Raw genomic sequence first — 115343 nt, forward strand, 5'->3', positions numbered from 1 at the left:
GACCACGGGCTCCACCCAGGCCCTGCTACGTCGCCTGGCGACTCTGGAGCAACAGGGGGCCGAGGCCCTGTTCGGAGAGCCGGCCCTGCAACTGGAGGATCTACTGCGCCCGGACCGCGATGGGCGAGGGCGCATCCACTTGCTCGATGCCAGCCGGTTGGTGCATGAGGCGCCGAAGGTCTACGCCACCTTCCTTTTATGGTTGTTGGCCGAGCTGTTCGAACAGTTGCCCGAGCGTGGTGATGCCGACAAACCGGTGTTGGCGTTGTTCTTCGACGAGGCGCATCTGCTGTTCAACGGCACCCCCAAGGCCCTGCAGGATCGCCTCGAGCAAGTGGTTCGACTGATCCGCTCCAAAGGCGTAGGGGTTTATTTCGTGACCCAGTCGCCAGGGGACTTGCCCGATGCCGTGCTGGCGCAGTTGGGGCTGCGTATCCAGCATGGGCTTCGTGCGTTCACCGCCAAGGAGCAGAAGTCGCTCAGGGCCGTGGCCGACGGATTCCGTCCTAACCCGGCATTCGATGCACTCGCCGTGTTGACCGAACTGGGTATCGGTGAGGCATTGGTAGGGACCCTGCAGGAGAAAGGCACGCCGGAAATGGTCCAGCGGGTACTGGTAGCGCCACCGCAGTCGCGTATCGGGCCGTTGACCGAGACCGAGCGCAAAGCGCTGGTTGCAGCCTCGCCACTGGCGGGACGTTATGACAAACCAGTCGACCGTGAATCGGCTTATGAGATGCTGACCGCTCGCAAGGGCGAGCCGGTGGAGCCCGTGCCGCAGCCCAAGGCCGATGAGGAGAGCTTCGCCGACAAGGCTGGAGAGTTTTTGCAGAGTGCTGCGGGGCAGGCGATCAAGTCGGCAGTGCGCCAGGCGGCCAATCAGTTGGGGCGCCAATTGGTGCGTGGCCTGATGGGCTCGCTGCTGGGCGGCAAACGGCGGTAGTGGCCAGTGGCGCCAGCACTCACAGGTGCTAGGCATCGTGAACCCATGAAAAAGGCGCCCGAAGGCGCCTTTTTCATGACAGCGGTATCGATCAGCCGATCGCCTTGGAGGCCAGCCAGAACAGGCCGGCGGCCAGGCCCATCGAAGCCGGCAGGGTCAGGACCCAGGCCAGCAGGATGGTCTTCACGGTGCCGCCTTGCAGGCCGCTCTTGTTGGCGACCATGGTGCCGGCGACACCCGACGACAATACGTGGGTGGTCGAGACCGGCAGGCTGAAAACGTTGGCCAAGCCGATGGCGCAGGCTGCGGTGATCTGCGCCGACATGCCCTGGGCGTAGGTCATGCCTTGCTTGCCGATCTTCTCGCCGACGGTCAGCACCACGCGCTTCCAGCCGACCATGGTGCCCAGGCCCAGGGCCAGGGCGACAGCCACGATCACCCAGAACGGTGCGTATTCGGTGGTGGCGGTCAGGTCTTTGCGCAGCTTCTCGAGGTCGGCCTTTTCACGGCTTTCCAGTCCTGGGAGCTTGCCGACCTTCTTGGCGGTGTCATCCAGGCAGAGCAGATAGCGACGGACTTCGACGCGCTTCTCCGCGCTCAGGTCGCGGTAGTCGGTGACACCGTGCAGCGACGATTGCAGGGCGGCGATGGTCGGTTCGGTCTGCTGCGGATTGCAGCTGAACTGCTCCGGCAGGTCGGTCGACTTGGCCTTGCCCAGTGCCAGGAACTCGCCCAGGGTGGCGGCGTTGCGCTGGTAGAACTGGCTCATGTGCAGGGTGGCGTCGCGGGTACGCTCGATCTGGTAGGTGGTGCTGTTCAGGTCGAGGACGAACTTGGCAGGAACGATACCGATCAGGACCAGCATGATCAGGCCGATGCCTTTCTGGCCGTCGTTGGAGCCGTGCACGAAGCTGACGCCCATCGCGGAAATCACCAGCACCAGGCGATTCCAGAATGGCGGATGCTTCTTGTCGTCCAGCTTGCGGCGTTGTTCCGGTGTCTTGTGCATCTTCGACAGCGGGCGCCACCATTTGAGGCCGATCAATACCAGGGCCGCGACGGCGAAGCCGGCCATGGGCGAGATCACCAGCGACATGGCGATGTCGATCGCTTTCTGCCAGTTGACGCCATCGCCGAGGGGGATGTCGTTGAGCAGGGCATTGGCCAGGCCCACGCCCAGGATCGAGCCGATCAGGGTATGAGAGCTGGATGCGGGGATGCCGAAGTACCAGGTGCCGAGGTTCCAGGTGATGGCCGCGGCCAGCAACGAGAAGACCATGGCCAGCCCGTGTCCGGTGTTCACATTGATCAGCAGTTCGACTGGCAGCAGGTGGACGATGGCATAGGCCACCCCGACGCCGCCGAGCAGAACCCCGAGGAAGTTGAACACACCGGAGAAGAACACGGCCAGGTGCGGTGGCATGGCTTTGGTATAGATGACGGTGGCTACCGCGTTGGCGGTGTCATGAAAGCCATTGATGAACTCGAATGCGAGCACGAAGGTCAGAGCGAGCAGCAAGCTCACCAGCACCCACGCATCCAGTCCGCTGAATAAATCGATCATGAAGGTTGTCTGGCGGTCATAGGGGGGGCGCGATTATGCCAGAAAACCTTGGCAATCGATGCCCCTGCAACCGATCGACGAGATGGGAAGCATCCCAGGGAAGCGGCGATTCGATGCAAGATGGGTGGGGTTTTTCACGACTAAAATCGCTAAAAAACCACAAAAAAGCAGGTAAAACCCGCAATCATGAATATGGTGGTTATTTCAAACGATCGTATGAAATTTGTGTAATTCCATTTCATCATGGCGCATCGATAAAAGGACCGCTGCGCACCACCGCGTTGAAGGCGGTGGTGCGCCGCTTCGCAAGGCACACCGGGTCAGGTGTTCTCGCTGCGCAGTTCCTTTTCCATTTTTTCCAGCTCTTGGGCGAAGACCTGGTCCTGGACAGTGGCGCGCTTGCGCCAAGGTTTGCGCTCTGGTTCCAATTGCGCGGCGTAAGTGGTCACTTCACCACCGTATACTTCCTTGTAACGTTCAGCCTGGCGCTCGAGTTCCGCGCGCAGTTCTTCTTTCGTCACAGTCATACCCGAATAGGTTGAAATTTTGCCTTGGCGTTCATCATGCAAAGTTATGCAGACGGCTACGTCGCCAAGGCGAACATGCTGTCGCAGCGACAGGATCCATGAGGTACATGGCACTTGGATTAACGGGGTAGGCCCTGAGCCCTGCACCTGACTGGCGGCGTCTCCGTGGGAACGTCGACGAATATCGTTCTGAATGAACGATCCGGCCAGCGCATTCGATTATAGCAATCGATAAGTCAATGGCCATCATTCTTTAGCGGCACGTGCCAAACATTCAAAGTTATGTAGTGGGCACAATGGCGATAATCAGACTGGCCGTGAAAGTTTGAGGTGTGCTCGTCCATGAAAGTTCGGGCGAACAACAAGGAAAACAAAAACGGCCTCGTGGGAAACGAGGCCGTTGCCTGGGACTTCTACGGTGGGTACCTGACCAGTCTCTCCAAAGAAGCCACATGTGGCAGGAGAAAGGTATAAGTAAAAGTGTCAGCGGTCAATTGCGATTATCGGCCGTTGGTTCGATAATCGCACAAGCGACCGTTTTTTTTGAGGTTCATCATGAGCGAAGAAACCCAGGACAAGGCTTCCGCCAATCCGGAGCCGGGACGTACCGCAGCGCCTGCACTGGCCCCGCCGATCGTGGCCTCGCCCGCCAAACGTATCCAGGCCTTTACCGGCGACCCGGATTTCATGACTTCGCTGGCCCGTGGGCTGGCGGTCATCCAGGCCTTCCAGGAGCGCAAGCGCCACCTGACCATCGCACAGATCAGCCATCGCACCGAGATTCCCCGGGCGGCGGTGCGCCGCTGTCTGCATACCCTGATCAAACTGGGTTACGCGACCACCGATGGGCGCACCTATTCGTTGTTGCCCAAGGTCCTGACCCTGGGGCATGCGTATCTGTCCTCGACACCTCTTGCGGTCTCCGCGCAGCCTTACCTGGATCGGATCAGCGATCAGTTGCACGAAGCGGCCAACATGGCGACGCTCGAAGGTGACGACATTTTGTATATCGCCCGTTCGGCAACGGTGGAGCGGTTGATCTCGGTCGACCTTTCGGTGGGCGGCCGCTTGCCGGCCTACTGCACCTCGATGGGGCGTATCCTGCTGGCAGCACTGGACGATGCCAGTCTCTGGGAATACCTCGAACGCGCCGACCTCAAAGCCCGCACCAGTCGAACCCTGCACGATCCGGACTCACTGTTCGCCTGCATACAGCAGGTGCGCGCCCAAGGCTGGTGCGTGGTGGACCAGGAGCTGGAACAGGGCCTGCGCTCGATCGCGGTGCCGATCTACGACGCCTCGGGGCAGGTACTGGCCGCGCTCAACGTCAGTACTCACGTGGGTCGGGTGACGCGCAGCGAGTTGGAGCAGCGCTTCCTGCCGATCCTGCTGGCGGCCAGCCGCGACCTCTGCCACCAGCTATTTGGATAGCAATGCCCAGGGCCGCTTCGCGGCCCATTCACGGTCTGCATTTATCCACAGGCCGAACGGCGCCACGCGTTTCTTGTTCGATTAACGCACAGTCTCGTTTTCCATGAATTGCGCACCTGGGATGCGCTGATTAATGTCTTGCGCAACGGTCGGTTTGCCGACCGGACAATAACAACATTCGAGACGCACCCCATGAGCATTGTCCTTTCGCTGTCGCGGCCGCACCCGCCTGCAGCGTCGCCGCTTTCCGGCTGATCCACCGACGCATTCGCTTATCCTGCTCCCTGCACATCCTCCGTGTGCAGTGGCCTGTCTGCGCCTCATTTTCCGGACAACAACAATGAATAAACCGCAAACCGCTGTCGGAAACTGCCTCGACGTCCAGTCCTTCATCAACGACCAGCCACTGTCCCGCTATCAGTGGCGGGTGGTGATCCTGTGTTTTTTGATCGTCTTCCTCGATGGCCTGGATACCGCGGCCATGGGTTTCATCGCGCCGGCCCTGTCCCAGGAGTGGGGCATCGATCGCGCAAGCCTTGGCCCGGTGATGAGCGCTGCGCTGATTGGCATGGTGTTCGGTGCCCTGGGGTCGGGGCCTTTGGCTGACCGCTTCGGGCGCAAGGGCGTGCTGGTCGGGGCGGTGCTGGTGTTCGGCGGCTTCAGCCTGGCCTCGGCCTATGCCACCGACGTCGATCAACTGCTGGTGCTGCGTTTTCTCACTGGCCTGGGGCTGGGCGCTGGTATGCCCAATGCCACCACGCTGCTCTCCGAGTACACCCCCGAGCGGCTCAAGTCATTGCTGGTCACCAGCATGTTCTGTGGCTTCAATCTGGGCATGGCAGGCGGTGGTTTCATTTCCGCCAAGCTGATCCCCGCCTACGGCTGGCATAGCCTGCTGGTGCTCGGTGGCGTGCTGCCGCTGCTGTTGGCGGTGGTGCTGCTGGTGTGGTTGCCGGAGTCCGCGCGGTTTCTGGTGGTGCGCAATCGCGGGATCGACAAGGTTCGCAAGGCCTTGGCTCCGATCGCTCCTGCCAAGGTAGCTGAGGCGGCGAGCTTCAGTGTGCCGGAACAGAAGGCGGTGGCCGCCGGCAACGTGTTCACGGTGATCTTCTCCGGCACCTATGGTCTGGGCACCGTTTTGCTCTGGCTGACCTACTTCATGGGGCTGGTCATCGTCTACCTGCTGACCAGCTGGCTGCCGACCCTGATGCGTGACAGTGGTGCCAGCATGGAGCAGGCCGCGTTCATTGGCGCCTTGTTCCAGTTCGGTGGCGTACTCAGCGCGGTTGGCGTGGGCTGGGCGATGGACCGCTTCAACCCGCACAAGGTCATTGGTCTGTTCTATCTATTGGCGGGTGTGTTCGCCTACGCAGTCGGGCAGAGCCTGGGCAACATGACTCTGCTGGCCACCCTGGTGCTGGTGGCGGGCATGTGCATTAACGGCGCGCAATCGGCCATGCCCTCGTTGGCAGCGCGGTTCTACCCCACTCAAGGGCGTGCCACCGGGGTGTCTTGGATGCTCGGCATCGGCCGGTTCGGCGCGATCCTCGGGGCCTGGAGCGGCGCGACGTTGCTGGGACTTGGCTGGAACTTCGAACAGGTGCTGACCGCGCTGCTGGTGCCAGCGGCGCTGGCCACCGTGGGTGTGGTGGTCAAAGGGCTGGTGAGCCACGCCGACGCGACCTGATCGCTCTGGGTGGAGGAGCGATTTACCCGCAGATGAGAGGGTGCACCTCACCGATGTTTCGCGGTTAAACCCGGCTCCACACAGGTGTGCCCTGCGGTCTGGGATGAATGGATAGCAGAACAACAAATAGTTCGATAATCGCACAAAAGTGCGATTATCGGATTGTAAGCACCCCGGCGTCCTCCTTAATCTGAGCCCATCGCAGCGATGCATCGGCCCGCTGCTCCCTGACCCGACTCGTCCTGACCAGGAGTCTCCAATGGCAGCAATCCTCTCGCTTCATGATGCCGTGAAGCAATTCATCCAGGATGGCGACACCGTCGCCCTCGAAGGTTTCACCCACCTGATCCCGACCGCCGCCGGCCATGAGATCATCCGTCAGAACAAGCGGGACCTGACCTTGGTGCGCATGACCCCGGACCTGATCTACGACCAATTGATCGGTGCCGGTTGCGCGCGCAAGTTGATCTTCTCCTGGGGCGGGAACCCCGGTGTGGGCTCGCTGCACCGCCTGCGCGATGCGGTGGAAAAACACTGGCCTCACGCCATCGAAATCGAAGAGCACAGCCACGCCGACCTGGCCAATGCCTACGTCGCCGGTGCTTCGGGCTTGCCCTTTGCCGTGCTGCGCGCCTACGCAGGTTCCGACCTGCCGAAGGTCAACCCGCTGATCAAGAGCGTGACCTGCCCGTTCACCGGCGAAGTACTCGCCGCCGTGCCTTCGGTGCGCCCGGATGTCACCGTGATCCACGCACAAAAAGCCGACCGCAAGGGCAACGTACTGCTCTGGGGCATCCTGGGCGTGCAGAAGGAAGCGGCCCTGGCGGCCAAGCGCTGCATCGTCACGGTCGAGGAAATCGTCGATGACCTGCAGGCCCCGATGAACGCCTGTGTACTGCCGACCTGGGCGCTCAGCGCCGTATGTCTGGTGCCCGGCGGCGCCCATCCGTCCTACGCCCATGGTTACTACGAGCGCGACAACCGCTTCTACCAAGCCTGGGACCCGATTGCGCGCAACCGTGAGTCGTTCACTGCCTGGATCGACACCTACATCCGTGGCACCGCTGACTTCAATGAATTCAAGGCCAAGCTGGCCAGCACCGCGGAGGCTGCGCAATGAACTATTCCACTTCCGAGATGATGACTGTCGCCGCAGCCCGTCGCCTGCGTAACGGCGCGGTCTGCTTCGTGGGGATCGGCCTGCCGTCCAAGGCCGCCAACCTGGCACGCCTGACGTCCTCCCCGGACGTGGTGCTGATCTACGAATCCGGCCCGATCGGTGCCAAGCCCAGCGTGTTGCCGCTGTCGATCGGCGACGGCGAGCTGGCTGAAACCGCCGATACCGTAGTGCCAACCGCCGAGATCTTCCGCTATTGGCTGCAAGGCGGGCGCATTGACGTGGGCTTCCTTGGCGCTGCCCAGGTCGACCGCTTCGGCAACATCAACACCACCGTTGTCGGTGACTACCACGCGCCCAAGACGCGCCTGCCGGGTGCTGGCGGCGCACCGGAGATCGCCGGTTCCGCCAAGCAGGTGCTGATCATCCTCAAGCAGTCGCCTCGTGCGTTCGTCGAGAAACTGGACTTCATCACCTCGGTCGGTCACGGCGAGGGCGGCGATTCGCGCAAACGCCTGGGCCTGCCGGGCGAGGGCCCGGTCGGGATCATCACCGACCTGTGCATCATGGAACCGGAAGCCGGCACCCATGAGTTCGTGGTCACCTCGATTCATCCAGGCGTGACCCGCGAGCAGATCATTGCCGCCACCGGTTGGCCGATCCGCTTTGCCGACAGCGTGCAGACCACCGATGCCCCCACCGAGGTCGAGCTGGGCGCGCTGCGCGACCTTGAGGCCCGTACCGCCGCCGCCCATGGCCAGACGGCAGGAGAAGCCTGATGCGTGACGTATTCATCTGCGACGCCATCCGCACCCCCATCGGCCGCTTCGGCGGCGCCTTGGCCGGCGTGCGTGCCGATGACCTGGCGGCGGTGCCGCTCAAGGCATTGATCGAGCGCAACCCACAGGTCGACTGGACGCAGCTCGACGAAGTGTTCCTGGGCTGTGCCAACCAGGCCGGCGAGGATAACCGTAACGTGGCGCGCATGGCGCTGCTGCTGGCCGGCCTGCCACAAAGCGTTCCGGGCGTGACCCTCAACCGCCTGTGTGCCTCGGGAATGGATGCTGTCGGCACCGCGTTCCGCGCCATCGCCAGCGGCGAGATGGAGCTGGCCATCGCTGGCGGGGTGGAGTCCATGTCCCGTGCTCCTTTCGTCATGGGCAAGGCCGAGAGCGGCTACTCGCGCAACATGAAGCTTGAGGACACCACCATCGGCTGGCGCTTCATTAACCCGCTGATGAAGGCCCAGTACGGCGTGGATGCCATGCCCGAGACGGCCGACAACGTGGCGGACGACTATCAGGTTTCGCGCGCCGACCAGGACGCTTTCGCCCTGCGCAGCCAGCAGAAGGCTGCGGCAGCCCAGGCGGCTGGGTTCTTCGCCGAAGAGATCGTACCGGTGCGTATCGTTCACAAGAAGGGCGAGACCCTGGTCGAGCAGGACGAGCACCTGCGCCCGGAGACCACCCTGGAGGCTCTGGCCAAGCTCAAACCGGTCAATGGCCCGGACAAGACGGTCACTGCCGGCAACGCTTCGGGCGTCAACGACGGCGCGGCCGCGTTGATCCTGGCGTCGGCTGAAGCGGTGAAAAAGCACGGCCTCACCCCGCGTGCACGGGTGCTGGGCATGGCCAGCGCCGGTGTGGCGCCTCGGGTGATGGGAATCGGTCCGGTGCCTGCGGTGCGCAAGTTGACGGAGCGACTGGGCATTGCGATGACAGATTTCGATGTCATCGAGCTGAACGAAGCCTTCGCCAGCCAGGGCCTGGCCGTACTGCGCGAGCTGGGTGTCGCCGATGACGCCCCTCAGGTCAACCCCAACGGCGGGGCCATTGCCTTGGGCCATCCGCTGGGCATGAGCGGGGCCCGCCTGGTGCTGACCGCACTGCATCAGTTGGAGAAGCGCGGCGGGCGCAAAGGCCTGGCGACCATGTGCGTGGGCGTTGGGCAGGGGCTGGCATTGGCGATCGAGCGCGTTTGATCGGGTGTTTGGACCCTTCGCGCGTAAATCGGAGCGGCGGTTTAGCGCTCCGATTTACCCACGAATAGGGACTGCCGGACCTCGCTCCACGTAAGGTGCAGGCCGGGCTGCGGAACGAGACTGTTACTGGGTGTGTCTAGACTTAGCAATGGCCTTCCAGGAGTAAGCACGTCATGACCTCTAGCTATTACACAGGCGAAGAACGCAGTAAGCGCATCTTCGCGATCGTCGGTGCCTCCTCGGGCAACTTGGTGGAATGGTTCGACTTCTACGTCTATGCCTTCTGCGCGATCTACTTCGCCCCGGCGTTCTTCCCTTCGGACGATCCCACCGTGCAGTTGCTCAATACTGCTGGGGTGTTCGCCGCAGGCTTCCTGATGCGTCCGATCGGAGGTTGGATCTTCGGCCGTCTGGCTGACCGCCATGGGCGCAAGAATTCCCTGATGATCTCGGTGCTGATGATGTGCGGCGGCTCGCTGATCATCGCTTGTCTGCCTACCTATGCGAGCATCGGCACCTGGGCGCCGGCCCTCCTATTGCTGGCGCGGCTGATCCAGGGCCTGTCGGTGGGCGGTGAATACGGCACTACCGCGACCTACATGAGTGAAGTGGCACTGCGCGGGCAGCGCGGCTTCTTTGCCTCTTTCCAGTACGTCACGCTGATCGGTGGGCAGTTGCTGGCGGTGCTGGTGGTGGTGATCCTGCAGCAGTTGCTGACCGAGGATGAGCTGCGTGCCTATGGCTGGCGTATCCCGTTCGTGGTGGGCGCCATCGCCGCGCTGATCTCGCTGATGCTGCGCCGTTCGCTGAAAGAGACCAGCAGCGCCGAAACCCGCCAGGACAAAGAGGCCGGCACCATCAGCGGGCTGTTCCGTAACCACGCCGCGGCGTTCATCACCGTGCTGGGCTATACCGCCGGCGGTTCGCTGATCTTCTACACCTTCACCACGTACATGCAGAAGTTCCTGGTCAACACCGCCGGGATGAACGCCAAGAGCGCCAGCTTCGTGATGACCGGGGCGCTGTTCCTATTCATGATCCTGCAGCCGCTGTTCGGCATGTTGTCCGACCGCATTGGCCGGCGTAACTCGATGATGTTGTTCGGCGCCTTGGGGACGCTGTTCACCGTGCCACTGCTGATGGCGCTCAAGACCGTGACCAGCCCATTGCTGGCCTTCGTCCTGGTGACGCTGGCGCTGTGCATCGTCAGTTTCTACACCTCGATCAGCGGCCTGGTGAAAGCCGAGATGTTCCCCACGCAAGTGCGTGCCTTGGGCGTCGGCCTGGCTTATGCGGTGGCCAACGCGGTATTCGGCGGTTCAGCCGAATACGTGGCCCTGGGCTTGAAAACCCTGGGAATGGAGAACACCTTCTACTGGTACGTGACCGCCATGATGGCGGTGGCCTTCCTGTTCAGTCTGCGCCTGCCGAAGCAGGCTGCGTACCTGCACCATGATCATTAAGGACGTTGCATGACCCACCAGCTCTTCGACGTTTACTTCACAGCGCCCGCCATGCGCGAGATCTTCTGCGATCGCGGTCGCCTGCAGGGCATGCTCGATTTCGAGGCTGCCCTGGCACGCGCCGAAGCGGCCGTCGGGCTGGTACCGCACAGTGCCGTGGCGGCCATCGAGACCGCCTGCCATGCCGAGCGCTATGACATCCGCGCCCTAGCCGAGGCCATCGCCACGGCGGGCAACTCGGCGATCCCCTTGGTGAAGGCCTTGGGCAAAGTGATCGCCAGCGGCGTACCGGAGGCCGAGCGTTACGTTCACCTGGGCGCGACCAGCCAGGACGCGATGGATACCGGTCTGGTGCTGCAACTGCGCGATGCCCTGGCGCTGATCGAGGCCGATCTTGCCAAGCTGGCCGAGACCCTGGCGCGCCAGGCCCTGCTACATGCCGATACCCCTTTGGTAGGGCGCACTTGGTTGCAACACGCCACGCCCGTCACCCTGGGCATGAAGCTGGCCGGTGTGCTGGGCGCGTTGACCCGCCATCGTCAGCGTCTTGCACAACTGCGTCCACGGCTGCTGTGCCTGCAGTTCGGCGGTGCTTCCGGCAGTCTTGCGGCCTTGGGCAGCAAGGCTCTGCCGGTCGCTGAAGGGCTCGCTGCGGACCTGGGCCTGAGCCTGCCCGAGCAACCCTGGCATACCCAGCGCGATAGGCTGGTGGAGTTCGCCTCGGTACTGGGGCTGGTGGCCGGCACGTTGGGCAAATTCGGGCGCGATGTGAGCTTGCTGATGCAGACCGAGGCGGGGGAGGTGTTCGAGCCCTCCGCGCCGGGCAAGGGCGGCTCTTCGACCATGCCGCACAAACGCAACCCGGTAGGCGCCGCGGTGCTGATCGGCGCCGCCACGCGGGTGCCGGGCTTGGTATCGACGATGTACGCCGCCATGCCTCAGGAACACGAGCGTAGCCTGGGCCTGTGGCACGCCGAATGGGAAACCCTGCCGGAAATCTGCTGCCTGGTGTCCGGCGCCCTGCGCCAGGCCCAGGTGATCGCCGACGGCATGGAGGTCGATGCTACGCGCATGCGCCGCAATCTGGATTTGACCCAAGGCCTGGTGCTGGCCGAGGCGGTGAGCATCGTCCTGGCCCAGCGCCTGGGGCGTGATCGCGCCCACCATCTGCTAGAGGACTGTTGCCAACGTGCGGTGGCCGAGCAGCGCCATCTGCGCGCGGTGCTGGGCGAGGACGCGCAAGTCAGCGCCGAGCTGAGCGCCGAAGAACTCGACCGTCTGCTCGACCCTGCCCACTACCTGGGCCAGGCCCGCGTCTGGGTGGCGCGGGCCGTGGCCGAACATCAACGTTTCACTGCCTGAAGGAGACCGCTGTGGCGCAACTGCAACTGGCCGATGGCGTATTGAACTACCAACTCGACGGCCCAGAGCACGCCCCGGTGCTGGTGTTGTCCAACTCGCTGGGTACCGACCTGCACATGTGGGACACCCAGATTCCGGCGTGGTCCGAGCATTTTCGCGTGTTGCGCTACGACACTCGTGGTCATGGCGGCTCGCAGGTCACCGAAGGCCCTTACCGCATCGAACAGCTAGGCCGCGATGTGCTGGCGCTGCTCGATGCGCTGGATATCCCGCAGGCCCACTTCGTCGGCCTGTCCATGGGCGGCCTGATCGGCCAGTGGCTGGGCATCATTGCCGGCCACCGCCTACTCAGCCTGACCCTGTGCAACACTGCGGCCAAGATCGCCAACGACGAAGTGTGGAACACCCGTATCGACACGGTGCTCAAGGGCGGTCAGCAGGCGATGGTCGATTTGCGCGATGCCTCTATCGCGCGCTGGTTCACCCCAGGATTTGCCCAGGCCCAACCCGATCAGGCTCAACGTATCTGCCAGATGCTCGCGCAGACTTCCCCCCAGGGGTACGCGGCCAATTGCGCCGCGGTGCGTGATGCGGATTTTCGTGAGCAACTGGTCAGCGTCAAGGTGCCGACCCTGATCGTCGCGGGTACCGAGGATGTGGTGACCACCCCGGAACACGGTCGCTTCATGCAGGCGCAGATCCAGGGGGCAGCCTATGTGGAGTTTGCTGCGGCGCACCTGTCCAATGTCGAGATCGGCGCACCGTTCACCCGCCGGGTGCTCGATTTTCTGCTGACCTGCTGAGGAATTGGCGATGGATGAGAAACAACGCTACGAGGCAGGCATGCAGGTGCGCCGCGCCGTACTTGGCGATGCCCATGTGGACCGCAGCCTGGAAAAGCTCAACGACTTCAATGGCGAGTTCCAGGAGATGATCACCCGGCATGCCTGGGGCGATATCTGGACGCGCCCGGGTTTGCCCCGGCATACCCGCAGCCTGATCACCATCGCGATGCTGATCGGCATGAACCGCAACGAGGAGCTCAAGCTGCACCTGCGTGCGGCCGCCAATAACGGCGTGACGCGAGAGCAGATCAAGGAAGTGATCATGCAGAGTGCGATCTATTGCGGGATCCCGGCGGCCAATGCCACCTTCCACCTGGCTGAGTCGGTGTGGGATGAGCTGGGGGTCGAGTCGCGGCAGTGAAACCTGGCGGGGTCGCATTGCGGCCCCTCGCAGGTGTGTGACGTCAGGCTGCCGCTTTCTTCTGGCGCACCGCCACCGGACCTGCCTTGGTTTCCACGGCGCGCTTGAGCGCCGGACACAGCCCCAGCATGAACGCCAGCTCCGCCACCACGAACAGCGGCCCGATGATCAGCCCGCTGATATCGTCCACGAACGCCGGCTTGCGGCCTTCGTAATAATGGCCGACGAACTGGATGATCCAGCCCACCACGAAGGCGCCGAGCCCGGCGCTCAGCCACAGCCCGGTGGCCTGTACCGCAAGTGTCTGGCCAACCCACAGGCACCCGCCCAGTAACGCGCCCATCACCAGCCCGAAGCGCACATCCAGACGCAGGTAGAACCACACCGAGGCGGCGGCGACCAGCAGCGCCGGGGAAAGCCACACCCCCAGCATTGAGCCGCCGGGGCGTGACAGCAGGATGGTCACTGCCAGCACGATCAGCGGAATCCCGACGAAATGGGTGGCGATATTGCGTGGGTCACGGTGGTAGCTGGCGTACTGGCTCAGGTGGTCAACGAGGGTTTTCATTGTTGTTACTCCCTGGGGGCCTGATTGGCTGATGCCTGTCCCGGCGTTTTCGCAGGTTTCCCTGCGAAAGGGCTTGTCTGAGCATAGCGCCCGGACATCATGGCCGGAACCTGGTGCAGGTGATGGCCTGTTATCACCGCAGCGAATGGCGTTACCCCAGGCTGCGGGCTGAGGGCTGTGCGGGCGTGTCGAGCCTCACCAGGGTCTCGATCATGGCCCGCGCCGCAGGCGACAGCCGGTAGCCACTGCGGCTGATCACCCCACATCGCACGCTCAGCACCTCCAGCCCTGGCGGCAGGTTGCGCCAGTGCAGCCGAACCAGGCGGCCGGCTGCCAGGTCCTCGGCGATCGCCTCTTCGCTGGCGTTGCCGATGGCGTCGCTGGCCAGCACGACACTGCGCAGCACGGCCAAGTGTTCGGTTTGCAGGTGAGGCGTGAAGTCGCTGCGCCCGCTCAAGTTGGCCAGTCGTTTGCGCACACCGGAAACGAGCAGGGCGCTGGCCAGTGGATAGGCGAACAGGTCGTTGGTCGACAGGCTGTCCTTGGCCAGCAAGGGGTGCCCGGGGCGGCAGAAGAACAGGCCAGGGCGTGGCGTCAGCGGTTCGGTATGAAAGTACGGGTCGGCCTCGAAGGGGCGAATGTCATCGACGAAAAACTCTATTTGCTCACGGCGCAGTGCCTGGCCCAGCTGCTCTGCATTGTTCACTTGCAAGCGGGTGAGGATCCCTGGGTGGGTCTGGATGAAATGGCGCAGAGCCTCGGGCACCAGACGCGCAGCCAGGGCCGGCCCGCTGCCGAAATGCAGCTCGCCGGCGTCGAGCTTGGTCATCTGGAGCACATCGTTGCTCAACTGCGCGGCACCCTGGACCAGTCGCCTGGCATGTTGCAGTACCACCTGCCCTTCAGGGGTGGGCTGCAGCGCCTTGCTGGCGCGGTCGACAAGCGGGCAACCCAAGGTCTGCTCCAGGCCCTGGATGGCGCGGCTGAAGGCCGGCTGGGTAATGCCCATGGCTTCGGCGGCGCGAACGAAACTGCGATATTCGGTCAGGGCAATGAAGTAGCGCAGTTGGCGAAGGTCCATGTTCGGGCTCTGGTGCGGGGATCAGGGCTCGGTTTTAGCGGGTCGTTACATATATCGTCAAAGAATGTTATTTGATTTGATTATTCTTTTTGGCTATTTGCCGGTGATCAGACGATGCGCGGTGTGAACCCGCTCCCACAAAGTCGACGGTGATCTTTGTTGGAGCGGGTTTACCCGCGAAGTGTCCTGGCTAGAGCAGGTTCAGCGGGTAGCTGATGATCAGTCGATTCTCGTCGAACGCGTTGGTGCTGAAATCCCGGCGCATGGTGGAGTTGCGCCATTTAAGCGACAGGTCCTTGAAGGAACCGGCCTGGATCACGTAGGCAAGCTCGGTTTCCCGCGCCCACTCCTTGCCGTCGGTGACGCCGCCGGCCTGCACATTGTCGCCTTTGATGTAGCGGTTCATCAGGGTCAGCCCGGGCACGCCGAGGGCGACGAAGTTGAAGTCGTGTCGCACCTGCCAGGAGCGCTCTTTGGCGTTGTCGAAGCTTGAGTTGTAGCTGTCGTTGGCCAGGGTGCCACCGCTGGTCCCGTTGACCCGCATCCAGGCGTCGTCACCGCTGACCTTCTGCAGGCCCAGGTAGAACGTATGACCTTGGTAGCGTGCCGAGAGCATGGCCGAGGCGGTGCGGTTGTCCAATTTGCCAGCGCGCTCGGCACCGTCCTCGCCGCCGACGAAATAACCGAGGTTGGCGCCCAGGGTCCAGTCGCCCAGAGGCTGGCTGTGCACCACGTTGACGTACTGTTGGCGGTAGATGTCCTTGAGCTGGGCATTCCACAGGCCAACCAGCGTGCGCTTGTCGTTGAAGGTGTATTCGCCGCCGGCGAAGTTGAACCGGTCGGAGGTGAAGGCGGCGCGGCCATTGAGCGACATGTCTTCCATGCTGGCGTCGTTGCGCGGGCTGTTGCCACGGAACTGGCCGGCATACAGGGTCAGCCCGGCGATCTCCTGGGAGGTGAGCTGGCCGCCGCGGAAGGTCTGTGGCAGTGAGCGGCCATCGTCCGAGCGCAGGATCGGTAGCACGGGCATCCATTCACCGACCTTCAGTTCGGTCTGCGACGCCTTGGCTTTGAGCGCGATGCCAAGGCGGCCGAAATCATCGGCGGGGCGGCCGTCGTCGTGCACGGGCAGCAGGTGAGTGCCGGCTGTGCCTTTGCCGCCATCGAGCTTGATCGAATACAGCCCGAGCACGTCCACGCCGAAACCGACGGTGCCTTGGGTGAAGCCGGAGCGGGCATCGAGGATGAAGCTCTGGGTCCATTCCTCGGCTTTGCTCTGGCGATTAGCCGGGTCGACGAAGTTGCGGTTGATGTAGAAGTTGCGCAGGTTGAGGGTGGCCTTGGCGCCTTCCACGAAACCGCTTTCAGCGGCCAGGGAGGGCAGGGCGCAGGACAGGGCCAACAGGCCGGGCAGCAGTTGGCGTGCGGGTTGCAAAGTGCTCATCGGTTGCGGATCTCTTGTTTTTATTCGGGCGAGCCGGTGCGCTGCGGGTGCGGGCCGCAGGGTGTGGCGTCTTTTGTGAGAGCGTGTGCAACGTTGCGTGGGCGATGGTGCGGTGCAAGGTGAGGGCGAGGCAATTCGCCCAATGCGGAACGGGGCGATTATCGAACGGAATGTCGACGTGGTTAATTCGGGGGCGCGGGGGGCTGTCCCATAAAAAAGCCCACCGCGAGGGTGGGCTTGATGCTGCTAGCGGGTCGCTCAGCCTTTCGGTGTTTCCACCGAAGCCTGCTGGTTGGCCTGCCCGGTCTGCTCGTACCAGCCGCCACCGAGGGCCTTGTACAGGTTGACCTCGCTGACCAGCTGCGAGAGCCGGTCGTTGATCAGCGACTGCTGCGAACTGAACAGGTTGCGCTGGGCATCGAGGAAGGTCAGGTTGCTGTCGATCCCGATGCGGTAGCGGCGCTCGGCCAGGCGGTAGTAGTCCTGGTTGGCGGCCACCAGGTCGCGCTGGGCCTGCAGCTGCTCCTCGAAGGTCTTGCGTGCGGCCAGGCCATCGGAGACTTCCTGGAAGGCGGTCTGGATGGTCTTTTCGTACTTGGCGACGTTGATGTCCTTCTGGATCTTCGAGTAGTCCAGGCTCGCTTTCAGGCTGCCGGCGTTGAAGATCGGCAGGTTGATCTGCGGCTGGAACAGCCAAGTGCCCGACCCGCCCTTGAACAGCCCGCCCATGTCCGGGCTCAGGGTGCCGGCGTTGGCGGTCAGGCTGATGCTCGGGAAGAACGCAGCGCGGGCCGCGCCGATATTGGCGTTGGCGGCTTTGAGCAGGTGCTCGGCTTCCTGGATGTCCGGACGCCGTTGCAGCAGATCCGATGGCAGGCCGGCCGGGACCTCGGCCAGTTGATCGGCGTCGAGCTGAAGCGGTGCCGGCAGGTCAGCCGGCACGCCAGTGCCCAGCAGCACGGTCAGGCTGTTCAGGTCCTGGGCGACCAGGCGCTGGTACTGCGCGAGTTTGACCCGCGCGCCTTCAACGGCGGTGCGGGCCTGGCTCACATCGAGCGCTGAGGCAACACCCACCTCATTGCTACGGCGGGTGAGGTTGTAGCTTTCGACGTAGGTCTTGAGGGTCTCTTCGGTCAGCTTGAGCTGCGCTTGGTCGGCCTGCCAGGTGTAGTAGGCATTGGCCACGCTGGCGACCAGGCTGATTTGCGTGGAGCGGCGGGCCTGCTCGCTGGAGAGGTAGGTCTCCAAGGCCTGCTCGGTGAGGCTGCGCACACGGCCGAACAAGTCCAGCTCATAGGCGCTGACACCCAGGGTGGCCGAGTACTGGCTGGTGATGCCCGCTTCGCCGGTCTGCGACATGTTCGCCGGTACCCGCTGGCGGCTGCCGCTGCCATTGGCCGATACCGCCGGGAACAGGTCGGCCCGCTGGATGCGGTACTGGGCCCGGTAGGCATCGATGTTCAGGGCGGCGACGCGCAGGTCGCGGTTGTTGACCAGCGCGGTCTGGATCAGCTGCTGCAGCGCAGGATCATGGAAGAACTGACGCCAGCCCTGCTCGGCCGCGGCTACGTCGGCCGACTGGGTCGGCGAGTACGCAGGGCCTTGCGGCCACTGCGCCGCCACTGGCGACTCAGGGGTCTGGTAGTCAGGGATCAGCGAGCAGCCGCCAAGGATGAAAGCGGTTACCGCCAGGGATAACAAAGACTTGGTCATTGCCCAGCCTCATAACGAGTAGTTTCAGGGGTGGCGTCGGATTCAGGCTTCTTGCTGCCGAACAGCGACGACACTGCAACGAAGAACAGCGGTACCCAGAAGATGGCCAGCACGGTCGCACTGATCATACCGCCGATCACCCCGGTGCCGATGGCGTGCTGGCTGCCCGAGCCTGCGCCGCTGGCGATGGTCAACGGTACCACGCCGAGGATGAACGCCAGCGAGGTCATGATGATTGGGCGCAGACGCATGCGGCAGGCCTCGATGGCTGCGTCATACAGGCTGCGGCCCTGCTCGTGCAGTTCCTTGGCGAATTCGACGATCAGGATCGCGTTCTTCGCCGCCAGGCCGATAGTGGTCAGCAGGCCGACCAGGAAGTACACGTCGTTGGACAACCCGCGCAGGCTGGCGGCGATCAGCGCACCGATGATACCCAGCGGTACGACAAGCACGACGGCGATCGGAATCGACCAGCTTTCGTACAGCGCTGCCAGGCACAGGAACACGAACAGGACCGAGAGGGCGAACAGCGCCGGCATCTGCGAGCCGGAGAGTTTCTCCTCGTAGGACATGCCGGTCCAGGAATAGCCGATGCCAGCTGGCAGTTCGCCCGCGATGCGCTCGACCTCGGCCATGGCTTCGCCGGTACTGTAGCCCGGTGCCGGGGCACCGAGGATTTCGACCGCTTCCACACCGTTGTAGCGCGAGAGCTTCGGCGAGCCATAGCTCCATTCGCCCTTGGCGAAGGAGGAGAACGGCACCATCTCGCCCGCGCCATTGCGCACGTACCACTTCTGCAGGTCTTCCGGGCTCATCCGGGCGCTTGGTTCGCCCTGGATGTACACCTTCTTGACCCGACCGCGGTCGATGAAGTCGTTGACGTAGTTGCCGCCCAGGGCGATCGACAGGGTGGCGTTGATGTCGGCGATGGTCACGCCCAAGGCGCTGGCACGTTCGTCATCGATGATCAGCTGGTACTGCGGCTCGTCGTTCAGGCCGTTCGGACGCACCGCGGTGAGCACCTTGCTCTGGGCGGCCTTGGCCAGGAACTGGTTGCGTGCTTCCATCAGTTTCGCGTGGCCGACACCGGCGCGGTCCTGGAGGAACACGTCGAAGCCGGTGGCGTTACCCAGTTCGAGTACCGCAGGTGGCGCGAAGGCGAACACCATGGCGTCACGGAAGCTGAAGAAGTGCTGCTGGGCGCGGGCCGCGAGGTTGAACACGCTGTTTTCCGCCGAGCGTTCGTCCCATGGCTTGAGCATGATGAAGGCCATGCCCGAGCTCTGGCCGCGGCCAGCGAAGTTGAAGCCGTTCACGGTGAAGACCGAGGAGACGGTGTCAGCTTCGTCCTTGAGCAGGTACTCGCGCATCTGGTCGACGACCACCTGGGTACGTTGGGCACTGGAGCCGGCCGGGGTCTGGACCTGGGCAAACAGCACGCCTTGGTCTTCCTCGGGCAGGAACGCTGTGGGAATGCGCATGAACAGCCAGACCATGCCGACCACGATCAGGGCGTAGGCCAACAGGAACGGGAACTTGTTGCGCAGGATGCCGCCGACGCTGCGCTCATAGCCTTGCACGCTGCGGTCGAAGTTGCGGTTGAACCAGCCGAAGAAGCCGCGCTTGGCCACATGATGCTCGCCCTTTTTCAGGGGTTTGAGCATGGTGGCGCACAGTGCCGGGGTGAAGATCAGCGCCACCAGCACCGACAGGCCCATGGCCGAAACGATGGTGATGGAGAACTGACGGTAGATCACACCGGTGGAGCCGCCGAAGAAAGCCATCGGCAGCAGTACCGCCGACAGCACCAGGGCGATACCCACCAGGGCACCCTGAATCTGTTCCATGGAGCGCTTGGTGGCCTCCTTGGGCGGCAAGCCCTCTTCGGACATGACCCGCTCGACGTTCTCCACCACGACGATGGCGTCGTCCACCAGCAAGCCGATGGCCAGGACCATGGCGAACATGGTCAGGGTGTTGATGCTAAAGCCCGCGGCGGCAAGGATGCCGAAGGTACCCAGCAACACCACCGGTACGGTCATGGTGGTGATGATGGTGGCGCGGAAGTTCTGCAGGAACAGGTACATCACCAGGAACACCAGGACCACCGCCTCGATCAGCGTGTGGATCACGCCGCTGATGGATTCAGTGACCACCGGAGTGGTGTCGTAAGGGAACACGGCCTTCACGCCCGGCGGGAAGAACGGCTCCAGGTCGCTGATGGTCTTGCGCAGCGCCTTGGCGGTATCCAGGGCGTTGGCCCCGGTGGCCAGCTTGATCGCCAGGCCCGAGGCCGGGAAACCGTTGTACTGGGCGCTGATGGCGTAGTTCTCACCGCCCAGGCCGACCTTGGCGACATCGCTCAGGCGCACCTGGGAGCCGTCGCTGTTGACCTTGAGCAGGATCTTTTCGAACTGCTCGGCGGTCTGCAGGCGGGTCTTGCCGATGATGGTGGCGTTGAGCTGGGTACCGGGCATGGCAGGTAGACCGCCGAGCTGACCGGAGGATACCTGCACGTTCTGCGCGCTGACCGCGTTGCGCACGTCGACCGGAGTCAGCTGGAACTTGTTCAGCTTGGCCGGATCGAGCCAGATACGCATGGCGTACTGGGCACCGAACACCTGGAAGTCACCCACGCCGGCAGTCCGCGAGATCGGATCCTGCATGTTGGAGACGATGTAGTTGGACAGGTCGTCCTTGGTCATGCTGCCGTCTTCGGACACCAGGCCGATCACCAACAGGAAGTTCTTCACTGCCTTGGTGACGCGGATACCTTGCTGCTGCACTTCCTGCGGCAGCAGCGGGGTAGCCAGGTTCAGCTTGTTCTGCACCTGGACCTGCGCGGTATCAGGGTTGGTGCCCTGCTCGAAGGTGGCGGTGATGGTCATGCTGCCGTCGGAGTTGCTCTCCGAGGAGACATAACGCAGGTTGTCGATACCGTTGAGCTGCTGCTCGATGACCTGTACCACGGTGTCCTGCACCGTTTGCGCCGAGGCGCCCGGATAGGTCACGGCGATCGCGATGGCCGGCGGTGCGATGCTCGGATACTGGTTGATCGGCAGCTTCAGGATGGAGAGCGCGCCGACGAGCATGATGACCAAGGCGATCACCCAGGCGAAGATCGGGCGATCAATAAAGAACTTCGACATGGTTTACTCCGCTTTGGCGTCTACTTTCGCAGTGCTGGCCTGGTCTGGGCTGCCTGGCTTCTTGACGTTGGTGGCTTCGCTGACCTTGACCTCGACACCAGGGCGCACGAACTGCAGCCCTTCGGTGATGAGGCGGTCGCCTGGGTTCAGGCCTTCCTCGATCAGCCAGTCGCTGCCCAGGGTACGACTGGCCTTGAGCTGGCGCAGTTCGACCTTGTTTTCCTGGTTGACCACCAGCGCGGTGGGGGTGCCCTTCAGGTCACGGGTCACGCCCTGTTGTGGTGCCAGGATGGCGTTGGCATTGACCCCGGCCTTCAGGCGGGCGTGAACGAACATGCCCGGCAGCAGGGTGTGGTCAGGGTTGGGGAAGATGGCGCGCAAGGTCACGGAACCGGTGGTTTCGTCGACCGCGACTTCGGAGAACTCCAGGCGACCTTGCTGTTTGAACAGGCTGCCGTCCTCAAGCACCAGCTGGACGGAGGCGGCGTTCTCGCCGGCCTTCTGCAACTGGCCGCTTTCCAGGTCGCGTCGCAGCTTGAGCAGCTCGGCGGTGGACTGGGTGACATCGACGTAGATCGGGTCGAGCTGCTGGATGGTGGCCAACGCGTTGGCTTGGCCATTGCTCACCAGGGCACCTTCGGTGACGGACGAGCGCCCGACACGACCGCTGATCGGCGCCAGAACCTTGGTGTAGCGCAGGTCGATCTGGGCGCTTTTGAGCGAAGCCTCGGCCTGCAATCGTTTGGCATTGGCGTCGTCGTATTCCTGCTTGGAGACAGCCTGCTCGTCGATCAGTTGCTTGTAGCGCTCGGCCAGCGAACGGGTAGCTTGCAGGTTGGCCTGGGCATTGGCCAGGTTGGCTTCGTAGACGGCCGGGTCGATCTGATACAGCTGCTGACCTTCCTTGACGTCACTGCCTTCCTTGAACAGGCGCTTGAGAATGATGCCATTGACCTGTGGGCGGACCTCGGCGACGCGGAAGGCGGTGGTACGCCCCGGTAGCTCGGACGTCAGGGTATAGGCCTGAGGCTGGAGAGTGACAACGCCGACCAGAGGAGCCTGCGCCGCAGGCGCTGCTTCTTCTTTCTTACAGCCACTTAGCAGGGTTGCCAGGGCGACGGCGGAAACCAGGGCGGTGACGGCTGGCTTGAATTGCATAGGATCCTCGGGTCGCTAGAGCAGGGAGACGCTCAAGAATAATTGAAGTGTTTTCAGAAAAGGTGCTATCCGGTGGATAAATAGCTTACTAACGAATATACTTACATTCATGCTTGTTTGTAAATACCGCAGTCAGCCTTGAACGGGCGCTGCGGATCCGTCGAATACTCCCCGGGAGACGCCCTTAAAGAGGCGACCCCGGCCTGAACCCCGCGCGCCGGTCGAGCCTGCGGGTCGTGATGAGGTTGAGCTGCCATGGTCCGTCGAACCAAAGAGGAAGCCCAGGAAACCCGTGCCCAGATCATCGAGGCAGCGGAAAAGGCCTTCTACAAGCGCGGGGTTGCGCGAACCACCCTGGCCGACATCGCTGAACTGGCGGGTGTGACCCGTGGGGCGATCTATTGGCATTTCAACAACAAGGCCGAGCTGGTGCAGGCGCTGCTGGACAGCCTGCATGAAACCCATGACCACCTGGCCCGCGCCAGCGAGAGCGAGGACGAACTCGACCCGCTTGGCTGCATTCGCACCCTGTTGCTGCAGGTGCTCAATGACCTGGTGCTCGATGCCAGGACCCGACGCATCAATGAAATCCTGCACCACAAATGTGAGTTCACCGACGACATGTGCGAGATCCGCCAGCAGCGCCAAGGCGCTGTGCTGGACTGCCACGAAGGCATCGCCTTGGCCATGGCCAATGCCGTGCGCCGTGGGCAGTTGCCCGAGGATCTGGATGTGCAACGTGCCGCTGTTGCGTTGTTCGCCTATGTCGATGGCCTGATCGGGCGCTGGCTGTTGCTGCCGGACAGCTTCGACCTGCTGCGCGATGTGGAGCGTTGGGTCGACACAGGGTTGGATATGCTGCGCTTGAGCCCTTCCTTGCGCAAATGACACTTTGTGAATGATTGTGATGAAGTGTTTCCCCCTTTCATTAAGGGGGAGTTAATGGTTTGCGCAGCCCAATGCAGTGTGGCAGATGACATCAACGTCCTCGTAGTTGCCGGTCGGGCATGACCAGCGCGGCGGCTAGGCCCAGAAGCGACAGGGCGGCACTGGTCATCAGCAAGTGACGGAAGGTTCGCAACAGCCGCGCTTGGGTCAATGGGGCCGGTTCGCCTGCCTGCAGGCTACCCAGCAGCGGATTGCCCAACGCCTCGAAACCGTCCTGATGCAGCAGCGCCAACAGCAAACTGGACATGCAGGCCACCCCCATGGCGCCGCCCAGGGCGCGGAACAGGTTGGTGGTACTGGTGGCAACGCCGATGTCCTTGTGCTCCACCGCGCTCTGGGTCCCCACCAAGGAGGTCGGGAACTGCAAGCCGCAGGCAATACCGGTCAACAGCATGAACACCGCGCCGAGCAGCGCCGATTGCGGTGGCGTGAGGGCCATGCCGAGGATAGCCAAGGGCATCAGTACGAAACCGATAACGATTTGCGGGCGATAGCGACCTGTGCGACTGGTCAGGCGTCCACCGGTGAAGGCGCCCAGGGGCAGCCCCATCGCCAGCGGCAACAGATAAAGCGCGGCGCTGTCGGCGCCTGCGCCGGTGATGCTCTGGTAGCGCAGAGGCATCAGCATGGTCAGCGAGATCGATTGGAAGCTGGCGAAGAAGATCGCGCACCAGCACAGCATTGCAGTGCGGTTGCCGAACAACTTGAGCGGCAACAGCGGCTCTGGGCAGCGCCGCTCATGGCCGATGAACACCACAAGGCCCAGCAGGGCACCGCCCAGCAGTGCCAGTACCGGCGGCGATAGCCAGGCGTGGCCCTGACCGACCAAGGTGATACCCAGCAGTAGGCTGCCCAGGCCCAGGATCAGCAGCAGCGCACCGAGGTAATCCACCTGGGCCTCTCGGCGCTGTACCGGCATGCCGGCCAGGGCACGGCGGATCGCCCACAGGGCGAACAGACCCAGGGGCAGGTTGATCCAGAACACCCAGCGCCAGGACAGGTATTCGGTCAACCCGCCACCGAGCACCGGTCCGGCGACGCTGGCCAGGGCGTACATGCTGCTGAAATAGCCTTGGTAGCGGCCGCGCTCGCGAGGCGGCACGAAATCGCCAATGATCGCCTGGCTCACCGAAACCATGCCCCCTGCGCCAATCCCCTGGACCACCCGCGCCAGTACCAACTGCTGCATGTCCTGGGCCAGGGCGCAGGCCACCGAAGCCAGGGTGAACAAGGCCGTGCCCGTGAGGATCATGCGCCGCCGGCCATACAGGTCGCCGAGCTTGCCGTAGATCGGCACGGCGATGGTCATGGCTACCATGTAACCGGAGATGACCCAGGCCAGCAGACCGACATCGTTGAATTGGGCGGAAATCGCTGGCATGGACACGGCGACAATGGTCTGGTCCAGCGCACCGAGAAAAATCGCCAGCATCAGGGCGGTGAGGACTGTGCGCAGGACAGTAGGGGGCAGGGCGGCAGTCACGGAAAATACCTTGTCGTGGTCGCTGTCTGGGGGTTGGCCGCGGCTCAGCCAAGCGCGGAGCAAGGCCGCATTGTAGCTGAGTTACGTAGCTTCCTATGTACTATGCGCATCCCCTATGCAAGATCGGCATTGGCGCATCCATCCAGTAGCGCATGGCTGCGTGATATCGTGATCTGACCGCAACGGCTGAAATCCGGGCTTTGCACCAGCATGGTGCAGCCATTTACGTGCGGATTTCATGCTGTTGTACCCCACACCTTCTATTCCTCTGCCTGCATGTCGAGCATGACCGCCCTGATGGCGACGGTTGGAACAGGTCAGGTAGACCCGATTCAAGGGTCAGTAGTCAGCCCGTTCAAATTTCCTGTTATTGCGGAGTGATCATGCCCAAGGCTTCCCACCACGATCTGCGTTTTGCCTTCCGTGAACTGCTTGCGTCCGGTTCGTGCTATCACACCGCATCGGTGTTCGACCCCATGTCGGCCCGCATCGCCGCTGACCTGGGTTTTGAGGTCGGTATCCTCGGTGGTTCGGTTGCCTCGCTGCAGGTACTGGCCGCGCCGGACTTTGCCTTGATCACCCTGAGCGAGTTCGTCGAGCAGGCCACCCGCATTGGCCGTGTCGCACAGTTGCCGGTGATCGCCGACGCCGACCATGGCTATGGCAATGCGCTCAATGTCATGCGCACGGTGATCGAGCTGGAGCGCGCCGGTGTCGCCGCGCTGACCATTGAGGACACCCTGTTGCCGGCCCAGTTCGGTCGCAAATCCACGGACCTGATCTCAGTGCAGGAGGGTGTCGGCAAGATCCGTGCGGCCATCGAGGCGCGGGTCGACTCGGCGCTGTCGATCATCGCCCGGACCAACGCCGGTGTGCTGTCGACCGAGCAAATCATCCATCGCACCCAGAGCTACCAGAAGGCTGGTGCCGACGGTATCTGCATGGTAGGCGTCAAGGATTTCGATCAACTGGAGCAGATCGCCGAGCACCTGACGGTGCCCCTGATGCTGGTGAGCTACGGCAACCCCAACCTGCGTGACGATGCGCGGCTGGCGAGCCTGGGGGTGCGGATCGTGGTCGATGGCCATGCCGCCTATTTCGCCGCCATCAAAGCCACCTATGACTGTCTGCGCCTTCAGCATGGGCAGCAGAACAAATCCGACAACCTCAACGCGACCGAGCTTTCCCACACCTATACCCAACCTGAGGATTACATCCGTTGGGCCAAGGAGTACATGAGCGTCGAGGAGTGACCGGCGACTGACTCGGCGCAGCCGCCTGCAGGTCAGAGGTCTTCATCCCACTGCGGCTCATCGGTGAACCGCTGCGCGAGAAAATCCAGCATGCTGCGCAGGGTTGCCGGCATGTGCTTACGCGAGGTGTACACGGCATTCAGGTTCAGCTCGCGCGGGCGCGCCTCGGGCAGCAGACGGACCAGTTCTCCACTGCGTAGCGCTCCTGCCGCCTGGTAGGTCGGCAGCATGGCGATGCCGGCACCGGCCAGCGCGGCCTTCTGCAAGGTCATGGCCTCGTTGGCGCTGATGTTGCCTTGCACCGGCACGGCCACATGCCGCCCCCCGACTTCGAACTGCCACAGGCTATGCCCGAAGTAGGCGTGGGTCAGGCAATTGTGCTGGCTCAGTTCTTCGACCTGCTGCGGCATGCCATGTTCGGCCAGGTACTTCGGCGCGGCGCATACCACTGAGCGACACACTGTCAGGCGCCGGGCGATCAGGTTCGGGTCCAGGTCGTTGCTGGTGCGGATCGCCAGGTCGATGCGTTCGTCCACCAGGTTGACCGTACGATCGAGCATCTGCAGTTCCACCTTCACTCCCGGGTAACGCCGTACGTAGTCGGCCACCGCATCCACCAACTGGGCCTGGCCGAACGAGGTGCTGACGCTGATGCGCAGCTCGCCGCGTGGCGCGTCGTCCGGCTGGCGTACAGCGGCCTGTAGATCACCGGCCAGCTCCAGCAATTGGCGACAGCGCGGCAGGGTTTGCTGGCCGGCGGCGGTGAGGCTGAGCTTGCGTGTGGTGCGCTGCATCAGACGCGCACCGACCCAGTCCTCCAGTTCCGCCAGATAGCGCGACACCACAGGCCGAGAGAGTTGCAGATGGTCGGCCGCGGCTGACTGGCTGCCCAGGTCGACCACGGTGACGAAGACGCGCATGGCGTTTAGACGGTCCATGATTTGTCCGCTTTCAGAAACAAACTATGTCTGAGCATCGCATTTTTTGTGATGGATTGGGCAACTATGCTGTTGCTCACTCTCCCGTTCACAGGAATGTCCGATGTCGCTCATCTCCACCCTGCGCAGTCTGGTACTGGCCAGCCTCGCCCTGGCCGGCCAGGCTTTGGCCGCCGAACCCCTTCAGCTCGAGGTGTACAACCCAGGCCATGATGCGATCTTCCCGGTCAGCTCGGTGATCGTCAGTGGCAAGCACGATGCCATCCTGGTTGACGCCCAGTTCGGCAAGGCCCAGGCCGAGCAACTGGTACAGCGCCTCAAGGCTGGTGGCAAGCGATTGACCACCATTTATGTCAGCCATGGCGATCCGGACTATTACTTTGGGCTGGACACCCTGACGCGTGCGTTTCCCCAGGCCCGAGTGGTCGCCTCGGCCGCCACTGTGGAGCATATCCGCAAGACCATGGACGCCAAGCTGGACTACTGGGGCCCGCAAATGGGCAGCGACAGGCCCGCGAAACTGGTCGTGCCGCAGGTGCTGGTGGAGGATCGCCTGGCGCTGGAAGGACAGACGCTGGAAGTCGTCGGTCTCGATGGGCCACAGCCAGACCGTAGTTTCGTGTGGATTCCCTCGATCAAGGCTGTGGTCGGTGGCGTGGTCGTGGCCGAGCACATTCATGTCTGGATGGCCGACACCCAGACCGCCCAGTCCCATGCCGATTGGCTTGCCACCCTCGAGCGCATCGAGCGGCTCGCTCCGCGCACAGTGATCCCCGGCCACTACCTCGGGCAGAGCAGCCGCTCGCTGGACGCAGTACGTTTCACCGCCGGTTACATCCGCGCCTTCGACGCCGAAGCAGCCAAGGCCGCCGATGCCGATGCGCTGATCAAGGCGATGGAGCAGCGGTATCCAAAGCTGGGCGACGCCAGTTCGCTGGAACTCAGCGCCAAGGTCGCCAAGGGCGAAATGCAGTGGTAGTTCTTTTCAACTGATGGAGTGTGTCCCCATGAGCAAGATCGCAATCATCGGTGCCACCGGTCGTGCCGGTAGCCAGTTGCTGGAAGAGGCTCTGCGCCGCGGCCATCAGGTCGTGGCCATCGCCCGTGACCCGTCGAAGCTGGACGGGCGTGAAGGCGTTACCGCCAAGGCGCTGGACGCCAAGGACAGTGCAGCCCTGCAGGCCGCCGTGGCCGGGACGGACGCCGTGCTGAGCGCGGCGCATTTCGCGACGATCGAGCCCCAGGCGATCATCGAGCCGGTCAAGCGTGCGGGCGTGGCCCGCTTGCTGGTGGTGGGCGGTGCCGGCAGCCTGCTGCTACCCTCCGGGCAACGGGTCATCGACAGCCCGGACTTCCCCGAGGCCTACAAAGCCGAAGCCAGCGCCGGCGTGCGTTTTCTCGACGCATTGCGTCAGACGTCGGGCCTGGATTGGACCTTCCTCTCGCCCTCGGCGGAGTTCGTCGAAGGTGCGCGAAGCGGGCACTACCGTCTGGGCAAGGATCAGTTGCTGATCGGTGCCGATGGCCGGAGTTGGATCACCTTCGCTGACTACGCTATCGCAATGATCGACGAATTGGAGAAACCAGCCCATTCACGGGAGCGGTTCACGGTGGGGTACTGAGTCGTCTGGTCTGGCCTGTGCCTGGAGCCAGTCCAGCAATTCGACCAACCCCGGCGGCAGGCTCCGGGCAGGGCTGACTAGGTAGTAGCCTTTGCCCGTGAGCACCTTCAGCCCGAACGGCATGCACAGCCTGCCACTGCGCAGGTCATCGCCGACCAATGCCCAATCGCCGATCGCGACTCCCGTACCCTGGGACGCCATGGCCATCGCCATGTCCAGCGTCTCGAAATGCTGGCGCGGCCCATTGAGCTCGATACTGGCGCCTGCAGCCTGCAGCCATAGGCGCCAGTCGTGCTCGTCCCGTGACGGATGCAGCAGCATGTGACGGGACAGGTCTTCGAGCCGCGTTAGCGGCAACTGCCCTTCGAGCAGCGAGGGCGCGCACATCGGCGTCAGTTGCTCATCGAACAGCTTGCGTACTTGCAGTCCCCCGTTGGGCAGTGCGCCATACACCACGGCGGCGTCGAAGCCCTCGCGACGGAAATCCACGCCATGCTGCACCGTGGTGGTCAGCTCCACCGGCACGTCCGGACGCAATGCCTGCCATTCCATCAGCCGCGGCAGCAACCAGCGCATGACACAGGTGGGCGCCTTGAGCTGCAGCGTGGCACTGTGGCGACCGACCTCGCGCACACCCTGTTCGATCAGGGCGAAAATCTGCTGTACCCGCGGCAGCCAGTCCTGACCCTCCCGGGTCAGGCTCAGGCCACGCGCCTGACGCTGGAACAGCGCATAGCCCAGGTGCTCTTCCAGCCCGGCGATCTGCCGGCTGACTGCACCTTGAGTGATGTGCAACTGCTGGGCTGCCCGGGTGAAGTTGCAGTGCTGGGCGGTGATCAGGAAGGTGTGCAGGGCGGGGAGGGGCGGGAGGCGTTTCATCGATGTGAGCCATGATCCTGAGACATGGCTAGTATGTGTTTTTTTGCATTGTGGCGATAGCTGCGCCTTGGTTCCATAAACACAGATTTTCAACAAGAACCAGGGTGAATTCGATGGCAACCTGCGGCGAAGTATTGGTCAATCTCCTCGAAGGCTATGGCGTGGACCATGTCTTCGGGATTCCGGGCGTGCATACCGTGGAGCTCTACCGGGGCCTCGCGGGTTCCTCCATCCGCCACATCACCCCTCGTCATGAACAGGGCGCTGGGTTCATGGCGGACGGCTATGCCCGTACCCGCGGCAAGCCCGGGGTCTGCTTCATCATCACCGGCCCGGGCATGACCAACATCACCACCGCCATGGGTCAGGCCTACGCCGACTCGATTCCGATGCTGGTGATTTCCAGCGTGCAGTCCCGGGACCAGCTTGGTGGTGGTCGCGGCAAACTGCATGAACTGCCCAACCAAGGTGCGTTGGTTGCCGGCGTGGCGGCGTTTTCCCACACCCTGATGAGCGCTGACGACCTGCCGCAAGTGCTGGCGCGCGCCTTCGCGGTGTTCGAGGGCGCACGTCCTCGGCCTGTGCATATCGAGATCCCCCTGGACGTGCTGGTCGAGCCCGCCGACCACCTGTTGCCGGCGCGGCCTGTACGCACCGCTCGTGCGGGGGCAGCGCCCCGGACTGTGGCGCTGATGGCCGAGCGCCTGGCCAAGGCCCAGCGTCCGCTGATCCTGGCCGGTGGCGGTGCGCTGGCGGCAGGCCCTGCACTGGCGGCGCTTGCCGAGCACCTGCAGGCACCGGTGGCCCTGACCATCAATGCCAAGGGCCTGTTGCCGGCCAGCCATCCATTGCAGATCGGCTCGACCCAATCGCTGGTCGCGACGCGCGCGTTGGTGGCGGAGGCCGATGTGGTGCTGGCGATCGGCACCGAGCTGGCCGAAACCGACTATGACGTTACCTTCAAGGGCGGTTTCGAAATCCCGGGTAGTTTGCTGCGCATCGACATCGATCCCGACCAGACCGTGCGCAACTACCTGCCGGAGCTGGCACTCGTCGCTGACGCCGAACAAGCCGCCGAGGCGCTGCTGGCTGCCTTGCAAGCGCTGCCTACACCCGCGCTGAACGCCGCCTGGGGTAGTGCCCGTGCCGCACGCCTGCGCAGGGACCTGGCCAGCACCTGGGACCAGCCGACCCTGAGCCAGACCCGTCTACTCACCGGCATTCTCGAGGCCCTGCCTACGGCAATCCTGGTGGGCGACTCGACCCAACCGGTGTACACCGGCAATCTCACGCTGGACATGTCCCAGCCACGGCGCTGGTTCAACGCCTCGACCGGCTACGGCACCCTGGGCTACGCCTTGCCGGCCGCCATGGGCGCCTGGCTCGGCAGCGCCGAAGACGCAGCGGACCGATCGCCCGCGGTTTGCCTGATCGGCGATGGTGGCTTGCAGTTCACCCTGCCGGAGCTCGCCAGCGCGGTGGAGGCCCAGGTGCCGTTGATCGTGCTGCTGTGGAACAACCAGGGGTACGAGGAAATCAAGAAGTACATGGTCAACCGAGCCATTGAGCCGGTGGGTGTGGACATCCATACCCCTGACTTCATCGGCGTGGCCCAGGCGCTGGGCGCGGCGGCATGCAATGTGGGCGATGTCGCGCAGTTGCAGGCGGCGCTGCACAAAGCGGTCGAGCGCAAGGGACCGACCTTGATCCAGGTCGACCAGACGCAGTGGCAAGCTGCGGTGGCAGGTTGAGGGCGAACACCAGCCCTGAGGTCATGTTCGCGGATAAAGCCGCTTCCACTGGGTCTCCTTAGGCAGGCCTTGCTGGAAGCGGCCTTGCCTCAACTGGCGTTGGCCCGCAGCCGCGCCACGTCCCGAATCGGCGGCGCCCCATACAACCGGCTGTATTCACGGCTGAACTGCGAGGGGCTTTCATACCCCACCCGATAGCCCGCCACGGCGGCTTCCAGTCCGTCATTGAGCATCAGCCGACGGGCTTCCTGCAGGCGCAGCTGTTTCTGGTACTGCAAGGGGCTCATCGAGGTCACGGCCTTGAACCTGTGGTGCAAGGTCGAGGTGCTGAGGTTCACTTCCCGGGCCAGGTCTTCGATGCGCAGCGGCTGCTGATAGTGGCGGTTGAGCCAGGTGATGGCTTGGCAGACGCGGTGGGTCTGGCTGTTGGCCAGGGCGATTTCATACAGGCGATGGCCCTGCGGGCCGCGCAGTAACCGGTAGAGAATCTCGCGGCGAATCAGTGGCGCCAACACCGGGATGTCCCTTGGAGAATCGAGCAACCGGAGCAGGCGCAGCAAGGCGTCGAGCAACTGCGGATCGGTCCTTTCCACATACAGGCCCCGGCCAGACGGTAGGTTGGGCACCATCATCGGGCTGCTTTCGGCGATCAGCTGGCTGATCTGCGCCGGATCGATGTCCATGCGAAGGCCAAGGCTCGGGTTCTCGGGGCTGGCTTCGAGCAGCGCACCGCTGATCGGCAAGGTCACCGACACCACCATGTAATGCAGCGGATCATAGGCGTAGCGCTCATCGCCCAGGAACAAGGTCTTGCTGCCCTGGGCCAGGACGCACAACGCCGGCTGCGCCAGGGCCGGCATCGAGCGCACGCTTTCGCGGTAGCGGACCAGGTACAGATCCTCGATGGCCGATGCCGGACCATAAGGCTCGCCGGCATGGCGGCCAATCAGGTCGGCCAGCTCCTGGCGCTGGGCCTCGAGGGTGGGTTCCAAGGGTGTTGCGGGCATGGCGGTTTCCTCTGCTGACCGACGCAGCATAGGTTTGGGCAATGACAGGCGCTAGTCGAAAGCTGCCGCTCGATTGCCTGATCCTGCCGCGCGGCAGGATCAGGCAATCGAGCGGCAGTAATGACCTAACGTCGCGCGAGGGCGGGGCACTAACCTTGGCAGCCTGGTTTTTCCGTCCGCATGCTTCAAGGAGATCGTTCATGACCCAGCCACATCCGGTCACTCACCTGGCTTTCATCCGTGCCAGCAGCGGTCGTTCGGCGGAACTGGGCGCGCGTCTGCGCGACCTGCTGGAGCCTTCGCTGCGTACCCCGGGTTGCCTGAGTTTTACCGTACAGCGGTCCCAGGCCGACGACGACCTGTGGTTGCTCAGCGGCAGCTGGAGCGATCAGCAAGCCATGAGCGGCTACTTCGCTTCGCCGACCCTCGAGGTGTTTGGCGAGCTGGTGCAGGCCCAGGTGGTGAGCAGCCTGGACCTGCATACGTTTGCCTGATGTGTATGCATGGACTTTTTGCGGGCAAACATGCTCCCACAGAGGCGTGAAACTTCATCCGTGATTGAGGGGTAGAATGACAGCCCTCGTTTTTTGGATGCGGATTTGCAGCATGGCACGTAGAGAGTTTTCCCACTTCGAAGCCGTTTCGGCGATGGTCCCTGTACAAGGCGGTGGTTACAACGCGGCCATCGCCGTAAAAGCCCTGGGTATGGGCGGCGCGCCGCGCTTTCACAAGGTGCTCGATGGCCAGGTGTTTCAGAGTGCAGTGGCGGCCGACGAGGCCGCCTGTACCGAACTCGCACGCCTGCAAGGCGTGGGCGAGGAAGGCGAACTGATTTTCTGATCAGACCTGCGGGCGGGCCATCTTGAACAGATTGCCCAGCTCGAAGTAGTCCGCTGGGCCTCCTCCCCGCAGGATCGGCTCGGCGGCGGCGGTGTCGTAGATGCCATCTTTGAGCAGATGCTCGGCGATGTGCACGGCCACGACTTCCCCCAGGATCAGCCAACTGGGCACCAGCGCCTGGTCGGCCCGCTTGAGCTGCACGATCTGGCTCACCTTGCATTCGAAGGCCACCGGGCTTTCGCCTACTCGAGGTACACCGACGATGCGCGATGCCGTCGGCGTCAGACCGCTCAATTCGAACTCATCGACATCCGCGGCTACCGCCGCGCAGCTTTGGTTCATCGGCTCGGCCAGTGTTCGGGTCGCCAGGTTCCAAACGAATTCGCCGGTCTGCTCGATATTGTTCAGGCTGTCTTTGCGCCCAACGCTGCAGAAACCGATGATCGGTGGAATGTAGTTGAAGGCGTTGAAGAAACTGTAAGGCGCCAAATTGAGGCGGCCTTGCTGGTCCTGGGAAGAGATCCAGCCGATAGGGCGGGGGCCAACGATGGCATTGAACGGGTCGTGGGGCAGGCCATGGCCTTTGGCGGGTTCGTAGTAGTACATCTGCGCAAGGCCCGTAGGCCCTTTCCTTGTTGTGGACGAGGTGCCTAGTGTGCCAAGGCTCCAGCCCGCTGGAAATGATCAAGCCCGGCCGAAGCCGGGCTGGGCGCTCGCATCGGATCAGCTGATGCGGTGGGCATTGGTGCGGTCGAAGCCGTCTTCGGCGAAGCGCTGTGCGCCGGTGCGGTCGTAGCCATCTTCGGCGAAGCGCTGTGCGCCGGTTCGGTTGAAGCCGTCTTCGGCGAAGCGCTGTGCGCCGGTGCGGTTGAAGCCGTCTTCGGCGAAGCGCTGTGCGCCGGTGCGGTCGTAGCCGTCTTCAGCGAAGCGCTGTGCGCCGGTGCGGTCGTAGCCGTCTTCAGCGAAGCGCTGTGCACCGGTGCGGTCGTAGCCATCTTCAGCGAAGCGCTGTGCGCCGGTGCTGTCGTAGCCATCTTCGGCGTAAGTTGCCGATTGGGTCTGGGCGGCGGCGAAGCTGTGGGCGCTGGTACGGTCGAAACCGTCTTCGGCGAATGCACCGGTAGCCAGTGCCGACAGAGCCAGGGTCAGGATCAGTTTGCTTTTCATGGTCGTTGCTCCAGTGAGATTCGCGGGTTGTTTGTTTCTATGGGTTTAATGCTACGCCGATTAATTTGATTAAAAAGCGCAAAAAATCACGCATAAAAATCGATTTAATCGATGTGTTTGGGCGCGCTTTCGTCTTTTAAACCACAGAGGTGCTGCGAGACAGGCGCTTTGCGCCCTCGTCTCTCCACAGTTCAAGGATGCGGGAGGGGAATTAATCCCGAGTTAAATGAAACCTTCGATGAACGAACGCTTTTTTCATGCTCCACCAACCGTTTTTTCAAACCCGCCCGCTCAGCATCGCGCCCACTCAACCCAGGAGCGGCAAACAATGAATAAACTTCCGCAAATCACCTTGGCCTTCTGGGTCATGAAGATCTGCGCCACCACTTTGGGCGAGACGGCGGGCGACCTGCTGTCGATGACCCTCGATATTGGCTATGCCATGAGCTCGCTGCTGTTGATCAGCGTGTTTCTGGTGACATTGCTCACCCAGCTTTACTCTCGTTCATACAATCCCTGGCTCTACTGGCTGGTCATCCTATCCACCAGTACTGCGGGCACCACGATGTCCGATTTCATGGACCGTACCCTGGGCTTGGGCTATGCCGCGGGTTCGGCCATCCTGATCGGCATCTTGCTGCTGACGTTCGCCCTTTGGCGCCTGAGCGGAAATCCGCTGGACGTCACCCGCATCAAGAACCGAGGCGGCGAGCTGTTCTACTGGGTGGCAATCCTGTTTTCCAACACCCTTGGCACCGCGCTGGGCGACTTCCTGGCGGACGACTCAGGCCTCGGTTTCGCCGGTGGCGCACTGCTGATCGGCAGCACCATCGGCCTGGTGGTGCTGGCCCGCTACTGGACCCGTATCCCAGGCGTGGCGCTGTTCTGGATCGCATTCGTCCTGACCCGCCCATTCGGTGCGACTTTGGGTGACTTCCTGACAAAACCGCACGAAAAAGGCGGGATGGACTTCGGTACGGTGGGCTCTTCAGCGGTGCTCGGCGGCATCTTGTTAGTGCTGATTCTGATGGCGTCGTTCTATAACCGCGAAGCGCGTCGGGAGTTGGAAGCTTCCTGACGGCCGTCACTGTCTGGGGCGTAATTGGCTCACTGCTCGTCGAACCATGAAAAAGGGGCGCTCCGTCAGCCGGAGCGCCCCTTTTCGATTACCGCGTGAGCAGGATCAGTCAGTCGTGATCCGCGAATGCTTGGCGGTGTCTTTCATGGTCGCGTAGACCAGCAGCGAGCAAGCGATGCAGCCGGTGACGTACCAGTAGAAGCCGGTTTCCATGCCGTTGCTCTTGAACCACAGGGCCACGTACTCGGCGGTGCCGCCGAAGATCGAGACGGTCAGGGCGTAGGGCAGGCCGACGCCTAGGGCGCGGATCTCGGTGGGGAACAGCTCGGCTTTGACCACGGCGTTAATGGAGGTGTAGCCACTGACGATGATCAGCGCCGCCATGATCAGGAAGAAGGCGCCCCACCAGGTCTGCACGGTGTGCAGGGTGCTGAGGATCGGTACGGTGAACAAGGTTCCGAGCACGCCGAAGGCGATCAGGATCGGACGACGACCGATCTTGTCGGAGAGTCCACCGATCACCGGTTGCAGGCACATGAACAGGAACAAAGTGGCCGCCGAGATGGTGGTCGAGTCGCTGATGCTCATGCCTACGGTGTTCACCAGGTATTTCTGCATGTAGGTGGTGTAGGTGTAGAAGGCCAGGGTGCCGCCCATGGTCAGGCCGACCACGGTGAGCAGTTCCTTGGGATGGCGCAGCAGGGTGCGCATCAGGCTTTCCTTGGACTTTTCCTTCTTGGTGAAGGAGCTGGTCTCCTCCATGCCGCGACGCAGGTACAAGGCGACCACCGCGCACAGCGCGCCGATCACGAAGGGTACGCGCCAGCCCCAGGCATACAGCTGCTCGGTGGTGAGCGTCTGCTGCAGGATGATCAGCACCGCCAGGGCGATCAGCTGACCGGAGATCAGGGTCACGTATTGGAAGCTTGAGAAGAAGCCGCGGCGATCCTTGCTGGCCATCTCGCTGAGGTAGGTGGCCGAGGTGCCGTACTCACCGCCGACCGACAGGCCTTGCATCAGGCGCGCCAGGACCAGCAGGATCGGCGCGGCGACGCCGATGGTCTCGTAGCCAGGGGTCAGGGCGATGACCAGGGAGCCTGCGCACATCAGCAGGACCGAGGCCATCAGCGCGGCCTTGCGGCCCTTGCGGTCGGCATACAGGCCCATCAGCCAGCCACCGATCGGGCGCATCAGAAAGCCCACGGCGAAGATGGCGGCGGTGTTGAGCAGTTGTGCGGTGGTATCGCCGGCCGGGAAGAAGGCCTTGGCGAAGTACAGTGAGAATGCCGCATAGACGTACCAGTCGTACCATTCGACCATGTTGCCGATGGAGCCACTGAAAATCGACTTGAGACGGCTTGCGGTGGTTTTTTCCGCGGCGGGCGCAATGGCCGCCCCGGTGGGCAGGGTGCTGGCGTTATCCATCAGGGGATACCTTCTCGTTGTTTTTGTGGAGCGCGCAGGTCAGCGCTTGAGAAGGGTTTTGCAGAAGCTATGCCAAAGGCGTGCACTGGCGGGCCTGAATGCCCCATCGCGGCGCACGACCATTCCATAACCCGCGAATCCAAAGGCCCTGCAGGCGCAACGTCGCCACGCGATGGGCTGCGTAGCCGCGCCCTTCAATACTTTCGATAAGCGGTTTTTTGCTCATCGGCCACAATGGCTAGGCAAAAAACCGCTCATTCGCGCTCGAGAAAATCGTCCCGCACCAGCCCATGACGCTGCATCTTTTCGTTGAGTGTCCGCCGAGGCAGTTGCAAGGCCTCCATCACGGCCTTGATCTCACCCTTGTACTGTCGCAGCGCGGCGCGCAGGCACTGTGCCTCGAACGCCTCCATCTGGCCGGCGAGCGATTGCCCTGCGGCGCTGGCCTCGACGCTCGGCGCGCCCAGCCCCAGGGCGTGGCGCTCGGCGGCATTGGCCAGCTCGCGCACATTGCCTGGCCAATCATGGGCCAGCAGTTGCGCCAACTGCCCACCGCTCACCGGCGGGGCCGTGCGGCCCAGGCGCTCGGCGGCAGCGCGGGCAAAGTGTTCGAACAACAGGGGGATGTCCTCGCGCCGTTCGCGCAGTGGTGCCAGGCGCAGTTCGGCGACGTTCAGACGGTAAGCCAGGTCTTCGCGAAAGCGTCCGGCGCGGGCTTCTTCGAGCAGGTCCGGTTTGGTGGCGGCGATAATGCGCAGGTCGACACTGATGCTCTGGTTGGCACCCAGGCGCTCCAGCTTCTGCTCCTGAATCACCCGCAGCAGTTTGGCCTGCTGGGCCAGCGGCATGCTCTCGATCTCATCGAGAAACACGGTTCCCCCGTTGGCATATTCCAGCTTGCCGATGCGCTTGCCCTGGGCGCCGGTGAAGGCGCCACTCTCGTGGCCGAACAGCTCGGCCTCGAACAGCGTTTCAGGAATCGCCGCGCAGTTGAGGGCGACGAAGGGCTTGTCGGCGCGCGGACCGAAGTCGTGCAGGCAACGGGCCACACGTTCCTTGCCGCTGCCGGTTTCGCCGCGGATCAACACGTTGACCGGCAGGCTGGCCAGGTCCAGCACCTGCCGGCGCAGGCTCTGCAAGCCTTGGGACATGCCCAGCAGGGTGTTTTCCAGGCGCGCCTTGAGATCGGCCTGCTGGTGCAGGCGACGGTTCTCCAGCACCAACTGGCGTTTCTCCAGGGCGCGGCGCAGGCTGCCGAGCAGGGTCTGCGGCGTAAAGGGTTTTTCCAGAAAGTCATAGGCGCCGTTGCGCATGGCCTCGACGGCCATGGGCACGTCGCCATGGCCGGTGAGCAGGATCACCGGAAGGTCCGGGTCCAGTGCCTGCAGCCGTTCGAGCAGTTGCAGGCCATCGATGCCGGGCATGCGCACATCGCTGACGATCACGCCTGGGAAGTGTTCCGGCAATTGGGCCAGGCACTCTTCGGCGCGGGCGAACAGTTGCACGCTGAAGCCCGAAAGGCTCAGCCACTGCTGCACCGCGGTGCGGATGCTGGCTTCATCATCGACGACGATCACCGAATTCAACATACAGGCTCCAGGTCGCGGGGCAAGGTAAGGCTCAGGCGGGCGCCACCGGGCAGGTTTTCGGCCTGCAACTGGCCGCCGGCCTCATGGACGATGCCATAAGAGATCGCCAGACCCAGGCCGAGCCCTTCGCCGACCGGTTTGGTGGTGAAGAACGGATCGAAGATTCGGGCCAGATCCGCCTGGGGGATACCGCCGCCGGAGTCCAGCACGCTCAGGCGCCACTGACCATCATCGGCTTCGATTCGGATCTCCAGGCGTTTGTAACGCTTGTCGGCCATGGCGTCGAGGGCATTGCGCAACAGGTTGATCAACACTTGCTCGAGGCGGATCGCATCGCCCCTGACCCACGCGGGGCGCGCCAGGTACAGCGCCACTTCGACGCCCTCGCCACGGATGCGGGCATCGAGCAGGTGCAACGCCTGGTCGACCACGGTGGCCAGGTCCAGGCGCTCGCGTAGCCCGCCGGGGCTGTTGCGGGCAAAGGTCTTGAGATGGCCGGTCAGTGCCGCCATGCGCGTGAGCATCTGCTCCAGCGGCTCCAGGGCCTGCCGGGCCTCGTCGTAGCGACCGTGGTCGAGCAGCAGGCGCAGGGTCTCGAGCTGCATGCGCTGGGTGGTCAGGGGCTGGTTGATTTCATGGGCCAGAGCCGCCGACATTTGCCCCAGGGCCGCAAGCTTGGCTGACTGCACCAGGCCCTCTTGGGCGGTGCGCAGTTCGCGGGTGCGCTCTTCGACCAGGCGCTTGAGTTCGTTGCGGCTGCGCTGGCGCAGGCGTGCCAGGCGCAGGCGCTGGCTGACGAACAGTGCGGCGAACACCAGGCTCAGCCAGATCGCCGCCGCAGTCAGGGCGGCGTTGCGTCCGTCGGCGCTGACCTGGGGCTTACGCAGCAGATGCAAGGTCCAGCCTTCTGCCTCCAGCGGCAGGCTTTCCCACAGGTAGTCGACGCTGCCATCCGGGCCTTGCACGCGGCTCAAATGGCTGTTGGCGCCGAAGTCGGTCAGCACCTGATGCTGCAGGGGGACCAAGGGTTGCTTGTCGTACTGGCGGGTCTCGGCAAGCTCGGCGCGGTCGGCGGGGGAAATTGGCTGTAGCTCACGGTAGCGCCAGCCGTCCTGGTTGGCGATGAAGGTGATGCCTCGGGCATCGCTGACCAACAGGATGTCGCTGCCTTGGCGCCATTCGCGCTCAAGTTCGGGGAACTCCAGTTTGACCACCATGGCGCCGAGGAAGCGTCCCTGTTCGTCGGTGACCGCGTTGGCCAGGAAGTAGCCTGGTACGCCACTGGTGACACCGACCGCGTAGAAGCGGCCGCTGCCGTGGCTGCGGGTCTGCTTGAAATAGGGGCGAAAGCCGTAGTTGGAGCCGACATAGGTCGTCGGCAGCCGCCAGTTGCTGGCCGCGATGGCCAAGCCCGTGCGATCGAGCAACTCCAGGGTGGAGGAGTTGGCGGCGCCGTTGATGCGTTCGAGCTTGCGGTTCAGGGCGTCCTGCACCTGTTCGGTGACCGGGCCGCGCAAGGCCGCGATCAGCTCCGGGTCCAGCGCCAGTACGGCGGGCAGGGCACGGTAGCGCTCGATCAGGGTGTGCAGGGCATTGGCGTAGAGGGTCAGTTGCTGGCTGGCCCGACGTGCGTCGGTCTCCATCGACTGGCGCTTGGCCTGGTGCATCGCCCAGCCAGCGCTGAGCGCGGTGCCGATGACAATCACCAGGACGATCAGGGCCAGACGCAAGGTTCGGAAGGAAAATAGCATGCGGCTGATCCTTGGCCTGTGCTGGGTGTGTTTAAGGTTTTTCACGCAGACTGTGGGCGCGGGTAAACCCACGCCCACAGGGCTGTGCTTAGGGCGCAACCCTGCGGGCGGAAGTTGTCACAGCAACTCGAAGCTCTGCTGCTGCACAGCCTCGGAGTCGAGGCCGACCTGGACATTGAACTGCCCCGGCTCTGCGACCCGTTGCAGCTGGCCATTGTAGAACTTCAGATCATCCTCGCTGATGCGGAAGGTCAAGGTGCGCGACTCGCCAGCCTTGAGCATCAGTTTCTGGAAGTTTTTCAGTTCTTTGACCGGGCGGCTCATGGAAGCGCTGACATCCTGAACGTAGAGCTGGACCACGATTTCGCCGTCGCGCTTGCCGGTGTTCTTCACCGTCACCTTGGCCTCCAGCGTGCCGCCACGCTTGAGCTGCTGGCTACCCAACGACAGGCCGGACAGTTCGAAGCTGCTGTAGCTCAGGCCATAGCCGAACGGGTAGAGCGGGCCGTTGGGCTCCTCGAAGTACTGCGAGGTGTAGTTGCCTGGCTTGCCCGGAGTGTATGGCCGGCCGATGCGCATGTGGTTGTAGTACATCGGGATTTGCCCGACCGAACGCGGGAAGGTGATCGCCAGCTTGCCGGACGGGTTGTAGTCGCCGAACAGTACATCGGCGATCGCGTTGCCGCCTTCGGTGCCGCTGAACCAGGTTTCCAGCAATGCGTCGGCCTGCTCACGCTCCCAGGCCAGCGACAGCGGGCGGCCGTTCATCAACACCAGTACCAAAGGCTTGCCGGTAGCCTTCAGCGCCTTGATCAAGTCACGCTGCACTGCCGGGATTTCCAGCGTGGTACGGCTGGAGGATTCGTGGGACATGCCGCGAGACTCGCCGACCACCGCCACCACCACATCCGATTGTTTGGCGGCCTTGACCGCTTCGTCGATCAGCACGGCGGCTGGACGCGGGTCGTCGACGATCTCGGGCGCGGCGAAGTTGAGGAAGTTCAGGTAGTCGAAGATGGCCTTGTCGCCGGTGACGTTCGAGCCTTTGGCGTAAAGCAGCTTGGCCTTGCCCTCCAAGGCGCGGCGCAGGCCTTCGCGCACGGTCACAGAGTGTTCCGGTTTGCCGTCGGCGGCCCAACTGCCCATCATGTCGATTGGTGCATCGGCCAGAGGGCCGACCAAGGCGATGGTGCCGGCCTTCTTCAGAGGCAGGGTCTGGTCGCGGTTTTCCAGCAGGACCAGGCTGCGGCGTGCCACGTCACGGGCGGCTTCGCGGTGCAGGCGGCTTTCAGCGTAGTAATCCTTGACGTCGTTTTCGGCCTTGCCGATGCGCACGTACGGGTCCTTGAACAGGCCCATGTCGTACTTGGCGCCCAGCACTTCGCGCACGGCCTGGTTCAGTTCGGCCTGGGTCACTTCACCGGACTTGAGCAGGCCGGGCAGTTCCTCGCCGTAGAGCGTGTCGTTCATGCTCATGTCGATACCGGCCTTGATGGCCAGCTTGGCGGCTTCGCGACCGTCCTGGGCCACGCCATGGCGGATCAGTTCCTGGATGGCGCCGTGGTCGCTGATGGTCACACCCTTGAAGCCCCACTCCTTGCGCAGCAGGTCGTTCATCAGCCAGGTGTTGGAGGTGGCCGGCACGCCATTGATCGAGTTCAGTGCGACCATCACGCCACCGGCGCCGGCCTCCAGGCTGGCGCGGTAGGGCGGCAGGTAGTCGTTGTACATCTTCGGCAGGCTCATATCGACTGTGTTGTAGTCGCGCCCGCCTTCCACCGCGCCGTACAGGGCGAAGTGCTTGACGATGGCCATGATGCTGTCGGGTTCGGCCGGGCTGGTGCCCTGGAATGCCTTGACCATTACCTGGCCGATTTTCGAAGTGAGATAGGTGTCCTCACCGAAGCCCTCGCTGGTGCGGCCCCAGCGTGGGTCGCGGGCGATATCGACCATCGGGCCGAAGGTCATGTCCAGGGAGTCGGCGGCCGCCTCGATCGCCGAGGTGCGGCCGACCTTGGCAATGGCGTCCATGTCCCAAGTCGCCGCCAGGCCCAGGCCGATCGGGAAAATGGTGCGCTCGCCATGGATGGTGTCGTAGGCGAAGAACATCGGGATCTTCAGGCGGCTGCGCATAGCAGCGTCCTGCATCGGCCGGTTCTCGGGGGCAGTGCGCGAGTTGAAGGTGCCGCCGATGCGTCCGGCCGCGATTTCTTCACGGATCTTCTCGCGGGGCATTTCCGGGCCGATGCTGATCAGGCGCAACTGGCCGATCTTCTCGGCCTCGGTCATCTGGCCGATCAGGTGTTCGATGAACGCCTGCTTGTCCTGCAGCGGCGGTGCGGAGGTGGCGGCCAGGGCCGCCTGACTGGCAAGGCCCATGGCCAGGCCCAGCAAAGACAGTTTCATCATGAATTCCATTGTCGTGGCCCCTTGCCGTATCCAGGGGGATACGTGCACGGCCGGAGTTTTTCTTGGCGGCTATTGTTGTACAGTTCGCCGGGCTTCACTTGGCTGATCGGCCCTGCCTGGTCCAATGCAGCGGCGGATTATGCCTTATATGGCGGGCATCATGAGATACACTTCCCGCCGACCGGCTGTCGGGACAACAACAATAAGAACGATCGAGAGACCCATGGCATGACTGTCTTCAACGAATACGAGCAGCGCCAGATTGCCGAGGCCATCGCTCGGGCCGAGCAACGCACCGATGCGGAACTGGTGACCGTGCTGGCGCGCCGCGCGGACGATTACGCCTACCTGCCCCTGCTATGGGCCGCGCTGCTGGCTCTGGCCATACCGGGCCTGGCGCACATGGCCTTGGGGTGGCCTGATTTGCGCAGCCTGTTGGTGGTCCAGGTAGTGACGTTCGTCGGCCTGTGCCTGCTGCTGCGCAATCCACGTTTGGCCAGCCGCCTGGTCCCGCGCCTGTTGCGTCAGCGCCGCGCCTCGGGCCTGGCGCGGCAACAGTTTCTCGAGCTCAACTTGCAACACACCGCCGGTGCTACCGGGGTGCTGATCTTCGTCAGCGAGGCCGAGCGACATGTGGAGATCCTGGTCGACGAGGGCATTGCCCGGCATCTGCCCGAGCAGCCGTGGGATGCCATCATCGCCCGCTTTACCGAGCAGGTGTGCCAGGGCCAGACCCTGCAGGGCTTCGTCGATTGCATCGAAGCCTGTGGCGAGCTGCTAAGCGAACACGTACCGCCGACCTTCGCGCGCAACGAGCTACCCAACCGCCTGGTGATCCTGGACTGAGCCGCGTCCATCGATTAAAGCTTCGCGCTGGCCGGGCATCGACGTAAAATGCCGGCCATTGCGCGCTGCGCGCCCCCCCCGCGATTCGAGGCACCCACTTTCCATGTCCGCCACTCCCTCCGCTACCACCGCGCCGGATGCGCGTGCCCAGTTCCTGGCTTTGCTGGCCGATGCCTTGCAGGCCGGTACCCTGGTCAAGCTGGTGCTGGCGCGCCATGTCGGCGTTGACCAGACCCTTCAGCGGATCATCGCCAAGCCTTTACAGGTCAAGGGCCAGGACTGCCTGTCGCTGGTCTACCGCCACCAGACCCGTGACATTACCCGCAACCTGCCGCTGGAGCAGGCCCAGACGCTGGTGGCCGAGCTGTTGCCCGAGTGTTTTCGCAATGCCCATCTGTTCACCGCCGAGGGCGAGGTGCAGCTGGGTTTCAGCAAAAAGGGCAAGCCGATGCTCCAGCGCCACATCGCCCAACCTGCCCGTGAAAAGGCTGCCACTACCCATGATCGGGAGAAGAAGCGCTACCTGGAGCTGTCGCGGCCGTTCTTGCGCGATTTAGGAGTGACCGATGCCCAGGGCGCGTTGATTCCGTCCATGTCGCGCAAGTGGAAGCAGATCAACAAGTTCATCGAGGTCTTCGACCACGCCCTGGCCAGCGCACCCCTGACCATGGACCAGCCGCTACGGGTGGCGGATTTCGGTTCGGGCAAGGGCTACCTGACCTTCGCCATGCACGACTACCTGCGCAACAGCCTGGTGCGTGAAGCCCTGGTGACCGGTGTCGAGCTGCGTCAGGACATGGTCGACCTGTGCAACGCCGCTGCCGCGCGGCTGGAGCACCCTGGCCTTGAGTTCCAGTGCGGCGACGTGCGCAGCGTGGTGCCCGAAGCCATCGAGGTGATGATCGCGTTGCACGCCTGCGACATTGCCACCGACTACGCCATCCATACCGGCATCCGTTGCAACGCCGCGATCATCATGTGCTCGCCGTGCTGCCACAAGCAGATCCGCCCGCAACTGCACAGCCCAGGCCTGCTCCAGCCGATGTTGCAGTACGGCCTGCACCTCGGCCAGCAGGCCGAGATGCTCACCGACAGCCTACGCGCCCTTTACCTCGAGGCCTGCGGCTACGAGACCAAGGTGTTCGAGTTCATCTCGCTGGAGCACACCAACAAGAACAAGATGATTCTGGCGGTCAAGCGCCGGCAGGCGGGGGACAACACCGCATTGCTGGCCAAGATCGAGCAGCTGAAGGCGTTCTATGGCGTGAAGGAGCATTGCCTGGAGACGTTGTTGCGTCAGGATGGGTTGCTCGCCGCTTGACCTGTCTTGGGGTGTACAGCAGCCCATGACAGGTGGAGCATTCATCTGGGTCGGGCGTGTTCTGCCGGCCCCACGATTGCCAACGCCGGGTTGCCCAGCGGGTGGCTGGCGGCGTCGAAGAAGTGCACGGCCGTTCCTGGCAGGTCGGCGAAGCGCTGCATGAAATGCTGCTTCTGGTTGATGATCGACGCTTCGCTCAAGGGGCGGATGGCGATCGACAGGTGCGTGGGCCGGGCTTGGCGAATGGCCTCGAGCAGGTGCTGATCGCTGGCGTCCAGGTGCTGGCCGAACAGGCATAGGCCCTCGCGTTCCCCGGACAGTTGGCCCAACCCCCACGACAGGTAGTCCGAGGCGCGGATAGCGCGCAGTTTTTCTTCGCTGCGGCTCTCGTTGACGAACAGCGGCACTTCCCCCGGAATGTTCACGGCAAAGCCTTCGAGCAGCTCGGCGCATTCGGCGCTGCGCTGGCGGGTGGTGCCGTCGGGGAGTTTGAGCAGGTGCAGCCCGCCGTGCAGATGAACGATGCGGATGCCTTCGGTCGCGGTGCGGCGCACATCGAAGAAGCCCTGCTCGTCGAACAGCGTGGCGAAGCCTTCCGGCGCCTGATTGACAGCCCAAGGCAGGAGCAGGTCGTAGTTGCTGGTGTAGACGTTGCGGTAGCTGCGCAGAGCCTGGTTGATCGTCGCCAAGGTGTCGCTCGGCACGCGCGTCCAGGGCAGGTGCACGGCGCGCGTGGCGTGGATCAGGGCTTCCTTGATCGAGTAGTAGCGGTTCAGTGGCGCGGTGGAGTTGATGGCCAGCGCGGCATTGGCGCGTACCGTGGTGTTCAGGGTGCTGAGCACCGGCTCGAACAGCTCGGTACCCAGGGACTTGAACAGCGCTTGGTCGCTCACGCCCAAGGCCTTGTGACGGACCCGCTGGGCCTCCTCGAACAGCGAGAAGTAGCCGAACGGCTTCCACACGGCACGGCTGGCGCCGTTGCCCACCAGCAGGGCAGTGCAGGGATGGCGGTCATTGAGCGCCTGCCAGGAGGGCAGGTGGGCATCGAGAGAAGGCATGGCAGGTCCATTGGGCAAGGCGAGGAACGCGGGGACTTTAGCATGCCGCAGCCTTGATGCGGGACGCGCACCGCGCTTGCCTAGGCCAGGCCTCCCCAGCGCGTGCCTGCTCGTGACCGGGCCACGGACTGCTTACGGTTCGAGTACCGGATGTCGGCGTGTGCGGTTGCGCCACACCCGATACGCCCGAATTCCTGCACGCACCGAGCCGAACAGCAGCTTTTCTTCCATTTCCCGCGCCATGCCTGAGCGCACCAGCATGCGCAGGAAGTTGCCACGGGCGCGGGCGATGGCGAAGTAGATACCTTGGGCGGCGAGGGTGTCGCGCACTTCGCGCAGGGCGGCGACGCCGCTGACGTCGATGCTGGTCACCGCCTCGGCGTCGAACAGTACGGCCTGGGGCTTGCTCTCACCTTGGACGGCATCGAGCAGGCGCATCTTGAAGTAGTCGGCGTTGAAAAACAGGATCGCGTCGTCGAAGCGATACACCACAAGGCCCGGCACCGTCCGCGCTTCGGGGTGATGGCGAACGTCGACCTGGCCCTCGACGCCGGGCAGCCAGCCAAGGACGGCGTCGGTGGGCTGATAGATGCTGTACAGCAGGCGCAGGATCGCCAGGGTCACGGCGAAGATGATCCCAGGCAGCACACCCAGACTGAGGACGCCGGCGGTGGTGAGCAGGCACAGCCAGAATTCGAAGCGGCTGAGCTTGTGGATCTTGCTCAGGGACTTCACATCGATCAGCCCCCAGCCGGCCATCAACAAGACGGCGCCCAGCGCCGCCTGGGGAATCCACGCCATGGGGGCGGTGAAGAACAGCAGAATCAAGGCGATCACCAGCGCGGCGATGATGCCGACCAGTTGGCTCTTGCCTCCGACCATGTCGTTGACCGCCGTGCGCGAGTCGGCGCCGCTGATGGCAAAGCCCTGGGACATCCCCGCCGCCAGGTTGCTCACGCCGAGGGCAACGAACTCGTGGTTGGCATTGATCGCATAGCCGTGGCGGGCGGCGAAGCTGCGAGCGGTGAGCATCGCGCTGCAGAAACTGACGGTGGCGATGCCCAGGGCATCGCGCAACAGGCTTTTGGTTTCCGCCAGGGTGCTTTGCGGCCATGCCAGCTCCGGAATGCCCGCTGGCACCGGGCCGAGAATGGCGACGCCGAAGCGGTCGAGGCCGAACAGGCCGGCCAGCAACGTGAATACCGCCACGGTCACCAGCGCTGCCGGCAAGCGGGGGTAGCGTCGCGGCAGCCAGACCAGCAGGCCCAGGCCGACCAGGCCGATGGCCAGGGTCAGCCAGTGGATCTCGCCCAGGCGCTGGAGAAAGTTGATCAGGCTAAGGATGAAACCGTCGCCTTCGATCTTGAACCCCACCACCTTGCTCATCTGCCCGGCGATCAGACTCAGGCCGATACCGTTGAGATAGCCGATCAGGATGGGACGCGAGAAGAAGCTGGCGATGAAGCCCGCCCGCGCGACGCCGGCGGCGATCAGCATCACGCCGACCAGCACCGTGACGATCACCGAAAGCTCGGCGATGCGGTGCGGATCGCCCATCGCCAGTGGGGCGACGGCGCCGGCGATCATGGCGCAAGTAGCGGCGTCCGGGCCGACCATGAGTTGGCGGGAGCTGCCGACCAGGGCATAGACGATCATCGGCAGCACGCAGGCGTATAGCCCGTACTGGGGTGGCAGGCCGACGATCTGGGCGTAGGCGATGGCAATGGGGATCTGGATCGCGGCCACCGAAAGGCCGGCCTGAAGGTCAGCGTGGAACCACTCGCGGCGGTAGTGCAGCAGATTGGCCAGGCCCGGTAGCCAGCGGGAGAGAAACATGCACGCGTCCTTGGAAATGTTTCGGGGTGCTGATCAGCATAAGTGTCCTGAGGCCGCTTCGCTTGCGAGCCCACGGACAGCATTCAAGCTGATCGGGTCGATGATGGCTATGGGCTAGGTCAAGAACAGCGGAGATTGGGCAGCGAAGGGGAGGTTCACAATCCCGGAAGCTGTCGGAGCCTGCGATGGATAGCGGCCTTTGGATTGTCCAGGACTACGTAGATACGAACAGGCGCGCCTCGCGCTAGGCGATGGGGGCTTGTATTGATTAAGGCTGGATCAGCGCGGGCTGCGCCTGGAGGAAAGTGGAGCGGGTAGAGGGAATCGAACCCTCACCGATAGCTTGGGAAGCTATAGTTGTACCATTCAACTATACCCGCTTCAGAAGCCGACATTTTTACCAGAACACGCCAGTCATGAGAAGCCCGGCCGTGCAAAAAGGCCTGTCGGCGACGTGTAGCCCGGGGCACTACAAGGGCTAGACGTCGCCGAACCACTCAGATAGCCAGTGCATGCTGCCCCTGTACGTAGTGACTGCGTTGACGGGGTTGGCGCAGCGTCGGGTTGAGGAAGCCAAGCATCGCGGCCCGGGTGTCCTCGCACGCGCTCTTGTGCTCGATATCCAGGAAGTGACCGGCATCGCGGATGACGCTGAAATGGCTTTGGACCACGTGCTGGCTGAAATGCCGCGCATCCTCGACGGTGGTGTACTCGTCACGGTCGCCATTGATGAACAGCACCGGGATGTCGATGTTGCGCGCCGATTTCAGGGCTCGCTCCAGATCATGATCCAGCACCTGGTTGATGTGGAAGTGCATTTGCGCGTACTCATGGCTGTCCAGGCTGCTCACATGGCGGTAGTTGAAGCGCTTGAACAGCGACGGCAGGTACTTGCCGATGGTGTCGTTGACCAGGTTGCCCACCTGGTAGCGGTCGCAGGCGGCCAGGTACTGGCAACCGCGCGCCAGGTAGTCGCGCATTGGCTCGTTGATGATCGGCGAGAACGAACTGACCACGGCCTTCTTCACCCGGCTCGGCTGGTGCGCCAGCGCCAGCAGGGCACAGGCACCGCCCCAGGAGAACGACATCACATGGTCGGCCTGGAAGTGCTCGATCAGCTCCAGGAGAATGTGCGCCTCGGTCTCCTTGGTGATCAGCCGTTCCTGATGGTTGTGCGGCTTGGACTTGCCAGCATAGGGCTGGTCGTACAACACAACGTTGAAATGCGGGTGCAGGCTGCGCACCGTCTGGGCGAAAGAGGCCGTTGTGGCCAGCGATCCATTGATCAGGATGATCGTCTTCTCTGCTGCTTCCGCGCGATAGAACTCCGTGTAAACCCGATACTGACCTTGGATATCAAGCACAGCGATTTCTGGCCTCATGTCATCGACTCCTGGCGCAAAAAGGTATTCGCGTGACCTAGGGTGCACGTTGTTTATGACAGGTAGGCATACGCCTGGAAGAGAAACCGGGGGCCCTTGTGTCGATCCATGGCACGGTCGTCGACGGTATTTGTTCTAGGTGGGCGGTTTGCCGTGCCCCAGGGCATCGAGACCCTGGGTGACCGGCAAAAGGCGTCTTGGACTGCAATCGTGACCGATAAGTCACATGCGGACCGACGAGTTTGATTCAAGCAGCAGGGTGGCGATCTCGCAAGTGCCGTTCAGGGGGATGGCACGAGAAAAACAACGGGATGAACCTGTCTATACCGCTCTATGCAGGGGCCCACCTGCGCAGAGGCTTCGAGGTTCAGACCGAGGCGATCTCTTCGGCCGTCAGTTCACGATACTCACCCGGAGCCAAAGCAGGATCCAGGCCAATGCAGCCCATCCGCTCCCGGTGCAGCCCCACCACCTTGTTGTCGAAGTGCCCGAACATGCGCTTTACCTGGTGATAGCGGCCTTCGACGATTGCCAGCCGCGCCTGGCGCGGTCCGAGAATGTCCAGTTGCGCGGGGAGGGTGGTGAGGTCCTCGAAGGCGAAGTAGAAGCCTTCGCGGAACTTGGCCACGTAGTGCTCGCCGATCTCGTCTTCGGTCTGGACGTGATAGATCTTCGGCAGCTTGGTCTTGGGCTGGGTCAGGCGCCGCGACCATTGACCGTCGTTGGTCAGGATCATCAACCCGGTGGTGTTGTAGTCCAGGCGGCCAGCGATGTGCAGGTCTTCACGCAGTTCGGCCGGCAGCAGGTCTAGCACGGTAGGGTGCTGTGGATCCTGGGTGGCGCTGACGCAGCCGCTGGGCTTGTGCAGCATGAGGTAGCGCGCCGGGCGACCGGCTTGGAGTACTTGCTCGTCCACTTCGACCCGGCTGAATTCGCGTACTTCCTGGCGCGGGTCGGTGGCAACCATGCCATCGACGCGCACGCGCTGTTGCACCAGCAGCAGGCGGACCTGCTGGCGGTTGTAGCAGGGCAAGTTGGCGAGAAAACGATCAAGACGCATGGCACTGAGCGGTTCGAAAAAAGGGCTAGCGGTTGGACGCTGATTGCGCCGCCTTGAGCTGGTCATCGACCTCGGCGCATCGAGGACACAGGCAAGCCTTGTTGCGCAATTCGTCGGGCAGCGCCCTGAGCGCGGCCGGATCGATGGTGACGGTGAAACACCAGCAGGGCTGCGTGGCGAGGCGTGGGTCGGCCAGGCTGCACTGATTCAGGGCGCCACAGGCCGGGCAGCGCTGTTTGTCGTTCATGTCGGATCCAGACGTCTAGGTAGCAGGCATTCTACCGGTTATGGCGACAGGGTGTTTCCGGCTGTCGGCAACCTGTTTCAATTCATTGCGAAAATGGCACTGCACCCGGGCGCAACGGTCTTATTCGGTGTCGATGTACGTATTGCCATCGATGCTCGCCAGCGCCGCTGTGCCGGGCACTCCCGCGGTCCAGGAGGCCGCCATGTACCTACGAATTCTGCTGATCGCCTTGTTGGCACTCCTCACCAGCGCCTGCGTCCCTTACTACGAGGACGGAGGTTACTACCGCTCGGGTTACTACCGCTCGGACTACTACTCAAGCGACCGCGACTATTATCCGGGCTATTACCGTCAGGATCGTTACTACATCAGCCAGCCGCGCTACTACCAGAGCGCGCCTCGCTACTATCAACCCGCACCTCGTTATTACCGCCCGGCGCCCACGCCCCACTATCGGCCTTACCCGGGGCATCAGGTGAATCAATGGCATGGCAATCCGCGCAACGACTATGGCAACCGTCATCGCTATGACTATGGGCGGGACCGGGACCGTCATGACTATCGCAACGACAATCGCCGGCCGCAGAACGACCGTTGGCATTCCAATGGTCGAGGCGACAACAATCGTCGTCACGATGGCAGGCACGGGGACGACGGTCGTAACTGGCGGCGTTGATCACCGGGCTTGAGCCCGGTCTGCCTGCCGGAGCGGCGCTCATTCCAGATCAGCCAGGGGATGGCGCCCCTCCCAGACCTTGGTGAAATGCGCCTCGACCACCGCCGCTGGCACCTGGGCGATATCCGGCCAGTGCCAGCGCGGCTGGTTGTCCTTGTCCAGCAAACGGGCACGCACCCCTTCACTGAACTCCGGGTGACGGCAGCAGTTCAGGCTCATGGTGAATTCCATCTGGAACACTTGGGCCAGCGACAGGTATTTGGCCCGGCGGATCTGCTCCCACACCAAGTGCGCGGTCAGCGGACAGCCCTCGTGCAAGCGTCGGCCGGCCTCGGCCAGCAGTGGGTCGGCATGACGGCTCAGGTCGGATAACGCCCGCCAGGCGGCAGCAGGGTCGGCTACGTCGAGCAGCTCGTCGATCAATGCCCGGCGCGGCAACCACTGGGCTTCGGGCAGGTCGGCGCAGGCCCGGTGCTGTTCGGCCTTGAGCAGGCTGTTCAGCTGTAGGGCGGTCTGCTCCTGCCAATTCAGTTGCAGCAGTTCCTCGATCAGGGCTTCTTGCTGATGCTCGCCCAGCAGGCGATCAGCCAGGCCAAGGTCCAGGGCGTCGCGGGCGTTGATCGGCGCGCCAGTCAGCCCAAGGAACAGGCCGAGCTTGCCGGGCAGGCGGGAAAGGAACCAGCTGGCGCCGACGTCCGGATACAGCCCGATGCTGATTTCCGGCATGGCCAGCCGGCTGCTGGGAGTGACGATGCGGATGCCCGCGGCCTGCAGAAGGCCCATCCCCCCGCCGAGCACGTGGCCATGCCCCCAGCACAGCAAGGGCTTGGGATAGGTGTGCAGGCGATAATCGAGCCGGTACTCGGCGGCGAAGAAGGTGGCGGCCAGGGGCGGGACGCTACCGGGGTGGTCGCGGCAGGCCTGGACCAGCGCACGTACATCGCCGCCTGCACAGAACGCCTTGGGCCCGCTGCCGCGCAGCAGCACGCAGACGATGCCCGGATCGTTGGCCCAGGCGCGCAGGCGCTCATCGAGGACCTCGATCATAGGCAGGTTCAGGGCATTGAGCGCCTTGGGCGCATCCAGGGTGGCGATGCCGATGCGCGCGCCATCGGCGCCTGTGAGTACCTCGCATTGAATGGACATGGGCGACCTCGTGTAGTCATCGCACAAGTATGGACCCCACAGACGATCATGGCGGTCGTCGGTCGGATCGATTGACAAGGCCGGGCGGCTTACCTAGTGTCGCGCCATTGTTTACGGATGGCCCCATGACTGACGACGATCGCATCAAACTCGAACCCGGCTGGAAGGCCGCGTTGCGCGCCGAGTTCGACCAACCCTACATGCACAAGCTGCGCGAGTTCCTGCGCGAGGAATATGCGGCGGGCAAGGAGATCTACCCGCCGGGGCCGCTGATCTTCAACGCGCTCAATTCCACGCCGCTGGACAAGGTGAAGGTGGTGATCCTCGGCCAGGACCCTTACCACGGGCCAGGCCAGGCCCATGGCCTGTGCTTCTCGGTGCAGCCTGGCGTGCCGACGCCGCCGTCGCTGGTGAACATCTACAAAGAGCTGCACCGCGACCTCAACTTGCCGATTCCCAACCATGGTTACCTGCAAAGCTGGGCGGAGCAGGGGGTGTTGCTGCTCAACACCACCATGACCGTGCAACGCGGCAACGCGGCCTCCCACGCCAACGCGGGCTGGCAGCCATTCACCGATCGGGTCATCCAGGTGGTCAGCGAGCAGTGCGAAAACGTGGTGTTCCTGCTGTGGGGCTCGCATGCCCAGAGCAAGCAGAAGCTGATCGACGGCACTCGGCACCTGGTACTCAAGTCGGTGCACCCGTCGCCGCTGTCGGCGTATCGGGGCTTCTTCGGATGCGGGCATTTCAGCCGCACCAACAGCTTCCTCGAGCAGCGTGGGCTGGCGCCGATCAACTGGTCGTTGCCGCCGCTCTGAAAAAACGTGTGGCCTTCTTCGCGGGAACGCTCCCACAGGGGCGGCGATAAGCCTTGTGGGAGCGGGTTTACCCGCGAAGAAAACTGCACGCCGTCACGGTCGGTTCGTGTTCCAGCGCCGGAACAACGGCTCGGCCAGAAACAGCACGAACAGCAACCTCATCACCTGCAGTGCCGTCACCAACGGTACCGACAGTTGCAAGGTCTCGGCCGTCAGGCTCATTTCGGCGATACCGCCAGGCATCATTCCCAGGGTCAGCGAGCGCAGGTCCAGTTGGGTCATCACACTCAACACCCAGGCCGCGCTGGCGGCGATCAACATGCACAGGAAGGTCGCCAGCAAGGTCCGCCCCAGGAAGGACGGCGCCCGGCGAAAGAACGCCCGGTTGAAGTGGCAGGCCAGGCCACTGCCGATCAGCCACTGTCCGATCTGGCTGGCGCCGGGCGGCAGGGCGATCTGCAGGTTCCCCGCCAGGCTCACGCAGGCGGCAATCAACAGCGGACCGAACAGCCACGGGTTGGGCTGGCGCAGGCGCTGCCAGATCAACGCGGCCAACACACCAAACGGCGCGATCAGGGTCAGCCAGCCCCAACTGACGCTGCCTGCGTGGGTCAGCGGCACGCCATCGCCGAGCAAGAACTTGAACAGCGCCGGCACGCACAGCACCACTGCCAACACCCGCAGGCTCTGGGCTGCGGCCACCTGGCTGAGCACCGCACCGTTGCGTGCGCCCAGGTTGACCATCTCACCCGAGCCCCCCGGCATGCTGGCGAAGAACGCCGTGGCGCGGTCTTCACCGGTACGCCTGAGCAGCCAGACGCTGATCACTGCTGACAACGTGGTGAACAGTGCCCCGAAGAAGATCAGACCAAAGTGGCTGGCCACTTGCTCGATGACCGCTGGGGTGAAGTGCAGGCCGATACCGATGCCGATGATCCACTGCCCGCACTTGCGGCCATTGGGGATTTCCGACAGCTGCCAGGGTGTCAGGCAGCGCACCAGGATGATTGCCAACAACGAGCCGACCATCCACGGCAAAGGCCAGCCGACCTTGCTGGCGAGAAACCCGCCAGCAAGACCGACCAGCCCGGTAGCCCAGAACGGCGGTGACCGATCAGGCATCGGCCATCGCCCGACGCTGCAGGCTACGTTTACGCCAGCTGCGCAGCAACGGCAGGGTCAGCATGCAGAAGGTCAGCACCCACACCGACATGCTGATCGGGCTCGACCAGAGGATGCCCAGCTCGCCGTTGGAGATCGATAGTGCGCGGCGCAGGTTCTGCTCCATCAGCCCGCCCAGGATGAAGCCGAGCAGAATCGGCGACAGCGGGAAGTCCAGCTTGCGCAGGATGTAGCCCATGATGCCGATGCCGACCATCAGGAACAGATCGAAGGTGGTCGCATGCACGGCGTACACGCCGATCCCGGTGATGATCGCGATCACCGGCACCAGCGCCCAATTCGGCACGGCGAGGATGCGGGTGAAGATGCGGATCATCGGAATGTTCAGGATCACCAGCATGATGTTGGCGATGAACAGCGAGGCGATCAGCCCCCAGACAATGTCAGGTTGCTGTTCGAACAGCAGCGGGCCTGGGGTGATGTTGTACAGGGTCAGTGCACCGATCATCACCGCGGTGGTGCCGGAACCCGGCACGCCCAGGGTCAGCATCGGCACCAGGGCGCCGCAGCAGGAGGCGCCGATGGCGGTTTCCGGAGCGGCCAGGCCGCGCGCGTCGCCCTTGCCGAACTTGCCCTTGTCGCCAGCGATGCGTTTCTCGGTCATGTAGGCCACGGCACTGGCCAGGGTCGCGCCGGCGCCGGGCAGTACGCCCATGACGAAGCCCAGCAGGCCGCAGCGCAGGTTGACGATGAACACCGAAGCGGCTTCCTTGAGGTTGAACAGCATGCGCCCAGTGGCCTTCACCGCTTCGTGGCCATGGTGGGTCTTTTCCAGCAACAGCAAGATCTCGCTGATGGAGAACAGACCCAGTACCAGCACCACGAACTGGATGCCATCGGCCAGGTGCACGCTGTCGCCGGTAAAGCGGTACACGCCGCTGTTGGCGTCGATGCCGACGCTGGACAGGAACAGGCCGATCAGCGCGGCGATGAAAGTCTTAAGTGGTTTGTCGCCGGCCATGCCGCCCAGGGCGACGATGGCGAACACCATCAACACGAAGTATTCGGCGGGCCCGAAGGCGATCGCCCATTTCGCCAGCAGCGGAGCGAATAGCACCATGCCGCAGGTGGCGATGAAGGCGCCGATGAACGAGCTCCACGCCGACAGCGACAGAGCGACGCCGGCCAGGCCTTGGCGGGCCATGGGGTAGCCGTCAAGGGTGGTCATCACGGTGGAGGCTTCGCCGGGAATGTTCAGCAGGATCGAGCTGATCCTTCCGCCATACTCGCAGCCGAGGTAGACCGCGGCCAGCAGGATCAGCGCCGATTCAGGTGGCAGGCCCAGGGCAAAGGCGATGGGGATCAGCAGTGCCACACCATTGATCGGCCCAAGGCCCGGCAGCAGGCCGACCACGGTGCCGATGAGGGTGCCGGTCAGGGCGGTGACCAGGTTGTACGGGCTCAGGGCGACGCCGAAGCCCTGGCCCAGATAGCTCAAGGTATCCATGTGTCAGTTCTCCAGTACATCCAGCAGGCCGAGGGGCAGAGGTACATCCATCACGCGGTCGAACAGCCAGTAGAGCAGCAGGCTCATAGCGCCCACCACGATCAGACTGTGCAGCCAGCGCCCGCCATACAGGCGTGCCATGGGTACGCCGACGAGTACGGCGCTGAGGATGAAACCGAGCGACTCGAAGGTGCTCGCGAAGACGATCAGCAGGCCCACACAGCCGCTGATCTTGACCAGGGTTTCACGGTCCAGTGGCGGTTCGTCGTCCTTGCGCACGATGGGCGTTGGGCGAACGGCCAGGTAGAGCAGAGCCACGCCCATCAGGCCGAGCATCAGCAAGGGATAGGCCCGTGGACCTACAGGCTCGTAGGAAAACGCAGCCTGGTACGGCCAGGCCATCACGGCCAGGGCGGCGCATACCGCCAGCAGAGCCAGGGCAAAAATGCGTTGCAGGATCATGAGGGAATCCTCGGAATTGTTCGGTACGGCGCCGACCCTTTGGGAGCGGGTTTACCTTCGACCCAGGGCGCAGCCCAGGCCACGCGTCGGCGGTGTCCGTTTCGCGGGTAAACCCGCCCCCTAAAGGGGAGCGGCGTTGCAGCTCGATCTACTGGACCAGGCCGAATTCCCGGGCCAGGGCCTTGTAGTCGGCGACCTGCTTCTTCACGTAGGTGTCCAGCTCCTGCCCGGTCATGGCGAACGGGAACAGCTCACGCTGGTCACGCAGCTTGGCGAAGTCCTCGGAGGCCAGCAGCTTGTCGAAGGAGGCTTTCCACCAGGCGTAGTCCTCGTCGCTGACCTTTGGCCCTAGGTAGAAGCCGCGTACTACTGGCCAGACGATGTCGTAGCCTTGTTCCTTGGCGGTGGGGATGTCTTTCATTTCCGGCTCGTCCAGGCGGGTTTCGGAGAACACCGCGAGGATGCGCATGTCACCGCTCTGGATGTGCGGCATGGAGTCCGAGATGTCGGTGGAGCCCACCTGAATATGCCCGCCGAGCAGCGCTGTGGCGATTTCACCGCCGCCTTCCAGGGCCACGTAGCGAAGGTCGCGAGGATTGATGCCGGCGGCCTTGGCGATCAGGGCGGTCTGCATCCAGTCCTGGCTGCCGACGGTGCCGCCGGAGCCGATGACGACTTTGCTCGGGTCTTTCTTCAAGGCCGCGACCAGATCATCGAGGGTCTTGTAGGGCGAGTCGCTCTTCACGGCGATGGCACCATAGCTGGTGCCGACAGCTGCCAGCCATTTCACGGCGTTCTCGTCGAAGCGCCCGAACTTGCCCTGGGCCAGGTTGAGCAGGGAGCCGCTGGACCAGGCCACCAGAGTGCCGGCATCGGCCGGGCGCTGGGCGACCACGGCGTTGTAGGCCACCGCGCCGACGCCGCCGGGCATGTAGGTCACGCGCATGGGCTTGGAGAGGATCTTCTCGTTGACCAAGGCGCTTTGCACCAGTTTGCAGGTCAGGTCGAAGCCGCCACCGGGCGAGGCGGGGGCGATGCATTCGGGGCGTTTCGGTTCAGCGGCCAGGGCGTTGCCAGCCAGCAGCAGGCAACCGGTAGCCAGGACGAGGCGGCGCATTGAAAAGGTCATCGTCTATCTCCGTGAGCGTTGTTGTTATGGGTTACCACAGAGCCACGCTGTAGCTCACCAGCAGCCTGACTTCGTCGGCGTCGCGGGCGAAGTTGGAGCGGAAGGTGGCGTTGCGCAGGCGAACGGCGACGTCCTTCAACGGGCCGCTTTGTACCACGTACTTGAACTCGGTGTTGCGCTCCCACTCCTTGCCCTCGCCACCGTCGGCGCGGCTGACGTTGTCGCCGCTGATATAGCGGGTCATGAAGGTCAGCCCGGGGATGCCCAGGGCAGCGAAGTTGTAGTCGTAGCGTGCTTGCCAGGAGCGCTCGTCGGCGCCGGCGAAGTCGTTGATCTGGACGAAGTTGACCAGGTACGGGTCGGCGCCATCGACGTAGGGGAAGGCGCTGTCGCCCGACAGGTGCTGGTAGGCGGCGCTGACCTTGTGACCGCCAAGGGCATAGCTGAGCATGCCGTTGACGGTGGTGTTGTCGATGTTGCCGGCCTTGGCCTGACCTGCATCGTCGCTCACTGCCAGGCGCAGGTCGGCACCGAAGGTGCCCGGGCCCCAGGGCTGGGTAGCGACCATGCCGATGAAATGCTGACGGTAGATGTCGTCGAGTTCGGCGAAGTGGTAGCTGCCGGTGATGCGATCGGTGAACTGGTAATCCAGCCCGGCCAGGTCGAAGTTGTCGGCGCTGAAAGTGCCGCCGAAACGGCCATTCTTGTTGTTGAGGGCGAGGTCTTCCCAGTTGGTGTCGTTGCGGTCCTTGGCTTTTTCCAGGCGCCCGCCGGTGAACGTCAGGCCCTTGAGCTCCTTGGAGGTGAGCAGGCCGCCCTCGAAGGTCTGCGGCAGGATGCGCCCGTCGTTGGGCTGCAGGGTCGGCAGTTCTGGGATGAGTGTGCCGACCTTGAGCTCGGTGTTGGAGACCTTGATCTTGCCGGTCAGGCCGAGCTTGGAGTATTCGTCGGCGGCCTTACCGTCATCATGGGTCGGCAGCAGGCCTGTGTCGGTGCGGTCTGGGCTGGAGTCGAGCTTGATGCCGAGCATGCCCAGCGCGTCCAGGCCGAACCCTACGGTGCCGTCGGTGTAGCCGGACTCGAAATTGAGCATGAAGCCCTGGGCCCATTCGTCGCGCTTGGATTGCTGGCTGCTGGTGCCATCGCGAAAGTCACGGTTGAAGTACATGTTGCGGGTTTCGAAGGTGGCCGTGCTGTCTTCGAAAAAAGCGGCCTGGCTCAGCGGGGCGACACCGGCTAGCGCAAGGGCGCTGGCGATGGCGGACGGGCGTGCGGACAGGGAACGGGTAGGCGCGAACGCCTGCGGCTGCATGGACAGCATCGTCGGGAGACTCCGTTTATTGTTCTTATCGGGCGCACCTTGCTGGTGCTTTTTTTCGGCGCGCGGGGCGACCGTGGTGCGATGCTAGGTAATGAACCTTTCGCTAACCTTTCAGAGTGAAAGGTTTGCCGGGAGGGCTTCACAGGCCCCCCGACGGCGGTACACTCCGCGCCAAAGCCCCACCCGAGCAGGGAGAATCCGATGCGAGTGTTGCTGGTCGAAGACCACCTGCAACTGGCCGAAAGCGTGGCCCTGGCCCTTAAAAGCCAAGGTCTGACCGTGGATGTGCTGCACGATGGCGTGGCCGCCGACCTGGCCCTGGCCAGCGAGGACTATGCGGTGGCAGTGCTCGATGTCGGCCTGCCGCGCATGGACGGCTTCGAAGTGCTGGCGCGCCTGCGTGGCCGTGGCAAGACGCTGCCGGTGCTGATGCTCACCGCGCGCAGCGATGTCAAGGATCGGGTACATGGCCTGAACCTGGGCGCCGATGACTACCTGGCCAAACCCTTCGAACTCACCGAACTGGAAGCGCGAGTCAAGGCACTGCTGCGCCGTAGCGTGCTCGGTGGCGAGCGTCAGCAGCGCTGCGGGCCGCTGGTCTACGATCTGGATACCCGCCGCTTCACCCTAGGTGAAGAAGCTCTGACCCTGACCCAGCGCGAGCAAAGCGTGCTCGAAGCCCTGATCGCCCGCCCGGGCCGAGTGATGAGCAAGGAGCAACTGGCGGCCCAGGTATTTGGCCTGGACGAAGAGGCCAGCCCCGATGCCATCGAGATCTACATCCATCGGCTACGCAAGAAGCTCGATGGCCATCCAGTGGCTATCGTCACGTTCCGCGGCCTGGGTTATTTGCTCGAGCATCGCGATGCGTGACAACGGCAGCCTGCGTGGGCGTTTGCTGGGCAATTTGGCGCTGCTGTTGGTGGTGCTGATGCTCGCCAGCGGCCTGAGCGCCTACTGGAACGGCCGCGAGGCCGCCGACACCGCTTATGATCGCACGTTGCTGGCTTCGGCACGGACCATCGCCGCAGGCCTGTCGCAGCGCGACGGGACCCTGAGCGCGGATGTGCCCTACGTGGCCCTGGACACCTTTGCCTACGACAGCGCCGGACGTATCTACTACCAAGTGCTGGATATTCATCAGCGGCTGATTTCCGGCTACGAGAACCTCCCGCCGCCGCCGCCGGGCACCCCGCGTACCGACGACTATCCGGCCTTGGCGCGTTTCTACAACGCCACCTACCAGGGCCAGGATGTACGCGTGGTCAGCTTGCTCAAGCCAGTCAGCGAACCGAACATGAACGGCATGGCCGAGATCCGCGTGGCCGAGACCGAGGAGGCACGGGTGCGCATGGCCCGGGGCCTGATGGCCGATACCTTGCTGCGTCTGGGCATGCTGGCGCTGGGGGCGCTCATGATGGTCTGGTTCGCCGTGAGCGCAGCACTGCGGCCGCTGGAGCGGCTGCGTACGGCGGTCGAAGAGCGCCAACCTGATGACTTGCGGTCCTTGCCGGTGGTTCAGGTGCAGCGAGAGCTCGGGCCCTTGGTGCACGCCTTGAACCATTTCACCGAGCGGCTGCGTGGTCAGTTCGAGCGTCAGGCACAATTCATCGCCGACGCCGCCCATGAGTTGCGCACGCCGTTGGCCGCCCTCAAGGCGCGGCTTGAGCTGGGCTTGCGCTCCCAGGAGCCGGAGCAGTGGCGACAAACCCTCGAAGCCGCCACCCAGGGTACTGACCGTCTGACTCACCTGGCCAATCAGTTGTTGTCCCTGGCGCGGGTGGAAAATGGGGCCCGGGCGATTGCCGAAGGGGGTGCCCAGCGTCTGGACTTGTGCCAATTGACGCGTGAGCTCGGCATGGCCATGGCGCCTCTGGCCCATGCCCGGGGCGTGGCCCTGGCGCTGGAAGCCGAGGCGCCGGTATGGCTCAAAGGCGAGCCGACTTTGCTCAATGAGCTGCTCAGCAACCTGGTGGACAATGCCCTGGCCCATACGCCCAAGGGTGGCAACGTGATCCTGCGCGTGATGGCCCCGGCCATTCTGGAAGTGGAGGATGACGGGCCGGGTATTCCCGAGTCTGACCGTGAGCGCGTGTTCGAGCGCTTCTATCGACGCAGCGCCCAAGGCACAGGCCTGGGGCTGGCGATAGTCGGCGAAATCTGCCGCGCGCACCTGGCGCAGATCAGCCTGCATGATGGCGAAAAAGGCGGGTTGCGCGTGCGGGTGAGTTTTATCGCCGATTGAGCGGGCTTCCCAGGGGCTTGGAGAGCAACTGTCCTGGGTTATCTGCGCTGGCCTATTCTCGGGTAAACCCGCTCCCACGGGGTTGGCGGTGATCCTTGTGGAGCGGGTGTCTTGCTTAGCGCAGCATGCTGCGGGCATCGAGCAGGTCGGCGACATCCAACTCGGTCCCGTAAGGGAGTCCGAGATGCTGGTAGGCAGGCAAGGCCGCCAGGGGCCGGCTGCGGGTTCGATGGCTGAGGTGACGGGCGATCTGCACGATGTCGATGTAGTCGATGCTCTCGGTGCGTCGATCCAGGTCCTGCACTTGGCTGGGCAGGTTGACCAACTGCTCGGGAAACTCCCAGGCCTTGAGAATTTTGTCGCCCAGCACCGGCTGGATCTGCTCGATCACATAGTGCAGGCACACAGGGTCCGAAAGCAGCTCGTTGTGCTCCTCGGCGTAGATCAGAACTGGCAGGGCGCCGATTTGGTAGACCAAGCCCCCTAGGGTGGCCTGGTCAGGCTTGAGCTGGGTGTAGCGGCGGCAGAGTTCATAGCTGATACCTGCAACTTCAAGGCTGTTGGCCCAAATATCGCGCAGTTTTTGTTCGACGGCCGGTGAGCGGGCGTGGAAGATCTGCTCGATTACCAGGCCGATCGCCAAGTTGCAGCTGTAGTTGATACCCAGGCGAGTGATGGCGGTGTGCAGGTCGGTGACCTCCACTGCCGCACGCAGCAGCGGGCTGTTGACCACCTTGATCAGGCGCGCCGAGAGGGCGGCGTCGCGGCCGATCACCTTGCTCAAGGCGGCGACGCTGATCTCGCTGTCCTCCGCCGCCTCGCGGATGCTCAAGGCAACCTCCGGAAGGGTCGGCAGGACCAGGTCGTCCTTGTCAATGGCTGCGAGCAATTGTGCTTGAACCGTCTCGGCCAGCTTGTTCATCTAACTTCTCTACCGCAGTGGTGGTGCGACCCCGCAGGGCAGCGGGGCAGGCTGGTCAGCGAAGGATTTCCCGGTCGCGGTCCAGTTCATAGGGCAGGTCCAGCAGTGTCAGGCGCGGGCCTTCGAGGCTAGCCAGGTGCAGGTTGTCGTCTGCCACGGCTTCGGCACTGAGCACGGCGAGCAGTTCGCAGCCGTCACCGGTGCTGGCGGCGATGACCACTTCGCCCACCGACGAACCGTGGGTGGGCGAGAAGATCTCGGCACCAGGGGCGGGCACGTCCCGCTGGGCCAGGGCCAAGCGGTACTGTCGGCGCTTGAGCTTACCCAGGTACTGCATACGCGCGACGATCTCTTGGCCGGTGTAGCAGCCTTTCTTGAAGCTCACCCCATCGACCGCCTGCAGATTGATCATCTGCGGGATGAACAGTTCACGGGTGGGGCCCATGACCTGGCCGATGCCGGCACGGATCTGGCCCAACAGCCAGTCGTTGAGGCTGCCTTCGGTCAGGTGAGTGGCGAGGGTCTGGCGCACGGTGTCTGCTTGCGCGGCGGGCGCCCAGAGCTCCACACGGCCGGTGCTGACGCCAATGGCGATCAGGCCGTCGTGGCGTACCGTGGCGCCAGCTTCGGTCGGCGTGGCCAAGCCCAGCGCGTTTAGCGCGGCATCGCCTTGCGTCAGGCCGAAGCGGACCCACGCGGCGCTCTCATCGGTCAAGGTAGCCTTGGAGAAGACAGCGTACTTCTTGAGGTCGGCCAGTTGCGCGTCGAGCAGCTCGCTGGCCATGGCCAGCAAGTAACCGTTGCCCTCGGGGAGAATGCGGAAGCTCGACTGCATGCGGCCCTTGACCATGCACCGGGCGCCGAGGCTCGCGTGCTCTTGGCTCAGGTAGTTGATGTTGCAGGTCAGCTGGCCTTGCAGGAACTTGCCGGCATCGGAGCCGCGGACTGCGAGGATGCCCTCGTGGGACAGGGGACAGAAGAAAGCGGAATCGGCCATGGGTCATCGCGGTTGCTTGAGACTGGCGGCCATCATAGAACGCCGGTAACAAAATAGGTAGGTGACTAGACCAACGCCTTGTGCCCCCGCGAGCGCCCCGCTGTATACTGGCGACCCATTCGAGGAGGGCCCCATGGTCGAACAAACTGAACTCAACCGGCTTTTCTGGCACAGCCGCCGCGGCATGCTGGAACTGGACGTACTGCTGGTGCCATTCACCCAGGAGGTCTACCCCACCCTGAGCGAAGCGGACCGCGAGCTGTACCGTCGCCTGCTGACCTGCGAAGACCAGGACATGTTCGGCTGGTTCATGGAGCGCACCGAGTCCGACGACCCTGAGCTGCAACGCATGGTTCGCATCATCCTGGACCGTGTCCAGCCCAAGTGAGCATTTCGAGTGCCGCTGGCGAGGCTCGCGCCTGCTGCTGGCGGCCTACCTGACCTGCCAGGTGCTCGCACTCTGGGCCATGGTCCTGAGCGCGCAGCCCTGGTGGTTGAGCGTTCCCCTCGTCCTTGCTTGCCTTGCCCACGCCTGCTGGGCCATCCCCCGTCGTATCTTGCTGACCCATCCCGAGGCCATCACTGGCCTGCGCCGTGATCGAACCGGCTGGCGGCTGTTCAGCCGTGCCAGAGGATGGCAGCAGGTGAGGTTGTGTCGGGATAGCGTGGCGATGCCAGGTCTGGTTGTGCTGCGCTTTGTCAGATCGGGACGCTGGTTTGGCGAGAGCCAGTGCGTACCGCGCGATGCCCTGGATGCGGATCAGCATCGGCGTTTGCGCGTGAGGTTGAAGTTCAGCCGCAGGCGCTGGGCCGAGGTTTCAGTGCAATAACCGCTCCCATAGGGCTCGCAGGGTTCTGTGGGAGCGGGTCGAACCGCGAACGCGTCAGTTCAGACCGGACTGAGGATGGTGTCCTTGGCCTCGGGCAGCATTCCCGGATAGTCCAGTGTGTAATGCAGCCCGCGGCTTTCCTTACGCTGCATGGCTGAGCGGATCATCAGCTCGGCGACCTGGGCCAGGTTACGCAGTTCGATCAGGTCGCGGCTGACCTTGTAGTTGCTGTAGAACTCGTCGATCTCGTCGAGCAGCAGGCGCACCCGATGCTCGGCTCGTTGCAGGCGTTTGCTGGTGCGCACGATACCTACGTAGTCCCACATGAAGCGCCGCAGTTCGTCCCAGTTGTGCGCAATGATCACGTCCTCGTCCGAGTCGGTAACCTGGCTTGCGTCCCAGCAGGGCAGGGCGGTCGGAGCCTGCACTTCATCAAGGTGCGCCTCGATGTCGGCGGCAGCGGCACGGCCATAGACGAAGCATTCGAGCAACGAATTGCTGGCCATGCGGTTGGCCCCGTGCAGGCCAGTGAAGCTGGTTTCGCCAATGGCGTACAGGCCGGGGACATCGGTATGGCCGCGATCATCGACCATCACGCCGCCGCAGGTGTAATGGGCGGCCGGGACCACCGGAATCGCCTGGCGGGTGATGTCGATACCGAAGGCCAGGCAGCGTTCATAGACCGTAGGGAAGTGATTCTTGATGAAGTCGGCTGGCTTGTGGCTGATGTCCAGATAGACACAATCAACGCCCAAACGCTTCATTTCGTGGTCGATGGCGCGGGCGACGATATCTCGGGGCGCGAGCTCCTCGCGGGGGTCGAAGCGCGGCATGAAGCGTTCGCCATTGGGCAGGCGCAGCAGGGCGCCTTCGCCGCGCAGGGCCTCTGTGATCAGGAAGCTCTTGGCCTGCGGGTGGTACAGGCAGGTGGGGTGGAACTGGTTGAATTCCAGGTTGGCCACCCGACAGCCGGCGCGCCAGGCCATGGCGATGCCATCGCCGCAGGCACCGTCGGGATTGCTGGTATAGAGGTAGACCTTGGCCGCACCGCCGGTGGCCAGCACGGTGAAGCGCGCACCGAAGGTGTCGACTTCGCCGGTATTGCGGTCCAGTACATAGGCGCCCAGGCAACGTTCGCCTGGCAGGCCCAGACGACGCTCGGTGATCAGGTCGACCGCGACGCGCTGTTCCAGCAGCTCGATGTTCGGCCGTTGGCGTGCTTGGTTCAGCAAAGTGGTGAAAATCGCGGCGCCCGTTGCGTCGGCGGCATGAATGATGCGTCGGTGGCTGTGACCTCCTTCACGGGTCAGATGGAACTCGAAGCCGCCGTCATCGACGCTGTAATGCTCGTCGCGAGTGAAGGGCACCCCTTGTTCGATCAACCACTCGATGGCTTCGCGGCTGTGCTCGACGGTGAAGCGCACGGCATCTTCATGGCAGAGGCCGCCGCCGGCATTGAGCGTGTCCTCGACATGGGACTGGACGGTATCGGTGTTGTCCAGGACCGCGGCTACGCCGCCCTGGGCCCAGAAGGTCGAACCATTGGCCAGGTCGCCCTTGCTCAGCACGGCGATGCGCAAGCGGCTGGGAAGGTTCAGTGCCAGGCTGAGGCCAGCGGCGCCGCTGCCGATCACCAGGACATCGTGTTGGAATTGTTGGCTCATGTCTTGACACTAGTAATCTTGGGAAGGGGAGCGGCACAATAGTCATGCGCAGATGGCATTGTGAAACTATCGTTAAGCCTGTCCGGCTGCCTTTATAGCAGTCACAGGTGTCTGATTTCCAATGGCATCTGCACCGGCGTCGCGATCTTTATGGGAACTTTCCGATACCGGTGGAAATCCTAAGAAGGCTGCCCGCACGCCACCAAATGCCACGGCGACGCATGGCGGTAGCTCTTTCGGGGCTGACACCTGCGTATTCGAAATCAGATTATCGACGCAGCCGGCCGTGACCGCGCTGCGTCTTTCGTGCGAGCCGACCAAGGGCCGCAGGAAACTTGCTTGGAGGGGAGAACTTTTGCGCAAAGGCCGAGTCTATGGTTGCAAGCCTGAACGATGGCTGTTGCAACGCTCCTTCGAGACCACTGAGGAGTGTTCATGCTAACCCAGGAAGAGGATCAGCAGCTTGTCGAGCGCGTGCAGCGCGGCGACAGGCGAGCGTTCGATCTGTTGGTGCTGAAGTATCAGCACAAGATTCTCGGGTTGATCGTGCGGTTCGTACACGACACCCACGAGGCCCAGGATGTGGCGCAGGAGGCTTTCATCAAGGCCTACCGGGCGCTAGGAAATTTTCGCGGTGACAGTGCTTTCTATACCTGGCTGTACCGCATCGCCATTAACACGGCGAAGAACTACCTGGTGTCCCGCGGAAGACGGCCACCAGACAGTGATGTGAGCTCCGAGGATGCGGAGTTTTACGACGGCGATCATGGCCTCAAGGATCTCGAGTCTCCAGAGCGCGCGTTGTTGAGGGATGAAATCGAAGGCACCGTCCATCGCACCATCCAGCAACTGCCCGAGGACCTGCGCACGGCATTGACCCTACGTGAGTTCGACGGACTGAGTTACGAAGACATTGCCAGTGTCATGCAATGTCCGGTAGGTACCGTGCGCTCTCGAATTTTCCGCGCTCGGGAGGCCATTGATAAAGCCCTGCAGCCTTTGTTGCAGGAAACCTGAGACAGCGGCGACAGCCAAGAGAGGAACCGCCATGAGTCGTGAAGCTTTGCAGGAATCGCTGTCCGCGGTGATGGATAACGAAGCGGACGAACTTGAACTGCGTCGCGTGTTGAACGCCGTCGACGATCCTGAAACCCGTGCCACCTGGTCCCGCTACCAAGTAGCGCGCGCAGCGATGCACAACGAGCTGGTACTGCCCAAGCTCGATATCGCCTCGGCGGTATCCGCAGCGCTGGCCGACGAAGCCGTGCCTGCCAAGGTCAAGCAAGGCCCATGGCGCACCATTGGTCGCCTGGCTGTAGCCGCCTCGGTGACCGTTGCCGTGCTGGCTGGCGTGCGCCTGTACAACCAGGACGAAATCACCGGTGCCGAGCTCGCTGCCCAGCAGCCTGTCCAGCAAGGGCTGAGCGTGCCACAAGCACAGGGCCCCGCCGTTTTGGCAGGCTATAGTGAGAGCAGTGAGCAACCGACCGGGCCGATGGCCAACGGCGTGCTGCAGAACCAGGCCGGCTGGGATCAGCGTCTGCCAGGGTATCTGCGCCAGCATGCCCAGGAATCTGCGCTCAAGGGTACTGAGACCGCTCTGCCCTATGCACGCGCCGCCAGCCTGGAAAACCGTTAAGTAAGGAGGATCATGCGCGCGCTACCTCTCCTGACGCTTCTGCTTGGCAGTTGCATGATGGTGCCGGCCTTGGCGGCCAACTCCTCGCCCGAGGCGAGCGAGTGGCTGAACAAGCTGGCACAGGCCGAGCGAGAACAGAGTTACCAGGGTTCCTTCGTCTACGAACGTAATGGCAGCTTCTCCTCACACGATATCTGGCACCGCGTCCAGGACGGCAAGGTCAGCGAGCGTTTGTTGCAGCTCGATGGGGCGACCCAGGAAATCGTGCGGGTCGATGGCAAGGTCCAGTGCGTCAGCGGCTCCCTGGTTAGCCGCGTAGGAACCCCGCCGGACTCCGCGCCCCGTGTGCTCGATCCTCTGAAACTGATGAGCTGGTACGACCTGAGCGTCGCAGGCAAGTCCCGGGTTGCCGGGCGCGATGCCGTGATCGTGACGCTCACGCCGCGAGACCAGCATCGCTACGCTTTCGAACTGCATTTGGATCGCCGCACTGGACTGCCCTTGCGCTCGTTGATGATCAACGACAAGGGCCAGCTGCTCGAGCGCTTCCAGATGACCCGCCTGGATACCGACGATCTACCCAGCGATGACGACCTGCGCGCCAGTTCTTCGTGCAAGCCGGTCGAGCACGTCGCAGCCGCGCATTCCGACGCTGCCTCTGCCTGGCGTTCGGACTGGTTGCCGCCGGGCTTCGAATTGATCAACAGCTCCGTGCGCCGGGACCCGGTGCGTGACAGCATGGTCAGCAGCCTCATGTATGACGATGGCTTGGCACGCTTCTCGGTGTTCCTGGAGCCGGTGAGCGATGATGCCGGACCGGATACCCGTGCGCAGTTAGGGCCTACCGTCGCCGTGTCGCGTCGTCTCAACACGCCCAAGGGCAAGGTCATGGTCACTGTGGTTGGCGAGATTCCCTTGGGAACCGCCGAGCGTGTCGCCCTGTCCATGCGGGCCCAGGATGCCCAGGCGCGTCAGTGATAGCGCGCCTTCCTACATCTCGTAGGGCATGCTTCTGACATGAAATTAAAGCATTGTCATTTGCAATCCCTTCGTAAATTTTCTATAGGTCAGGCTTCTCGGGGTCTGGCCTTTCTTGCTTGTGCAAAGGCCTCACTTTGTTAACTACGCTCGTTGTGACGGGAGCCGTATGTCAATACCACGCTTGAAATCCTACCTATCGATGTTCGCCGCCGTGCTGATGCTTGGCCAGGTGCTCACCGCCCAGGCCGAGGAAGCCCTGCCGGACTTCACCACCCTGGTCGAGCAGGCCTCGCCTGCTGTGGTGAACATCAGTACCAAGCAGAAGCTGCCGGACCGCCGTGTCGCCGCAGGGCAGATGCCGGACCTGGAAGGCCTGCCGCCGATGTTCCGCGAGTTCTTCGAGCGCAACATGCCGCAAGTGCCACGCTCGCCCCGTGGTGACCGTCAACGAGAAGCCCAGTCGCTCGGTTCGGGCTTCATCATCTCCAGCGATGGCTATGTGCTGACCAACAACCATGTGGTCGCCGATGCCGATGAGATCATCGTGCGTCTGTCCGACCGCAGCGAGCTGCAGGCCAAGCTGGTCGGTACCGATCCGCGCACAGACGTGGCCTTGCTCAAGGTCGAAGGCAAGAACCTGCCGACCGTCAAGCTCGGCGACTCCGAAAAGCTCAAGGTCGGTGAGTGGGTGCTGGCGATCGGCTCGCCGTTCGGCTTCGACCATTCGGTGACCAAGGGCATCGTGAGCGCCAAGGGGCGGACCCTGCCCAACGACACTTATGTCCCGTTCATCCAGACCGACGTGGCGATCAACCCGGGTAACTCCGGTGGCCCGCTATTCAACATGAATGGCGAGGTGGTGGGCATCAACTCGCAGATTTTCACCCGTTCCGGTGGCTTCATGGGGCTGTCGTTCGCTATCCCGATCGATGTGGCGCTGGATGTTTCCAATCAGCTGAAGAAGGACGGCAAGGTCAGTCGTGGCTGGCTTGGCGTGGTGATCCAGGAGGTCAACAAGGACCTGGCTGAATCCTTCGGTCTGGACAAGCCAGCCGGTGCCTTGGTCGCCCAAGTGCTAGAGGACGGTCCGGCAGCCAAGGGTGGCTTGCAGGTAGGGGACGTGATTCTGAGCATGAATGGCCAGCCGATCATCATGTCGGCCGACCTGCCGCACTTGGTCGGCAGCCTCAAGGACGGCGCCAAGGCTCGTCTGGAGATCATCCGCAACGGCAAGCGCCAGAATCTGGATATCACCATCGGCGCGCTGCCCGAGGACGATGCGGACATCGGTACCGGCGCTGGAGCCGGCGCAGAACGCAACAGCAACCGTCTGGGCGTTTCCGTGGCCGACCTGACCGCCGAGCAGAAAAAGTCCCTGGAACTCAAGGGCGGCGTGGTCATCAAGGAGGTCCAGGATGGTCCGGCGGCGTTGATTGGCCTGCGTCCTGGCGATGTCATCAGTCACCTGAACAACCAGGCGATCGCTTCGGCCAAGCAGTTCACCGAAATTGCCAAGGATCTGCCGAAGAATCGTTCGGTGTCGATGCGCGTGCTGCGTCAGGGCCGAGCCAGCTTCATTACCTTCAAGTTGGCGGAATAATCTGCGCACTGCATAGGAAAGGGCAGCTTCGGCTGCCCTTTTTCATGAAATATTCCGTTGTCGCCCCTCATCCAAAGGTTGCGGGTAGCTCGGGCGCGCGCAATTCGGGGCTCCTACAGGGCAGCGCTCGTTACCATGTCGCTTGATCTGGAATCTCCCATATCCCTGCGGCTTAAGGTACAATTCCCGGCTATTTTTCGGCGGGCGTCCGGCTCGCAGCCTTTTCGAGTGTTGACCCGTGAGTGATTTGAGTCATATCCGCAATTTCTCCATCATCGCCCACATCGACCATGGCAAGTCGACGCTGGCCGACCGTTTCATCCAGATGTGCGGTGGCCTGTCGGCACGCGAAATGGAAGCCCAGGTCCTCGACTCCATGGATCTGGAGCGTGAGCGCGGGATCACCATCAAGGCCCACAGCGTCACGCTGAGCTATAAGGCCCAGGACGGCAAGGTCTACCAGCTGAACTTCATCGATACTCCCGGCCACGTCGACTTCACCTATGAAGTCAGCCGTTCCCTGGCCGCGTGCGAAGGCGCGCTGCTGGTCGTGGACGCCGGTCAAGGTGTCGAGGCCCAGTCCGTGGCCAACTGCTACACCGCTATCGAGCAGGGCCTGGAGGTCATGCCGGTGCTTAACAAGATGGACCTGCCCCAGGCCGACCCAGACCGCGTCAAGGACGAGATCGAGAAGATCATCGGCATCGACGCCACCGATGCCGTGGCATGCAGCGCCAAGAGCGGCATGGGCGTCGATGAGGTCCTCGAGCGTCTGGTGCAGACCATTCCCGCCCCGGAAGGCGAAATCGATGCTCCTCTGCAGGCACTGATCATCGATTCCTGGTTCGACAATTACCTGGGCGTCGTCTCCCTGGTCCGCGTGCGTCATGGCCGGGTCAAGAAAGGGGACAAGATCCTGGTCAAGTCCACCGGCAAGGTGCATCTGGTGGACAGCGTCGGTGTCTTCACCCCGAAACACACGCAGACCGCCGACCTCAAGGCGGGCGAGGTGGGCTTCATCATCGCCAGCATCAAAGACATTCACGGGGCACCGGTCGGTGACACCCTGACCCTGTCCTCGACCCCAGAGGTCGAAGTGCTGCCAGGCTTCAAAAAGATCCAGCCGCAGGTTTATGCCGGCCTGTTCCCGGTCAGCTCCGACGATTTTGAAGATTTCCGCGACGCACTGTCGAAGCTGACCCTGAACGACTCCTCGCTGCAATACCTGCCGGAAAGCTCCGACGCACTGGGCTTCGGCTTCCGTTGCGGCTTCCTCGGCATGTTGCACATGGAGATCATTCAGGAGCGCCTGGAGCGCGAATACGACCTGGACCTGATCACCACCGCGCCGAGCGTGATCTACGAGCTGGTGCTCAAGACCGGTGAGACCATCTACGTCGACAACCCATCTAAGCTACCGGATGTTTCTGCGGTCCAGGACTTCCGTGAGCCAATCGTCACCGCCACCATCCTCGTGCCTCAGGAGCACCTGGGTAACGTCATCACCCTCTGCATCGAGAAGCGTGGCGTGCAGCGCGACATGCAGTTCCTCGGCAGCCAGGTACAGGTGCGCTACGACCTGCCGATGAACGAAGTGGTGCTGGACTTCTTCGATAAACTCAAGTCCACCAGCCGCGGTTACGCTTCGCTGGACTATCATTTCGATCGCTACCAGTCGGCCAACCTGGTCAAGCTGGACGTGCTGATCAACGGCGACAAGGTAGACGCCCTGGCGCTGATCGTTCACCGCGACAATGCCCACTACAAGGGCCGTGCGCTGACTGAGAAGATGAAGGAGCTGATCCCTCGGCAGATGTTCGATGTGGCGATCCAGGCAGCCATCGGTGGCCAGATCGTCGCCCGTACGACCGTCAAGGCGCTCAGAAAGAACGTACTGGCTAAGTGCTACGGCGGTGACGTCAGCCGTAAGAAGAAGCTGCTGGAGAAGCAGAAGGCCGGTAAGAAACGCATGAAGCAGGTCGGCAACGTGGAGATCCCACAGGAAGCCTTCCTCGCCGTGCTCAGGTTGGATAGCTAGGTCCTATGTCGCTAAATTTCCCGCTGTTGCTAGTCATCGCCGTAGCTGTCTGCGGCCTGTTGGGCTTGATCGACCTGCTGTTCCTGGCTCCGCGCCGGCGAGCGGCGGTCGCCAACTACCAGGGCAGCGTCAGCCAGCCCGAGATGGCAGTGCTCGAGCGCCTGAACAAGGAGCCGTTGCTCGTCGAGTATGGCAAGTCGTTCTTCCCGGTGCTGTTCATCGTGCTGGTGTTGCGTTCGTTCCTGGTCGAGCCGTTCCAGATCCCATCGGGATCGATGAAACCGACTCTGGAAGTGGGCGATTTCATCTTGGTGAACAAGTTCTCCTACGGTATTCGCCTGCCGGTGATCGACAAGAAAGTCATCGAGGTGGGAGACCCGCAGCGCGGCGACGTGATGGTGTTCCGCTACCCGAGCGACCCGAATGTCAACTACATCAAGCGTGTGGTCGGGCTGCCGGGCGATCAGGTGCGCTACACCAGCGACAAGCGTCTGTACGTCAATGGCCAGCCGGTCGCCGAGCAATTGGTCGGTACCGAGCCAGGCACCCTGGGCAGTGCCCAGCTGTACAAGGAAAAACTCGGCGAGGCCGAGCACCTGATCCGCAAGGAAATGAGCCGCTACCGCATGCCGCCGGACCAGCAATGGACCGTTCCGGCTGGCCATTACTTCATGATGGGTGACAACCGCGACAACTCCAACGACAGCCGCTACTGGGACGATCCGAACATTCCCAAGGAACTGCACGGCATGGTTCCGGATCGCAACATTGTCGGCAAGGCCTTCGCGGTCTGGATGAGCTGGCCGGAGCCCAAGCTCAGCCACTTCCCCAACCTGTCGCGGGTAGGCTTGATCCATTGATACCCAACGGCGCTGTCTGACAGACAGCGCCGAATGCATTTCTGACATAGGCTGTGTTCTCAGGGATCGAGAGATTCCGCCGCCCACAAGGTGGTGGGCCACAGCCAAACAGTCTTTCAGGATGTTGATTTGAACAACGCGTTGAACAATCCACGGGTGGCCCCATGAGTGCTTCCCTCGCGCGCCTGGAGCGCAAGCTCGGCTATACCTTCAAGAATCAGGACCAGATGCTCCTGGCCCTGACTCATCGCAGCTATGCTGGGCGCAACAACGAGCGCCTGGAGTTTCTGGGCGATGCCATCCTCAACTTCGTGGCCGGCGAAGCGCTGTTCGAGCGTTTTCCGCAGGCCCGCGAAGGCCAGCTCTCGCGCCTGCGCGCCCGTCTGGTCAAAGGTGAGACCCTGGCCCGTCTGGCCCGGGGCTTCGATCTGGGCGAATACCTGCGCTTGGGCTCGGGTGAGCTCAAGAGCGGTGGTTTCCGGCGGGAGTCGATCCTGGCCGATGCCCTCGAAGCGCTGATCGGGGCGATCTACCTGGACGCCGACATGGAGACCGCACGCGAACGCATCCTGGCCTGGCTGGCCGGTGAGTTCGATGGGTTGACTCTGGTCGACACCAACAAAGACCCCAAGACTCGTCTGCAGGAGTTCCTGCAGTCGCGTGCCTGCGAATTGCCACGCTATGAAGTGGTGGACATCCAGGGCGAACCGCACTGCCGTACCTTCTTCGTCGAATGCGAGGTGGTGCTGCTGAACAACAAGAGCCGTGGCCAGGGCGTGAGCCGGCGTATCGCCGAGCAGGTCGCCGCCGCTGCTGCATTGATCGCCCTTGGCGTGGAGAATGGCAATGACTGAGAACACTTCGACCCGTTGCGGCTATGTCGCGATCGTCGGTCGCCCCAACGTGGGCAAGTCCACGCTGCTCAACCACATCCTCGGCCAGAAGCTGGCGATCACCTCGCGCAAGCCGCAGACCACCCGGCACAACATGCTCGGTATCAAGACCGAGGGCGACGTGCAGGCGATCTACGTCGATACGCCCGGTATGCACAAGGCCAACGACAAGGCCTTGAACCGCTACATGAACCGCAACGCATCGGCTGCCTTGAAGGATGTCGACGTAGTCATCTTCGTGGTCGACCGGACCCGCTGGACCGACGAGGACCAACTGGTGCTTGAGCGTGTGCAGTACGTGAGTGGCCCGGTGATCCTGGCGGTCAACAAGACCGACCGCATGGATGAGAAAGCCGAGCTGATCCCGCACTTGCAGTGGCTGCAGCAGCAGTTGCCCAATGCCGAGATCGTGCCGATTTCCGCCCAGCAAGGCCACAACCTCGAAGCCTTGGAAGCGTTGATCGCCAAGCATCTGCCCGAGAACGAGCATTTCTTCCCGGAAGATCAGATCACCGACCGCAGTAGCCGCTTCCTGGCTGCGGAACTGGTGCGCGAAAAGATCATGCGCCAGCTCGGTGCTGAGCTTCCGTACCAGATCACCGTGGAGATCGAGGAATTCAAGCAGCAGGGCCATGTGCTGCATATCCATGCGTTGATCCTGGTCGAGCGTGACGGTCAGAAGAAGATCATCATTGGTGACAAGGGCGAGCGCATCAAGCGCATCGGTTCGGACGCGCGCAAGGATATGGAAGTGTTGTTCGACGCCAAGGTCATGCTCAACCTGTGGGTCAAGGTCAAAGGCGGCTGGTCCGACGATGAGCGCGCCCTGCGCTCGCTGGGCTACGGCGACCTGTAACCGCTCCAGCCAACAGACAGCTGGCTCGTACCCTGTGGGAGCGGGTTCACCTTCGAATGACAGTGGTTTCACTGATGCGTTCGAAGGTGGCCCCGCTCCCACAGGCACATTCAAACCCCAGAGATCGCTGATGGAACAACCCGCCGGCCAGCCGGCCTACGTGCTTCACAGCCGTGCCTACAAGGAAACCAGCGCGCTGGTGGATTTCCTCACGCCCCAAGGCCGTGTACGTGCGGTGCTGCGCCGTGCCCGGGGCAAGGGGGGCAGCCTGGTCCGGCCGTTCGTGGAGCTGGAGGTGGAGTTGCGTGGGCGAGGGGAGCTGAAGAACGTCGGTCGCCTGGACAGTGTCGGCATCGGCGGCTGGTTGCATGGCGATGCCTTGTTCAGCGGGCTGTACCTCAATGAACTGTTGATGCGCCTGCTGCCTGCGGAGGCGCCGCATCCTGCGTTGTTCGAGCATTACACCTTGACGCTGCAGGCACTGGCCGCCGGTCGGCCCCTGGAGCCGCTGTTGCGTGCCTTCGAGTGGCGCCTGTTGGATGAGTTAGGTTATGCCTTTGCCCTGACCCACGATATCAACGACGACCCCATCGACACCCAAGGACTGTATCGCCTGCAGGTCGATGCGGGCCTGGAGCGGGTTTACCTGGCGCAGCCTGGGTTGTTCACCGGGGCAGAGCTGCTGGCACTGGCCGAGGCCGATTGGCAAGCCCCGGGTGCGTTGCTCGCTGCCAAGCGCCTGATGCGCCAGGCCTTGGCGGTACACCTGGGGCCGAAGCCGCTGGTGAGCCGGGAACTGTTTCGCAAGCGTTGAGCACATCGTATGCTGTGGGGCTCAACTTTCAGGAGAGCCCTTTCGTGACTCACAGCAACCGCATGCTTCTTGGCGTCAACATCGACCACGTGGCGACCCTTCGCCAGGCCCGGGGCACCCGTTACCCAGACCCGGTCAAGGCCGCGCTGGATGCCGAGGAAGCGGGCGCCGACGGTATCACCGTGCACCTGCGCGAAGACCGCCGGCATATCCAGGAGCGCGACGTGCTGCTGCTCAAGGACGTGCTGCAGACCCGCATGAACTTCGAAATGGGCATCACCGAAGAAATGATGGCCTTCGCCGAGAAGATCCGTCCGGCGCATATCTGCCTGGTGCCTGAAACCCGCCAGGAACTGACGACCGAGGGTGGCCTGGACGTCGCCGGCCAGGAGGCTCGGATCAAGGCTGCGGTGGAGCGTCTGTCGCGCACAGGGGCTGAAGTTTCGCTGTTCATCGATCCGGACGCGCGTCAGATCGAAGCTTCGCGCCGTGTCGGTGCACCGGCGATCGAACTGCACACCGGCCGCTATGCCGATGCCGAAACCCCGACCGAGGTGGCCGAAGAGCTGCAGCGGATCATTGACGGCGTGGCCGTGGGGGTAGGGCAGGGGCTGATCGTCAATGCCGGCCATGGCCTTCACTACCACAACGTCGAGGCGGTGGCGGCGATCAAGGGCATCAATGAACTGAACATCGGCCATGCGCTGGTGGCCCATGCGCTGTTCGTCGGTTTCAAGGCGGCTGTGGCCGAGATGAAGGCGCTGATCGTAGCGGCTTCTCGCTAATTGCCGTTCGGCTGTACTGGCCTCTTCGCCGGTACAGCCCCCGTCATTGCGCTCGGAATACCAAGGTGAAGCGGGTAGGGCCAGCAGGCGTGCTGCTGGCCTCGACTCGTCCGCCATGCAACTGCATGATCGACTTCACGATCGCCAGTCCCAATCCTGTCCCACCCTCCAGCCGCGAGCGTCCGCATCCTGCGCGGTAAAAGCGTTCGAACAGGTGCGGCAGATGACACCCGGCTATGCCTGGCCCCTGGTTGCGCACCCCTAGGTGTATCTCATCGCCCTGACGTTCGATCAGGACCGTCACCACCTGGTTCTCCGGGCTGTGGCGGATGGCATTGCTCAACAGGTTGGACAGTGCCCGCTGGAACATCAAGCGATCGGCCATGGCCGTCCCCCAACCCTGCAGATGCAGTTCGATCCCCTTGAGCTCGGCGCTGACGGCGAACAGCTCGCAGACCCGCTCCGCTTCCTGAGCCAGGGCCAGTGGCCCGAGCATTACCTGGGCCTGGGGTTGGCTGACTTGGGCGAGAAACAACATGTCGTTGATGATGCGGTTGAGGCGGGTCAATTCCTCGACACTGTCCTCCAGTGCTTCCCGGTAATAGGTGCCATCGCGGTCCCGGGCCAGGGTGACCTGGGCCTTACCCATGAGATTACCGATGGGCGTGCGAAGCTCATGGGCCAGATCATCGGAGAATTGCGAGAGCTGGCGTACACCTTGATCCAGGCGATCGAGCATGACATTGATGGCCTTGGCCAGTTCGGCCAGTTCCACCGGCAAGCCTGTGTCGGGAAGGCGATGCCCCAGGTCCTGGGCCGAGACGCGCCCGGCAATCCGGCGAAAGTGACGCAAAGGGCGCAATCCCATTTGCATCAGTTTCCAGGCACTGAGGCCGATCAGTACCAGCAACAAGGGCAGGGCCAACAATGTCGAGTTCAGGTAGGCCTGGAGCAGGGTGTTATCGTCGGCGCGATTGAGCGACATCATCACCCGAACGGTGGTGTCGTCGCGCAGGCGCATCAGGCGGGTGGCGGTGAGGATCTGGGCATCGGCACTGTCGCGCCACTCGTGGAAGCTCAGCCGGTCGCCGACCGGCAGCTCGTTCAGGCGTGCTTCCAGCGCAGGTCCCAGGCTCAGCAGCAAGGGATGACGACCGTCGAGCGCCAGGATGCTCAGGCTCAGGTTGTCATGGCCCATGATCACATCGAGCAAGGGATGGGCGCGGCGGGCCAGATCCTCGTTGCGTAGATCGACGCGCAGATTGTGTTCGATCTGCAGCATCTTACGGTCCAGGTCTTTGCGGGCGCGGCTGTCCAGTTCGTGCTGCAGAGCGAACACGGCCAGGCAAGCCAGCAATAGCACCAGCGTGGCGCCCATCAGGGTCACCGACAACCCCAGGCGCAAGGACAGGCTGGCAGGTTTCATGGCCTGGCCTCGAGCACGTAGCCCACGCCGCGCAGAGTGTGGATCAGTTTGTCGTCGAACGGGTCGTCGATCTTGGCCCGCAGGCGACGGATCGACACCTCCACCACGTTGGTGTCGCAGTCGAAATTCATGTCCCAGACCAGCGAGATGATCTGCGTGCGCGACAACACTTCGCCGCTCTGGCGCATCAATAGGTGCAGCAGAGCGAACTCCTTGGCGGTCAGGTCGATGCGCCGCCCTGCGCGGTAGGCGCGGTGGCGGCCAGGGTCCAGTTCCAGGTCAGCGACGCGCAGGGTGCTCGGTTGCAGATGCTGGTCGTTGCGCCGCAGAAGGCTGCGGATTCGAGCCAGCAATTCCGGGAATTCGAAGGGTTTGAGCAGATAATCGTCGGCGCCCAGGTCCAGGCCTTTGACCCGGTCGTCCAGGCGGCCATGGGCCGTAAGCATCATGATCCGCGTGGCCGATTCGCTGCGCAGGCGTTGCAGTACGCTCCAGCCGTCCAGGCCGGGCAGGTTGACGTCGAGAATCACCAGGTCATAGGGCTGCTGGCGGGCCAAATGCAGCCCGTCGATACCGGTATGGGCGCAGTCGACCACGTAGCCGTTCTCGCGCAGACCCTGTTGCAGGTAATCAGCGGTACGCAGTTCGTCTTCGATGATCAGTAGGCGCATGGGAAGCTCGGTGTAATGAAAGGTGGCGATTCTCGACCCTGTAGCGAGATCAGGGTCAAGGTTGCCGATGTTACGGGATGCAACCGAGCGGAAAGCTTGAATAACGGATTTGTAATGGGCCGGACATGTGGCTGAAAGGCGTTGCGCAAGTCTGTGCCGAAACGCCGCTCAAGTCTTGCAACACTGTAATGTCCGACTCACCTTGGCGTTAGCTGCGCCTCGCTACGATGGCCTCGAACGACTGGTTATCACGAGGCAAACACGATGAACCTGACCCAATACTTGTTGTTGGCTGTACTCGCCCTGGGCAGTTCTGGGGCAATGGCCGAAGGCGGCGCCGAGCGTTCCAGGCAGTTCTGGGAGGCGTTCCGGCAAGACCAGCAGCGCCTGCATGGCGACAAAGAGCAAGCCGTGGTGGCGCGTGAGCGCAAGGCGAACGAGAAGGCCCGTGAATTGGCCAAGGATTGACGTGTAGCCGCCTTCGCAGTCGCTCCTCTGACGAAGGCGAGTCTGGCGCCCCTACGGGGGCGCCTTTTTTATTTGCGTGCCAGCAAGGTGGCGCGACGTGGGGCCGGGAGGCCCTCGATGGTGCGGCTGTGATCGTTCGGGTCGAGGAAGTCGGCGAGCGACTGGTAGCGCATCCAGTCGGTACTGCGCTGCTCGTCCACGCTGGTGACGCTGACATCGACACAGCGCACGTCGCTGAACCCGGCACGGCGCAGCCAGCGCTCCAGGGCCGGCACCGACGGCAGGAACCAAACGTTGCGCATCTGCGCGTAGCGGTCCTCGGGCACCAGCACCTGGTGTTCGTCGCCCTCGACGACCAGGGTTTCCAGCACCAGCTCGCCACCTTTGACCAGGCAGTCCTTGAGCGCCAGCAGGTGCTCGATGGGCGAGCGTCGGTGATAGAACACGCCCATGGAGAACACGGTGTCGAAGCCTTCTAGGTTCGCTGGCAGCTCTTCCAGAGCGAAGGGCAGGTGCCAGGCGGGAAGCTCCGGCAGGTACTTTTGCACGGCCTGGAACTGGCAGAAGAACAGCCAGTTGGGGTCCACGCCGATCACCATGTCGGCGCCGGCACCTAGCATGCGCCACTGGTAGTAGCCATTGCCGCAGCCGACGTCGAGCACGCGTTTGCCTTTCAGATCCAGATGCGGGCTTACCCGCGACCACTTCCAGTCAGAGCGCCATTCGGTGTCCACGTGGACGCCGAACAGGTCGAACGGCCCCTTGCGCCAGGGCGAGAGCCCCATCAACGCTTGGTGCATCCGGGCTCGGGTGGCATCGTCACAGTCGCTGTCCAGACGCAGGCCGTTTTGCAAGTCGACCTCGCTGGGCAGCAGATCCGGCAGGGCATCCAGCGCGCCGCGCCAACGATCGAGATCGCCATGGCCTTTCTCCAGCTTGGTGTGCAGTTGTGCTTGCAGGCCTTGGGACCACGTGGCAAGGGGCGTGCCCGCCAGGCGGCGGACGAGGGGGGAGAGGTCGATCATGGCAGGGCAATCAGTGAGGCGAAATTGAGGCATTGGAACCAAGGCACGACCTTGGAGAAGCCGGCGGCATGCAGGCGGTCTTTGTGGGTCTGCAGGGTGTCGGGTTTCATCACGTTCTCGATGGCGCTGCGCTTCTGGGCGATTTCCAGTTCGCTGTAGCCATTGGCACGCTTGAAGTCCAGGTGCAACTCGTTGAGCAGGTCCTGCTCCTGGTCATCGGCAAAACGCAGCTTCTCGGAGAGGACGAGCGCGCCGCCGGGCAGCAGCGCCTGGCGGATGCGACCTAGCAGTGCCAGGCGTTGGTCCGGGGCGATGAACTGCAAGGTGAAGTTCATCGCCACCACCGAGGCCGGCTCGAAGGGCAGGGCCAGGATATCGGCCTCCAGCACCTGTACTGGCAGCAGTTCCTGGAACATCGAGTCCTGGGCGGTGAGGTACTGACGGCAGCGCTCGACCATGGCTGCGGAATTGTCCACCGCAATCACCCGGCAGCCGTCGGCACGCACGTGCCGGCGCAGGGACTGGGTCACCGCGCCCAGTGATGCGCCCAGGTCGTACAGCGCAGTGTGCGGCTGGGCGAAGCGGGCGGCGAGCACGCCGAGGTTCTCGACAATGGTCGGGTAACCTGGCACCGAACGCTTGATCATGTCCGGGAACACCCGCACCACGTCCTCGTTGAAGGCAAAGTCGGGCACCTGCTCCAAGGGCTGGGCGAAGAGGCGGTCGGGTTGTTGGCTCACGGAAGTACCAGGTGGGGGTGGTAAAGAGCGTGCATTTTAGCCAACCCTGACCGTTTGCGCATCGCCTCTGGGCAGGTTCAGTCGACCGTCACGGCGCAGTCGAAGGTCTGTGCAGGGCGCACTTCGGGTGCCCAGGGTTGCTGATACACCAGAATGAGATGGCTCACGCCTTGGCCCTGGGCCTGGAAGCGCCACAAGGACTGGCCTGCACTGCCCACCACACCTGTGTCTTCTGGATCGCTATACACCTCAGGGCCCAGGCTGCGCAGGATGTTGGCCGCCGGGTGTTGAACCAGCCAGCGGTAACCGGTGCTGGGATTGCTGGGCAAACGCAAGGTCAATGTTTGTCCGGGCACCAGGGTGATTGGGCATTCACTGGCTTTTTCCAGAACGATAGGTTCAGGGGAGGACGGGGTTTGGCTGCAGGCGCTCAACAGCCCGAAGGCCAGGGGAAACAGTGCAAGGCGAGATCTCATGAAGTCTCCTGTCTGAATATACCAATAGATCTTGTAGGAGGAACGATTGCCATCTGATGACTCATCGGGGCGAGTCATAACTTTGTACCACCAAACCAGCCCGGTTTGGGTACAAGGAGAAATGTATGAGTTTCCAAAGAGCCAGCTATGAAACGCTGGCAAATGAGGCGGCCAGCCAACCTGTAGCAATGGTTACAGCAATGGCCGAGCGCGACGGTAGTAATGAAGGCGGCCTGACACTCAGCCGCGAGCACATCGTCACCATCAACCAATATGCCAATTTTGTTTTTGGTCTGCCCAAGACCCCACAAACCGTTGAGCAATGGCTGGGCTACAAGACCATCGATGAGCCTGAGCTGAAGCCCTCGGCCATGTCCAGCCTGTTTGAGGGGCTGCGTCGTCATGCCAACGCCTGGACAACACTGTCAGATCGCAGCAAGCGGCTCTCGAGCGAACTGGCAACCACCGCCAACTTGATCGATGTCGTTGGCGAGGAAATTGTTGCAGAGTGCAGTCGCCTGAGATTTCTGAAACCGCAAATGACCTGGGAGCAGGTGGCGCTCGCGAGGCCGGTCAAACTGGGCGCCGAGGACCAGAAAGCCGTCACGCAACTGGTCGAGTACATGCAAATCCTCAACGACGATGTCAGGAACTATGCCAAGCGTGTAGACGGTGTAAAGAAAGACAGCGAAGCCTTCAGGGACACCGTTAAAAAGGAGTTGCTGCCTGCAGTCGGCAACAAAGACAAGGCGCTAAAACGCAAGAAACAAGACGGGCTGGTTGAAGCGTTGCGCACTGAACTCAAAGCCCTCGACGTCGAGATCGGCGAACTTAAAAAAGAATACGACAGGTACCTCTCCAACGGACTGAGCAGCCTCGCTGGGGGGCCGCTTGGGGCTATTGTCGGCGGTGCGATCTATGGCGCCAAAGCAGAATCTGCGCGTAAGCAACGTAAAAAGTTAGAACAACAGCGCAGGGAGGTCGCAGCGAAACTGAAGGCCCGTGTGAATCTGGAAGGCCGGCTCAAGGAAATGACCCAGTTTGTGGATGATCTGGACGTGCGTCTTAACGATGTCCTGACCTCAGCCTCCCATTTGCAGACAGTCTGGGAGCGTGTCGAGGTCTACATCACCAGCTCCATCGAAGAGCTCGAAAAGATCACAGATGGCCAGCGGCTGGCGATCTTTCTGATCTTTTTCAAACGATTCCTCCGGCAGTGGAAGGAAATCGAGCGCACTTCGCTGCAACTGACAGCGGTTTTCGACAATGCCGCATCGGCACGCTAATTCATTAAAGGACTATTACCATGAATGCCAAGGTTTCTTATCTGTCGCCTGCCAGCCAGCAACCCGTACTGGACGACATTCTCTCGACGACCCGTGTTTTCCTGCTTGAGTGGCAGCAGGGCAACCTGAAGCCCTTGCCGACGTTGTATGAATCGATTGAGCGACATGCCAAGTTTCTGGACAGCATTACCAAGCGAATGGCAACTCAAGCCCTGCGGATGGAGGCAGAGCTGCATGCAAGCGGGTTAGAGGATATCGTCGATGCGCTTGAGGACATCGGCGAAGACCCTGAGCTTCTGTTCATTGCCCAGGAAACTATCAATAAAGTGCTGTCGAATCTGACGATTCAAATCAGTGGCGTAAAGAATGCCTCTACGGAGTTGTCGGCTTTGTCTGCCCCCAACGCCTCCCGCGACGAAGCCCGTTTATTCAGGCAGCAGATGGAACTGGAAACGACCAGTGTCGCCTTGAAAGCCGAAATAGACGCCGAGTCGTCCAAGATCGAGGCACTGCATACCGCCCTCAAAGCGCTGGAAGCTATCGATATCGAGGTCAAGTTCGACGGCCTGATTCCCACGCCCGAGCAATTGGCTGCGCTGGCAGTGCCCGGTGGGCAGATCGCCTTACTGAGTGAGGCCGCAGCCCAGGCCCTGAAAAACCTGGAGAAAACGCTTGGACAGTTGTCTGCCGACCTCAATTACAGCCGACTGCAGGCAGAGCGTCGGCAATTGACACTCGGACTCAGAACGCTGCAGCGGGACCTTGCCGCCAATAGCCGAACCCTGGCGACATGCCGTCAACAGCTCAAGGCGCTGGAAAATGTGCCTAGGCTCGTCGCGCAACGTAAGGCCTGCCTGATTGCCTTGAATGCACTGAGCATGGCGTTGGGGAGTTTCTACAACCTGCTGAAGAACGCCAAGTACAAGGGAATCGAAGACCTGCGTGCTATCGAAGCGTTTTTGAAGACGCTCGTGGCTTATCAGCGCAGCATGATCAAGCAGATCAGCAATGCATTTTGATTCGTGATCAATAGCCTGACTGCCATTCATCAGAGCGGCGGTCAGGCTTACGGAGTTAATGCTCATGGAACAAAGGATGCTGATGCCGATGGGGAGCGCTGCACGGGCGATGGAAGTGCGAGTGGCAGCGCTCTTCAAACAGGCGCGAAGCGGCGTGGGTGATCTAAAAGCCTCTGTTGCGCAGCTGGATGCCTATGTCCGCAGGGTTCACGATTTACCTCAAGGACGATTGGCGCGTTGGGTGAGCTATTCGTATGTCTCTGAGCCAGTCCTGAATATTGGTAATTTGGAACGGCTGATCGCTAGGCTGTCCTACAGGAGTGGTTTTTGGTGGTCCTTGCGTGAGCGTGGAAGTGCGCTGAGTCAGGCATTGGTCGGGCATACCCAAACGGTCACGCAGCGGAGTGCAGAAATACAGAACATTGCGTCTCGGCTCGAGATGGCGAACGGTGATGCAGATAGATGGGAGGCGTTGTCTCGCGAAAAGGATTTGGCACTCAGTCCCAGGGATTTGACGCGTGTGGAAACAATGGTTGCATACGTGGTCAGTCTTCGGAGGGAGGTCGAGGCCTTTGACATCCATCTCACTGAATACATGTCAGGTATCGAGGACTTTCGCGAAACGCACCGGCGTGAATTACAACCCGACCTGGATAGGGTGATCAAAGCGCTTGATACGGTTGAGGTGCGCAAGTGCACGCTGAGATTCGAGCCGTTTTGGACAAACTGTCGGAAAGCGACTTTTGAAGAAGAAGATCGCGAGCAGCTTAGGGCTTTGTTTGGCGTGCGTGATCTACAGCTGGCTGGCGTGCATGGCAATATTGAAAAACTTCATACGGCTTGGCAAGCGATAGGCACGTATGTCGAAAGTGCACACAATCATTTGAGCAAAGTGAAACGCCAGCGAGAGCTGGCGCTTTTCATGGTGTACTTCAAAATATTCTTGGGACAGTGGAAACAGGTTGCCGTGCACGCGCAGCGATTGCGTGAGGCTTTTGCCTGAAAAACAGAGGGGCCGTGGCCCCTCTGTTCAATCAAGCGAACAACACTTTCGCCACGTCGGCATAGCGCTTGGCGAAATGCACAGTCAGCCCTTCACGTAGATAGTCCGGCAGCTCTTCGAAGTCGCCGCGGTTGGCCTCTGGCAGGATCAGTTCGAAGATCTTCTGTCGCCGTGCGGCGATTACCTTCTCACGGACCCCACCAATCGGTAGCACCTGCCCGGTGAGTGTCAGTTCACCGGTCATGGCCACGCCTTTTTTCGGCGCCTGGTCCCGGGCGAGCGATAACAGGGCGCTTGCCATGGTGATGCCGGCGCTCGGCCCATCCTTGGGCGTGGCGCCCTCGGGTACGTGCAAGTGGATGAAGGCTTCGTTGAAAAAGCTCGGGTCGCCACCGTATTGCTTCAGGTTCGAGCTGACATAGCTGTAGGCGATCTCGGCCGATTCCTTCATCACATCGCCCAGCTTGCCGGTGAGCTTGAAGCCACGGTTGAGGGTATGGATACGGGTGGCTTCGATCGGTAAGGTGGCCCCGCCCATGCTGGTCCAGGCAAGGCCGGTGATCACGCCCTTGCCAGCGAGCACCTGCTCGCTGCGGAACACCGGCATACCGAGTGCCGCTTCCAAGTCCTTGGTGCCGATCTTGAGCTTGGCCTGCGGCGTCTCGAGCAGCTTGACCACTGCCTTGCGCACCAGTTTGCCCAGCTGTTTTTCCAGTTGGCGCACACCGGCCTCGCGTGCATACCCCTCGATCACCATGCGCAGAGCGCTGTCGCTGATGCTCAGGCTGGATTTGGCGACTCCGGCTTTGGCCAGTTGCTTGGGCCATAGATGGCGCTTGGCGATCGCCAGTTTCTCTTCGGTGATGTAGCCGGAGAGGCGGATCACTTCCATGCGGTCGAGCAGTGGGCCGGGGATCGAGTCCAAGGTGTTGGCGGTGCAAACGAACAGCACTTTGGACAAGTCCAGGCGCAGGTCCAGGTAGTGGTCGAGGAAGTCGACGTTCTGTTCGGGGTCGAGGGTTTCGAGCAGCGCCGAGGCCGGGTCGCCTTGGTAGCTCTGGCCCATCTTGTCGATCTCGTCGAGCATGATCACCGGGTTCATCACCTCGACGTCCTTCAGGGCCTGCACCAGCTTGCCCGGCTGGGCGCCGATATAGGTGCGTCGGTGGCCCTTGATCTCCGCCTCGTCGCGCATGCCGCCGACGCTGAAGCGGAAGAACGGCCGGCCGAGGCTTTCGGCGATGGACTTGCCGATACTGGTCTTGCCCACCCCGGGCGGGCCGACCAGCAGGACAATGGAGCCGCTGATTTCGCCTTTCCAGGCCCCAACGGCAAGGAACTCCAGGATCCGATCCTTGATGTCGTCCAGCCCGGCGTGATGCTGGTCGAGGACTTTGCGCGCATGGGTGAGGTCAAGCTTGTCTTGGCCGTAAATGCCCCAGGGCAGTGCGGTGGCCCAGTCCAGATAGTTGCGGGTGACGGCGTATTCCGGCGAACCGGTCTCGAGGATCGACAGCTTGTTCATTTCCTCGTCGATGCGCTTTTTCGCCTGCTCCGGCAGGGTCTTGCCTTCCAGGCGCTGCTGGAACTGCTCCAGGTCGGCGCTACGGTCGTCTTTGGTCAGGCCCAGCTCCTGCTGGATGACTTTGAGCTGTTCCTTGAGGAAGAACTCGCGCTGGTGTTCGCCAATCTGCCGGTTGACCTCGGCGGAGATCTCGTTTTGCAGACGCGCGACCTCGACCTCCTTGCGCAGCATCGGCAGGACTTTTTCCATGCGCTTGAGCATTGGCACACAGTCGAGCACTTCCTGCAGCTGCGCGCCGGTAGCCGAGGTCAGCGCGGCGGCGAAGTCGGTCAAGGGCGATGGGTCGTTTGGGCTGAAGCGGTTGAGGTAGTTCTTCAGCTCTTCGCTGTACAACGGATTGAGCGGCAACAGCTCCTTGATCGCATTGATCAGGGCCATGCCATAGGCCTTCACCTCGTCGGTGGGTTCGGCGGGTTGATGCGGGTAGTCCACTTCCACCAAGTAGGGCGGGCGATGGTGCTTGAGCCAGGTCCGGATGCGCACCCGGGTCAGGCCCTGGGCGACGAACTGCAGCTTGCCGTTCTCGCGGCTGGCGTGGTGGACCTTGACCAAGGTGCCGTACTGCGGCAGGGAAGAGGTGTCGAAATGACGATGGTCTTCTGGCGGCTCGTCCAGGAAGAACAGGGCCAGGGAGTGGTGCGGGGTCTTGGCGACCAGATCCAGGGTTTCTGCCCAAGGTTCTTCATTGACGATCACCGGCAGGACCTGGGCCGGGAAGAACGGGCGGTTGTGGATCGGGATCACATAGACCTTGTCCGGCAGTTGTTGGCCGGGCAGGGCAAGGTGGTGGCCGGGGGTGGCCTTGGCGTGGAGATGTTCGACTGTTTCGTGTTCGTCTGGATGGTCCGGTAGATCTTGCTGGTCGCTCATGGGGCACCTGCGCAAATGACTATGGTGCTTAGATGGGGCGGGGGGGGATGGGTTTCAAGCTTTGAGCTTCGAGCTGCAAGCTGCAAGAAAAAAGCGGGGCCTCGTAGGCCCCGCTTTCATTTGTCGCTTGCCGCTTAGTCGGCGAGCTTGTAGGCGATGATGTAGTCGCCCATCTTGGTGCCCAGCGAGCCGTGGCCGCCGGCGGTGACCAGCACGTACTGCTTGCCATCCTTGCCGGTGTAGGTCATTGGCGTGGCTTGGCCACCCGCTGGCAGGCGGGCTTTCCACAGCTCCTTGCCGTTGTGCACGTCATAAGCGCGCAGGTACTGGTCCAGGGTGCCGCTGAGGAAGCCTACGCCACCTGCGGTGACGATCGAGCCACCCATGCTCGGTACGCCGACCGGCAGGCCGATCGGTACTGGAGTGCTGTCGCGGGTGGTGCCGTTCTTGTGCTTCCAGATCACCTTATTGGTGAACAGGTCGATCGCCGCGACGTAACCCCAGGCCGGCGCCTGGCACGGTACGCCCAAAGGCGACATGAATGGATGCATGATCACCGCGTAGGGCGCACCGGTGTTCGGTTGCACGCCGCTGGTCTCGCTCTCGCGCTTGCTGCCGGCGGCGACTTGCTCGCGGGGCACCATCTTCGAGACGAACGCCATGTAGTTCGGTGAGGTGAACAGCACCTGGCGAACTGGGTCGACCGACACGCTACCCCAGTTGAACACGCCAACGTTGCCTGGGTAGACCAGCGAGCCCTGCTCGGACGGCGGGGTGTACTGGCCCTCGTAGCGCAGGCTGCGGAACTGGATACGGCAGAGCATCTGATCGAACGGCGTTGCGCCCCACATGGCCTTTTCGGTCAGCTCGGGGCCGAGCAGGTTGAGGTCCGAACGTGCCTGGGTCGGTGCGGTGTGATCGCCTTTGACGGCGCCTTGGGGGACCGGAATCTCACGGATCGGCACGATCGGCGTGCCGTCGCGACGGTCTAGCACATACAGGCTGCCTTGCTTGGTTGGCACGATGACCGCGGGCTTGATGCCATCGTCGGTTTTCAGGTGCACCAGGGTCGGCTGGCTGCCCACGTCCATATCCCACAGGTCGTGGTGGGTGAACTGGTAGTTCCAGCGCACTTTGCCGGTGGCCAGGTCCAGGGCGACGATACCGGCGCTGTACTTCTCGGCGCCTGGAGTACGGTCGGCGCCCCACTGGTCGGGGGTCTGGTTGCCCAGCGGCAGGTAGATCATCCCCAGGTCTTCGTCGACGCTGGCGATCGACCACATGTTGGCCGAGTTGCGGCTGTAGGTCTGGCCGGCGGCGAGTGGCTTGGTGTCCTCTGGGTTGTTGCTGTCCCAGTTCCACACCAGGTGGCCGTCGTGCACGTCGTACGCGCGGATCACGCCGGACGGCTCATTGGTCGACTCGTTGTCGGTGACGTGACCGCCAATGATCACCAGCTCGCGGGTGACCGCCGCTGGCGAGGTGGAGTAGTACCCGCCGGCGGTGAAGGGCCCAAGGCCGGTGGTCAGGTCGATCACGCCCTGGTTGGCGAAGCCTTCGCAGACCTTGCCATTGTCGGCGTTGATGGCGATCAGGCGGGCGTCGGCGGTCGGCAGGTACAGGCGGCGCGGGCAGGTCTGGGCCACGATCTGGCCTGCGTCGGAGATCTTTGGCGCAGGCTTGCCGTCGCGGCTGACGTAGCGGTTTTCGTCATAGTACGAAACGCCGCGGCAGGTCATGTGGGCAAAGCCCTTGAGCGAGCCGGTCGGGCTCTTGATCTGCGGGTCGAAGCGCCAGATCTCGGCACCGGTGTCCGGATCCAAGGCCAGCAGCTTGCTGTGAGCGGTGCACGCATAGAGCATGCCGTTGACCTTCAGCGGCGTGTTCTGGTTGGTCAGCTCTACCGGATCGTCATCGGTCGGCAGGTCACCGGTGCGGATGCGCCAGGCTTCTTCCAGTCGGTAGGCATTCTGCGGGGTGATCTGGCGCAGCGGCGAGTAGCGGTCGCCGTGTTCTGTACGGCCGTAGGCCTGCCATTCGCCGTCCGGCATGTCGGGGGCTGCGCTGCCCATTTCGCTGTTGTCGCGATTGAGCGTGCCGAAGGTCTCGCCCGGGTGTGTGAACTGGCTGCCCAGGGCGCTGGCGCCGGCGGCGACCACCGCGACGCTGAGCAGCGCGGTGTTGATTTTCGACGACGGGCCGATCAGCGGACGACGTGCCCACGGCAGCAGCAGGACGACCCCGACGGCGAACCAGATCGCCAGACGTGGCACCAGTTGCCACCAGTCCAGGCCGACTTCCCACAGTGCCCAGATCGTGCTGCCCAACAGCACCAAGCCATACAGGCCCAAAGCGATGCGGCGCATGGCCAGCAGGAGGATGCCGGACAGGGCAAAGCCAATGCCGGCGATAAGGTAGTACAGGGATCCTCCCAGCTGGCTCAGCTTGATGCCGCCTGCCAGCAGGGCCAGGCCCATCAGCAACAGCAGCACGCCCAGAAGGCGCGGTAGCCAGCGGGTTCCATTCTTGGCACCGTCAGTGCTCATCGTATGTTCTCCGTAGGTCGAAGGGGTGGGTTAGAAACTGCTCTGAATTTTCAGGCCGCCGATCAGGGCGGTGTCGACCTGCGACACACCGCCTGGATGGCGGATGTATTGCAGGTTGGGTCGTACGGTGAGCCAATCGGCCAGGTGAATGCCGTAGTAGAGCTCGGCGCTGTATTCGGTGTCCTGGACGGGCAGGTAGCCAGGGTTGTCGTAATCGTCCAGGCCGGCGGCCTGGTTGATGAGGCGGGCATTCTTGCGATAGCCGGGATTGACGTGCACGCGGGCGAGGGCGAAACCGATGTCGTCCTTGGCGCGGGCATCGAAGGGCCCTTTGTACACCACACCTGCCTGAACATAGTTGTCGATGGCATTGGTCTTCTTGTCGTGCATCGTGGCATTGGCGAACAGGCTCAAGCCGCGGGAGTGGTCCGAGGCCAGCGACGTCACTTGCTGCTGGGCTCCGAGCCAGAAGCCATGCTTGCTCGAGCTGCTGCGATAGGCCTGGCCGCTCAAGGCAGCCGGCTGGCCGTTGCTGTCCTTCAGAACATCCTGTGCCTTGGCATTACTGTAGTAGTAGCCAGCGCGATATTCCCCTTCAAAGCCATTGACCCGCGGGCTCCACACCAGTTCGATCGGCATGACCGCGCCCTGGGTACCGCTGCCGCTGAGCTTGAAGCCGTTACCGCTTTCAAGGTTCGAGGGGTTCTGTTCGAAGACGCCGACCTGGGCGTACAGCGAGTCGTTGAGGTTGTAGCGAACGCGCAGGGCCCACTGGCTGACGGGCCAGTTGTACCAGATGCCACCCACCCAGTTGCCCACCTGGGAGCCGCAGAAGGCCAGGTTCTGGAAGTCGCAAGGGAAGCTGTTGAAGTCCTCGCCTTCACCGAAGCGCCCGAATTTCACATCCAGGGCGCCATCGAAGTACTTCTGCTTGATCCACATCTGCGTCAGCCGCCAGGTCTGGCCGCGGCCCCAGACTTCCTGGGCCGAGGTGAAGCCGCCGACCCGGGGGTCGTTGATCCGGTCGTTGCTGATGTTCTGGCCATGGCGTTCGGTGATCGCCAGCTTGAACTCGGCATCCTGCCAGCCAAGGATCTTTTCCAGATCAAGGTGGCTGGCGAAGGTGAACTGGTCGCTGTAGCGCGCGGTACGGTCGTGGTCATAGCCGCCGTGCAGGTTGCTGCCCATCTCGCCGGTGTAGCCGAGGGTGAAGTCGTAGCCTTTTTCCAGCAATTCGGTGCGGGTGCCACCCCAGTCGCCAAGCATCCACGGGGAGTCGCTGGCGAACAGCTCATGGGCTGCGCTGGTGGACGACAACCCGCCCAGAACAGTGGCGAGGGCGAAGCTGGAAAAACGGGTTTTGGGCAGTTGGAGCATGAGATAGCGCTATCTTTTGATTATTGAAAAAACGGCAAGCGCATCGAAGGGCGGGCCCTTCAATGGAGATGGCTGCAAGGTTCGTGGATGAAGCGTTTCAGCGTGCGGCGTGGAGGATATAGGGGAAGTTGTAAGAAAAAAAGACAAATTGTCGCAGCGGATTGTTGCTCAGAGAGTAATAGTTGGGGCAGTTGGGCAGCCTTTTGTAGGCTTCGCCAGCTCCCGCGCCACTGAGGGAACTGGCTTGTCCTGGCTCCGGACCATCGCGATTGGGCCCATGGCGCCGCCAGAATGCTTAGAACGAGGTGCGCAATCCCACCTGTACACTGCGTCCAGGCGCTGGTGCGATGTCTCGCAGGATCGAACTGGCATAGCGCACGGTCTGGTCGGTCAGGTTTTCTCCGCGCACGAATACCAGCCAGTCGCTCTGACCGATATCGAAGCGGTAGCCCAGACTGGCGCCGAGGGTGGTGTAGCCGTCGGTACTGGTCTCGTTGGCGGGTTTGCGGTGCTGCGAGGCCGCGTGCTGCACGTCGACCCGCGCTTGCCAGCGATCCCGTTCCCAGAGCAAACCGCTGTTCAGGCGTAGCGGCGCGATACGCGGCAGAGGCTCACCGCTGTCAAGATTCTTGGCGCGGGTGTAATCGCCTGAGAGCTCCAGTGCGAAGCTGCCGTAGCGGTTTTCGGCCAACTGCCAGCGGTCTTGGGCTTCGATGCCATAGAACCGGGCGCGCACGCCTTGGTACAGGTATTCGGGCAGTTCGCCATGGTCGTGATCGTGATCGAGATCATCATGATCGTGGTGGTGGCCTTCGCGCAGGTTGCCGGTGCCGATCAGGCCGATGTAGTTGCGAAAATGGCTGTAGAACACGCCCACGCTGCCCTTGTGGGTGCCATTGTCGAAGCGCAGGGCCAGGTCGGTGGAAACGGCTTTTTCCTTGTTCAGGTTCGGGTCGCCCACTTCGAAGGCGCCCGTGGCTACGTGTGCGCCGTTGGCGTACAACTCGTAGAAGGTCGGGGCGCGCTCGGTGTAGGCGAGGTTCGCGGCCAGCGACCAGACCGGGTCGAGTTGGTACACCGCGCTGGACGAGAGACTTGCGGAAGTGAAGCTTTCCGAGTTGTCGGCACTGGCAAAGGTGGCGTTGCCCTTGGCATCCGGATCGATGCGGGTGTGTTCCAGACGCGCGCCGAGGCTCAGGTTCAAGCGCTCGCTGGTCTGCCATTGTTCGAGCATGAACAGCGCCAGGCTGTCGGTGTCGGTGTGGGGGACGAACGCTTCCTCGCCCAGGGCGGAGAATTCGTTGCGGCTGATTTGCGCGCCCAGGACGCCCTCGACGGGGCCGAAGGGCTGGTGGCGTGCTTCGACCCGCGCCTCGTAGCCTTTGTTCTTGAACGTGGTGTGAACTTCGCCGCTTTCGATCTCGCGGTGCTGGTAATCGGTGTAGCCCGCATCGACTTTGATCGAGCTGAACGGGCCTTCGAGGTCGCGCAGCTCGCTGGCAAAACCATAGTGATCCTGCTGCATGTCCAGGCGGACCCCGGGCTCTGCGACCGAGCCGTAGTTACTGTCGTAGCGACTGTAAGAAAGGCCGGTGTAGCCCCGGTCCCAATGGTACGCACCGCCGATGGCGCCGCCATCCTGGCGTCCGTCGCTATTTTCCAGTCGATGACGGCTGCCGGGCTCATCGCTGTCGCGCACTTTCGAGCTGCGGGCATAGCCTGGGATACGCAGGTCGTTGAACTGGCGGCTGTTGGCGTCCAGGTGCAAGGCGAAAGCCCCATTGCCGGCCTCCAGCTTGCCGGCGCTGCTGCGGGTGGTGTCGGCGCCGCCGTAGCGCAGCTCGCCGGCGCCGTGGATCCCCTCGATGGGCGAGTCGGGAATGCGGTTGTCGAAGGTGTTGACCACACCGCCGATGGCATTGCCGCCATAGAGCAGGGCTGCCGGGCCGCGGACGATTTCGATGCGTTCGACGTTGACCGGATCCAGCGGGACGGCGTGGTCATAGGACAGCGATGAAGCATCCAGTGCGCCCACGCCGTTGCGCAGGATGCGGATCCGGTCGCCATCCAGGCCGCGGATCACCGGGCGACTAGCGCCGGGGCCGAACCAGGTCGAAGCGACGCCGGGCTGTTTGTTGAGGGTCTCGCCCAGGCTGCCTTGCTGTTGATGCAGCAGGTCGTCGCCTTGTAGCACCGTGTTGGGCGCGGCGAATTGGCGATTGCCCAAGGGGTTGGCTGTGATGACCTGAGGTTCTAGTTCCACGGCCTGGCTGGGCATGGAGGCCAGCCAGAGGGCGACAGCGAGGGGGGAGAGGCGCAGAGACATGTGACGCATGGGGGTGTGACGTTCCTTGGCAGAGAGCTTCATTGTTACAATATAACATCTCTATTGCATCACAAGGGTTCACGCTTTGGCCAGTGCTTCGTGCAAATGCGACTCGCAACGCCGAATCAGCGCCGCCTGTCACTACACTCGTGTAAGGTGCGCATCTTTACCCGCGGGAGCACAGGCATGAGCACGGCCCAACACAACGCGCTGCACGGCAAGACGCTGGAGCAGATCCTCACCGAGCTGGTGGCCCACTACCAATGGCAAGGCCTGGCCGAGCGCATCGACATTCGTTGCTTCAAGAGCAACCCGACCATCAAGTCGAGCCTGACCTTCCTGCGCAAGACGCCCTGGGCGCGGGAGAAGGTCGAGCAGCTCTACGTGAAACTCCAGCGGGCTGGCTGATGCCGCGTCATCCCTGGCTGACTTTCGCCGCGTGGCTCGGCTGGACGGGCCTGGCGATACAGGTCTACCTGGTGCTGTGGGCCCGCTGGGAGGAGCAGGCTAGCCTGATCGGCGGTCTGGTGAATGTGTTTGGTTACTTCACGGTGCTGACCAATACCCTGGTCGCGACAGTGCTTAGCTATGCGGCGTTTGGCCGGGCGTCGAGTGCGCAGCGGTTCTTCCTTTCGCCCGTGGTGGGTTCCGGCATCACCGCGAGCATCGTGCTGGTCGCGCTCGCCTATAGCGTGCTGCTGCGCCATCTGTGGCAACCCCAGGGCTGGCAATGGGTGGCCGATGAATTGCTGCACGATGTGATGCCGCTGGTATGCGTGCTGTATTGGTGGCGTGAGGTGCCCAAGGGCAGCTTGCGGCTGTGGCACTTGGCGGCGTGGACCCTGTACCCGGCAATGTATTTTGCCTATGCCTTGTGGCGGGGGCGGGAAATCGGCGTTTATGCGTACCCGTTCATCGATGTCGCGACTCTTGGCTATGGGCAGGTGCTGCTCAATGCCTTGGGCGTGCTTGTGGGATTCTGGGGGATCGGGTTGGTGTTGGTCGGGGTGGATCGCTGGCGGGGGCGTCGGTTGACGCAGGCCTATTGAGGCAGTGTCGGCCCGTTCGCGCGTAACCCTGCTCCCACAGGTACAGCGGTGTTCCCTATAGCACCGAAGTACCTGCGCAACCGGGTTTACCTGCGAAGAGGACGCTACAGAGCAAGCCAGTTGTACCTGCAATGCATGAGCTGCAGAACATCATTCGTCATCGACACTGCCGTCCTGGCGCCAGTAGGCCGCAGCTTTCAGCGCATCGTCCTTCACACCTTTTTCCAGCAGCAATGCCTTGGCCTGGCGGGTCAGGGTCTTTTCCAACGCAACCCAGGCGTACAGCGCACCGGGCGGCAGCGCCAGTTGCTCGAGCATGGCCAACAGGTCGTCCTGGTGGCGATGCACCCAGATCACCTCGACGTGCGCCTTGCTCGGCAATGGCTGCTGCTCCTGCTCGTCTTCGATCTGGATCAGCGCCAGCACCCGGCGGCCAGCAGGCAATTCTTCGAGACGTCGACCGATGGCGGGGATCGCGGTTTCGTCGCCAATCAGCAGGTAGCTGTCGAATAGGTCCGGCACCACCATCGAGGCGCGTGGGCCGGCGATGTCCAGGGTTTGGCCCGGTGCAGCCTGCGCCGCCCAGGTGGACGCTGGGCCATCGCCGTGCAGCACGAAATCGATATCCAATTCATTGGCCACCAGGTCGATGCGTCGGGGCGTGTACTCGCGCATGGTCGGACGAGCGCCACCATCGCGACCGAGATTGCGGGCGTCGATGGCCTGTTGCTCTTCGGGGGAGAGGGCGAACAGCAGCTTGATGTGATCATCGCTGCCCATGCTGGTGAAGCCTTGCAGTTCTGGGCCGCCCAAGGTGATGCGGCGCATGCGCGGGGTCAGGTCGGTGACCCGCAGCACCTGCAGGCGGCGTTGGCGGATCTCATGGTTGACGCGATGGATGGTATCGCTCATGGGGTGTTCTCCGTAACAGCCTCGGTGGGGCCTGAGGCGATGGCCTTGGCAGTGTCGTTGAGCAGGGTGCGTACCCGCTCGATCTCCTCGAGCGTCCAGCGACCGCTATGCATGTGCAGGGCGTGACGCAGGTTACCGACTGCTTCGTGGATCTCTGGCGGTCGATCGTGCCCACGCAGGGCGCGTTTGCTGACTTCGATGCGCATACGCACGCCGTCGAGCGCCACCGCCTGCTCGGCCAAGGCCTCACGCCCCGCTTCGGTGATGACGTAGAGGCGCTTGCTGCCCTGGACCTGGCCGGTGATCAGCTCGGCTTCTTCGAGAAAATTCAGGGTCGGGTAGATGACCCCCGGGCTTGGGGTATAGCTGCCGTCGAACAGGCTTTCGATCTGGCGGATCAGGTCATAACCGTGACCGGGCTGCTCGGCCAGCATCGACAGCATCAACAGCTTCAGATCGCCAGGGGCGAAGACCCGCGGGCCACGCTCGCCCCGGGCGGGGCGGCGTTCGAAGGGGTCGTGTGGGACGTGGTCGCGCATGGAGAGTCGGCTCCGTGTGTTTCGATATATCGAAAGATATTGCTCAAGATATATCTAAACACAAGCGCCAAAATGCGGATGATTCTTATCTGTATTTTCGATGAGTCGTTGCATCACGGCGTATGCATCGCCACCTCCGGGGCTTTGCATTCGGTGGCGCTGCCCGGCTCCAGATACGGCATGAGAATCGGCGCCATCCCCTTGAGCACCTGCACCGGCAAGGCCGAGGTAAATGTGAACGCCTCGGCCGAACGCCCCGGGACGAAGGCGGTCAGGGTGCCGAAGTGGTTCTCGCCGAGGAAGAACACGAACGTGGCGGTACGGTTGAGCGAGCGCGAACCGATCAGGCGGCCCCCAGCACCGAAGCTTTCGATGCGGTTGTCGCCGGTGCCGGTCTTGCCGCCCATCACCAGCGACGTGCCGTCATGCAGCTTGAAGCTGCCGGAGATCCGCCGCGCTGTACCAGCATCCACCACCTGCGACATCGCGCCCTTCAGGGCCCTGGCCACTTCCACCGGAAGGATCCGCTGGCCGCGGTCCGGGTCGCTGATCAGCTTGGTTTCGTAGGGGGTGTTGGCGGCAAAGTGAAGGGTGTCGATGCGCAAGGTCGGCAGGCGAACGCCGTCGTTCTGGATGATCCCGACCAGCTCGGAGAGTGCGGCCGGGCGATCACCGGAACTGCCAATGGCGGTGGCCAGCGACGGCACCAGATGATCGAACGGATAGCCCACGCGCTTCCAGCGTTGGTGAATATCCAGGAAGGCTTCGATCTCGACCATGGTCCGGATGCGGCTGTCGCGGGCGCCCTGATGGCGGCTCTTGAACAGCCAGCTGTAGACCTCCTGGCGCTCGAATCGGCTGGCGTTGACCATCTCGGTGAGCGAGGCACCGGGGTTCTTGAGCAGATAGCCCAGCAGCCACAGGTCCAACGGGTGCACTTTGGCGATGTAGCCCTGATCGGGCAGGTCGTACTTGCCGGGCCCATAGGCCTCGTACATCTCCGACAGACGACCATCGGTGAGCTTGGCCAGAGCCTTCTTGTCGTTGGCGCTATGGGCGCGGACGAAGGCGTTGAAGGTTTCCTGTCCGGCCTCCGGGAACAGGTAGCGGTGCACGGCGGCCAGGCGCTGCGGGGTGACGCGCATGCTGTCGAGGAAGGTGTCCAGGCGCTGCTGGGAGGTCTTGCGCTGGTACTTTTTCCAGAACCGCATCAGGTAGTTGGTGCCTTCTTTGTCGGCAAAACGCGCCAGGTATTCCTGGCGCCGTGGGTCGGAATCGTCCTTGAGCAGCGGCTCGCGGTTGAACGGCTGCTGATAGGTGACATAGCGCACCAAGTCGCGCATGAGGCGGATGAACGGCAGGTTGATCGACTCGCGCAGGGCGATCTTGAGGGTCGGGTTTCGGCTGTTGTCTTCCTTGCGGAAGTTGTTGAACACGTGCATGCCGCCGCCGGTGAAGAAGGCTTCGCCGGTGTTGGCCGAGTATTTGCGCTCCAGTGCTGCGTCGAGCATGGCATCCAGGCTCTGGTCCTTGGGGTTCTGCATCAGCCATTCGAGCGACCATTGAGTGATGCGGTCGAGCTCGGCCACCGGGACCTTCTTGAGCTCCGCGGCAGGCTTGCCGGCGTACTTGTCGTGGAGTTCGGCGATGATTTCCAAGTAGGTGGTCAGTACCCGCAGCTTGGCTGTGGAGCCCAACTCCAGCTTGCTGCCTTCGTTGATATCGAAGGGCTGGTCGGTGCTGTCGGTCTGCACCCGTACCCGCGAGCCATCGGCGGTGCGCTCGAACAAGGTGAAGCTGTAGCGCACCTGGTCGGTGGTTTTGGTCGTGAGCAGGCGTTCGCCGATCAGGCCCATCTGGGCTGCGAACTCAGGGTCGGAAAGGTTTTTCAGGTACTGGCTGACCTGCATTTGCAAGTCGGCCTGCAAGGTGCTGGTGGCCGAGACGTCGAGACGGTCGAGGTCGTAAAGCGGCCGGTTGAGCATGGCTGCCAGGCGGTTGCGGGCCAGGCTGATACCTTTGTTGGTAATGATCGGCACGATGGTCGGCTGGGCCACCCAGTCGCGGTACACCGCCTTGCTGGCCAAGGCGGCATCGGCCAGGGGACGGTCGATCACACCGTTGGCGGCGAGCACGCGAATGTGCGCGTCAGTGAGCTCGGCCAGCTCCACCCGGCCCTTGGTCAGGTAATGGGAGGGCCGACGCTGGGCGATCATCAACGACAGTACCTGGCGCAAGGCCAGGCCGCGCGCTGCCATGGAGTCCGGGTCGGTGGCGGTACCGGCCAGCGCCTGGTTGACCTGGTCGAAATCGGCGCCATACCAGACCCGCAGCCCTTCGGCCATGCCGTGAACCTCACCGTGGCCCGGCACCGCCGACAGCGGCACGCTGTTGAGGTAGTCGCGCACGATGCGTTCACGCGCCACCGTGGTATCCGGCCCGCCTTGGTAGGCGCGCACGCTGGCGGAAATCATCTGGCGGATCTTCTCGGAGCCGGACACGGTCAAGCCGTCGGGGGAGTGGCGATACTTTTCCAACTGCGTGGCCAAGGTACTGCCGCCAGCCGACTGGCCGGGCAGGGCAAGGTACTTGGCCACCTGGCTGTAGGCGGCCTTGGCAAAGCGCGGCCAGTCCACCGCCGGGTTATTGCGTGGGTCTTGCGGGTCGAGCAGGTCGCGGTTTTCGATGAACAGCAGGCTTTTGACGATGATCGGCGGGATCGAGGCGAAATCCGGGTACAGGTGCTGCGGGTAGTTGTAGTGGTACAGATCCTGGCCGCGGCAGTCGGTAATCGACAGGCCGGCCTGGATCTTCTCCACGTAGGGAACGAACAGGCCGTGCTCAACGTAGTTCATCAGCGCCGGCGAGAAGCGCACTTGCTGGCTGATCAGGTAGTCGCGCTTGAGCAGTCGTGGCAGGAACTCGCCCAGTGCGCTGTAGCCCAGACGCTTGTCGAACGGGCCGTCGCCCGGGTAGATGATCGCATCGCTCGGGCCAGGCTCCAGGGAGTAGGTGAGGGTGCCGGCCAGACGGCTGAATTCCCTGGATTGCAGCTTGGAGGTGCGCATTTCGTCGTAGGCGGCGAAGCCGATGACGATGGCAGCGAGCAGCACGATGAGCACGATGAGCCGCCACCATAGGCGACGCTGGCGGGGAGTCTTTGGTAGTGGCGCTTCAGCCGGAGAGGTTTCGGGTGCTTCCGTTCTGGTTGGTTCCGATTGCCACAGTGCGCCCATAGTCTTCAATCCGGCCAGGTACTTTTCGTCTTGCTTGTCTGAAGCTTAGACGTTAGGCGGGGTTGGTGAAAAAATTGTAAGAAGCCTCGCAAGCTGGAGTCGGAATATCCGCCTTTGGTGCAGCTTCCATTCTGCGGCAATGTTGCTATGGTAGCCGCCCCATTCTCCTCGAGAGGGGGGCGAGAGGGATTTCTCTCTTCCGCGAAAGGGATTTTGGTCCAGAACTCTCTCCAAATTTCCCTGTTTATATAGTGAAAAGCCCTGCGGGCGGATTCCTATACTGCTCGACCCCTTCGTCCGCCGGATTCGGTGGACAGGCGGGCCCACAAGGCTCACTTGGCAAGACGACGCCACGCCCATCGGCATGGCCGGCGCTGCACGAAGGTCATATCCAATAACAAAATGAGGTTGTATTGCTATGCCAGTCGGCAACCACCCTGCCCATGGTGAGACCGCCCAGGGCGGCCCACTCAAGCGCGAGCTGGGCGAACGGCACATCCGTCTGATGGCGCTGGGCGCCTGTATCGGTGTAGGCCTGTTCCTCGGTTCGGCCAAGGCCATCGAAATGGCCGGTCCTGCGATCATGCTTTCCTACATCATCGGTGGCCTGGCCATCCTGGTGATCATGCGCGCGCTCGGCGAAATGGCCGTTCACAACCCTGTCGCCGGCTCCTTCAGTCGCTATGCCCAGGATTACCTCGGCCCGCTGGCGGGCTTCTTGACCGGCTGGAACTACTGGTTCCTGTGGCTGGTAACCTGCGTGGCGGAAATCACGGCCGTGGCCATTTACATGGGCATCTGGTTCCCTGACGTACCCCGCTGGATCTGGGCCTTGGCAGCACTGGGCAGCATGGGGGCGATCAACCTGATCGCGGTCAAGGCGTTCGGCGAGTTCGAGTTCTGGTTTGCCCTGATCAAGATCGTCACGATCGTTGCCATGGTCCTGGGCGGCATCGGCATCATCGCCTTCGGCTTCGGCAACGATGGCGTGGCGATGGGCATCTCCAACCTGTGGAGCAACGGCGGCTTCATGCCCAACGGTGTGACCGGCGTGCTGATGTCGCTGCAGATGGTCATGTTCGCCTACCTGGGCGTCGAGATGATCGGCCTGACTGCCGGTGAAGCACGCAACCCGCAAAAGACCATTCCCCAAGCCATCGGCTCGGTGTTCTGGCGCATCCTGCTGTTCTATGTGGGCGCGCTGTTCGTGATCCTATCGATCTACCCGTGGAACGAAATCGGCAGCCAAGGCAGCCCGTTCGTGATGACCTTCGAGCGTCTGGGCATCAAGACTGCCGCTGGCATCATCAACTTCGTGGTGATCACTGCGGCGTTGTCCTCCTGTAACGGCGGCATCTTCAGCACTGGGCGCATGCTCTACAGCCTGGCGCAAAATGGTCAGGCTCCTGCGGCTTTCGCCCGTACCTCCAAGAGCGGCGTGCCGCGCAATGCGCTGCTGTTGTCGATCGGCGCGTTGCTGCTGGGCGTGCTGGCCAACTACCTGGTACCTGAGAAGGTGTTCGTCTGGGTGACTTCGATCGCCACCTTCGGTGCGATCTGGACCTGGGTGATGATCCTGCTGGCCCAGCTCAAGTTCCGCGCCGGTCTCTCCACCGCTGAGCGTCAGGGTCTGAAGTACCGCATGTGGCTGTGGCCGCTGAGCTCCTACCTGGCCTTGGCCTTCCTGGTGCTGGTGGTCGGCCTGATGGCCTACTTCGAGGACACTCGCGTGGCCCTGTACATCGGCCCGGCGTTCCTGGTGTTGCTGACCGTGCTGTACTACGCGTTCCGCCTGGCTCCGAAAGAGACGCAGGGCGTGACAAGTACCGCCTCCTGACGAACGAAGCCCCGGCCAGCGCCGGGGCTTTGTTTTTCGACTGTGCTGAGCGTCAATGACCTGTGGAACTGACCGTTGCCCTGTTGCTGGCTGGCAAACGCGCACGCCGCTGACGGCGAAGCAGACCTTCTGCCAATACCATCAGGCTCACGCCCAGCAGCGCCAGATCCTTGATCAGGAAGCTGCCGGCGCGGTTGAGCCAAGGGAAACCACCTGACGCGACCTCCCAGATCGGCACGGCAAGCATGATCGACAGCGTCGTGGCGAAGGTGAGCGCGCAAAGCCCTCCACCGGCAATGGCGGCTTTGGTCGACCATCGGCTGGCCAAGACCAGCACGGCGGCCAATATTTCCACTACCCCCAGCACGTAGGATGTCCCTGCCACGCCAAACACGGCATACAACCAGCTCAGCCAAGGTGTCTGGCTGATGAGCGGTTTGAGGGCTTGTACTTCGATCGATGTGAATTTGAGCAGGCCGATCATCAACATCGGCATGACAACGCCCAGCACGGCGATCTGCCTGGCGAGCGCCAGCAGGCGCTGAGACCTGGAGACCGAGCAGGTTTCTGGAAAGTTTGGATTGTTGGTCGACGACATGATGTGCACTCCTGAATGAGAGGCATCGAGCATGTCGGGTATTGATTAACGACTATTTAATGGGTGGGTAGGAGGCGGCTCGGCGCATTGTAGGACATTGCTCTAAATCACCCGATGTGCCTGGCCCAGCGCAGGCACATCAAATGAGGATAGCTTCAGGCGGCGACCTCGGTGTGCGGCTCGAAACTGTCTGCCCGGGCCATCTGCCACATGCGCGAATAGAACTGCCCGTTCACCTCTCTGGTGAGCAATTCGCCCGGCTTGAGGAACACATGCATCTGCGAGAACAGTTTGATTTCGGTGGCGGAGATGCGCCGAACCAAGTGCTTGGCCTCCAGCTGCGCCGGATGCTCCAGGCCTGCCGCAGCCAGCATTTCGGCCAACGCGCGCAGCGTGTTGTGGTGGAAGTTGAGTACCCGCTGGGCTTTGTCCGGCACTACCAGGGCACGCTGACGCAGGGCATCCTGGGTGGCCACACCGGTGGGGCATTTGTTGGTGTGGCAGCTCTGGGACTGGATGCAGCCAATGGCGAACATGAAACCCCGGGCCGCATTGGCCCAGTCGGCGCCAATGGCCAGCACGCTGGCGATGTCGAAGGCGCTGACAATCTTGCCGCTGGCGCCGAGCTTGATCTTGTCGCGCAGGTTCAGCCCCACCAACGTGTTGTGCACGAACAGCAAGCCCTCGCGCAGCGGCACGCCCATATGGTCGGTGAATTCCACAGGTGCAGCACCTGTGCCGCCTTCCTTGCCGTCGACGACGATGAAGTCCGGCAGGATGCCGGTCTCGAGCATGGCCTTGGCGATGCCCATGAACTCCCAAGGGTGGCCCAGGCAGAACTTGAAGCCCACCGGCTTGCCGCCGGACAGCTCACGTAAGCGGGCGATGAACTGCATCATCTCGATGGGCGTGGAGAAGGCGCTGTGGCGTGAAGGCGAGATGCAGTCCTCACCCATCAGGACGCCGCGGGTCGCAGCAATCTCTTCGGTGACCTTGTGCTTGGGCAGGATGCCGCCATGGCCGGGCTTGGCGCCCTGGCTCATCTTGATCTCGATCATGCGCACTTGCGGGTTGCGCGCCTGCTCGGCGAAACGTTCGGGGTCGAATCGTCCGTCCGGGGTGCGGCAACCGAAGTAGCCTGAGCCCAGCTCCCAGACCAGGTCGCCGCCATTTTCGCGGTGGTAAGGGCTGATGCTGCCTTCGCCGGTGTCGTGGGCGAAGTTGCCCAGCTTGGCGCCCTGGTTCAGGGCGCGGATGGCGTTGGCGCTGAGCGAGCCGAAGCTCATGGCCGAGATATTGAAGATGGATGCCGAGTACGGCTGGCTGCACTGCGGGCCGCCGACCACCACGCGAAAGCTCGATGGGTCCGCCAAGGGCGCCGGGCGCATGGAATGGCCGATGAACTCGAAGCCCGATTCATAGACGTCGATCAGCGTACCGAAGGGTTTGTCGGACGCTTCGTTCTTGGCGCGGGCGTAGACCAGCGAGCGCTGGGCCCGGGAGAAGGGCAGGGCATCGCTGTCGGCTTCTAGCAGGTACTGGCGGATTTCCGGGCGAATGGCCTCGACCAAGTAGCGGATGTTGCCAAGGATCGGGTAGTTGCGCCGCACCGCGTGGCGCTGCTGCAGCAGGTCGAACAGGCCGATCAGGCTGAGCACGCCGGTGGTCAGGGTGAAGGGCCACAACCATTCGTGGTGCAGGAAGGGCAGGCTGGCCAAGGTGAACAGCACACAGGCGGCGAAAAAGGCATAGCGGCTGAGAAGTGACAGGCTCATACGGGGTCCTTGCGATGGCTCGGTCAGGCTCAGGGCCTGGGTCAAACCCCGACCTTAGCCCCATTGCGTGGCGTATTGCCAGTCGATGGCCCGCTGTACACATGAAAGATTGGTCATGCTCAAGGGCCACTGCACGACCCTGCGCAGGCTTGGCCAGTTCTCACAAGGCTTTGTGGCATGCAATCGGCAGATGCCTGCGAAAGGGTGCGAAGCGGCTTCAGGGCCTGTCACGCAACAACTGCTGTCGCCAGCTCTCATGTTCTGTGGTCGGCGCTTCCAGCAGGAACTCATAACGCCCCGCCACCCGGGTCGCCACCGGCACGCCATCGCGGTACAGCAGCCGATTGCCACCCGCCGCGGCCACTTTGTTTCCTGGCAGCAACGTTCCCAGCAGGTTCAGCGGGTCGCAGGCGCTGACCATCACCCGCTCGCCTTGTGGCGTGCGCTTTCGTACCTGGCGCAGCAAACCGACCGCCTCGGGCAGGGCGAATTGCTCTCCGGCCAGCCCGGCGACGAAGCGTCCACCGCGGATCTCCCCGCGTGCCTCCAGGCGATGATAGCAACGCAGCAAATCACGCCAGGGCGGTAGCACGTCGCTTTCACGTTCCAGCAATCGCCAACAGATCACCCCGTATCGGCGCAGTAGCGTACGGGCGATGTGTTCCAGGCGCTGCTCTGGTTCCTGCGTCTGGCTGCTTCGGCGCAGCAGTGCCCAGCGCCCGGCGTGGGCCATGCTGCTCGAAAGCGGCGGATGGCCGCGGCGACTGTTGCGTGAACTGCGCTTGGCTGCGGGAGCGATCAGGCTGCGCAGGCCGGTGAAGCTGTCCGCACTGATCAGGCCTGCGCCCACCAATTGCTGCAGGGCTGTTTCGAGTTCGCTGGGTAGCAGATGCGTTTCTTGAGCCAGCTCATCGAAGAACAAAGCACCTTGTTCTTGGAGTGTCTGATACACACGTTGTGCCCTGGGGCTGAGTGTGTCGGGCGCCGGAGCGGGGGCCAGGCTGCGCCACAGACCGAGGTGCTCGCGGGGCAACAGTACCAGCGGTGTGCTCGACAGCGTGCTGGCGGAGACGGTCGATGCCAGTCGGCTCCAGGCCCACTGGCCGCTGCGACAGGCATCGTCTAGCCAGTGCGGGCTGTAGTCCTTGATGCGGGCAGGCAGCAGCTCCGCCTCCCAGGCTCCGGCCGCACTCGGAAAACCTTGCAGTTGATCGAGCACCAAGGCCACTGCCTGTGGGCCTTGCACGCGCTCGCTGGTCGTCACGTGCTGCCAGTCGAACAGAAAGCGCATGAAGTCTTGCAGGGTGACCGGCTCGATCTCCCGGCGCAGGCGCTTGACCGTGTAGCGATGGATACGCGCGAGCAGATGCCGCTCGCACCACTGCTGGGTGTGCTGGCCAGGGCTGAAATGCCCGCGCAGTACGTAGCCTTCGACCTCCAGGCGGGCAAGGGCCTGTTCGATATCGCTGCTGGGCAGGCCCAGGGGCGCGGCGATTTGCGCCACGGTCAATGGGCCAAAACCGCTCAGACGCGAGCGCAGCAGTTCGGTCAGCGCGGTGTCTGACTCGATCGGGTGGTCGAAGCCTGGCAACAGCTCGAATGCGGGCTCCAGGTGGGCGTGCGGATAACACGCAAGCACCAGGTTCTGGCGTTCGCGGGCAAGCCACAGGTTGTGCTCGCCGTGGTGCAGTCGGCAGGCGCGACCGGCGTCTGCCAATTGTCCAAGAAGGTCAGCCCACGATGCGTTGGCCTGCACCTCGGCCTGGCTGATGGCACCCAGGCTCATCAAGGCTTCGTGCATTTCGTCGGCATTGCTCGGTTGCGGCCAGGCTTCGGCCTGCACGGCGGCGATGGCGTCGATGTCCAGCGCGCCCAGATCGTCGCTGCCCTGGACTTCGTTCCAGCGGCGGTTGAGCACCGCCTGGGTGCGGCGCTCCTCCAGAGGCGCATCGTCCAAGAAGGTGTAAGGCCGGGCATTGAGGATGGCCGAGGCCAGCGGTGATGGCGCGGGCAGATCGCGGGCAAGCAGGCGTATCTGCCCGCTTTCCATGCGCCGCAGCAGGGCCAGCCAGCCCTCGCTGTCCATGGCTTCGTGCAGGCAGTCGTCCAAGGTCTGCTGCACCAGCGGGTGGTCGGGGATCTGCCGCTCGCCCGCGATGTTTTCGAGGCATGCAATCTGGTCGGGGAACACGGCGGCGATCAGGTCTTCGCTTTTCATCCGCTGGATCTGCGGCGCCACCTTGCGTCCACCGACATAGCGTGGCAAGGCCAGGGCCACGCCAGCGTTCCAGCGCCAGCGCACGCCGAACAGCGGTGCGTCGAGCAAGGCCTGGATCAGGATCGGCTCGGCGCTTGTGCTGGACAGATACCGCCAGACATCGTCCAGCGCGAAGCTATGGCTGGTCGACAGCGACAGCACGATGGCGTCTTCACTGGCCGCGGCCTGCAGTTCGAAGTTGAACGTGCGGCAGAAGCGCTTGCGCAGGGCCAGGCCCCATGCCCGGTTGATACGGCTGCCGTAGGGCGAATGGATGATCAGTTGGGTGCCGCCGGATTCGTCGAAGAAACGCTCCATGACTAGGGTTTGCTGGGAGGGCAGGGCGCCAAACACCTGCCAGGTGCGGCCGAGGTAGTCGAGCAGTTGGCTTGCGCAGGCTTCGTCCAGCGCTAAGGCGTCCTGGAGCCAGGCCAACACCGGGGCAAAGTCGCCGCCGCTGGCCTGCAGGCGTTCATCGATTCGCGCCTGCAGACGGGCAACGGCAGCGGACAGCTCATCGCTGCGCCCCGGTGCTTCACCGAGCCAGAATGGAATGGTCGGGGGCAGGCCATGGGCGTCTTCGACCCGTACCCGACCAGGCTCGACCCGCAAGATGCGATAGGACGCGTTGCCTAGCTGGAAGATGTCGCCGGCGATGCTTTCCACCGCGAAGTCTTCATTGACGCTGCCGATGTTAAGCGACTGCGGCTCGAGCAACACCGCGTAGTCGGCGGTGTCCGGAATGGTCCCGCCACTGGTCAGGGCGGTCAGCTGGCTGCCCCGGCGTCCGCGCAAGGTGGCGCTGACCGCATCGCGGTGCAGGTAGGCACTGCGTATACCCTGGCGTCCGTTGTAGCCCTCGGCGAGCATGCGCAGCAATGCCTGGTAATGGTCCTGGTCCAGGGCGCTGTAAGGCGTGGCCTGGCGCAGGCAGTCGTAAAGCGCCAGTTCCGACCAGGGCTGGTTGGCCACTTCAGCGACGATCTGCTGGGCCAATACGTCCAGCGGCGCCTTGGGAATGTGCAGCTCATCGAGCTCGCCGTGATGAATGCTGTCGAGCAAGGCCACGCATTCGATCAGATCGTCTCGCGAGGTCGGGAACAGCCGCCCCTTGGGCACCCCTTCCACCTGGTGGCCGGAGCGCCCGACCCGTTGCAGGAAGGCTGAAATCGAGCCGGGCGAGGCGATCTGGCATACCAGCTCAACCTCGCCGATGTCGATGCCCAGCTCCAGCGAGGCGGTGGCCACCAGCACCTGCAGCTCGCCCGCCTTCAGACGCTGTTCGGCGGCGAGGCGGTACTCCTTGGCCAGGCTACCGTGGTGCGCGGCCACTGCAGTCTGACCCAGGCGCTCGCCCAGGTGACGGGTCAAGCGTTCGGCCAGGCGCCGGGTGTTGACGAAGACCAACGTGGTGCGGTGTTCGCGGGCGAGCGTGGCGATGCGGTCATAGACCAAATCCCACACATCGGTGGCCATCACTGCCCCCAGCGGGACCGGTGGCACTTCTATGGCAAGGTCGCGGCGGCGGGCATGGCCGACGTCGACGATAGCGCACGGGCGCTGGTGACCGACCAGAAACTGCGCCACCCGCTCCACGGGACGCTGCGTAGCGGACAGGCCGATGCGCCGCAGGGGGCGTCCACACAGCGCTTGCAGGCGCTCCAGGGTCAAGGCCAGATGGCAGCCGCGCTTGTTGCCGGCCAAGGCGTGGATCTCGTCGACGATGACTGTGTGCACGCTGGCCAGGCCCTCGCGGCCAGAGGCCGAGCCCAGCAGCACGTAGAGTGACTCGGGGGTGGTCACCAGGATGTGCGGCGCCTGCTTGCGCATGGCGGCGCGTTCCTTTTGCGGGGTGTCGCCGGTACGCACTTGGGTGGTGATGCGTGGCGCCTGTAGGCCTTGGTCCTGCAAAGCCTGGCTGATGCCCGCCAGCGGTACGTCCAGGTTGAGACGGATGTCGTTGGACAGCGCCTTGAGCGGCGATACATAGACCACCTGGGTCTGCGCGGGCAGTTCACCGCCCTGTGCCAGGCCCTGGCAAAACAGCTCATCGAGCACGGCAAGGAAGGCGCTCAACGTCTTGCCCGAGCCGGTAGGGGCGGCGAGCAGCATCGACTGGCCGCCGTGGATCAGCGGCCAGGCTCGGGCCTGGGCGTCGGTCACGGTGGCGAAGTGTTGCCGGAACCAAGTGCCGACGGCGGGGTGGAACAGGTCGAGCACCGGATGGTGCTGGGCGGGAAGGTTCATGTGTCGTTTATGGAGGGTGAGGCGGCCATTGGCAAGGGGCCGTTCGTCATGAACTTAGCGGTTCCTTGTCCATACCCTGCGCCCGTGTGATCCTTGCTGCCTTTTTACCTGTAAGCGAGTTCCCATGTCCCAGATCATCCGCATCGCCGCCGCCCTGCTGATCGACCCGCAAGGTCGTACCCTGCTCGTACGCAAGCGCGGCACCCAGGCCTTCATGCAGCCTGGTGGCAAGATCGATGCCGGTGAGTCGCCCCAAGCGGCGCTGGTGCGTGAGCTGCATGAGGAGTTGGGGCTGCGGCTGGACCCCGCACAAGCGGTCTATCTGGGTCAGTTCAGCGCACCGGCTGCCAACGAGCCAGGCTTCGAAGTCCTGGCCGAGCTGTTTCGGGTCGACAGCGCCGAGGACGTCGCCCCGGCGGCAGAAATAGAAGAAGTGGTCTGGCTGGCCGCTGACCAGATCACGGATCTTGAGTTGGCGCCCCTGACCCGCGACCTGATCCTGCCGCTCTACCGCCAGGCGGTCAGCGCACCGCGCTGACACCATCGAGGGTAGAGAAGGACGTGTCCTTGGCCGTCAGCAGGAAGTCGCGCATGTAAGGCGCATCGAGCATGTCGGTGCGCACTGCCGCGTGCAAGGTGGCGAACAGGCCCTTCTCACCCAGGCGTTTGCCTTTCACATAGCCGCGCGAGCTGTATTCGTGCAGTGCCCAGTGCGGGATACCGCACACACCACGGCCACTGGCCACCAATTGCATCATCATCACCGTCAGCTCCGAGGTGCGCACCGCGGCGGGCTCGATGTCGGCCGGTTCCAGAAAACGGGTGAAGATGTCCAGGCGATCACGCTCCACGGGATAGGTGATCAAGGTCTGGTCGAGCAAGTCCTGGGGCACGATGTAGGGCTTGTTGGCCAACGGATGCTGGTTGGCGACCGCGAGCATGGCTTCGTAGGTAAACAGCGGCACGTAGGTGATCCCTGGCAGATCCACAGGGTCGGAAGTCACCACCAGGTCCAAGTCGCCGCGGGCCAAGGCTGGCAGTGGGGCGAAGGCAAAGCCTGAAGCCAGGTCCAGCTCCACCTCAGGCCACGCATCGCGGAACTGGTCGATGGTCGGCATCAGCCATTGAAAACAGCTGTGGCACTCGATGGCCATGTGCAGGCGGCCTGCGGTACCACCGGCCAGCCGGGCGATGTCTCGTTCGGCGCCGCGCAGCAGGGGCAGGGTGGCATCGGCCAGTTGCAGCAGGCGAAGGCCCGCGCTGGTGAAGCGGATCGGTTTGGTCTTGCGCACGAACAGTGCCATTCCCAAGCGTTCTTCCAGCTCCTTGAATTGGTGTGATAGGGCCGACTGGGTCAGGTGCAGGCGTTCGGCGGCCTCTACCAGGCTGTCGGCTTCGCGCAGGGCATGAAGGGTTTTCAGGTGACGGATTTCCAGCACGGCGGCTCCGAGGGCATTCATGGGGGTAACAACGAGTGTTGTTGAGTTTCCCTCATGTTGAGCGCGTTGTCGACGCGGGAAAAAGAAGGGCACCTGAACAGGTGCCCACAATAGCTAGAAGTGCGGTGAGAGGTGTTTCTGAGCCTGGGCACGACTCAGGTCGCCGCGCCAGATGGCCTCTACATGGCTGATTTGCCATTCCCGGCCCAGATAGCGTTGGGCCGGTGTCTTCAGGTGCGCCTTGACGAAGTCGTCGAACGCAGGTGTTGGCTTGTTGAAATGCACATGGGCGTACCACAGAACCTTGGTCAGGTCCTGGCGCTTATCGATCACTTTGAATTCCTGCAGGAAGTCTCGACGTCCATCGGGTAGCCGCTTGAGCTCGACCAAGGCGCCCACTTTCTCGATCTTCACGACATCCTGCTCAACCAGGTAGTCGAGCTGCGCACCCTTGGGCTCCTGAGTCTTCACGATCTGTTCGATACGCAGGGTCCGGCCGCGTTCGACAAGACGCTCGGAAGCCTCGCGTAGGCGGGGCAACGAAGGGTCGTTGGAATCGAGCTGGGTGATCCGGCTGACAATATCATCAAGGTCTGCTGCCTTGAACTGCATCAGGTCTTGCAGGCTTGCCCCGTCCATGTCCTGTGCTGCGTACTGCTCGATCTGACGCTTGAAGGCCTCTAGCGCGCCGAGCTGGCGATTCGCTTCAGCCTGCAGTTCCTTGAGGGTTGCCTTGCGTAAGTGCCTCAGGTCGGTGGGGGCCGGGTTGGTGAGGACGAACTTGCCGGAGGCGTCCTGTCGATAGGTTTCTGTGCGGCCGTTCGCGCCTGTGACGTGGTAGGTGTTGGCCTGTTGCCGGTCACGGGTGCCGATCAGGTAATCGTCCTGCACGGTTTCGAATACCCGTGGTTGGTTGGGTCCCTGAGCGAGGCGTTGTGGTTGCTGGTGGGGATCTGGCTGCTTGGCGCTCTCCTGCAGCTTTCTGGCATAGGGCATATAGGCATCGAGCTTGGCTTCCAGGCGTTTGACTCGGGAAAGGTCCAAGTAGTCGGTGTAGCTGAGCTTCCAGTACCTCAAACTGCTTTTGAATTGCCCTATCAGGTCGATCGATCTGGCGACGATGACGCGGCGTTGACGGTTGCTGGCCTGCACATTAGGCAGTTCATGCAGAAGATAGAGGGCACGATCCAGATCCGCTTGTGGCGCTGCCATCAGAACGCGGAGATTGAACCAGCCGCCATCGGGGGAATGTACGGGTTTGAGCAACAGGTCTTGCAGTTGGGAGATCTCCATGTAGTCCAGAACAGGGTCTGTCAGCCTCTGCATACCGGCATCTATGGTGGCGATATTCTTATGACGCGGCTGGGTGTTCGTGATTGCATTACGCCATGTGCGTAGCGTTTGTATGTGTTGGCGAAACTCGTCCAGTTCTGCCAGCGCCTTGACACGCTGGGTGCTCATTTGTTGGCGAATGGCCAAGTACTCCTGGAGTTTGACCTGGAACAGCGAGCTCTCCATTTCAGGACGCAGCTCAAACGCTTTTGCGTGGCTCGCCTGCCTGAGATTGCCCAGTTCGTCCAGTATTTCCAGGTAGCGCAACTGACTGACCTGTATCAGTCGGTAGTGGCCGTCAACGATCATTATTGCCGCCTCATTCGCGTCAGCCGTGCTATTGGCTCTGACGCGCCCGGACGATACTTCTTCCAGACTCAGGCAGTCCGCATGGAGGCGTTTGCCCTCCTTGATGCACGCTTTGAGCTCGGCGATCAGATCGGTATCGCGGAAATGTACCGATAGCGAAGGCTCCATACGATGCTTGAGCGCTTCAGCCCTAGCTTGCAACAAGTTCCACTCGCGCGGAATGCTCTCGCGAAGGCGGTTATGCAGCCGGTAGGCCCGGTCGCGCCACCAGCGAGGCAGTTGTTCTTTGATGAAGGCGGGCCATATGGGGTCCAGTGTGTCGGCAAGATGGCCCAATGCCTGACCACCGCCTGCGCCTCCACCCAGGCGGTGGACGCCGTACAGGGCAAAGTGCGTGTTCCAGTTACCCGTGTCATCAAGCGCGATTGCCCGTTTGAATGCGCTGCCGGTGTCGCCGGTCAGTTCCCAGGTATGACTGGTCTCGTCCCACCGTACCTTGTACTGGTGGCCCTGCACCACGATGTAGTTGCCTTGGGAATGACGGTAAATGCCTCGGTAACGGCCCTCATTGGCCGGAGAGAGTCCTACCAGGGAGACGGGTTCGCTGACCCGATAAGCGGCCAGTCCGGCAAACGGTTCCGGCCTGGGGGTTGGCAGGTGGGGCGATGTTGCGCCTGCTGTCGACAATCGTCCTAGTTGGTATCGCCTGGCTGAACGGCGCAGCGCGGGGGCGCGGATGTCCACGCCACTGCCCAGCACATCCATGGCGACATCGATCAGGCTGGCCAGTACATTCTCGATGGCATCGAGCACATTGCCTGTCTGGCCATCGGCCAGGGCTCTAACCAGTTCCGCAGAAGCGTCGTACAGATCATAAAGACTTACCGGTAAGCCCAGGACGGGGATCAAGCCCAATGCGATCTTGAAGCCCAGCAGCAGTTTTCCAGCTTGCGCGGCGAGGTTTTCGATATGCAGGTCAAGGTTGCTTCGTGAGGTATCGCGATGTGCCTGGAGCAGTTGCCCCATATGGGTATCGAGCTGCAACTGAGCAAGCGATTGGGTTGCGGGCCACTCGGCGCCAATGCCGATAATGCCGTTGAAACGATGTTGATGGGCCTGATTCAGCCGCGAATGGTGAGCTCTTGAATTTCCCCCCAGGGCCCGGCTGACCAGATAGTCGCGCTCGCGTGCGTCCACGCTGCCCTCGAACAGGCTGAGCCGTGCCGACTCCAGATCCGGATACTGGCGTAGTGGCGCGACGGGATGGTCTGGTCGGTACAAGAGCGTGGTCTTGTGGATGCGGTCCTCGATGAACGTGATGCCTCCAAGGGTGGTGGGCTGGTCGGAGGTGTCCTTGCCTCCACTTGTCAGCCGTGCAGCCAGCAGGCGCAGGTCGAAGCCGTTGGCCTGCAGGTCGGCTTTGCTGCGTGAATCGATCACTTGAGCGAACATGGCGTGGCTGGTGCTGTCCAGGTGACCGCTGGTGTGAAACAGCAGATTTTGCAGCTTGAGTATCAAGCGGTGGGGCTCGATCAGGCATTCGCGTCGGTAGGCCTGCTCGAAGTCGCTTTCATCATTGCCCCTAAAGGCATGGATGATCGCCGCCTCGTATTGCTTTGCAACGTCCAGCTCGTTGGCCAGCGTGCGCAGATAGGCGGCATCGAGCTGGCCTTGCAAGCGCTGGCGCAGGTCGTCATCGGCCGGCGTGACCTTCACATTCACAAAGCGCAGCCGGTCCTGCATCGCGTCATCGATGTGCTGCAGCAGGGCAGTTTCAAGGGTGAGCGTGACACGTTCGGTACTGGGCTTGAGTGTGGATTTGACGGGCGTCCCAGGGGCTCCGCTGCCGGCGACCAAGTCTTTGCCGCTATTGGCTGTACTGACAGGCACGTCGAGTTCGATGTATTGGTCGACGAAGCCCTGGACGTCCTGCTTTAGACGTTTGTTGATCAGATTCCGGCAGAACTGTGTCCGCTCTGGCAGGTCGCGACGAATCAGGGACTGGGCCTTGCGCAACGCCGTGAGGTAGTCATGGATGAGCGTGCGCAGGGGCTGGCGTTCGTTGGCGGGTACTTTTTCCAGGCTATCGAGTGCAATACCTGCTTGGGTAATGACGTCTTGCTGCCGTTTGTGTAGAAGCAGAGCTGTTTCGCGCGCGGCGTGACGCGGCACTTGCAGACGAAGGGCAAGTGACTCTCGCAGTTGCGGCAATTGTGCAGGCATCGCGTCCAGGCCAAGACGCTCCTGCAGAGCGTCCTTTTCCTTGCGGCAGGCGGCCAGCACGCCATCGAGCGTGTGGCCGAGCGCATTCTCCGACAGTGAGGACAGACGCACAGGCAAACCCGCTTTCAGGCAAATCTCGAGCTGGCGTTGTCCTTCGCATCGCAACAGCCCGCCGTGTTCACCTAGCCAATACAACAGCAACGTCTGGGTACCATCGGTTGCGTCCAGTGCCGCCTGGACTGTGATGACCAGCGCACCGTGCAGAATGTCGGCCGGCGTTCCGTCAGTGGGCTCGCTCGTTTCGTGCAGCAGTTCGATCTGGGCGGCCACCGCTTCGGTATCTGTTTCGGTATCTGCTTCGGTACCTGTCTCGGTACCCGCCTCGGTGCAGACCGACTCCACCCACGCCAGATGCTGGTCGTCGAGCAGCCCCAGCGCATGTTGGAACTGTGCATGGGCAAGCAGTCCATCGCGATGAGCCTCGATCAGTGGTGTGCTGGCGGTCACAGGCTGGGCGTCCGAATGCCATTTGGCCGATGAGGTCACTTGGGTAATCAATATTTGGGCCGAGTTCCTGGCTTTGGCCAAGGCGTCTTGATGCCGTTGGCACGCTTCGACTTCGCTGGCGGAGAGTGCCTCCAGCAGCGTGAGCTGTTTGTCGATCAATGCTTTGCGCAGGGTGGGGGCAAGGTCCAACCCTAGGTTGCCGAAGTCGAACAGGGTGGGCTGGGTATCCTCCGGGTCGTGTGGGTAGTCGTCATCGGGCGCTTGGGCGAACACCGGGCTGTTACGCCAGCTTTGTTCCAGTTTGTCGGCGCCGGCCAGGCTGGTGGCAGCATCGGTTTCAAGGTCCGGACCTACCCCCGTTGTCAGTGTGTCCAGCAGGTCGGCTTCGAGCTGGTCGAGCAGCGCGGTGAAGCCCAGGCCGATGCCGTCCACGGCGGTGTAGGTGATCGTTTCTTGGCCCATAGAGGCCAGATGGGTCTCAAGCGCTTCACGCGTGGCGTAGCCCGTGAAGGCCGTTGTCTGGTCCGGCGAGTAGAGCACCTGGGGTGCTTCGCCTTCGAGGCTGATGACCAAGGCGCCGGGTTGGCTCGAGGGCACTTCGAGCTGCACCTTTTTCTGGTTGTGGATCAACCACTCTGGATTTTCCAGCAGGCCGATCACCGGCGCTCGATACTCCACGTCCAAGGTGCCTTGATCCAGCACGATATCCAGCGTGGCGAGGAAATGTGCTCGGTATTGCTGGCGGGCGAACTCACGCCGGCTCAAGGTCGTCCCTTCGGCGCGCGCGTCCCAATACGCCTGCCAGCGCTTGCTCACCGCCGTTGACAGGTCAAACGCGGCGAGGCGGGCATACAGTTCGTTCGGGCGTAGCTGGGTCAGCTGGCGATTGGCGTCGGATTTGCCCTTCACCTTGGCCTTGGTGTTCAGGTCCTGGGGTGGTGTCCGATGTTGATCGGCGAACACGCACAGTTGGGTCAGGTTGACGAACTGGTTATCGGACTCCAGCACCAGGCCGGTATGTTCCGGATCGCTGGCGAGTGCGCTTTGCAGCACGTCATTGACCGATTGGCGAACGCCAGGCGCAAGGCTCAGCAGACGGTTGAAGGTCTGGCGTGCCTGGCGCCACTGTGCAAGGGCACGGCGAGTCGACGGGGTATCGGCTAACAGGGCACGCGAGTCATCGTGAGGGGGCAGGTAAAATGTCGTCGTAACGGTCATGAGGATTCCATCAAACGTTCGGCCGGATTGGCCGGAATCATTGAAGGGCAACCGCGTAGGAGGGATGAGGTACTCAGATATGGCAGGACCGCCCGGCAGGGTTCACGAAACTGTCATGCTTTTGTGGCAGCGCGCCCGAACGGTTTTCATCAGACTCGCGTTCTACTGGGGATCTGCATTCTGGTGTTTCATTCATGCGGGCTTTTTTGGTTTTCTTGTTTTTGGCACTCAGCACGCCGGCGAGCTTCGCCGAAGGACGCTGCGACACGCGTGCGCCGGTACAACGGGTCGAACTGGGCGAATTGAGCCTGGTTTACCAAAGCGTGGGAGCACCGTCGGACCCTGTGTTGCTGTTGGTCATGGGGCTGGGTGGGCAATTGATCCACTGGCCCGACGATGTGGTCGAGGCCCTGTGTCGCCAAGGTTTCCGTGTCGTTCGTTATGACAACCGCGATGCCGGGCTATCGCGTTGGAACAAGCTGCCAGCCTCGGCCAACCTGACCGTCGAGCTGTTGCGTTACAAGCTGGGGCTGCCCGTTTCGGCCCCGTATACCTTGACCGACATGGCCACCGATGGCTTGCGCCTGATGGATGAGCTGAAGGTCGAGCAATTCCATGTGCTGGGGGTGAGCATGGGCGGCATGATTGCCCAACACCTGGCGGCGATGGCGCCGGAGCGTGTGCGCAGCCTGACGCTGGTGATGTCGAGCTCTGGCGCCGAGGGCCTGCCGGCGCCAAGCGCTGCATTGGTGCAACTGCTGGCCCGGCGTGATGCGCCGAATCGTGAAGTGGCCATCGAGCACCAGGCGGACCTGCTGGCTGCGCTGGGTAGCCCGACGATCACCGACGAGCGCACGGTGCTGTTGGACCAGGCGGCTGTGGCTTATGACCGGGCGTTCAATCCAGAAGGGGCTCAGCGGCAGATCATGGCCATTCTGGCCGAGCCCAGCCGGGTGGCGCTGCTCAATCAGTTGCGTGTCCCCACGCTGGTCGTGCATGGCACGGCCGATCCGCTGTTGCCGGTGATGCATGGGGTGCACCTGGCCGCGCATATCCAGGGCAGCCAGTTACGGCTGATCCCGGGGCTGGCGCACCGTTTCCAGGAGCCGTTCAAGGCGCCGCTGTTGGCGGCGGTGCTGCCTTACTTGAGCTCGCACCGCGAAGATCCGAGGCATGTGGCCGGCCTTTGACCTGTGATGCCCTTCTGGTGAGGAAGCCGTACCCACAAGGATCACGAGGCGCGGCTGCTCAGTGAAAGCGCATCCACAGCGTGACCAGCACTGTCGCTGCCGCCAGCCAGGCCACCGTGGCCAGGGCCAGCGAGGCTTCCAGGCGCAGCCGGTCGACCAGAACGTACAAGGTGGCCAGGTAGACGAAGTACGGGATGATCGACCACATGCCGAACAGGATGGTGGCCTTCAGGTCCGCCAGCGACCGGCTCTTGCCCACGATGTAGTG

At 62.8% G+C, this 115343-nt stretch carries 95 protein-coding genes and 1 tRNA gene (2 of these 96 cut by a window edge); 45 read left to right on the forward strand and 51 right to left on the reverse strand.

Features of this window, described 5'->3' with window-relative positions; all coding sequences use genetic code 11:
- Nucleotides 1-943, forward strand: the 3' portion of a protein-coding gene (locus tag R6G97_RS08305) for a helicase HerA-like domain-containing protein (protein WP_043206407.1). It extends 533 nt beyond the left edge of the window; 943 of the gene's 1476 nt are visible here — the last part of the coding sequence; its start codon lies beyond the left edge, outside the window; the stop codon is at nucleotides 941-943.
- 91 nt (nucleotides 944-1034) lie between these two features.
- Here the strand turns inward: R6G97_RS08305 and R6G97_RS08310 are convergent, their stop codons facing one another.
- On the reverse strand, nucleotides 1035-2507 hold the full coding sequence (locus R6G97_RS08310) for an inorganic phosphate transporter (RefSeq protein WP_043206408.1): 1473 nt from the start codon (nucleotides 2505-2507) through the stop codon (nucleotides 1035-1037).
- A gap of 320 nt (nucleotides 2508-2827) precedes the next feature.
- On the reverse strand, nucleotides 2828-3028 hold the full coding sequence (locus tag R6G97_RS08315; RefSeq protein WP_043206523.1) for a hypothetical protein: 201 nt from the start codon (nucleotides 3026-3028) through the stop codon (nucleotides 2828-2830).
- A gap of 561 nt (nucleotides 3029-3589) precedes the next feature.
- Between R6G97_RS08315 and pcaR the strand changes: the two genes are divergently transcribed.
- From pcaR to pcaC, 9 genes are all read left to right on the forward strand, one after another.
- Nucleotides 3590-4465 carry a pca regulon transcriptional regulator PcaR gene (gene pcaR / locus R6G97_RS08320; protein WP_070576040.1) on the forward strand — a complete coding sequence of 292 codons (876 nt, stop codon included), beginning with the start codon at nucleotides 3590-3592 and terminating at the stop codon, nucleotides 4463-4465.
- Between the two features lie 340 nt (nucleotides 4466-4805).
- On the forward strand, nucleotides 4806-6152 hold the full coding sequence (locus tag R6G97_RS08325) for an MFS transporter (RefSeq protein ID WP_182816303.1): 1347 nt from the start codon (nucleotides 4806-4808) through the stop codon (nucleotides 6150-6152).
- Between the two features lie 259 nt (nucleotides 6153-6411).
- Nucleotides 6412-7272, forward strand: a complete 861-nt coding sequence (locus tag R6G97_RS08330) for a CoA transferase subunit A (protein WP_043206410.1) — start codon at nucleotides 6412-6414, stop codon at nucleotides 7270-7272.
- On the forward strand, nucleotides 7269-8048 hold the full coding sequence (locus R6G97_RS08335) for a CoA-transferase subunit beta (RefSeq protein ID WP_043206411.1): 780 nt from the start codon (nucleotides 7269-7271) through the stop codon (nucleotides 8046-8048). The genes R6G97_RS08330 and R6G97_RS08335 overlap by 4 nt, the downstream gene beginning before the upstream one ends.
- Complete coding sequence (gene pcaF / locus R6G97_RS08340) at nucleotides 8045-9250, forward strand: 3-oxoadipyl-CoA thiolase (protein WP_317848148.1); 1206 nt, start codon at nucleotides 8045-8047, stop codon at nucleotides 9248-9250. Before R6G97_RS08335 ends, pcaF begins: the two co-directional genes overlap by 4 nt.
- Before the next feature lie 173 nt (nucleotides 9251-9423).
- A complete protein-coding gene (locus R6G97_RS08345) occupies nucleotides 9424-10713 on the forward strand; it encodes an MFS family transporter (RefSeq protein ID WP_043206413.1) in 1290 nt (429 codons plus the stop codon).
- Between the two features lie 9 nt (nucleotides 10714-10722).
- Nucleotides 10723-12075, forward strand: a complete 1353-nt coding sequence (locus R6G97_RS08350) for a 3-carboxy-cis,cis-muconate cycloisomerase (RefSeq protein ID WP_317847983.1) — start codon at nucleotides 10723-10725, stop codon at nucleotides 12073-12075.
- An 11-nt stretch (nucleotides 12076-12086) separates the two neighbouring features.
- Nucleotides 12087-12878 (forward strand): 3-oxoadipate enol-lactonase, encoded by a 792-nt coding sequence (gene pcaD, locus R6G97_RS08355; RefSeq protein ID WP_197852790.1) that lies wholly within the window; start codon nucleotides 12087-12089, stop codon nucleotides 12876-12878.
- 10 nt (nucleotides 12879-12888) lie between these two features.
- Entirely contained in the window at nucleotides 12889-13281 is a 393-nt protein-coding gene (gene pcaC / locus R6G97_RS08360; RefSeq protein WP_043206417.1) for a 4-carboxymuconolactone decarboxylase, read from the forward strand.
- 43 nt (nucleotides 13282-13324) lie between these two features.
- Here pcaC and R6G97_RS08365 read toward each other — a convergent pair whose 3' ends face one another.
- From R6G97_RS08365 to ttgA, 6 genes are all read right to left on the reverse strand, one after another.
- Nucleotides 13325-13849: an Mpo1 family 2-hydroxy fatty acid dioxygenase gene (locus tag R6G97_RS08365; protein ID WP_043206418.1), complete on the reverse strand. Its 525-nt coding sequence runs from the start codon at nucleotides 13847-13849 to the stop codon at nucleotides 13325-13327.
- Between the two features lie 151 nt (nucleotides 13850-14000).
- On the reverse strand, nucleotides 14001-14930 hold the full coding sequence (locus tag R6G97_RS08370) for a LysR family transcriptional regulator (protein ID WP_043206420.1): 930 nt from the start codon (nucleotides 14928-14930) through the stop codon (nucleotides 14001-14003).
- A gap of 190 nt (nucleotides 14931-15120) precedes the next feature.
- Nucleotides 15121-16374, reverse strand: a complete 1254-nt coding sequence (locus R6G97_RS08375) for an OprD family porin (RefSeq protein ID WP_253131627.1) — start codon at nucleotides 16372-16374, stop codon at nucleotides 15121-15123.
- 258 nt (nucleotides 16375-16632) lie between these two features.
- Nucleotides 16633-18087, reverse strand: coding sequence for an AdeC/AdeK/OprM family multidrug efflux complex outer membrane factor (locus R6G97_RS08380; RefSeq protein ID WP_070576017.1), 1455 nt, complete (start codon nucleotides 18085-18087; stop codon nucleotides 16633-16635).
- Nucleotides 18084-21236, reverse strand: a complete 3153-nt coding sequence (gene ttgB / locus R6G97_RS08385; RefSeq protein WP_043206423.1) for a multidrug efflux RND transporter permease subunit TtgB — start codon at nucleotides 21234-21236, stop codon at nucleotides 18084-18086. Before ttgB ends, R6G97_RS08380 begins: the two co-directional genes overlap by 4 nt.
- Before the next feature lie 3 nt (nucleotides 21237-21239).
- Nucleotides 21240-22394 carry a toluene efflux RND transporter periplasmic adaptor subunit TtgA gene (gene ttgA / locus R6G97_RS08390; protein ID WP_070576014.1) on the reverse strand — a complete coding sequence of 385 codons (1155 nt, stop codon included), beginning with the start codon at nucleotides 22392-22394 and terminating at the stop codon, nucleotides 21240-21242.
- 255 nt (nucleotides 22395-22649) lie between these two features.
- On the opposite strand from ttgA, the gene R6G97_RS08395 reads away from it, so the two are divergent.
- The gene (locus R6G97_RS08395; RefSeq protein ID WP_043206425.1) at nucleotides 22650-23282 is read left to right on the forward strand and encodes a TetR family transcriptional regulator; all 633 of its coding nucleotides are present in this window, start codon (nucleotides 22650-22652) and stop codon (nucleotides 23280-23282) included.
- Nucleotides 23283-23373: 91 nt separating this feature from the next.
- On the opposite strand, the gene R6G97_RS08400 is transcribed toward R6G97_RS08395, so the two are convergent.
- Entirely contained in the window at nucleotides 23374-24825 is a 1452-nt protein-coding gene (locus R6G97_RS08400) for an MDR family MFS transporter (RefSeq protein WP_317847984.1), read from the reverse strand.
- Between the two features lie 383 nt (nucleotides 24826-25208).
- On the opposite strand from R6G97_RS08400, the gene R6G97_RS08405 reads away from it, so the two are divergent.
- Nucleotides 25209-26078: an isocitrate lyase/PEP mutase family protein gene (locus tag R6G97_RS08405; protein WP_317847985.1), complete on the forward strand. Its 870-nt coding sequence runs from the start codon at nucleotides 25209-25211 to the stop codon at nucleotides 26076-26078.
- 32 nt (nucleotides 26079-26110) lie between these two features.
- On the opposite strand, the gene R6G97_RS08410 is transcribed toward R6G97_RS08405, so the two are convergent.
- Nucleotides 26111-27016 (reverse strand): LysR family transcriptional regulator, encoded by a 906-nt coding sequence (locus R6G97_RS08410; RefSeq protein ID WP_043206427.1) that lies wholly within the window; start codon nucleotides 27014-27016, stop codon nucleotides 26111-26113.
- Between the two features lie 103 nt (nucleotides 27017-27119).
- Here R6G97_RS08410 and R6G97_RS08415 point away from each other — a divergent pair, with 103 nt between their 5' ends.
- On the forward strand, nucleotides 27120-27995 hold the full coding sequence (locus tag R6G97_RS08415) for an MBL fold metallo-hydrolase (RefSeq protein WP_317847986.1): 876 nt from the start codon (nucleotides 27120-27122) through the stop codon (nucleotides 27993-27995).
- Between the two features lie 28 nt (nucleotides 27996-28023).
- Nucleotides 28024-28638 (forward strand): NAD(P)-dependent oxidoreductase, encoded by a 615-nt coding sequence (locus R6G97_RS08420; protein WP_102081802.1) that lies wholly within the window; start codon nucleotides 28024-28026, stop codon nucleotides 28636-28638.
- Here R6G97_RS08420 and R6G97_RS08425 read toward each other — a convergent pair.
- On the reverse strand, nucleotides 28609-29517 hold the full coding sequence (locus tag R6G97_RS08425) for a LysR substrate-binding domain-containing protein (RefSeq protein WP_052352311.1): 909 nt from the start codon (nucleotides 29515-29517) through the stop codon (nucleotides 28609-28611). The genes R6G97_RS08420 and R6G97_RS08425 overlap by 30 nt on opposite strands.
- Nucleotides 29518-29630: 113 nt before the next feature.
- On the opposite strand from R6G97_RS08425, the gene R6G97_RS08430 reads away from it, so the two are divergent.
- On the forward strand, nucleotides 29631-31268 hold the full coding sequence (locus R6G97_RS08430; RefSeq protein ID WP_090344977.1) for a 5-guanidino-2-oxopentanoate decarboxylase: 1638 nt from the start codon (nucleotides 29631-29633) through the stop codon (nucleotides 31266-31268).
- A gap of 89 nt (nucleotides 31269-31357) precedes the next feature.
- Here R6G97_RS08430 and R6G97_RS08435 read toward each other — a convergent pair whose 3' ends face one another.
- On the reverse strand, nucleotides 31358-32275 hold the full coding sequence (locus R6G97_RS08435) for an AraC family transcriptional regulator (RefSeq protein WP_090344979.1): 918 nt from the start codon (nucleotides 32273-32275) through the stop codon (nucleotides 31358-31360).
- A 200-nt stretch (nucleotides 32276-32475) separates the two neighbouring features.
- Here R6G97_RS08435 and R6G97_RS08440 point away from each other — a divergent pair, with 200 nt between their 5' ends.
- Both R6G97_RS08440 and R6G97_RS08445 read left to right on the forward strand, forming a co-directional pair.
- On the forward strand, nucleotides 32476-32769 hold the full coding sequence (locus tag R6G97_RS08440) for a putative quinol monooxygenase (protein WP_317847987.1): 294 nt from the start codon (nucleotides 32476-32478) through the stop codon (nucleotides 32767-32769).
- Nucleotides 32770-32881: 112 nt separating this feature from the next.
- Nucleotides 32882-33115, forward strand: coding sequence for a hypothetical protein (locus R6G97_RS08445; protein WP_090345107.1), 234 nt, complete (start codon nucleotides 32882-32884; stop codon nucleotides 33113-33115).
- On the opposite strand, the gene R6G97_RS08450 is transcribed toward R6G97_RS08445, so the two are convergent.
- Together R6G97_RS08450 and R6G97_RS08455 are read right to left on the reverse strand one after the other, a co-directional pair.
- Entirely contained in the window at nucleotides 33116-33721 is a 606-nt protein-coding gene (locus R6G97_RS08450) for a flavin reductase family protein (RefSeq protein WP_043206434.1), read from the reverse strand.
- 117 nt (nucleotides 33722-33838) lie between these two features.
- Nucleotides 33839-34282, reverse strand: coding sequence for a heme utilization protein (locus tag R6G97_RS08455; RefSeq protein ID WP_317847988.1), 444 nt, complete (start codon nucleotides 34280-34282; stop codon nucleotides 33839-33841).
- 328 nt (nucleotides 34283-34610) lie between these two features.
- Between R6G97_RS08455 and R6G97_RS08460 the strand changes: the two genes are divergently transcribed.
- Nucleotides 34611-35360, forward strand: a complete 750-nt coding sequence (locus tag R6G97_RS08460; RefSeq protein ID WP_043206436.1) for a COG4705 family protein — start codon at nucleotides 34611-34613, stop codon at nucleotides 35358-35360.
- A 105-nt stretch (nucleotides 35361-35465) separates the two neighbouring features.
- Here R6G97_RS08460 and R6G97_RS08465 read toward each other — a convergent pair whose 3' ends face one another.
- The 4 genes from R6G97_RS08465 to bglX form a co-directional block, all read right to left on the reverse strand.
- Nucleotides 35466-36785 (reverse strand): MFS transporter, encoded by a 1320-nt coding sequence (locus R6G97_RS08465; protein WP_043206437.1) that lies wholly within the window; start codon nucleotides 36783-36785, stop codon nucleotides 35466-35468.
- 254 nt (nucleotides 36786-37039) lie between these two features.
- Nucleotides 37040-38374: a sigma-54-dependent transcriptional regulator gene (locus R6G97_RS08470; protein ID WP_043206438.1), complete on the reverse strand. Its 1335-nt coding sequence runs from the start codon at nucleotides 38372-38374 to the stop codon at nucleotides 37040-37042.
- Nucleotides 38368-40125: an ATP-binding protein gene (locus R6G97_RS08475; protein WP_043206439.1), complete on the reverse strand. Its 1758-nt coding sequence runs from the start codon at nucleotides 40123-40125 to the stop codon at nucleotides 38368-38370. Before R6G97_RS08475 ends, R6G97_RS08470 begins: the two co-directional genes overlap by 7 nt.
- Nucleotides 40126-40242: 117 nt before the next feature.
- Nucleotides 40243-42534 carry a beta-glucosidase BglX gene (bglX, locus tag R6G97_RS08480; protein ID WP_317847989.1) on the reverse strand — a complete coding sequence of 764 codons (2292 nt, stop codon included), beginning with the start codon at nucleotides 42532-42534 and terminating at the stop codon, nucleotides 40243-40245.
- 228 nt (nucleotides 42535-42762) lie between these two features.
- On the opposite strand from bglX, the gene R6G97_RS08485 reads away from it, so the two are divergent.
- Both R6G97_RS08485 and R6G97_RS08490 read left to right on the forward strand, forming a co-directional pair.
- Nucleotides 42763-43380, forward strand: coding sequence for a TPM domain-containing protein (locus R6G97_RS08485; protein ID WP_070574840.1), 618 nt, complete (start codon nucleotides 42763-42765; stop codon nucleotides 43378-43380).
- A gap of 103 nt (nucleotides 43381-43483) precedes the next feature.
- Nucleotides 43484-44701, forward strand: coding sequence for a class I SAM-dependent methyltransferase (locus R6G97_RS08490; RefSeq protein WP_317847990.1), 1218 nt, complete (start codon nucleotides 43484-43486; stop codon nucleotides 44699-44701).
- A gap of 41 nt (nucleotides 44702-44742) precedes the next feature.
- Here the strand turns inward: R6G97_RS08490 and R6G97_RS08495 are convergent, their stop codons facing one another.
- The 6 genes from R6G97_RS08495 to R6G97_RS08520 all read right to left on the reverse strand — a co-directional run bounded on the left by R6G97_RS08495 (nucleotide 44743) and on the right by R6G97_RS08520 (nucleotide 50284).
- Nucleotides 44743-45759 (reverse strand): DUF4917 family protein, encoded by a 1017-nt coding sequence (locus R6G97_RS08495; protein WP_043206441.1) that lies wholly within the window; start codon nucleotides 45757-45759, stop codon nucleotides 44743-44745.
- Nucleotides 45760-45891: 132 nt separating this feature from the next.
- Nucleotides 45892-47595, reverse strand: a complete 1704-nt coding sequence (locus R6G97_RS08500; protein WP_090344992.1) for a SulP family inorganic anion transporter — start codon at nucleotides 47593-47595, stop codon at nucleotides 45892-45894.
- A gap of 306 nt (nucleotides 47596-47901) precedes the next feature.
- Nucleotides 47902-47975 (reverse strand) — tRNA-Gly (locus tag R6G97_RS08505).
- 117 nt (nucleotides 47976-48092) lie between these two features.
- On the reverse strand, nucleotides 48093-48977 hold the full coding sequence (locus tag R6G97_RS08510; protein ID WP_043206446.1) for an alpha/beta fold hydrolase: 885 nt from the start codon (nucleotides 48975-48977) through the stop codon (nucleotides 48093-48095).
- Nucleotides 48978-49344: 367 nt separating this feature from the next.
- Entirely contained in the window at nucleotides 49345-50037 is a 693-nt protein-coding gene (locus R6G97_RS08515) for a pseudouridine synthase (RefSeq protein ID WP_090344994.1), read from the reverse strand.
- A gap of 25 nt (nucleotides 50038-50062) precedes the next feature.
- Complete coding sequence (locus R6G97_RS08520; protein WP_043206448.1) at nucleotides 50063-50284, reverse strand: cysteine-rich CWC family protein; 222 nt, start codon at nucleotides 50282-50284, stop codon at nucleotides 50063-50065.
- Between the two features lie 202 nt (nucleotides 50285-50486).
- On the opposite strand from R6G97_RS08520, the gene R6G97_RS08525 reads away from it, so the two are divergent.
- Nucleotides 50487-50960: a hypothetical protein gene (locus R6G97_RS08525; protein WP_090344996.1), complete on the forward strand. Its 474-nt coding sequence runs from the start codon at nucleotides 50487-50489 to the stop codon at nucleotides 50958-50960.
- A gap of 39 nt (nucleotides 50961-50999) precedes the next feature.
- On the opposite strand, the gene R6G97_RS08530 is transcribed toward R6G97_RS08525, so the two are convergent.
- Entirely contained in the window at nucleotides 51000-52106 is a 1107-nt protein-coding gene (locus R6G97_RS08530) for an enoyl-CoA hydratase/isomerase family protein (RefSeq protein ID WP_043206450.1), read from the reverse strand.
- A 125-nt stretch (nucleotides 52107-52231) separates the two neighbouring features.
- Between R6G97_RS08530 and ung the strand changes: the two genes are divergently transcribed.
- Nucleotides 52232-52924, forward strand: coding sequence for a uracil-DNA glycosylase (ung, locus tag R6G97_RS08535; RefSeq protein ID WP_043206451.1), 693 nt, complete (start codon nucleotides 52232-52234; stop codon nucleotides 52922-52924).
- 93 nt (nucleotides 52925-53017) lie between these two features.
- Here ung and R6G97_RS08540 read toward each other — a convergent pair whose 3' ends face one another.
- The 5 genes from R6G97_RS08540 to R6G97_RS08560 form a co-directional block, all read right to left on the reverse strand.
- On the reverse strand, nucleotides 53018-54046 hold the full coding sequence (locus R6G97_RS08540; protein WP_070574875.1) for an AbrB family transcriptional regulator: 1029 nt from the start codon (nucleotides 54044-54046) through the stop codon (nucleotides 53018-53020).
- The gene (locus tag R6G97_RS08545) at nucleotides 54039-55553 is read right to left on the reverse strand and encodes a tripartite tricarboxylate transporter permease (protein ID WP_043206453.1); all 1515 of its coding nucleotides are present in this window, start codon (nucleotides 55551-55553) and stop codon (nucleotides 54039-54041) included. The genes R6G97_RS08540 and R6G97_RS08545 overlap by 8 nt, the downstream gene beginning before the upstream one ends.
- A gap of 3 nt (nucleotides 55554-55556) precedes the next feature.
- Complete coding sequence (locus R6G97_RS08550) at nucleotides 55557-56015, reverse strand: tripartite tricarboxylate transporter TctB family protein (RefSeq protein ID WP_043206454.1); 459 nt, start codon at nucleotides 56013-56015, stop codon at nucleotides 55557-55559.
- Between the two features lie 148 nt (nucleotides 56016-56163).
- Nucleotides 56164-57144 carry a Bug family tripartite tricarboxylate transporter substrate binding protein gene (locus R6G97_RS08555; protein WP_070574884.1) on the reverse strand — a complete coding sequence of 327 codons (981 nt, stop codon included), beginning with the start codon at nucleotides 57142-57144 and terminating at the stop codon, nucleotides 56164-56166.
- Nucleotides 57145-57175: 31 nt separating this feature from the next.
- Nucleotides 57176-58465, reverse strand: coding sequence for an OprD family porin (locus R6G97_RS08560; protein ID WP_043206457.1), 1290 nt, complete (start codon nucleotides 58463-58465; stop codon nucleotides 57176-57178).
- A gap of 201 nt (nucleotides 58466-58666) precedes the next feature.
- On the opposite strand from R6G97_RS08560, the gene R6G97_RS08565 reads away from it, so the two are divergent.
- Nucleotides 58667-59338 (forward strand): response regulator, encoded by a 672-nt coding sequence (locus R6G97_RS08565; RefSeq protein WP_043206458.1) that lies wholly within the window; start codon nucleotides 58667-58669, stop codon nucleotides 59336-59338.
- On the forward strand, nucleotides 59331-60710 hold the full coding sequence (locus R6G97_RS08570; protein WP_197852798.1) for a sensor histidine kinase: 1380 nt from the start codon (nucleotides 59331-59333) through the stop codon (nucleotides 60708-60710). The genes R6G97_RS08565 and R6G97_RS08570 overlap by 8 nt, the downstream gene beginning before the upstream one ends.
- 115 nt (nucleotides 60711-60825) lie before the next feature.
- Here the strand turns inward: R6G97_RS08570 and R6G97_RS08575 are convergent, their stop codons facing one another.
- Both R6G97_RS08575 and ygfZ read right to left on the reverse strand, forming a co-directional pair.
- Nucleotides 60826-61632, reverse strand: a complete 807-nt coding sequence (locus R6G97_RS08575) for an HDOD domain-containing protein (protein WP_043206460.1) — start codon at nucleotides 61630-61632, stop codon at nucleotides 60826-60828.
- 55 nt (nucleotides 61633-61687) lie between these two features.
- Nucleotides 61688-62629 (reverse strand): CAF17-like 4Fe-4S cluster assembly/insertion protein YgfZ, encoded by a 942-nt coding sequence (gene ygfZ, locus R6G97_RS08580; RefSeq protein ID WP_043206461.1) that lies wholly within the window; start codon nucleotides 62627-62629, stop codon nucleotides 61688-61690.
- 133 nt (nucleotides 62630-62762) lie between these two features.
- Between ygfZ and R6G97_RS08585 the strand changes: the two genes are divergently transcribed.
- Both R6G97_RS08585 and R6G97_RS08590 read left to right on the forward strand, forming a co-directional pair.
- The gene (locus tag R6G97_RS08585; protein ID WP_043206462.1) at nucleotides 62763-63017 is read left to right on the forward strand and encodes an FAD assembly factor SdhE; all 255 of its coding nucleotides are present in this window, start codon (nucleotides 62763-62765) and stop codon (nucleotides 63015-63017) included.
- A complete protein-coding gene (locus R6G97_RS08590; RefSeq protein WP_090345000.1) occupies nucleotides 63001-63459 on the forward strand; it encodes a protein YgfX in 459 nt (152 codons plus the stop codon). The genes R6G97_RS08585 and R6G97_RS08590 overlap by 17 nt, the downstream gene beginning before the upstream one ends.
- A gap of 59 nt (nucleotides 63460-63518) precedes the next feature.
- Here the strand turns inward: R6G97_RS08590 and nadB are convergent, their stop codons facing one another.
- Nucleotides 63519-65123 carry an L-aspartate oxidase gene (gene nadB / locus R6G97_RS08595; RefSeq protein ID WP_102081812.1) on the reverse strand — a complete coding sequence of 535 codons (1605 nt, stop codon included), beginning with the start codon at nucleotides 65121-65123 and terminating at the stop codon, nucleotides 63519-63521.
- A gap of 435 nt (nucleotides 65124-65558) precedes the next feature.
- Here nadB and rpoE point away from each other — a divergent pair, with 435 nt between their 5' ends.
- The 10 genes from rpoE to pdxJ all read left to right on the forward strand — a co-directional run bounded on the left by rpoE (nucleotide 65559) and on the right by pdxJ (nucleotide 75589).
- A complete protein-coding gene (gene rpoE, locus R6G97_RS08600) occupies nucleotides 65559-66140 on the forward strand; it encodes an RNA polymerase sigma factor RpoE (RefSeq protein WP_010220971.1) in 582 nt (193 codons plus the stop codon).
- 31 nt (nucleotides 66141-66171) lie between these two features.
- Nucleotides 66172-66762 (forward strand): sigma-E factor negative regulatory protein, encoded by a 591-nt coding sequence (locus R6G97_RS08605; protein WP_043206465.1) that lies wholly within the window; start codon nucleotides 66172-66174, stop codon nucleotides 66760-66762.
- A gap of 12 nt (nucleotides 66763-66774) precedes the next feature.
- Complete coding sequence (locus tag R6G97_RS08610; protein ID WP_043206467.1) at nucleotides 66775-67740, forward strand: MucB/RseB C-terminal domain-containing protein; 966 nt, start codon at nucleotides 66775-66777, stop codon at nucleotides 67738-67740.
- 202 nt (nucleotides 67741-67942) lie between these two features.
- Nucleotides 67943-69343, forward strand: coding sequence for a DegQ family serine endoprotease (locus tag R6G97_RS08615; RefSeq protein ID WP_371906690.1), 1401 nt, complete (start codon nucleotides 67943-67945; stop codon nucleotides 69341-69343).
- A 238-nt stretch (nucleotides 69344-69581) separates the two neighbouring features.
- Nucleotides 69582-71381, forward strand: a complete 1800-nt coding sequence (gene lepA, locus R6G97_RS08620; RefSeq protein WP_043206469.1) for a translation elongation factor 4 — start codon at nucleotides 69582-69584, stop codon at nucleotides 71379-71381.
- Nucleotides 71382-71386: 5 nt separating this feature from the next.
- The gene (lepB, locus tag R6G97_RS08625) at nucleotides 71387-72241 is read left to right on the forward strand and encodes a signal peptidase I (protein ID WP_043206470.1); all 855 of its coding nucleotides are present in this window, start codon (nucleotides 71387-71389) and stop codon (nucleotides 72239-72241) included.
- A gap of 164 nt (nucleotides 72242-72405) precedes the next feature.
- The gene (gene rnc, locus R6G97_RS08630) at nucleotides 72406-73095 is read left to right on the forward strand and encodes a ribonuclease III (RefSeq protein WP_043206471.1); all 690 of its coding nucleotides are present in this window, start codon (nucleotides 72406-72408) and stop codon (nucleotides 73093-73095) included.
- Nucleotides 73088-73990 (forward strand): GTPase Era, encoded by a 903-nt coding sequence (era, locus tag R6G97_RS08635; protein ID WP_043206472.1) that lies wholly within the window; start codon nucleotides 73088-73090, stop codon nucleotides 73988-73990. Before rnc ends, era begins: the two co-directional genes overlap by 8 nt.
- A gap of 130 nt (nucleotides 73991-74120) precedes the next feature.
- Nucleotides 74121-74804 (forward strand): DNA repair protein RecO, encoded by a 684-nt coding sequence (gene recO / locus R6G97_RS08640; protein WP_043206473.1) that lies wholly within the window; start codon nucleotides 74121-74123, stop codon nucleotides 74802-74804.
- A gap of 62 nt (nucleotides 74805-74866) precedes the next feature.
- Nucleotides 74867-75589 carry a pyridoxine 5'-phosphate synthase gene (gene pdxJ, locus R6G97_RS08645; protein WP_232111557.1) on the forward strand — a complete coding sequence of 241 codons (723 nt, stop codon included), beginning with the start codon at nucleotides 74867-74869 and terminating at the stop codon, nucleotides 75587-75589.
- A gap of 43 nt (nucleotides 75590-75632) precedes the next feature.
- Here pdxJ and R6G97_RS08650 read toward each other — a convergent pair whose 3' ends face one another.
- Together R6G97_RS08650 and R6G97_RS08655 are read right to left on the reverse strand one after the other, a co-directional pair.
- Nucleotides 75633-77015, reverse strand: a complete 1383-nt coding sequence (locus R6G97_RS08650; RefSeq protein ID WP_090345002.1) for a heavy metal sensor histidine kinase — start codon at nucleotides 77013-77015, stop codon at nucleotides 75633-75635.
- The gene (locus R6G97_RS08655; RefSeq protein WP_043206476.1) at nucleotides 77012-77686 is read right to left on the reverse strand and encodes a heavy metal response regulator transcription factor; all 675 of its coding nucleotides are present in this window, start codon (nucleotides 77684-77686) and stop codon (nucleotides 77012-77014) included. Before R6G97_RS08655 ends, R6G97_RS08650 begins: the two co-directional genes overlap by 4 nt.
- Nucleotides 77687-77950: 264 nt before the next feature.
- On the opposite strand from R6G97_RS08655, the gene R6G97_RS08660 reads away from it, so the two are divergent.
- Nucleotides 77951-78154 carry a hypothetical protein gene (locus R6G97_RS08660; RefSeq protein WP_043206477.1) on the forward strand — a complete coding sequence of 68 codons (204 nt, stop codon included), beginning with the start codon at nucleotides 77951-77953 and terminating at the stop codon, nucleotides 78152-78154.
- A 68-nt stretch (nucleotides 78155-78222) separates the two neighbouring features.
- On the opposite strand, the gene cmoB is transcribed toward R6G97_RS08660, so the two are convergent.
- The 3 genes from cmoB to R6G97_RS08675 form a co-directional block, all read right to left on the reverse strand.
- On the reverse strand, nucleotides 78223-79179 hold the full coding sequence (cmoB, locus tag R6G97_RS08665) for a tRNA 5-methoxyuridine(34)/uridine 5-oxyacetic acid(34) synthase CmoB (RefSeq protein WP_090345004.1): 957 nt from the start codon (nucleotides 79177-79179) through the stop codon (nucleotides 78223-78225).
- Complete coding sequence (cmoA, locus tag R6G97_RS08670) at nucleotides 79176-79919, reverse strand: carboxy-S-adenosyl-L-methionine synthase CmoA (protein WP_070574921.1); 744 nt, start codon at nucleotides 79917-79919, stop codon at nucleotides 79176-79178. The genes cmoB and cmoA overlap by 4 nt, the downstream gene beginning before the upstream one ends.
- A gap of 77 nt (nucleotides 79920-79996) precedes the next feature.
- On the reverse strand, nucleotides 79997-80395 hold the full coding sequence (locus R6G97_RS08675) for a protease inhibitor I42 family protein (protein ID WP_043206480.1): 399 nt from the start codon (nucleotides 80393-80395) through the stop codon (nucleotides 79997-79999).
- A gap of 125 nt (nucleotides 80396-80520) precedes the next feature.
- Here R6G97_RS08675 and R6G97_RS08680 point away from each other — a divergent pair, with 125 nt between their 5' ends.
- The 3 genes from R6G97_RS08680 to R6G97_RS08690 all read left to right on the forward strand — a co-directional run bounded on the left by R6G97_RS08680 (nucleotide 80521) and on the right by R6G97_RS08690 (nucleotide 83703).
- Nucleotides 80521-81681 (forward strand): alpha-xenorhabdolysin family binary toxin subunit A, encoded by a 1161-nt coding sequence (locus R6G97_RS08680; RefSeq protein ID WP_317847991.1) that lies wholly within the window; start codon nucleotides 80521-80523, stop codon nucleotides 81679-81681.
- Nucleotides 81682-81701: 20 nt separating this feature from the next.
- Nucleotides 81702-82700, forward strand: coding sequence for an alpha-xenorhabdolysin family binary toxin subunit B (locus R6G97_RS08685; RefSeq protein WP_317847992.1), 999 nt, complete (start codon nucleotides 81702-81704; stop codon nucleotides 82698-82700).
- 76 nt (nucleotides 82701-82776) lie between these two features.
- Entirely contained in the window at nucleotides 82777-83703 is a 927-nt protein-coding gene (locus tag R6G97_RS08690) for a hypothetical protein (RefSeq protein ID WP_317847993.1), read from the forward strand.
- A gap of 31 nt (nucleotides 83704-83734) precedes the next feature.
- Here the strand turns inward: R6G97_RS08690 and lon are convergent, their stop codons facing one another.
- From lon to R6G97_RS08710, 4 genes are all read right to left on the reverse strand, one after another.
- Nucleotides 83735-86158: an endopeptidase La gene (gene lon / locus R6G97_RS08695; protein ID WP_090345011.1), complete on the reverse strand. Its 2424-nt coding sequence runs from the start codon at nucleotides 86156-86158 to the stop codon at nucleotides 83735-83737.
- Nucleotides 86159-86292: 134 nt separating this feature from the next.
- Nucleotides 86293-88704 carry a glucose/quinate/shikimate family membrane-bound PQQ-dependent dehydrogenase gene (locus R6G97_RS08700; RefSeq protein ID WP_043206486.1) on the reverse strand — a complete coding sequence of 804 codons (2412 nt, stop codon included), beginning with the start codon at nucleotides 88702-88704 and terminating at the stop codon, nucleotides 86293-86295.
- A 30-nt stretch (nucleotides 88705-88734) separates the two neighbouring features.
- Complete coding sequence (locus R6G97_RS08705) at nucleotides 88735-90081, reverse strand: carbohydrate porin (RefSeq protein WP_317847994.1); 1347 nt, start codon at nucleotides 90079-90081, stop codon at nucleotides 88735-88737.
- 295 nt (nucleotides 90082-90376) lie between these two features.
- Nucleotides 90377-92416 carry a TonB-dependent receptor gene (locus tag R6G97_RS08710; RefSeq protein ID WP_317847995.1) on the reverse strand — a complete coding sequence of 680 codons (2040 nt, stop codon included), beginning with the start codon at nucleotides 92414-92416 and terminating at the stop codon, nucleotides 90377-90379.
- Between the two features lie 177 nt (nucleotides 92417-92593).
- Here R6G97_RS08710 and R6G97_RS08715 point away from each other — a divergent pair, with 177 nt between their 5' ends.
- Together R6G97_RS08715 and R6G97_RS08720 are read left to right on the forward strand one after the other, a co-directional pair.
- Nucleotides 92594-92815, forward strand: a complete 222-nt coding sequence (locus R6G97_RS08715) for a VF530 family DNA-binding protein (protein WP_043206489.1) — start codon at nucleotides 92594-92596, stop codon at nucleotides 92813-92815.
- Entirely contained in the window at nucleotides 92815-93456 is a 642-nt protein-coding gene (locus R6G97_RS08720; protein ID WP_043206490.1) for a Pr6Pr family membrane protein, read from the forward strand. The genes R6G97_RS08715 and R6G97_RS08720 overlap by 1 nt, the downstream gene beginning before the upstream one ends.
- A 150-nt stretch (nucleotides 93457-93606) precedes the next feature.
- On the opposite strand, the gene R6G97_RS08725 is transcribed toward R6G97_RS08720, so the two are convergent.
- From R6G97_RS08725 to R6G97_RS08735, 3 genes are all read right to left on the reverse strand, one after another.
- A complete protein-coding gene (locus R6G97_RS08725) occupies nucleotides 93607-94368 on the reverse strand; it encodes a siderophore-interacting protein (protein WP_043206491.1) in 762 nt (253 codons plus the stop codon).
- A complete protein-coding gene (locus R6G97_RS08730) occupies nucleotides 94365-94907 on the reverse strand; it encodes a PadR family transcriptional regulator (protein WP_043206492.1) in 543 nt (180 codons plus the stop codon). The genes R6G97_RS08725 and R6G97_RS08730 overlap by 4 nt, the downstream gene beginning before the upstream one ends.
- A 113-nt stretch (nucleotides 94908-95020) precedes the next feature.
- Complete coding sequence (locus R6G97_RS08735; protein WP_197852805.1) at nucleotides 95021-98143, reverse strand: biosynthetic peptidoglycan transglycosylase; 3123 nt, start codon at nucleotides 98141-98143, stop codon at nucleotides 95021-95023.
- A 418-nt stretch (nucleotides 98144-98561) separates the two neighbouring features.
- Here R6G97_RS08735 and R6G97_RS08740 point away from each other — a divergent pair, with 418 nt between their 5' ends.
- Complete coding sequence (locus R6G97_RS08740; RefSeq protein WP_090345020.1) at nucleotides 98562-99980, forward strand: amino acid permease; 1419 nt, start codon at nucleotides 98562-98564, stop codon at nucleotides 99978-99980.
- A 52-nt stretch (nucleotides 99981-100032) separates the two neighbouring features.
- On the opposite strand, the gene R6G97_RS08745 is transcribed toward R6G97_RS08740, so the two are convergent.
- The 3 genes from R6G97_RS08745 to R6G97_RS08755 all read right to left on the reverse strand — a co-directional run bounded on the left by R6G97_RS08745 (nucleotide 100033) and on the right by R6G97_RS08755 (nucleotide 106857).
- On the reverse strand, nucleotides 100033-100578 hold the full coding sequence (locus tag R6G97_RS08745) for a DUF417 family protein (RefSeq protein ID WP_090345022.1): 546 nt from the start codon (nucleotides 100576-100578) through the stop codon (nucleotides 100033-100035).
- Between the two features lie 155 nt (nucleotides 100579-100733).
- Nucleotides 100734-102353, reverse strand: coding sequence for an FMN-binding glutamate synthase family protein (locus R6G97_RS08750; protein WP_317847996.1), 1620 nt, complete (start codon nucleotides 102351-102353; stop codon nucleotides 100734-100736).
- 217 nt (nucleotides 102354-102570) lie between these two features.
- Nucleotides 102571-106857: a DEAD/DEAH box helicase gene (locus tag R6G97_RS08755; protein ID WP_317847997.1), complete on the reverse strand. Its 4287-nt coding sequence runs from the start codon at nucleotides 106855-106857 to the stop codon at nucleotides 102571-102573.
- A 124-nt stretch (nucleotides 106858-106981) separates the two neighbouring features.
- On the opposite strand from R6G97_RS08755, the gene R6G97_RS08760 reads away from it, so the two are divergent.
- On the forward strand, nucleotides 106982-107395 hold the full coding sequence (locus R6G97_RS08760; RefSeq protein ID WP_043206497.1) for an NUDIX hydrolase: 414 nt from the start codon (nucleotides 106982-106984) through the stop codon (nucleotides 107393-107395).
- Here R6G97_RS08760 and metR read toward each other — a convergent pair.
- Nucleotides 107379-108296 carry a transcriptional regulator MetR gene (metR, locus tag R6G97_RS08765; RefSeq protein ID WP_043206532.1) on the reverse strand — a complete coding sequence of 306 codons (918 nt, stop codon included), beginning with the start codon at nucleotides 108294-108296 and terminating at the stop codon, nucleotides 107379-107381. The two genes, R6G97_RS08760 and metR, sit on opposite strands and share 17 nt — an antisense overlap.
- 114 nt (nucleotides 108297-108410) lie before the next feature.
- On the reverse strand, nucleotides 108411-113885 hold the full coding sequence (locus R6G97_RS08770; RefSeq protein ID WP_327151214.1) for a dermonecrotic toxin domain-containing protein: 5475 nt from the start codon (nucleotides 113883-113885) through the stop codon (nucleotides 108411-108413).
- A 194-nt stretch (nucleotides 113886-114079) separates the two neighbouring features.
- Here R6G97_RS08770 and R6G97_RS08775 point away from each other — a divergent pair, with 194 nt between their 5' ends.
- Nucleotides 114080-115075, forward strand: coding sequence for an alpha/beta fold hydrolase (locus R6G97_RS08775; protein WP_182942386.1), 996 nt, complete (start codon nucleotides 114080-114082; stop codon nucleotides 115073-115075).
- A gap of 58 nt (nucleotides 115076-115133) precedes the next feature.
- Here R6G97_RS08775 and R6G97_RS08780 read toward each other — a convergent pair whose 3' ends face one another.
- Nucleotides 115134-115343, reverse strand: the 3' portion of a protein-coding gene (locus tag R6G97_RS08780) for a GlpM family protein (protein WP_167358097.1). It continues 117 nt past the right edge of the window; 210 of the gene's 327 nt are visible here — the last part of the coding sequence; the start codon falls outside the window, past its right edge; the stop codon is at nucleotides 115134-115136.

It is taken from the genome of Pseudomonas sp. HTZ2 (assembly GCF_033173945.1).
GTDB classification, from domain to species: Bacteria; Pseudomonadota; Gammaproteobacteria; order Pseudomonadales; family Pseudomonadaceae; genus Aquipseudomonas; species Aquipseudomonas guariconensis.

Coding starts and splice junctions, on each gene's coding strand:
- R6G97_RS08310 (WP_043206408.1), bottom strand. CDS start 2,507: ATGATCGATTTATTCAGCGGACTGGATGCGTGGGTGCTGGTGAGCTTG.
- pcaR (WP_070576040.1), top strand. CDS start 3,590: ATGAGCGAAGAAACCCAGGACAAGGCTTCCGCCAATCCGGAGCCGGGA.
- R6G97_RS08325 (WP_182816303.1), top strand. CDS start 4,806: ATGAATAAACCGCAAACCGCTGTCGGAAACTGCCTCGACGTCCAGTCC.
- R6G97_RS08330 (WP_043206410.1), top strand. CDS start 6,412: ATGGCAGCAATCCTCTCGCTTCATGATGCCGTGAAGCAATTCATCCAG.
- R6G97_RS08335 (WP_043206411.1), top strand. CDS start 7,269: ATGAACTATTCCACTTCCGAGATGATGACTGTCGCCGCAGCCCGTCGC.
- R6G97_RS08345 (WP_043206413.1), top strand. CDS start 9,424: ATGACCTCTAGCTATTACACAGGCGAAGAACGCAGTAAGCGCATCTTC.
- R6G97_RS08350 (WP_317847983.1), top strand. CDS start 10,723: ATGACCCACCAGCTCTTCGACGTTTACTTCACAGCGCCCGCCATGCGC.
- pcaC (WP_043206417.1), top strand. CDS start 12,889: ATGGATGAGAAACAACGCTACGAGGCAGGCATGCAGGTGCGCCGCGCC.
- R6G97_RS08365 (WP_043206418.1), bottom strand. CDS start 13,849: ATGAAAACCCTCGTTGACCACCTGAGCCAGTACGCCAGCTACCACCGT.
- R6G97_RS08370 (WP_043206420.1), bottom strand. CDS start 14,930: ATGGACCTTCGCCAACTGCGCTACTTCATTGCCCTGACCGAATATCGC.
- R6G97_RS08375 (WP_253131627.1), bottom strand. CDS start 16,374: ATGAGCACTTTGCAACCCGCACGCCAACTGCTGCCCGGCCTGTTGGCC.
- R6G97_RS08380 (WP_070576017.1), bottom strand. CDS start 18,087: ATGACCAAGTCTTTGTTATCCCTGGCGGTAACCGCTTTCATCCTTGGC.
- ttgB (WP_043206423.1), bottom strand. CDS start 21,236: ATGTCGAAGTTCTTTATTGATCGCCCGATCTTCGCCTGGGTGATCGCC.
- ttgA (WP_070576014.1), bottom strand. CDS start 22,394: ATGCAATTCAAGCCAGCCGTCACCGCCCTGGTTTCCGCCGTCGCCCTG.
- R6G97_RS08395 (WP_043206425.1), top strand. CDS start 22,650: ATGGTCCGTCGAACCAAAGAGGAAGCCCAGGAAACCCGTGCCCAGATC.
- R6G97_RS08405 (WP_317847985.1), top strand. CDS start 25,209: ATGCCCAAGGCTTCCCACCACGATCTGCGTTTTGCCTTCCGTGAACTG.
- R6G97_RS08410 (WP_043206427.1), bottom strand. CDS start 27,016: ATGGACCGTCTAAACGCCATGCGCGTCTTCGTCACCGTGGTCGACCTG.
- R6G97_RS08415 (WP_317847986.1), top strand. CDS start 27,120: ATGTCGCTCATCTCCACCCTGCGCAGTCTGGTACTGGCCAGCCTCGCC.
- R6G97_RS08420 (WP_102081802.1), top strand. CDS start 28,024: ATGAGCAAGATCGCAATCATCGGTGCCACCGGTCGTGCCGGTAGCCAG.
- R6G97_RS08425 (WP_052352311.1), bottom strand. CDS start 29,517: ATGAAACGCCTCCCGCCCCTCCCCGCCCTGCACACCTTCCTGATCACC.
- R6G97_RS08430 (WP_090344977.1), top strand. CDS start 29,631: ATGGCAACCTGCGGCGAAGTATTGGTCAATCTCCTCGAAGGCTATGGC.
- R6G97_RS08435 (WP_090344979.1), bottom strand. CDS start 32,275: ATGCCCGCAACACCCTTGGAACCCACCCTCGAGGCCCAGCGCCAGGAG.
- R6G97_RS08440 (WP_317847987.1), top strand. CDS start 32,476: ATGACCCAGCCACATCCGGTCACTCACCTGGCTTTCATCCGTGCCAGC.
- R6G97_RS08445 (WP_090345107.1), top strand. CDS start 32,882: ATGGCACGTAGAGAGTTTTCCCACTTCGAAGCCGTTTCGGCGATGGTC.
- R6G97_RS08450 (WP_043206434.1), bottom strand. CDS start 33,721: ATGTACTACTACGAACCCGCCAAAGGCCATGGCCTGCCCCACGACCCG.
- R6G97_RS08455 (WP_317847988.1), bottom strand. CDS start 34,282: ATGAAAAGCAAACTGATCCTGACCCTGGCTCTGTCGGCACTGGCTACC.
- R6G97_RS08460 (WP_043206436.1), top strand. CDS start 34,611: ATGAATAAACTTCCGCAAATCACCTTGGCCTTCTGGGTCATGAAGATC.
- R6G97_RS08465 (WP_043206437.1), bottom strand. CDS start 36,785: ATGGATAACGCCAGCACCCTGCCCACCGGGGCGGCCATTGCGCCCGCC.
- R6G97_RS08470 (WP_043206438.1), bottom strand. CDS start 38,374: ATGTTGAATTCGGTGATCGTCGTCGATGATGAAGCCAGCATCCGCACC.
- R6G97_RS08475 (WP_043206439.1), bottom strand. CDS start 40,125: ATGCTATTTTCCTTCCGAACCTTGCGTCTGGCCCTGATCGTCCTGGTG.
- bglX (WP_317847989.1), bottom strand. CDS start 42,534: ATGATGAAACTGTCTTTGCTGGGCCTGGCCATGGGCCTTGCCAGTCAG.
- R6G97_RS08485 (WP_070574840.1), top strand. CDS start 42,763: ATGACTGTCTTCAACGAATACGAGCAGCGCCAGATTGCCGAGGCCATC.
- R6G97_RS08490 (WP_317847990.1), top strand. CDS start 43,484: ATGTCCGCCACTCCCTCCGCTACCACCGCGCCGGATGCGCGTGCCCAG.
- R6G97_RS08495 (WP_043206441.1), bottom strand. CDS start 45,759: ATGCCTTCTCTCGATGCCCACCTGCCCTCCTGGCAGGCGCTCAATGAC.
- R6G97_RS08500 (WP_090344992.1), bottom strand. CDS start 47,595: ATGTTTCTCTCCCGCTGGCTACCGGGCCTGGCCAATCTGCTGCACTAC.
- R6G97_RS08510 (WP_043206446.1), bottom strand. CDS start 48,977: ATGAGGCCAGAAATCGCTGTGCTTGATATCCAAGGTCAGTATCGGGTT.
- R6G97_RS08515 (WP_090344994.1), bottom strand. CDS start 50,037: ATGCGTCTTGATCGTTTTCTCGCCAACTTGCCCTGCTACAACCGCCAG.
- R6G97_RS08520 (WP_043206448.1), bottom strand. CDS start 50,284: ATGAACGACAAACAGCGCTGCCCGGCCTGTGGCGCCCTGAATCAGTGC.
- R6G97_RS08525 (WP_090344996.1), top strand. CDS start 50,487: ATGTACCTACGAATTCTGCTGATCGCCTTGTTGGCACTCCTCACCAGC.
- R6G97_RS08530 (WP_043206450.1), bottom strand. CDS start 52,106: ATGTCCATTCAATGCGAGGTACTCACAGGCGCCGATGGCGCGCGCATC.
- ung (WP_043206451.1), top strand. CDS start 52,232: ATGACTGACGACGATCGCATCAAACTCGAACCCGGCTGGAAGGCCGCG.
- R6G97_RS08540 (WP_070574875.1), bottom strand. CDS start 54,046: ATGCCTGATCGGTCACCGCCGTTCTGGGCTACCGGGCTGGTCGGTCTT.
- R6G97_RS08545 (WP_043206453.1), bottom strand. CDS start 55,553: ATGGATACCTTGAGCTATCTGGGCCAGGGCTTCGGCGTCGCCCTGAGC.
- R6G97_RS08550 (WP_043206454.1), bottom strand. CDS start 56,015: ATGATCCTGCAACGCATTTTTGCCCTGGCTCTGCTGGCGGTATGCGCC.
- R6G97_RS08555 (WP_070574884.1), bottom strand. CDS start 57,144: ATGACCTTTTCAATGCGCCGCCTCGTCCTGGCTACCGGTTGCCTGCTG.
- R6G97_RS08560 (WP_043206457.1), bottom strand. CDS start 58,465: ATGCTGTCCATGCAGCCGCAGGCGTTCGCGCCTACCCGTTCCCTGTCC.
- R6G97_RS08565 (WP_043206458.1), top strand. CDS start 58,667: ATGCGAGTGTTGCTGGTCGAAGACCACCTGCAACTGGCCGAAAGCGTG.
- R6G97_RS08570 (WP_197852798.1), top strand. CDS start 59,331: ATGCGTGACAACGGCAGCCTGCGTGGGCGTTTGCTGGGCAATTTGGCG.
- R6G97_RS08575 (WP_043206460.1), bottom strand. CDS start 61,632: ATGAACAAGCTGGCCGAGACGGTTCAAGCACAATTGCTCGCAGCCATT.
- ygfZ (WP_043206461.1), bottom strand. CDS start 62,629: ATGGCCGATTCCGCTTTCTTCTGTCCCCTGTCCCACGAGGGCATCCTC.
- R6G97_RS08585 (WP_043206462.1), top strand. CDS start 62,763: ATGGTCGAACAAACTGAACTCAACCGGCTTTTCTGGCACAGCCGCCGC.
- nadB (WP_102081812.1), bottom strand. CDS start 65,123: ATGAGCCAACAATTCCAACACGATGTCCTGGTGATCGGCAGCGGCGCC.
- rpoE (WP_010220971.1), top strand. CDS start 65,559: ATGCTAACCCAGGAAGAGGATCAGCAGCTTGTCGAGCGCGTGCAGCGC.
- R6G97_RS08605 (WP_043206465.1), top strand. CDS start 66,172: ATGAGTCGTGAAGCTTTGCAGGAATCGCTGTCCGCGGTGATGGATAAC.
- R6G97_RS08610 (WP_043206467.1), top strand. CDS start 66,775: ATGCGCGCGCTACCTCTCCTGACGCTTCTGCTTGGCAGTTGCATGATG.
- R6G97_RS08615 (WP_371906690.1), top strand. CDS start 67,943: ATGTTCGCCGCCGTGCTGATGCTTGGCCAGGTGCTCACCGCCCAGGCC.
- lepB (WP_043206470.1), top strand. CDS start 71,387: ATGTCGCTAAATTTCCCGCTGTTGCTAGTCATCGCCGTAGCTGTCTGC.
- rnc (WP_043206471.1), top strand. CDS start 72,406: ATGAGTGCTTCCCTCGCGCGCCTGGAGCGCAAGCTCGGCTATACCTTC.
- era (WP_043206472.1), top strand. CDS start 73,088: ATGACTGAGAACACTTCGACCCGTTGCGGCTATGTCGCGATCGTCGGT.
- recO (WP_043206473.1), top strand. CDS start 74,121: ATGGAACAACCCGCCGGCCAGCCGGCCTACGTGCTTCACAGCCGTGCC.
- pdxJ (WP_232111557.1), top strand. CDS start 74,867: ATGCTTCTTGGCGTCAACATCGACCACGTGGCGACCCTTCGCCAGGCC.
- R6G97_RS08650 (WP_090345002.1), bottom strand. CDS start 77,015: ATGAAACCTGCCAGCCTGTCCTTGCGCCTGGGGTTGTCGGTGACCCTG.
- R6G97_RS08655 (WP_043206476.1), bottom strand. CDS start 77,686: ATGCGCCTACTGATCATCGAAGACGAACTGCGTACCGCTGATTACCTG.
- R6G97_RS08660 (WP_043206477.1), top strand. CDS start 77,951: ATGAACCTGACCCAATACTTGTTGTTGGCTGTACTCGCCCTGGGCAGT.
- cmoB (WP_090345004.1), bottom strand. CDS start 79,179: ATGATCGACCTCTCCCCCCTCGTCCGCCGCCTGGCGGGCACGCCCCTT.
- R6G97_RS08675 (WP_043206480.1), bottom strand. CDS start 80,395: ATGAGATCTCGCCTTGCACTGTTTCCCCTGGCCTTCGGGCTGTTGAGC.
- R6G97_RS08680 (WP_317847991.1), top strand. CDS start 80,521: ATGAGTTTCCAAAGAGCCAGCTATGAAACGCTGGCAAATGAGGCGGCC.
- R6G97_RS08685 (WP_317847992.1), top strand. CDS start 81,702: ATGAATGCCAAGGTTTCTTATCTGTCGCCTGCCAGCCAGCAACCCGTA.
- R6G97_RS08690 (WP_317847993.1), top strand. CDS start 82,777: ATGCTGATGCCGATGGGGAGCGCTGCACGGGCGATGGAAGTGCGAGTG.
- lon (WP_090345011.1), bottom strand. CDS start 86,158: ATGAGCGACCAGCAAGATCTACCGGACCATCCAGACGAACACGAAACA.
- R6G97_RS08700 (WP_043206486.1), bottom strand. CDS start 88,704: ATGAGCACTGACGGTGCCAAGAATGGAACCCGCTGGCTACCGCGCCTT.
- R6G97_RS08705 (WP_317847994.1), bottom strand. CDS start 90,081: ATGCTCCAACTGCCCAAAACCCGTTTTTCCAGCTTCGCCCTCGCCACT.
- R6G97_RS08710 (WP_317847995.1), bottom strand. CDS start 92,416: ATGCGTCACATGTCTCTGCGCCTCTCCCCCCTCGCTGTCGCCCTCTGG.
- R6G97_RS08715 (WP_043206489.1), top strand. CDS start 92,594: ATGAGCACGGCCCAACACAACGCGCTGCACGGCAAGACGCTGGAGCAG.
- R6G97_RS08720 (WP_043206490.1), top strand. CDS start 92,815: ATGCCGCGTCATCCCTGGCTGACTTTCGCCGCGTGGCTCGGCTGGACG.
- R6G97_RS08725 (WP_043206491.1), bottom strand. CDS start 94,368: ATGAGCGATACCATCCATCGCGTCAACCATGAGATCCGCCAACGCCGC.
- R6G97_RS08730 (WP_043206492.1), bottom strand. CDS start 94,907: ATGCGCGACCACGTCCCACACGACCCCTTCGAACGCCGCCCCGCCCGG.
- R6G97_RS08735 (WP_197852805.1), bottom strand. CDS start 98,143: ATGGGCGCACTGTGGCAATCGGAACCAACCAGAACGGAAGCACCCGAA.
- R6G97_RS08740 (WP_090345020.1), top strand. CDS start 98,562: ATGCCAGTCGGCAACCACCCTGCCCATGGTGAGACCGCCCAGGGCGGC.
- R6G97_RS08745 (WP_090345022.1), bottom strand. CDS start 100,578: ATGTCGTCGACCAACAATCCAAACTTTCCAGAAACCTGCTCGGTCTCC.
- R6G97_RS08750 (WP_317847996.1), bottom strand. CDS start 102,353: ATGAGCCTGTCACTTCTCAGCCGCTATGCCTTTTTCGCCGCCTGTGTG.
- R6G97_RS08755 (WP_317847997.1), bottom strand. CDS start 106,857: ATGAACCTTCCCGCCCAGCACCATCCGGTGCTCGACCTGTTCCACCCC.
- R6G97_RS08760 (WP_043206497.1), top strand. CDS start 106,982: ATGTCCCAGATCATCCGCATCGCCGCCGCCCTGCTGATCGACCCGCAA.
- R6G97_RS08770 (WP_327151214.1), bottom strand. CDS start 113,885: ATGACCGTTACGACGACATTTTACCTGCCCCCTCACGATGACTCGCGT.
- R6G97_RS08775 (WP_182942386.1), top strand. CDS start 114,080: ATGCGGGCTTTTTTGGTTTTCTTGTTTTTGGCACTCAGCACGCCGGCG.